We start from the raw sequence: 112,115 nt of genomic DNA, 5'->3' as shown, positions 1-112,115 counted from the left end.
GACGTATAGGGGAAGGCCGGATAGAGCGGCTCGCCGTTCGGCCCGACGCCGCGCTGCATGGCATTGGCGAAGTCGGCCAGCGACCAGGCACCGATGCCAGCCTGCGGATCGGACGAGATGTTGGGCGCGTGGAACGTTCCGAACTTCGTGACGAGCGGCGGGCCACCGGCGAGCACTACCGGTCCCTCACCGCCTCCCTCCGAAGGCGCATGGCAGGAAGCGCAACCGCCCGCATGGAACAGGCGCTCGCCGCGCGCCGCATCGCCGCTGCCGTCTGCCGCGACCGCCTCTGCCGGCAGACGAGACGGCGTCGTCAAGGCGTAGGCCCCGCCGGCGGCGAGGACGATCGCACCAAGGGCGACGACGATCCCGCGCGCGGCCATGCGCCGCTCCCTACCTCTGGCGGAACTGCTGGTGGCAGCTCTGGCAGTTCGCGGCAACGCCTGCGAAGGCCGTCTTGAAGGCCTCGACATCGGCCGGCTTCGCGTCGAGCGCCGCCTGCGTATCGGCGACGAACTTGGCGTTGGCGGCTTCGAACTCGGCCGGCTTCTCCCAGATCGCCGCAGCGGCTTCGGTCTTGCCGCCGGTCTTGGAATCTTCGGGGAACAGGGTACCGAACTTTTGGGCGTCCGTGTTCAGCGTGGTGAGGATTTCCGTCGCCTTGGCCGCATCGTAGGGCTGCTCGCCCTTGATCAGGGCGTTGGCGGCGCGAGCGGCCGCGGCGTTGTTCTTCATGAGCTGCTGGCGCTCGGCGATCACATCGGTGTTCTGCGCCGTCGCGGGCAGGAGCGGCGCCAGCAGCGCCGCAGAAACGATGAGACCCGCAAAACCCGTCTTCCACGTCGACATGATCGATTTCTCCCGAGCGAATCTGGAACGCTTCCAGGGAGGAAATAGTGGAATTCGTCGGCTGTCCATCCGTACGATGGTCGCGGACGAGCTTGGAACGAGAAAGGCCCCGCCGCGCGGCGGGGCCTTCGGGATCTTCGGGCGGTGTCGTGCCGATCAGGCGCCGGCGGCCTCGTAGCGCTCCAGGACGTAGTCCCAGTTGATCAGGTTGTCGACGAAGGCCTCGAGGTACTTCGGGCGCGCGTTGCGGTAGTCGATGTAGTAGGAGTGCTCCCACACGTCGACGCCGAGGATCGGGGTCGCGCCGTGCACCAGCGGGTTCTCGCCGTTGGGCGTCTTGGCGATCTGAAGCTTGCCGTCCTTGACCGCGAGCCAGGCCCAGCCGGAGCCGAACTGCGTCTTGCCGGCCTCGATGAAGTCGTTGCGGAACTTGTCGTAGCCGCCGAGATCGGAGTCGATCGCCGTCTGCAGCTTGCCCGGCAGGCTCTTGCCCCCGCCGTTCGGCTTCATCCACTTCCAGAAGTGGATGTGGTTGTAGTGCTGGCCGGCATTGTTGAAGAGCGGCTGGTTCTTGCCGAAGGACTGCTTCACCACCTCTTCCAGCGAGGCGTCGGCGAGACCGGCTTCCGCGGCGAGCTTGTTGCCCATGTCGACATAGGCCTGATGGTGCTTGTCGTGGTGGTACTCCAGCGTCTCCTTGGACATATAGGGCTGGAGTGCATCATAGGCGTAGGGCAGTTCGGGCAGGGTGAAGGCCATCGGTCGTCTCCTTCTTCTCTCGAACCCGCACCGTGTGATTCGATCCCGGCACGGGCGCTGAAACCGGGCCTTTAGCTAGAGCCTCGAGCCCGCTTTGTCAGCCTCGGGGGCTGCGAAACCACGCCGCCGTGAGGAATATCTCTCCGCGGCTCGCGCGGCGGTGAGGAGACCTTAAGGCTTGGGAACGAACATCCGGCCGGCGCGTTGCTGGCGCATATGTTGACGCGACCCGAACCCAAGCCCTCGGAACAGAAGGCAGAACGGGCCGCCAGTTCTGGCTGGATCATGACCGACGAACGATTTTCCCGCGCCCTGTCGCGCCGCTCCCTTCTGCAGGGGCTCGGCCTCGGGGCCGCAGCCCTCGCCTTGTCAGGCTGCACCACCGACAGCCGCGCGCGCGTCTCCAATCTCACGCCGTTCAACGGCGGCACCGGCCCCGGTGGCGTGAATCCCGAATATCTGACGGCCTACGGCCCGATCCAGGATGGCGGCTACACGATCCCGGCCATCGACCTGCGCCGCATGGACGTGCGCTATCTGCGCCGCCAAGTGGCCTATGCCGGCTCCGAGGAGCCCGGCACGATCATCATCGACACGCCGACGCGCTACGCCTACCTCATCCAGCCGGGCGGCACGGCGATGCGCTACGGCGTCGGCATCGGCCGCGACGGCTTTGCCTGGGAGGGCCGCGCCCGCGTTCAGTTCAAGCGCGAATGGCCGCGCTGGACCCCGCCGGCCGAGATGATCGCCCGCCAGCCGGAACTCGAGATCTACCGCGAGGGCATGGAACCGGGCCTGAAGAACCCGCTCGGCGCCCGGGCGCTCTATCTCTTCCAGAACGGCAAGGACACGCTCTATCGCCTCCATGGCACGCCGGAATGGTGGACCATCGGAAAGGCGGTCTCGTCGGGCTGCGTGCGCTTCATGAACCACGACATCATCGACCTCTACGACCGCGCCAGCGCTGGCGCGACCGTGATCGTGAACCAGGAAGGCGGCGCCTCGGTCTGACCCGCCCGCCCCGAGCTTCGCCGCCGGTCAGGTCACCTTGTTCCGGCGGCGGAACTCCGGCGTATCCCAGCGACCGGTCGTCAGGATGTCCGCGAGGATCGCCGCGCCCCGGCGCACCTCGTCCTCGCCGAGATAGAGCGGCGTGAAGCCGAAGCGCATGATGTCCGGCGCGCGATAGTCGCCGATGACCCCTTCCGCGATCAGCGCCTGCATGACGGCATAGCCGTCGGCGTGCCGGAACGAGACCTGCGAGCCCCGCGCGGCCGGCCCCTTCGGCGAGGCGAGTTCCAGACCCGGAACCGCGGCCTGCACCGCCCGGATGAACAGCTCGCCGAGCTGGATCGAGCGGGCGCGCACCGTCTCCATGTCGATCCCGTCCCAAACGTCCAGCGCCGCGTCGAGCGCGGCCAGAGCCAGGATCGGCGGCGTGCCGACGCGCATGCGCTCGACGCCCGCCGCCGGACGATAGGCGGGCTCGAAGGCGAAGGGCGCCTCGTGTCCGAACCAGCCGGACAAAGCCGGGCGCGCCGACTCCGCCAGATGCGGTGCCACGTAGATGAAGGCCGGCGCCCCCGGCCCGCCGTTGAGGTATTTGTAGGTGCAGCCGACGGCGAAGTCCGCCTTCGCGCCCGCAACGTCCACCGGCAGCGCGCCGGCGGAATGGGCGAGGTCCCAGATCGCCAGCGCCCCGGCCGCATGGGCCTTGGCGGTCAGCGCGGCCATGTCGTGGAGCCGGCCGGTGCGGTAGTCCACCTGCGTCAGCATCACGGCCGCGACGTTTTCCTCGATGGCGGCCTCCACCGCCTCCGGCTCCACCACGCGCAACTCGTGGCCTCGCCCGAGCGAAGCGATCAGCCCCTCTGCCATATAGAGGTCGGTCGGGAAGTTGCCGGTGTCCGACAGGATCACCCGGCGCTGGGGCACGAGGTCCAGTGCGGCGGCGAGCGCTTGGTAGACCTTAATCGACAGGGTATCGCCCATCACGACCGTGCCCTCCGGCGCACCGATCAGGCGGCCGACGCGGTCGCCGACGCGGCGCGGCAGGTCGACCCAGCCGGCGCTGTTCCATGCGCCGATCAACTCGCGCCCCCATTCGTTCGCGATGACCTCCGAGACGCGTGCCGAGACGCCCTTGGGCAAGGCGCCCAGCGAGTTTCCGTCGAGATAGATCACGCCCTCGGGCAGGTCGAAGAGCGCGCGGGTGGCGCGGAAGGGATCGTTGGCGGACATGGGCTCCGGGGACCAGGCTTGATGGCGGGAACGCGGCGCGTTCCGGCAGGTGGCCCCTTCTTGCGACGGATCGCGCCGGGCGTTCAAGCGCCCTCGTCGCCGACGGCCATCTCCGGGCCGAAGCCGAGGCCCGCGGCGAACGCGTTCCAGTCGCGCACGCGCAGGGCTCCCCCGGACGCCGCGCGATGGCCGTTGCCGTACTGCTCGTCGGCCCCTGCGGGGCGATGCTCGGCCAGAAAGGCAAGAATGTCGCGGTCCGTGGCCGTGCGAGCCGCGAAATGCACCCAGCCCGGCCGATAGCCCGTATTGGCGGCGATGACGATCCTGTCCTTCAGCCGCCCGCGCCAGGCCTGCGCGACCAGCGGATGGATCTGGCACGGCGAGGAGAAGCGGATCACCGCGACGTCGCCGACGACCTTGGGCGGCAGCTTGCGCGCAGCCTCGAGCGCAGCCGCAACCTCGGCCTTGGCTTCCAGGAGGCCAGCCGTCTCGGCATGCTCGCCGGACAGGACAGCCTTCGGCCCGTCCGCCTTCTCCAGGAGCGCGAAGGCGGCAGAGGCGTCGCCGCTGGACGTGCGGCGCGGCGCGTTGACGAGCGAGGCCGCCTTGCGCAGCGCGGTGATGCCGTAGCGCGCCCGCGCCTCGGCCATCTCGGGAAAGCCGGCCTCGTCGGCGAGATCGCCGATCAGGCCGATCGCGGCAAGCCAGAGAAGATCGTCCGCCGGCCCCAGCGCCTTTGCGCAGCGGTAGGCGAGAAGGCTGGAGGTCGGGATCGGGTCGTCCGTGACGCCGCTGATCACCGTGGCGTCGGAGGGATGGCCGGTCGGGACGTGGTGATCCACGAGGATCGTCGGCACGTCCTCGCGCGGCAGTCGCGGGGCGACGCCGAGGTCGGCGATCACCAGCCCGCCCAGAGGCCGCCCCGCAAATTCGTCGCGGAAGGCATCGGAATAGGCGTTCTCGCCCTTGCCGACGATGCGGACGGCCGACGGGTGGCCGGCGCGCGCCATGGCCTTGCGAAGGGTCACGCCGGCCGAAAGGCCGTCCGCATCGTTGTGACAGACGACAAGCGGATCGGGGTCGAAGCGGGCGAGCGCGGCGGCGAATGCCTCCGGGCGATCGAAGCCTCTCTCGTTCTTTGCCATACATCCTCCGCTGCCCGTGCGCTCGTCAACGCGGGAGGCCGGCTCCGGCTCCCGCCGTTCGGCTTCCTTGCCAGCCATGCAACTGCCCCTCCGGTCTCCGGAACCGGCCGGCGCGCGCTTCCATTGCGACCGCAGGCATGGAGGGCGCCGAGCCCTCGCCCACACAGGAAGGGACCGATCATGGTCGAACGCGAAAGCATCCGCGAGCATCAGGAGGTGAAAGGGTCGGACGGAGGCCATGTCGGCACCGTCGATCATCTCGACGGCGACCGGATCAAGCTGACCCGAACCGATCCGGCGGCGGGCGGGGAGCACCACTTCCTCCATCTCGACAGCGTCGGCCGCGTCCAGAACGGCGTGGTGATCCTCAACCGCACGACCGTGCAGGCGCGCGACGAATGGGGCGTGGAAGCGGTCGGCGCCGCGCCGGGGGAGGACAGCGAACACGGCGCCGAGCCCGGTTCGCCGGCTGTCGGTCCGTAACTCACCGAAAAGGCCGGCGCCGCTTCCGGTGCCGGCCTCTCAAGGAGATGGAGGTCCAAATGGACACGATGCCCAAGGAAACGAGCTTCCTCCTCAGGTTCTGGCGCGTCCTCTTCGGCGGCAGCGAGGGGACGGGAATGACCAAGCTGATGGTCTTCCTGGCCGTCTACGTCCTGATCGGCGGCCTCGTCTTCGCCTTCCTGACTCGCTGAACGCGCTGGATCAGACGGCGCGCAGGCGGAGTTCGCGGTTCACCCGGAGCGCGATCAGCGTGCACACCGCGCCGGACAGGAGATAGATGCCCACCGCGACCAGCCCGAAGCGGCTCGTCGCGCCAAGCGCCACCAGCGGCGCGAAGCCGGCGCCGATCAGCCAGGCGAGATCGGTGGTCAGGGCCGAGCCGGTATAGCGGTCGCGGCTGGCGAAGTTCGATGCCACCGCGCCCGCCGACTGGCCGTGGCTCAGGCCCAGCAGCGCGAAGCCGATCAGGATGAAGGCCGTCTGGCCGTTCGTGCCGCCGCCGAGAAGAAACGGCGCCGCGACGCTGAACACGGCGATCGCCCCGGCGCAGATGCCCAGATGTGTGCGCCGCCCGATCCGGTCGGCGATCGATCCCGACAGAAGGATGCACACGAGGCAGATGGCCGCGCCGCCGAGCTGCGTGAGAAGGAACTCGCCGGGCGACCGGTCCGAGAAGAGGTCGATATAGGAGATCGGGAAGATGGTCACGAGGTGGAAGAGCGCGAAGCTCGCGAGCGGTACGAAGGCGCCGACGAGCACCGCGTTGCCCTGCTTGGACACGATCTCCTTGACGCTGACCGGGGTCAGGTCGCGCGTCTGGTAGAGTTCGGCATATTCCTCGGTGGCGATCAGGCGCAGGCGCGCGAACAGCGCCACGACGTTGATCGTGAAGGCGACGAAGAACGGATAGCGCCAGCCCCAGCTGAGGAAGTCCTCCGACGAGAGGTTGAGGTAGAAGAAGGCGAAGAGCGAGCTCGCGATGATGAAGCCGATGGGCGTGCCGAGCTGCGGCAGCATCGCATACCAGGCGCGATGCTTCTCCGGCGCGTGGAGCGCCAGGAGCGAGGCCAGGCCGTCCCATGCGCCGCCGAGCGCGAAGCCCTGACCCAGCCGGAACAGGATCAGCGAGAAGACCGCCCACATCCCGATCGACTCGTATGAGGGAATGAAGGCGATGGCCGCCGTCGATCCGCCGAGGAGGAACAGCGCGATCGTCAGCTTGACGCCGCGCCCGTGCCGGCGGTCCACTTCCATGAAAAGAATCGAGCCGAAGGGCCGAGCAACGAAGGCGAGACCGAAGACGGCGAAGGCGTAGAGCGTTCCGGTCAGCGTATCGGTGAAGGGGAAGATCAGCGCGGGAAACACGATCACCGACGCGATGCCGTAGACGAAGAAGTCGAAGGCCTCCGACGCGCGTCCGATCACGACGCCGATCGCCAGCTCGCCGGGCGATACGTGACCGTCGGTCGAGACGAGACGAGCGTCGCGCTCCATTTCCGTGGACGAAGCCACTGACTGGTTCGGCGTCGACATGCCGCAGCTCCTGCTGTTTAAGGGCGCGAGGGGGCCCGCCCGCGAAAAATATGGCGTGCTACGATGTCGAATAGGTCGGCCGCCGCATATTCGTCAAACGGAGCGCGGTTGGACAAAACGTCCAATCCCCATTCCGCATTGCAAAACATACATCGCGCAACAAGACATCGGGACTGAGATGGTCGTTTTGCTCCAGAGATCCGTGCGCGCGCTTGTTCTGCTTCCGCTCCTGCTGCTGCTGGGCGGCTGCAACCTCGTGGTGATGAACCCGTCGGGCTATATCGCCAACCAGCAGGCCAACCTGATCCTCATCTCCACCGGCCTGATGCTTCTGATCATCGTGCCGGTGATCGCGGCGACCTTCTGGTTCGCCTGGCGCTACCGCGCCGGCAACCCGGACGCGAAGTACGACGGGGACTGGCATCATTCGACGCGCCTCGAGGTGCTGATCTGGACCGCGCCGCTGATGATCATCATCGCGCTCGGCGCCATCACCTGGATTTCGACCCACCTCCTCGACCCCTATCGGCCGCTGGACCGCATCGACGCCGCCCGCCCCGTGACGGCCGAGACGCCCCCGATCACCGTCGAGGTCGTCGCGCTCGACTGGAAGTGGATGTTCCTTTATCCCGAATACGGCATCGCGACGATCAACGAGCTCGCCGCGCCCGTGGACCGGCCGATCAACTTCAAGCTGACGTCCAGCGCGATCATGAACACGTTCTACGTGCCCGCGCTGGCCGGCATGATCTACACGATGCCCGGCATGGAGACGAAGCTGCACGCCGTGATCAACGAGCCCGGCGTCTACGGCGGCATTTCCGGCAACTATTCCGGCGCCGGCTTCTCCAACATGCACTTCAAGTTCCACGGCCTCGAGCAGGGCGAGTTCGACGCCTGGGTCGAGAAGGTGCGGGCCGAAGGCCGTCCGCTCGATCGTGCGCTCTACATGGAGCTGGAGAAGCCGAGCGAAGCGGAGCCGGTCCACTACTACTCGTCCGTGGAGGACGGCCTCTACCAGGCGATCCTCAACATGTGCGTGGCCCCGGGCAAGATGTGCATGAACGAGATGATGCATATCGACATGCAGGGCGGCGGCGGCCGCGACAGCGCCGACATCCGCGATCGGCTGGTCTACGACGGCCACCGCAGCCACGACGGGGCGGGCCACGGTCCTTCGGGCTATGCCGGCGCGGCCGGCGGCACCGAGGAGCCGGGCGCGACCTTCCCCGCCTCGGGCCGGGGTGCCCGTTCGCAGGAAACTCCGGACGGTGTCGCGCCGCAGGGCGCGCCGGCCGGCCAGACCGGCAGTTCGGAGCATGAGGGCCACGACGGCCATGAGGGCCACGGTGGCCAATCCGGCGGCGACATCGCCCCGAACCAATTGAACCAGACGAACTGATCGAGACGCCGGGGCGGACGACCGCTCCGGACCGGCCCAGCGCGAGTCAGCGGATCCGACCGATGTTTTCCAATATGGATCTCCAGCAACTGGTCTTCGGGCGCCTGTCGCTCGATGCCATCCCCTACTACGATCCCATCCTGGTCGTGACCTTCGCGGTGGTGGCGATCGGCGGCATCGCGCTGGTCAGCGCGATCACCTACTACCGCCTGTGGGGCTATCTCTGGACGGAGTGGTTCACGACCGTCGACCACAAGAAGATCGGCATCATGTACTGCATCCTGGCGATCGTGATGCTGCTGCGCGGCTTCTCCGACGCCATCCTCATGCGCATCCAGCAGGCCATCGCCTTCGGCGCCAACGAGGGCTATCTGCCGCCGCACCACTACGACCAGATCTTCACCGCCCACGGCGTGATCATGATTTTCTTCGTGGCGATGCCGTTCATCACCGGCCTGATGAACTACGTCGTTCCGCTGCAGATCGGCACGCGGGACGTGGCCTTCCCCTTCCTGAACAACTTCTCGTTCTGGATGACGGTCGGCGGCGCGGTGATGGTGATGTTCTCGCTCTTCATCGGCGAGTTCGCGCGCACCGGCTGGCTGGCGATGCCGCCCCTGTCGGGACCGGCCTATTCGCCGGGCGTCGGCGTCGACTACTACATCTGGGCGCTGCAGATCGCGGGCGTCGGGACGCTTCTGTCGGGCATCAACCTGATCGTGACGATCGTGAAGATGCGCGCCCCCGGCATGACCATGATGAAGATGCCCGTCTTCACCTGGACCTCGCTCTGCACCAACGTGCTCATCGTCGCCGCCTTCCCGGTGCTGACGGCGGTGCTCACCCTTCTTTCGCTGGATCGCTACGTCGGGACGAACTTCTTCTCGAACGATCTCGGCGGCAATCCGATGATGTACGTCAACCTCATCTGGATCTGGGGCCACCCGGAGGTCTACATCCTGATCCTGCCGGCCTTCGGCATCTTCTCCGAGGTCGTCTCGACCTATTCCTCCAAGCGCCTCTTCGGCTACGCCTCGATGGTCTACGCGACCGTCGTCATCACGATCCTGTCCTACCTCGTGTGGCTGCACCACTTCTTCACGATGGGTTCGGGCGCCAGCGTGAACTCCTTCTTCGGCATCACGACGATGATCATCTCGATCCCGACGGGCGCCAAGATCTTCAACTGGCTGTTCACGATGTATCGCGGGCGCATCCGCTTCGAGGTGCCGATGCTCTGGACCATGGGCTTCATGGTCACCTTCGTGATCGGCGGCATGACGGGCGTCCTCCTCGCGGTGCCCCCGGCCGACTTCGTTCTGCACAACTCGCTGTTCCTGGTGGCGCACTTCCACAACGTCATCATCGGCGGCGTCCTGTTCGGCCTCTTCGCCGGCGTGAACTACTGGTGGCCCAAGGCTTTCGGCTTCAAGCTCGACGAGTTCTGGGGCAAGATGAGCTTCTGGTTCTGGCTGACCGGCTTCTGGTTCGCCTTCGCCCCGCTCTACGTGCTCGGCCTCATGGGCGTGACGCGCCGCGTCAACCACTTCGAGGACCCCTCGCTGCAGATCTGGTTCGTGATCGCCGCCTTCGGCGCCTTCCTGGTGGCGCTCGGCATCGCCTCGTTCCTCATCCAGATCTACGTGAGCATCAAGAACCGGCACGAGCTGCGCGACCTGACGGGCGATCCGTGGGGCGGCCGCACGCTGGAATGGGCGACCTCCTCGCCCCCGCCGGTCTACAACTTCGCCTTCACGCCGATGATCCACGACGGCGACGCCTGGTGGGACATGAAGCGTCGCGGCTATGCCCGTCCGCTGGAAGGCTTCCGCCCGATCCACATGCCCAAGAACACGGGCGCCGGCGTGATCCTCTCGGCGTTGGCCGTGGCCTGCGGCTTCGGGCTGGTCTGGTACATGTGGTGGCTCGCCGCCCTGTCCTTCGTCGGCATCGTCGTCTTCTCGATCGCGCACAGCTTCAACTACAAGCGCGACTACTACATCCCGGCCGATGACGTGGCGCGGGCAGAACAGGAGCGTACCCAGCTCCTGACGACGGCGGGGGTCTGAAGCATGGCCACGGCACACGCGATCTCCGCCTCCGGCAAGGACGAGAACGAGCTGAAGTTCTACGTCGCGGAAGAGGACGGCCACGCCGAGGGCGGCACGCTGCTCGGCTTCTGGCTCTACCTCATGAGCGACTGCCTGATCTTCGCGGTCCTCTTCGCCTGCTACGGCGTCTACGGACGCTCCTTCGCGGCCGGTCCCTCCGGGGCCGACCTCTTCGAACTGGAACTCGTGGCGCTCGCCACCGGCCTCCTCCTCGTGTCGTCGATCACCTACGGCATGGCGATGCTGGCCATGGAGAAGGGCACCAAGGGGCTGACGCTGGCCTGGCTCGGCGTGACCGGTGTCTTCGGCCTCGGCTTCCTCGGCATCACCACCTACGAGTTCCACCACCTGATCGAGATCGGCGCGGGGCCGCAGCGCTCGGCCTTCCTGTCCTCATTCTTCGCGCTGGTGGGCACCCACGCCCTGCACGTGGCCTTCGGCGCCCTGTGGCTGGTGGTGCTGATGATCCAGGTGGCCTGGAAGGGCCTGATCCCGGAAAACCGCCGCCGCCTCATGTGCCTGTCCATGTTCTGGCACTTCCTCGACGTCGTCTGGATCGGCGTCTTCTCCTTCGTCTATCTGATGGGGTCGATGGTATGACCGAGCATCATCACGGCGCGCAGGTCGAGGTTCTCCACGACGACCACGCGGCCGGCCACGGCACGTTCAAGGGATATCTGACGGGCTTCGTCCTCTCCGTCATCCTGACCGCCATCCCCTTCTGGCTGGTGATGGGAGACGTGCTCGACAGCCGCAACCTCACGGTCTTTCTGATCATGGGCCTCGGCGCGGTGCAGATCGTCGTCCACATGGTCTACTTCCTGCACATGAACACGAAATCCGAGGGCGGCTGGAACATGCTCGCGCTCATCTTCACCGTGGTGATCCTCGCCATCACCATCGCGGGTTCGCTCTGGGTCATGTACCACCTGAACACCAACATGATGCCGGCGATGCAGCACGACATGAGCCAGATGCCGTGACGGCTCCCCGGCGCCCGGCGCCGGGGCCGGACCGCATGGAACGGGCGGTGCGGCCTCGCGGTCGCCTCTCCCTCTTGATTCTCGGTGCGGCGGGGCTCGTGGTCTTCGCCGTGCTGATGGCCCTGGGTGTCTGGCAGGTGCAGCGCCTCCACTGGAAGCTCGACCTGATCGAGCGGGTGGAGGCCCGCATCCATGCGCCGCCCGCGCCCCCTCCCTCCCCGGCACAATGGGCCGCCTTCGACGGCGAGGCGGAAGAATATCGCCGCGTCCGTGTGGAAGGCACGTTCAGGCACGACCACGAGACGCTGGTTCAAGCCCTGACCGAACGCGGCGCAGGTTTCTGGGTCCTCACGCCCCTCGTTTCGCCGGACGGCACGACGGTTCTCGTCAATCGCGGCTTCGTCCCGCCCGAGCGCCGCGATCCCGCGACGCGGGCCGAAGGTCAGGTGCCGGGTCCCGTTTCCGTCACCGGCCTCCTGCGCCTGACCGAGCCCGGCGGCGCGTTCCTGCGCTCCAACGATCCTGAGGGCGACCGCTGGTTCTCGCGCGACGTCGCCGCCATCGCCGCCGCTCGCGACCTCGGCCCGGTCGCCCCGTTCTTCGTCGACCAGGCAGCCGGCGAGACGCCCGGCGGAATGCCTGTCGGCGGTCTGACGGTCGTCGCCTTCCGCAACCATCACCTGGTCTACGCGCTGACCTGGTTCACGTTGGCCGCCATGCTGGCGGGCGCCGGCGCCTGGGTCGCCCGCGACGAAATCCGCCGCCGCCGGGCGCCTCCGCGGGACGGAGCGCCGGCATGAGCACCGCGCCGGCCACCGTCTCGCCGCCGCCGACACGCTTGGCGCGCATGCGCGCGCGACTTGGGGGCGGCATGCCGCTGGAGGACGCGGCGGGGCGCAAGAACCTCCTCCTGCTGATCCAGCTCCGCTGGCTGGCCGCCGCCGGGCAAGTCGCCAGCATCCTCGTCGTCACGCAGTTCCTCGGCGTCGACCTGCCGGTCCTGCCCATGATGGCGGTGATTCTCGGCCTCGTGCTTCTGAACCTGGCGAGCCTCCTCCGGCTGCGCCTGCGGCTCGGGGTGAGCAATCTCGAGCTCTTCGCCGCGCTGCTCTTCGATGTCGCGGGTCTGACGGCGCAGCTCTACCTCAGCGGCGGCGCCACCAATCCGTTCACCTCGCTCTATCTCCTTCAGGTGACGCTGGGCGCGGTGCTGCTCACCCCCTGGTTCTCCATCGCGCTCGTCCTGATCACGGTGCTCTGCTTCGCCGGGCTGACGGTGGGCTACCGGCCGCTCGTCTTCGCCAGCCAGAACGGCGTCGGGCTGATGGATCTCCACATCATCGGCATGCTGATCTGCTTCGCCCTGAACGCGGCGCTCCTCGTGGTGTTCGTCACCCGGATCGGGCGGAACCTGCGCGAGCGCGACACGCGGCTCGCGAACCTGCGCCAGCAGGCGGCGGAGGAGGACCATATCGTGCGCATGGGCCTTCTCGCCTCGGGCGCCGCGCACGAGCTCGGAACGCCGCTTTCCACGCTCTCGATCATCCTCGGCGACTGGCGCCGGATGCCCGCATTGACCGCCAATCCCGAACTGACGGACGAGATCGAGGCGATGCAGGCCGAGGTGCGGCGCTGCAAGTCGATCGTCACCAACATCCTGATGTCGGCCGGCGAAGCACGGGGCCTGGAGGCGGGCCTGACGACCATGCACCAGTTCCTCGATGGGCTCGCGGCCGACTGGTCGGCGACGCGCCCGAGCGCCAGGCTCCACTACGAGAACGGCTTCGACCGGGATCTGCCGATCGTCTCGGAATCGACGCTGCGCCAGGTCATCTTCAACGTCCTCGACAATGCCTACGAGGTCTCGCCGACCTTCATCCGGTTTCACGCGGCGCGCATCGGCGACAAGCTGCGCCTGCGCATCGAGGACCGCGGCCCGGGTTTCGATCCGGCGATCCTCGCGGCGCTCGGGCGGCCGTACCAGTCGACCAAGGGCCGTCTCGGCGGTGGCCTGGGTCTCTTCCTCGTGTTCAACGTAGTGCGCAAGCTCGGCGGCAACGTGCGCGCCGACAATCTCGCTGCCGGCGGCGCGATGGTGGAACTGACGCTTCCGCTGGACGCTCTCTCGATCGAGGAGGAAGGGCGATGAGCGAGCGCCTGCTGGTGGTCGTGGACGACGACGAAGCCTTCGCCAAGACGCTGAAGCGTTCGTTCGAGCGGCGCGAGTACGAGGTGGTGGTGGCGCCCGACGCCGAGCGCCTGCGTGCGCTTCTCGACGAGCGCACGCCGGGCTTCGCGGTGGTGGACCTGAAGCTTGCCGGCGCCTCGGGCCTTGCCTGCGTCGAGATGCTGCACGAGCACGACCCGGACACGCTGATCGTCGTCCTCACCGGCTTCGCCAGCATCGCGACGGCGGTGGAGGCTATCAAGCTCGGCGCCTGCCACTATCTGGCCAAGCCCGCCAACACCGACGACATCGAAGCCGCTTTCGGTCGGGTAGCGGGCGACGCCAACGTGCCGCTCACCAACCGCCCGACCTCCATCAAGACGCTGGAATGGGAACGGATCCACGAGGTGCTGGTCGAGACAGACTTCAACATTTCCGAAGCCGCCCGGCGGCTCGGCATGCATCGGCGCACCTTGGCCCGCAAATTGGAGAAGCGACCCATCAAGTGAGGGCTGGGCGATCACGATCGCGTCGTTGCGCGCTGGCGCGACGGCGCCCCTCCCTAGATAGGGCATACCCCATGCGCGTGGCAGCTACCGGCCCTCACGCCGAGCGGTGTCCATGAATGCCTCCAGCGGGTGATGCCTTGTGACCTTCGAGTTCCCGCAGCCCTCCGAAACCGCGCCGAGCGGCGCCTTCGAGATCGTCTTCGACCACTACGACCCGGAGGACGAGCGGCGACGGGAGTCGCTTCTCTCGCTCGGCAACGGCGTCCTCCACTGCCGATCGAGTGCGCCCGAATGCCCGCGGGGCGAACGCCACTATCCCGGCTCCTACCGAGCCGGGATCTACGCGCGGCTGACGGGCCGGGTCGAAGGCGAGGATGTGGCGGTGGACAGCCTCGCCAATCTCCCGGACTGGCTGCCGCTCGCCTTCTCGATCGAAGGGAGCGAGACGGTTCTGTCGCCCGATACGGCGGAGATCCTGTCCTATCGCCAGAGCCTCGACATGCGCTCGGGCCTCCTGACCCGCACCCTTTCGCTGCGCGACGAGGCGGGGCGCGAGACGCTGATCGAGGAACAGCGCTTCGTCTCCATGGCCGCGCCCCATCTCGCCGCCCTGCGCACGCGCGCCACCCCGCTCAACTGGTCCGGTACACTGGAGATCCGGTCCGGCATCGGGACCGATCCGGTGAACGAGCTCGCCGTGACCGAAGGCGGTTACGATCCCGAGGCCGTCCGCATTCTTCGGGCCTCGTGGCCCACGGAGGAATGCCTCCTCGTCGAGGCGGAAACGCTGGGCACCGGTGTGCGGGTCGCCGTGGCCGCGCGCACCTGGATCGCGCCTGGCACGCGGCTCGTCCCGATCGAACGGCAGGCGGGTTTCGGCCACCGGGCGACGGTCGCCGTCAGCGTCGGCTTGGCGGTGACGGTGGAGAAGATCGGCGCCGTCTACACCGGCCGGGACGACGCGATCGGATCGCCCGCCGACGCCGCGCGGGAATCCGCCTGCCGTGCCCCGGACTTCGACCGGCTGCGCGACGACCACGAGCGCGCCTGGGCGCAGCTTTGGCACCGCTCCGACCTCCGGATCGACAACGACAACCTCGCGCGCGCCGCGGCACTCCACGCCTTCCACCTGCTGCAGACCGCCTCGCCGCACGGCACCGCCTATGACGCCGGCATCCCGTCGCGGGGCTGGCAGGAGGCCTATCACGGCCAGATCTTCTGGGACGAGACGCTGTCCTTTCCGTTCCTCAGCCTGCGCTTTCCCGAGGTCGCGCGCTCGGCGCTGATCCACCGGGCGCGGCGTCTCGGCGCGGCGCGGATGCGCGCGGCCGAACGGGGGGCGACCGGCGCGCTTTATCCCTGGCGCAGCGGAGCCGCCGGCTTCGAGGAAACACCGGCCTTTCAGGAAAACCCGATGTCGGGACGCTGGCACCGCGACGACACGCGGCTGCAGTTCCATGTCGGCTCGGCCGTCGCCTACAATGTCTGGCAATATTACATCGCGACCCGCGACCTCGACTTCATGGCCGGCTACGGCGCGGAGATGCTGATCGAGGTGGCGCGCGCCTGGGCCGCGCTGGCCGAGCCCCATCCCGAGCATGCGGGACGCCTCACCCTTCGCGGCATCGTCGGACCCGACGAATTCCACACGCGCTATCCCGACGCGGACGAGCCGGGCCTAGCCGACAACGTCTACACCAACGTCATGGCCGCCTGGACGCTGCGTCGCGCCGCGGAGGTGCTGGATCACCTGCCGGCCTGCGACCGCGACGCCATCCGCTCCAAGCTGCGCCTGGCCGACGAGGAATTCGACCGCTGGCGCGACACGGCCTCGCGGCTTCACCTCCCGCGCGATGCCGACGGACTGTTCCTGCCCTTCGAGGGATTCGACCGCCTCGAACCCTTCGACCTCGAAGCCTACGAGGCCGGGCATCCGGGCGAGCGCATCGATTGGTCGCTGGAGGCCCAGGGGCTCGACGTCAACGCCTTCCAGGTTTTGAAGCAGGCGCAGTTCGCCATGCTGCCCTACCTGTTCGAGACCGCCGAACTCGTCGAACTCCTCGCCGGCCTGGGCTGTTCCGTCTCGGCGGAGACGATCGCGCGCACGGTCGAGGGCGACTTCGAACGCACGTCGCACGATTCCAGCCTGTCCGATCTCGTCTATGCCGGGGCGCTTCTGGACACGCGCCCGGAGCGGGCATGGGAGATGTTCCGCGACGCCCTGCATCCGGACGAGAAGTCGGGCCACTCGGGCACGGAAAAAGGGGTCCATCTCGGCGCGATGGCCGCGACGCTCGACATCCTCCAACGCATGTTCCTTGGCCTGCGCCCATCCGAGGCAGGGCTTCGGATCGACCCCGCCCCGCCGCCGAGCCTCGGGCGCATCCGCGCCCATGTCCTGTTCCGGTTCAGCTCGCTCAGGATCGAGCTCGACGGCACGCGACTTGCGGTCTCGGCGGACCCGGCCAACCGGAAAGCGGTCCCCCTGATCGTGGAGGGCAGCGCGCAAGACTTGGAGCCCGGCGCCTCCTTGGCTATGACCTTGCGCGGAGTGCAGCACACCTGAACGGGACGCAAGACGCATGACAGAGACTCCGAGCGCCATCGAAGCGCTCCTGTTCGACCTCGACGGCACGCTCGTCCACACCGATCCTCTGCACCTCGTCGCCATGCGCGCGGTTCTGGAAATGGAGGGTCTCGCGATCGACGAGGAGACCTTCGCAAAGCGCGTGTCCGGCCAGCCGAACGACGAGATCGGGCGGCACTTCTTTCCCGACCGGACACCGGCGGAGCACCGCGCCTTCGTGGAGCGCAAGGAGGCGCGGTTTCGGGAACTGGCCGGCGAACTGACCCCGCTTGCCGGCGTCGTCGCCTTCATCGACCGGGCACGGGCCGACGGCCTGCGCATCGCCCTCGTCACCAATGCGCCGCGCGCCAACGTGAAGCATATGCTGGGCGCGCTCGGCATCGCGAACCGGTTCGAGACGGTGATCTACGGCGACGAACTGGAGCGCGGAAAGCCCGATCCCCTGCCCTATTGCATGGCGCTCGACGCTTTCGGCCTTCGCGCCGATCAGGCCCTCGCTTTCGAGGACTCCCTCCCCGGCCTGACGGCCGCCAAGCGTGCGGGCCTCTTTTGCGTCGGCGTCGCCACCAGCCGTTCGCCGGACGATTTGAGAGCCGCCGGCGCCGATCTGGTGGTGGCCGATTTCGAGGACGCGGAGATCGTCGCGCTGCACGACACGAGCAACTGGCGCCGCGCCGCCTCCTGACGACCGCAGCCATCGTCGCGGTGGCCTGCGGCGACGCCTTTTGATACCACGGGAGACCGCCCGCGCGAACGAACGGCCGAGGCGGACAGCGGCGACAGGATCTTCCATGGATGCCCCCACCAAGCGCGTCGAGATCATTCCGGCCAAGCGTCGCGCGATGATCCTCGACTATCTCAAGCTCAACGGGACGGCCTCCATCGGCGAGCTGACGGAGGCGATCGGCGGGTCGCAGTCCACCATCCGGCGCGACCTCGAACAGCTCACCGAGGGCGGCTATCTCGAGCGCACGCACGGCGGGGCGCTCCTGGTTCCACCGCTGAGGGCGACCTTCGAGCGCGAGCCCGCGCTCAACGCCCACTATCAGCACCGGCAGAAAGCGGCGATCGGGCAGGAGGCGACCTCCCGGCTCAAGGGCGGCGAGAGCGTCATCTTCGATTCCAGCTCGACCGTGATCGAAGTGGTGCGCGCCACCGCGCTCCGGCGTATCCCGCTCACCGTCGTCACCAACAATATCGAGATCGCGCGCATCGGCTCCAGCGTGCCGGAATGGCGAGTCATCGTGACCGGCGGCACGCTGCGGCCGGGGGACGACATCCTGACCGGGCAGCCGGGGGAGTCCTTCTTCGAGACCATCCACGCCGATATCTGCTTCACCGGCGCCTATGCCGTCACGGGGCAGCTCCTGACCGACGCCTCCATGGAGGTCGCGTCGATCAAGCGCGCCATGATCCAGTCCGCCCGGCGGACCATCCTTCTGGTCGACAGCACCAAGTTCCAGGCGCCGGCCTTCTGCACCTTCGCGCAGCTCTCGCAGTTCTCCGAGGTCATCACCGACCAGGGCATCGATGCCGAGACCGCGGCGGCCTTGCGCGCGGGCGGCACCGCCCTGACCGTGGTGCCGCTGCCGAGCGCCTGATTCGCACGCCACGCGTTAAGGGGGAACGACGGAATGGCCCGCATGGGGATCGGCATCATCGGCTGCGGCAACATCGCTGCCACCTACCTGCGCAACGCCGCGCTGTTCGGCGACGTGGACCTTATCGCCTGCGCCGACCGCGTGCCGGAGATGGCGGAGCGCCGCGCGGGCGAGTTCGGGCTCCGGGCCATGGGCGTCGACGCCCTCCTGGCCGAGCCGGCGATCGATCTCGTGCTCAACCTCACCATCCCCGCCGCCCACCGCGAGGTGACGCAAGCCGCGCTCGCCGCCGGCAAGCACGTCTTCACCGAGAAGCCGCTCGGCGTGACGCTCCGGGAGGGACGGGAGCTGGTGGCGGAGGCCGAACGGCGCGGCCTCCGGCTCGGCTCCGCGCCCGACACGTTTCTCGGCGCCGCCGGGCGCCGCGCCCGAGCGCTGATCGACAAGGGCGCGATCGGCAGGCCTGTGCTCGGCACCGCCTTCATGATGGGTCGCGGCATGGAGCACTGGCATCCCAACCCGCAATTCTACTACCAGCCGGGCGGCGGGCCGGTGCTCGACATGGGCCCCTACTATCTGACCACGCTGGTCAACCTCCTCGGCCCCGTCGTCCGCGTCTCCGCCGTCGCCCGGACGGGCGAGGCCGAGCGTCTGATCACCGCCGAGGGACCGTTCCGGAACACCCGCTTTCCCGTCGGAACGCCGACGAGTCTTCTGTCACTTCTGGAGTTCGCGGGCGGCGCCGTCGTCACCTTCGGCGCCTCCTGGGACGTGTTCCGCCACTCCAACCATCCGATCGAACTGCACGGCACGGAAGGCTCGCTGCGCCTGCCCGACCCCGATACGTTCGGCGGCGACGTCGCCCTGTCGCCACGGGGCGAGCCCTGGGCCGAGCATCCGAGCGAACCCGAGCCGTTCGGCGCAATCAACTGGCCCTTCGACGCGCCGCGCCTCGCCAACTACCGCATGCTCGGCGTCGCCGACCTCGTGCGCTCGATCCGGGAGGACCGTGAGGCGCGCGCCTCCGGGCGTCTGGCGCTGCACGTCTTGGAGGTGATGGAGGCGATCCTCACGGCCGGCGAGACCGGGTCGGCCGTTTCGATCGAAGGTGCGGTGGAGCGCCCCGCCGCGCTCGGCGAGGACGAGGCGACGGCCCTCCTGTCGAGCGACGCGGCATGACGCTCCACCCGCAGGCCGCCGAGGTGCTGGCGCTCGGGGCGCGAGCGAAAACGCCGCCCTTCGAGGACGGGACGGCGGAAGAGGCGCGTCAGGCCTATCGCGCCTCCTATCGCGCCCTGCGCGGCGAGTTGGAGCCGGTCGCGGAAACCCGTGAGGAGGCGGTGGAGGGATCTGACGGCTCGTTCGCGATGCGCATCCATCGCGGTCTCGGCACCCCGGAGACGGAAGCGCCGGCCCTCCTCTACCTCCACGGCGGTGGCTGGGTGATCGGCGACCTCGACTCCCACGACGACATCTGCCGATGGTTCGCCAATGCCGCGCGTTGCGCCGTCGCCTGTCCGGACTATCGGCTCGCGCCCGAACATCGCTTCCCCGCCGCGGTGGAGGATGCCGCTGCGGCGCTCGACCATCTCGTCGCCCATGCCGCGGACCTGCGTATCGATCCGGCCCGCATCGCGGTCGCGGGCGACAGCGCCGGTGGCAACCTCGCGGCCGTGCTGGCCCTGATGTCGCGCGACGGCGCCGTGCCGCCGTTGGAGGCGCAACTTCTCCTCTACCCCAACACGGACGCCCGGCAGACCGCCGACAGCTACCGCCGCTTTGCGCAAGGGTTCGGGCTCACCAGCCGCACCATGCGCTGGTTCCGCGATCAGTATGTCCGCGGCGAGACCGACATCGGCGACTGGCGCGTCTCGCCGCTCCTGGCGGAAAGCCTTGCCGGCGCGCCGCCGGCTTTCGTGGTGTTGGCGGGGCAGGACATCCTTGCCGACGAGGGCGAAGCCTATGCCGAGCGGCTGCGGGCGGCAGGCGTGCCGCTGGTGCTGCGCCGCCGGGACGAGCAGATCCACGGTTTCGCGTCGGCCGGGCGCTTCATCGACGCCGCACGGGAAACGATCACCGAAGCCGCCGAGGCCTGGGCTCTGTTGCGCGAGCGCCCGAACGGCTGAGCGATCGGCGCGCGGATTGCCGCAAAGCCCTTTCCGAAATGGCCTTCCTTCCGTATTTCCGCATGGAGAAACGGCATCGGGCGCGTTGTCGGAGAGTGTCTAGAAGCGGCAGCGATGGAAGAGGTCGACCCCATCATCACGATCCTGCGCCTCGTCGAGGAAGAAGACGACGGCAGCGCGATCGCGCGCCGCTTCTTCGAGCACCACCCCGATCTCGACCGGGCCGCCTTTCTGGAAGCGTGCTCGGTGGCGCTCGACATCATCGGCCTGAAGCCGCACCAGCTCCATTGAACGGGCGGGCGGACTTTCGAAACCTGGGCGGCGGGCGCGAAGCTGGGCGGATGGGACGCCGGGTCTCGCCCCGCCTGGTATTGCAAACGAGCCAATAGCGGCATCACGTTACGGAAGCATGACATTGGCCGATGAAATTCATCGGGCGTCGATATGGTCCCGGATCGCCGCCAGCCAGACCACCACCGCCTCCGCGCCGGGATCGGGAACGCCGACCGCGCGCTCCCCGAGATAGCTCGACCGCCCGCGCCGGGGCGCCATGGCCGCCGTCGCCTCGGCCCCGGCCCGCGCCGCCTCCACGGCCTCGCCAAGGCCGGCACCGCCTTCGAGAGCCTCTGCCGCAGGCCATAGCGCGTCCAGCATGGTGCGGTCGCCGGGCCTCGTGTCGCCGAGGGTCGCGATCGCCTCCGCCCCGCGTGCGAGTGCCGACGCCCATTCGCGCCCGCCGGGCTCGGCCACGCCGTCCAGGTCGCGGGCGGCCCGCAGGAGACCCGCCGCGTAGAGGGCACCCGAGGTTCCGCCGACGGACCGGCGCAGCGAGGCCGAAAGAGCCCGCAGGATCGAGGCGGCTTCGGCGCCGGTTTAGCCGTCCATTTCGGCCAGGGCGACCGTCGCGCCCCGTGCGAGGTTGAGTCCGAGATCGCCGTCGCCGACCTTCTGGTCGAGCGCCGTCAGCCGCCCCTCCTCCGCCACCAGCCGCCGGGCGGCCTCGCGGAGCGCATCGACGATCGGCGCGCCATGGCCAGGCTGCATGGCCTGCGCTTCGCGGGACGCCATGGGAACGACGGCAGGACCATCCCGCAGCGGTCCCGCGCCGCGGCCCGGCCAGGCGGGCGCAAAGGCCGGCGCGTCGAGGAGGCGAAGCGTCTCGGCGTCGGCGCGAAGCAGCGAGAGCGAACATCCCGCCATCTCCAGCGCGGTCAGGAAGGTTCCGGTCCAGAGCCGCTCGATCCGCAGGCCGTGCGAACTAGCTGCCGCGACGGCGCCGTGCGCGACGATCTGCATTTCCATCGTCGGCGTCGCACCGAGATTGTTGACGAGGAGCGCCACCGGCTCGTCCCGACGCAGGGCGAGTTCCGCGACGATGCGCTCGATCAGGGTCGCGGCGAGGTCGCGGGCGGGGCGCAGGGGCTCGCGCCGCACGCCCGCCTCGCCGTGGATGCCGAGCCCGAGTTCCACCTCGGCCTCGCCCAGTTCGAAGCCTGGCTTGCCCGCGGCCGGCACGGTGCAGGCCGACAAGGCGACGCCCATCGAGCCGAGCGCCGCGATCGCCCGCTCCGCTGCGGCCTTGACCTCGGTGAGCGAGCCGCCCTCGGCCGCTCGCGCGCCGGCCACCTTGTGGACGAGGACGGTGCCGGCGATGCCGCGCCGCCCGGCATTGTCGGTCGTGGCGGCCAGAGCGACGTCGTCGGCGACCACCACCATCTCGACGGGGATCCCCTCGCCGCGCGCGATCTCGGCGGCGAGGCCGAAGTTCAGGCGGTCGCCCGTGTAGTTCTTGACGATCAGGAGCACGCCGGCCGGATCGCCCACCGCGCGGATGGCGGCCAGCACCGCGTCGGTGGACGGCGAGGTGAAGACGTCGCCACAGACGGCGGCCGTGAGCAGCCCCTCGCCGACATAGCCGGCATGGGCCGGCTCATGTCCGGACCCGCCGCCCGAGATCAGGGCGACGTGCTCGCGCTCGCGAAAGGCCGGGAGATCGGCGCGCACCAGCACCCGTTCGCCCTCAAGGATCGCGAGGCCGGGATGGGCAAGGCAGAGACCCGCCAGCATCTCGTCCACGACAGTGCCGGGGTCGTTGATGAGCTTCTTCATGGGGCAGCGTCCCTCCCGCGGCGCGGGGCGCGCCGATCCGTCAGGGTCAGCCTACAAACACGTGCCGCCGCCTTGAAGGTCCGTTGGCGGATTTATCGCCGTCCCGACGAAGGTTGCCGTCAGCGCGGGTGATCCTCGACGGCCGGCGGCGTCCGCGCGACGAGGCGCCCTTCCTCGGCCTTGTGGTAGTACTGGCTGGCGACCAGCCAGCCCTTGAGCGGGCGCAGCGGCAGGATGCATGTGAGGAGAAGGAACGGCAGGGACACGAAGACGTGGACCCAGAAGGACGGCTCGAAGGACACTTCCAGCCAGACCGCGAAGAGCACCGCCGGAATGCAACCGAAGCAGACCACGAAGAAGGCGGGGCCGTCGGCCGGGTCGGCGAAGGAATAGTCGAGGCCGCAGCGGTCGCAACTCTTGGCCAGCGGCAGGAAACCGTCGAACAGCTTGCCCTCGCCGCAGCGGGGGCAGCGGCCGCGCATCCCGACCTTCCAGGGCTCCAGCCTGGGGGCACCGGCGTGATCGGTCATCGCGTTCGTTCCTCGTCTCGGATCACCCTTCCATATAACCCGGCGCGTCTGGGATACAGCGCCGGGAGGTGGCCGAATTGTCCTAGGCCCGGAACGCAGGCGCCCAGGATATTATTAGGTGGAACCATTCCAGATGGAGAGCCGCCCGATGCGCCACGACGTCCTCGCCCTCGCCGATCTCCCTCCCGAGGGCCTGACCGAAGTCGCGGTGGGCGACCTCAAGATTCTCCTCGCACGGGACGGCGACCGGGTCCTGGCGACGGGTGCCACGTGCACCCACAAGGGCGCACCGCTGAAGAACGGCAAGCGCGTCGGCAACCGCGTCATCTGCCCCTGGCACCATGCGATCTTCGACCTCGATACGGGCGACCATATCGAGCCGCCGGGCAAAGGCTGCCTCGCGCGCTTCCGAGCCAGCGTCGAGGATGGTCGCGTGGTCGTCGAGGTGCCGGACGGCGCCGGCGCGCACCGGCCGGAGGTCGAACCGGCTGATCGCAAGACGGGCGGCGACCGCGTGTTCGCCATCGTGGGCGGGGGCGCGGCGGGGCTCGCCTGCGCCGAAGAGCTGGTGAAGCGCGGCTTCGACGGCCGGATCGTCATGTTCGTGCCCGAGCGCGAACCGCCCTACGACCGCACGGACCTGTCCAAGATGTATCTGCAGGGCAAGAAGAGCGACGAGGCGCTGGCGCTCTACCCGCGCGAACGGCTCCAAGCGCTCGGGATCGAGCTCATTGAGACGGCGGTCGAGCGGATCGATGCGGGCAGCAGGCGCCTGCACCTGAAGGGCGGAGAGACACTCCGCTTCGACGAATGCTTCGCCGCGCCCGGCAGCGACGCCGCACCCTTCGACCTCCCCGGAGCCGAGGCCGAGAACGTCGTGTCCCTGCGCAGCCACGACGACGCGCGCGATCTCAAGGCCCGCCTCGGGGCTGCGCGCCGGATCGTCATCGTCGGTTCCGGCTTCATCGGCATGGAGGCGGCGGCAAGCCTTCTTGCTCCCGACCGGTCGGTCACGGTGATCTCGCGCTCGGCGCTTCCCTTCGCCAAGCAGTTCGGCGAGGCAGTCGCCAGGCAGCTGCTCGCCACCCATCGGGCCAAGGGCGTGGACGTGCGCACGGGCGCGGACGTCGGCGGGCTGACGGTCGAGGGTAACCGCGTCACCGCCGTTCGGCTCAAGGATGGAAGCTCGATCGAGGCGGACCTCGTGATCGCGGCTCTCGGCGCGGCGCCGCGCACGGACCTCGTCTCGGGCGCGGACCGAGCCGGCAAGGGCATCAAGGTCGACGCGACGCTCCGGGCTGCCGAAGGCCTGCACGCCGGCGGCGACATCGCCTCGTTCCCGCTGGCGGCGATAGGCGAGCACGCCCGCATCGAGCACTGGCGGGTGGCCGAACAGCACGGGCGCCACGCGGCGGGTGCGATGCTCGGCGACGCGACGCCGTTTTCCGGTATTCCCTACTTCTGGTCGGCCCAGCACGGGCGCCTCAGCTACCTCGGCCATGCCGAAAGCTTCGACGAGGTGCATATCGAGGGATCGTTGGAGGAAAACTCCTACACGGCCTTCTACGTGAAAGACGGCCGGGTGCTGGCAGCCCTCGGCCTCGGCAAGGCCGACCGCACGCCCGCGCTCCACGCCCTGATGCTGCACGAGCCGGCGCCGGAGCGCGCCGCCTTGGAAGCCGCCGGGTGGGATCCGGCGGCCCTCCTGCCCAAGAGGTGAAGCGTGGTCAGCGCAGGACGGTCCGGGTCTCCATCCGGTCGAGCCTGCGCTCCAGGTTCTCCTGCCGGATCATCGACGGCAGGAGGAACAGATCGATGATCTGCCCGATGCCGAAGACGCCGAGGGTGACCAGCCAGAGGAGTCCCGTCCAGGGCCGGCCGAGATAGAAGCGGTGCAGGCCGCAGATCCCGAGCAGGCAGCAGAGCCAGAGGACGAAGGCGGCCGGGCCGAATTTCATGGGGGGTCTCCTGTTCGGGTGTTCCCCGAAAGATGGAGATCCGCCGCCCGGATTTCGACCCCCGCTCACCGCCCGCGCTTGAAGGACCCCAGGATGCCGCGCACGATCGCCGTGGTGACGGTGGAGGCGACCGTGCGGCCGACCTGCTTCATCACGGTTTCGGCGACCGTCTGGCGCTGGTAGCCGGCCCGCGGCGCGGCGCGGGGAGCCGAGCGTCGAACCGGGCGCTCCTCGGCTGCGTCCTCGTAGGGAACGTCCTCCGCCTGCCCCCAGGGCGCGCGCGGCTCGGCCGAACGGCGCGCGGCCGCCTCCGCACGGCTGACGCCCGTGTCGCGTCGCCGCTGCACCGCCGCTTGCGCCTCCGCGCGCACCGCTTCCTGGCGGTTGAGCTCGGCCTCGGCGCGACCGTTCAGGAGTTCGTAGGCGGACTCGCGGTCCACCGCGGTGTCGTAACGGCCGGCAACGGGGCTCATGCGCATCAGCTCGGTGCGCTCGGCTTCCGTGATCGGCCCGACGCGGCCCGCCGGCGGGCGGATCTTCACGCGCTCGACCATGGAGGGCGCCCCGCCCTGGCCGAGGACGGAGACCAGCGCCTCGCCGGTGCCGAGTTCGGTGATGGCCGTGGCGCTGTCGAAGGCGGGATTGGCGCGGAAGGTCTCGGCCGCCGTGCGCACCGCCTTCTGCTCGCGCGGGCTATAGGCCCGCAGCGCGTGCTGGACGCGGTTGCCGAGCTGCGCCAGCACCTTTTCCGGCAGGTCCAGCGGGTTCTGCGTGACGAAGAACACCCCGACGCCCTTGGAGCGGATCAGGCGCACCACTTGCTCAACCCGGTCCACCAGCGCCTTCGGCGCGTCGTCGAACAGGAGATGCGCCTCGTCGAAGAAGAAGACGAGCTTGGGCTTGTCGAGATCGCCGACCTCGGGAAGCTCCTCGAACAGTTCCGACAGGAGCCAGAGCAGGAAAGTCGCGTAAAGCCGCGGGCTGCGCATCAGCTCGTCCGCCGCCAGGACGCTGACGACACCCCGCCCTTCGCGGTCGCAGCGCATGATATCGGCTATGCTGAGCGCCGGCTCGCCGAAGAAGCGGTCGCCGCCTTGGGTTTCGAGGACGAGGAGCTGGCGCTGGATGGCGCCTACCGTCGCCTTGGCCACGTTGCCGTAGAGCCGCGAGATCTCGTCCGCCCGGTCGAGGATATGGGCGAGCATCGCCTGCAGGTCCTTGAGGTCGAGAAGGAGAAGCCCCTCCTCGTCGGCGATGCGGAAGGCGATGTTGAGGACGCCCTCCTGCGCTTCCGTGAGATCCATCAGGCGCGACAGGAGAAGCGGCCCCATCTCCGACACCGTGGTGCGCACGGGATGGCCCTTGCGCCCGAAAAGGTCCCAGAAGATCGTCGGGAAGAAATCGTTGTACCAGGGATCGAGGCCGATCTCGGCCGCGCGCCTGGCGAACACATCCTTCGGCTCGCCGCGCACCGACAGGCCGGAGAGGTCGCCCTTGATGTCGGCGCAGAAGACCGGCACCCCGGCGTCGGAAAAGCCTTCGGCCAGCACCTGGAGCGTTACCGTCTTGCCGGTGCCGGTCGCGCCCGTCACCAGCCCGTGGCGGTTGGCGAAGGCCAGGTCGAGATATTCCGGCCCCGCCTCGGCGCCCGTGCTGATCCCCCCAAGGAGAATGCGCCCGTCTTCGAGCATGATTCGGCTCCCAACCCGTTCGGCTGGCGGAATGATACCGCCTGACGACGGGAGGCGTCGATTCCGTCTTCTCGCCCCCGGCGCCGATTGCGCCCGCCGGGCAGACTTGCCATCTTGCGCCCATTGCCGGCCGCACGGCCGCCGCCGCTTGGGGAATCACGCCGTTCATGAACGAACTCTGGAACCGCATCGCCACGTCGGCCGAGACCGATGCCGAGACCGCCAAGGTCGCGGTGGGCCACATCCTCTCCTACATGCGCTCGGAAAGCTCCGATCCGGCGGTGGGCCGCATGATCGAGGAAACGCCGGGCGCGACGGACGCTCTGGCCGCGGCCGGCGAGGAGGATTATTCCGGTGGCATCATGGCGCTCGGCGCCAAGCTGATGGGTCTCGGGCTCGACATGGGTCAGATCCGCTCGGCGGCCGAGGAACTCGTGGCCTATTCCAAGTCGACGGCCGGCGAGGACACCGTGAACCAAGCCATCAACTCCGTCCCGGCTCTCGCTCCGTTCGTCTGAACGCGTGACCGGCCGGCCATAGGCGCCGGCCCGTCGACGAAGTTTCCCGAGCCCGGTCTTGCGTTTCGTCGCGGACCGGGCTTTGGCTCGCGCGCGAGCGAAGCGTCGCGGCCTCGATGCCGCGTTTGCGTGAAAGCGAGGACGACGGCCCATGATCGACGCCTACACGGTCTTTGGTTCGCATGTTCGGCGCCATGCCCGAATCACGCCCGACGAGCTTCCGCCGGAGGCGGTGTGGATCGACCTGCGCAACCCGACGCGCGAGGAAGAGCACGCGATCGAGAGCCTGTGCGGCATCGAAGTGCCGACGCGCGAGGAAATGCGCGAGATCGAGGTGTCGAGCCGTCTGTACTCGGAGGACGGCGGCGACTTCATGACCGCGTCGCTGGTCTACGGCCTGGACGAGGGACGGCCGGACTTCGGACCCGTCACCTTCATCCTGGTCGGGCAGCGCCTGATTACCTTGCGCTACACCGAGCCGCGCTCGTTCCAGATCTTCTCCAACAAGCTCTGCCGGGGCGAAGGGGGCGACGCGGCGGCTGCCCAGACCCTTGCGTCGCTCGAACTCTACGGCCCGCCGCCGGCGCCGCCCAAGCCCTCGCGCACGCGCGGCGCCACGGCCGATTCCATCGCGATCGGCCTTCTCGAAACCGTCGTCGACCGCGTGGCCGACCTTCTGGAATCCATCGCCGCCGACCTCGATCGGATTGGCGCCGACATCTTCCGCTCGTCCGGCGACAACACGCCGACGGCGACCTCCGACTTCAAGGAACTGCTCCAGCGCCTCGGCGCCGCGGGCGATCTCTCCTCGCGAACCCGCGAAAGCCTCGCCACGCTCGACCGCCTCCTGCCCTTCCTCCAGTTCGTTCTGGACCGTCGCAAGCCGCAGAAGGAGCTCAAGATGCGCGTCAAGGCGATGGCCCGCGACGTCGCTTCACTGAACGACTTCGTGTCCTTCCTGTCCAACAAGACGACCTTCCTGCTCGATACGACCGTCGGCATGATCTCGATCGAGCAGAACGCCATCATCAAGATCTTCTCGGTCGCCGCCGTCGGCTTCATGCCGCCGACCCTCGTCGCCTCGATCTACGGCATGAACTTCGTCCACATGCCCGAACTGAACTGGGACTTCGGCTATCCGCTGGCAATACTCCTCATGGTGCTGACCGCCGTCTTCCCGCTCCTGTACTTCCGCTACAAGAAGTGGCTGTGAGAGGAGAAGCGACATGCGCGACGACCGCCCGGCCCGTCTCGCCGTCCTGATCGACGCCGACAACGCCTCGGCGCAGATCGCCGACGGACTCTTCGAGGAGATCGCCACGATCGGCGAGGCGAGCGTGCGCCGCATCTACGGCGACTTCTCTTCCACCCGATCCAAGGGCTGGACGGAGGTCCTGTCCAAGCACGCGATCATCCCGCACCAGCAGTTCGCCTACGTCACGGGCAAGAACGCCTCCGACATCGCGCTGGTGATCGACGCGATGGACCTTCTTCATTCCGGCCGCTTCGATGGCTTCTGTCTCGTCTCTTCCGACAGTGACTTCACGCGCCTCGCCGCACGCATCCGCGAGCAGGGGATCGACGTCTACGGGTTCGGGGAACAGAAGACACCGGAAAGCTTCCGGCAGGCCTGCCGCCGCTTCGTCTACACCGAGAACCTGCGCCCCGAAGCCGCCGCGGCCGTGCCGGCGGTCGAGCGCGCCGTCAGCGCCAAGCCGCTGCTTCGGCAGGTGATGGACCAGATCGAGACGGACGACGGCTGGGTGCCGCTCGGCCTGTTCGGTCAGCGGCTTCTCAACCGTCAGTCCGATTTCGACCCCCGCACCTACGGGCACAAGAAGCTGAGCGACCTCGTCCGGGCGTCCGGCCTGTTCGATCTCGAGAAGAGCAACAGCGGCACGCTGCGCCTGCGCACTCGCACGGCCGCCACCAAACCTCCTGCCGCAGCCAAGCCGGCATCGGCATCGAAACCGGCCGCGGGAGCCAAGCCGGCGCCGGCTGCCAAGGGGTCGGCCGCCCCTGCCCGCGGTCCGGCGCGAAAGCCTGCGACACCCGGCTGAGCCTCCGACGAGCGGATCTCGACCAGTTCAGCCCGTCAGAGCCCGGCCGCCCTCACCTCGCCGACCGCCGTGCCCTTCCAGTTGCGAAGGGTCGTGCGCGAGAGGGCGTCGTAACGTTCGGCCAGCGGGCCGTCGTGCGGGCGCAGGATATGGGCGAGCGTGGCGGCGACCGCCGCCTCGGCGGCGCGCGTCGCCCCGTCCGAGGCTTTAAGGGCGAAGCCGAGACCGAGTTCGGGAACCGCGCCGCAGAAGACGCCCTCGGCGCCCGTCTTGGCGAAGACGCGGCCGGGCGCCGCCTCCATCAGGGCGACGCAGGCGCGACGCGTGCCGGCCATCAGCCACGGCTCGGCCATGCAGGCCGCCATCAGCCGCCGGCCGGCGGCCGCCCGACCTGCATCGACGTTCTGCCCTGCCGCCAGCCGGGCGAAGCCCTCGGCGAAGCTGCGCAGCGGCGCGGCATAGGTCGGGATGGAGCAGCCGTCGATGCCGGCGGGCTGGTCCTCGCCCGGCCGCGTCCGCGTCAGGTCCGCCAGGGCGTCCCGCACGCGGCGCTGCACGGGATGGTCGGGCATGACATAGGCGCGCGGATCCTCGCCCTCGTGGATCGCGGTGCAGAGGAAGCCCGCATGCTTGCCCGAACAATTGTTGTGTAGCTGGTTGGGGGCGCCGCCGGCCTGCGCCAGCGCGAGCGCCACGCGCTGGTCGAAGGGCCAATGGCAACCGCATTCGAGATCGGCCTCGCCGAGACCCGCCTTGCCGAGAATGGAGGCGGCGCGCGCCACATGCCCCTCCTCGCCCGAATGGGAAGCGCAGGCGAGCGACAGGTCGCCGGCATCGAGCCCGAGGGCGTCGGCCGCACCGGTCTCGATCAGGGGAATGGCCTGGAAGACCTTGATCGCCGAACGCGGAAACACCGCATGGTCGGTGTCGCCGCAGGCCAGCACCGACCGCCCCGATGCGTCGCACACCGCGACATCGACGAGATGACGGCTCTCGACGGCCTTGCCGCGTGTCGTTTCGATGACAAGATGTGTGGTCATGGCTGGTGTCTCCCGGCTGCCGCAGTCCCGGCGGCCCCGCCCCTAGCATGCCCCGATTCCGTCCGTCATCGGAACCCAGATGATCCTGCTGCGCGCCGCCGTCCTCGGCATCGCCCTCCTGTTCCTCCTGCCCGCCGCGCTGTCGGTCCTGTCCTGGAAGCTCGGCGAGCATCCCGCTTCCTGGCGCGAGGCGGACTGGAGTTCGGCCGCAATCCTTCCCGCCGCGCGCGATGACGAGGCGGCGGTGTATGTGCTTGCCGCGCGCACGGGCGGGCTGAAGGGCGCGCTGTCCGAGCATTCATGGATCGTCGTCAAGCCTGCGGGTGCGACAGCCTACGAGCGCTTCGACAAGGTCGGCTGGGGCTCGCCGATCCGGCGCAACGGCTATGCGGCGGACGGTCGGTGGTATTCCAACGAGCCCCGCATCGTCGCGCGGTTGGAGGGCGCGGCGGCCGAGCGGGCCATCCCCAAGGTACGGGCGGCCATCGAAAGCTATCCGTTCGCGGCACGCGGCGGCTACCGCATCTTCCCAGGTCCCAACTCCAACAGCTTCGTGGCGCACGTGCTTCGCAACGTGCCCGAACTCGGCGCCGTTCTGCCGCCGGCCGCCGTCGGGCGCGACTTTCCGGTCGACGGACGCCTCGTGTCGCTGGACCTCGCGGCGTGGGAGCTGCGTGCCTCCCTGTTCGGCTATGCGGGCTTTGCGATCGGCGCGCGCAGCGGGCTGGAACTCCAGTTCCTGGGCCTCGTCGCAGGCATCGATCCTCTGCGCGGCCTCCTCAAGGTTCCCGGTTTCGGCAGCCTCTCTCTCATCGGTTGACCCCGCGTCGCCGCGCATTCCCTGCGGCTTGGGAATTTGCTAGCCGGGAGGCGGGGCGCGAAATGCCCGAGGGAGAGACGACCATGTTCCTAAGCTGCGGCGACAACCTCTTCGACCTGTTCGCGGACAGCGAGGCGGCCGACGTCTCTCATATCGCGCTCAACGGCCGGATCGGCGGGTCGGCGCTCAACGTCGCACTCGGCCTCGCCCGGCTCGGTCATCGCTCCGCCTTCTTCTCGAAAGTGTCGAGCGACCTGTTCGGCCAGCGGATCAAGGCGTTCATGGATCGCGAGGGTATCGACCGCCGCTTCGTGATCGACACCGATCGCAACACGACGCTCGCCATGGTGTCGCTGTCGGGTGGCGGCACGCCGCGCTACGATTTCTATATCGAAGGGACTGCCGACCGTTCGATTGACTCGTCCGAGATCCCGGCGGCGCTGCCGGACGAGCTGGCGGCGATCCACCTCGCGGGCTCCTATTCGACCGTGGCCGAGCCCACCGCGAGCGCCCTCGCCAGGCTGGCGGCGCAGGAGCACGGGCGCCGCTTCATCTCCTATGATCCGAACATCCGCGCTTCGGTCGTGCCCGATCTCGACGTCTGGCGCTCGCGCATTGGCGCCACCGTGCCCTTCGCCACCATGGTCAAGGCAAGCGAGGAAGATCTGGAGCAGGTCTATCCCGGTCGGAGCACGGAGAGCGCGCTGGCCGGATGGCTCGACGCGGGCGCGTCCCTTGCCGTGGTCACGCTCGGCGACAAGGGCGCGGTGGCCATGGCGAAAGGCGGGGCGCGGGCCGAGGCGCCGGGCCTATCGATCACGGTGGCCGATACGGTCGGCGCCGGCGACACGTTCCAGGCGACTCTCCTGGCGCGCCTCTTCGAGGCCGGGCGCCTTTCCGCCGAAGGCGTCGCGGGCCTCGAGGGCGACGAGCTTTCGGAACTCCTGACCTTCGCGGTTCGGGCCGCAGCCCTTACCTGTTCGCGCCGCGGGGCCGACCTGCCCCGGCGCGCCGATCTCGGCCTGCCGCCCCTCGCCTGAGCCGGCAACGAGGCAAGGAGAAAGCGGCGCGCCGGCCGTCGCTTCTCGCATTCGGCGCGCGTCGGCCATCCCATACGGCCGGACAACAAAAAACCCGCCGCTCGATCGAGCGGCGGGTTTTTCTGTCAGACCATCGGAGGACCGCTGCCGGCCCTCCGATGTCCGCTTCTTAGTTGAAGCGGAACGAAGCCTTGGCCCACACGGTGTGGAAGTCGAGGTCGTCGTTCGAGGTCGCCGTGAACGGCAGGGTCGCGCCGGCCGCGTTGCGGTAGGTGACCGTCGTGTCGGTCGAGCCGAGGTCGGTGTAGAGGTACTCGAGGCCGAGCGAGAGGTTCGGCGTGACGAGGTAGTCGACACCGGCGCCGACGGCGTAGCCGACGTCGTCCGAGTTGGAGTCGACCGTCGGCGTGAAGCCGGCGAGGTTGCCCGTGAGCGTGCCCGGAGCGAAGAACTTCACTTCGGTGTCGGCGTAGGCGAGACCACCCGTGGCGTAGACGGCGAAGCGGTCAGCCGCGACACCGACCTTCGCGCGGACGGTGCCCACGAAGTTGATGTCCGACGACAGGCCGAACACGTCCGTGCCGAGCTGGTAGGTCGAGGTCGACGACGCGTCGATGTAGTTGATGTCGGCGACCGCACCAACGATGAAGTTGTTGATCTGGTAGTCGTAGCCGACGTGCACGCCGCCGATGAAGGCCGCGCTGTCGCTGTCGGACGAGCCGCCCGTGAAGGCCGTCGTCTGGACGACGCCGGTCTGCGGGTTGTAGCGGACGTCGCCGGCATCGCGGTTGAACGCCACGCCAGCCTGGCCACCGACGTAGAAGCCGGTCCAGGAGTAGGCCGGAGCCACTTCGACGACGGCCGGAGCAGCGGGCTCCTCATAGATGACGTCGGCAGCGAGAGCCGGGGTGACGAAGGCCGTGGAGGCCAGGAGAAGGGCGAAACGCTTCATATCGATACTCCAGTGTCGCCTTGGCGACGTTTCTTCCGACGGACTGTTCGTCCGAAAGATGGGACCCGGTTTTTTCCGGGCTTGAGGCGATTTAGGGTCCGCACCCCTGTTGAGGCAATGGCACCGGAGGCGATCCCGACCGTCATGTGGCAGGCTAGCAACAGGGGCCGTTCTGCCAGGATGACGTTCGGGCCGATGAATAGGTCCGCAACCTTAAGGCAAGTTTAACCGCCTACATGGGCGGTTTTCCCGTTTCTGATTTATTATCAGTAGCTTATGTGAGCCGCGGGTCCCGATTTCACGAGAGTTTTCCGGCACTCGATACATGTGATGCGAAATCGCCGGCCGCCCCTTGAACCTTTCGTGTGCGTCGCACAGAGCCTTCCGTCGGCAACTCCGGAACACGCCTTGTTTTCGCCGCCAAATCGCCGCAACTCCTGAAATTCGTTAAGATTTCGGGTTGAGTCGCGGTCTCGTCCGCCAGACGACCAGGGCACACGCGTCGGCTGCAAATCGATGACGGGACTCTTGCGCCTCCTTGACGTAAGCGGCAATCTCCCCCGCCCCTGTGGGCAAGCCGCCGCGGGCGGCGGCCTGCAGGACTTCCTCAGGCGTAGATGTCCATGACTTCCGCCAGGAGCTTCAGCGCATCGTCCTTGCTGCGTTGGAAGGAATTGCGGCCGATGATCGAGCCGTTGCCGCCGCCTTCGCGGATGGCGCGGACCTCGTCCAGAAGCTCGGCCGTGTTTTTGGCGGCGCCGCCCGAGAACACCACGATTCGCTTGCCGGCGAAGGACGCCTGCATGATGTGGCGGACGCGGTCGGCCGCATTCGCGCGCGGGATCTCGTTCTTCTCGTAGCTCGACTTGGCGTCGCCGAGATCGATGTGGTCGGTCGGCAGCTTGACCTTGATGATGGTCGCGCCGAGCAGCGCCGCCATGTGCGCGGCATAGGCGATGATGTCGAGGCCGGTCTCGCCTTCCTTGGTGACCTTGCCGCCGCGCGGATAGGACCAGACGACGGTCATCAGGCCGCGCGACTTCGCCTGAAGGGTGATCTCGCGCAGTTCCTCCATCATGTCGTAGGAGTCGTCCGCACCGGGGTAGATCGTAAAGCCGACGCCCACGCAGCCGAGCCGCAAGGCGTCCTCGACCGTGCCGGTCAGCGCCTGGTCCTGCTTGTTGACCAGGGAGTTGCCGCTGTTGAGCTTGAGGATGAGGGGCACCTCGCCGGCGAACGTGTCGGCGCCCTGCTCCAAGAGGCCGAGCGGTGCGGCGTAGCCCGACACGCCGGATTCGATGGCGAGATTGTAGAGGTAGTGCGGATCGTAGGCGACGGGATTGGGCGCGAAGCTGCGCGCCGGACCGTGCTCGAAGCCCTGATCGACCGGAAGGATCACCAGACGGCCGGTGCCGGCCAGCCGACCGTGCATCAGCAGGCGAGAGAGATTGGACTTCAGACCGGGCGTCTCGCCCTCGTACCAGGAGAGGATCTTCCGGACGGTTTCGGTTCTCAACATCGGCTCTTCTGCCCTTCCCTGATGTGCAACGTCCGGCCGCGCCGGAACTGCCGCTGTCATGCGGAGGAGCCGAGCTCCCGTAAAGCGGGGAACAAGCAGATGCCCATATTAAAATCGGTTCAAACAGGTTCGGCCGCTTTCCGACCTTCATCGTTGCTTCGCCCCGCCCCCCGACGCGCATCCCGAAAACTTGAACGAACGCCGGTCCGAGGCGCAGACATCATGGATCGATGACATGAAAAAGGGAGGGGCGTGCCCCTCCCTTCCCCCGAACTCGCCGGTGAGACGAGGATCAATCGCGATAGTAGCCGACCGCGCGCTTGGTCCGGCCGACGATGCCACCGACGGCGCCCGCGATGAGGCCGAGGAGCAGGCCGACGAACGCCCCGAAGGCCGCGCCGGACGCCGCATCGGCGGCCTGGCCCGCCGCCTGGCGCGCCTGCTCGACCGCCTGGTCGTACTGCTGCTGGAACTGGTTCAGGCGCTGCTCCGCCTCGGCCTGGCTGATATTGGCCTGCGAGGCGATCAGCTGCACGGCGGCGCTGCGCTGCTGCGGCGTGGCATCCTGGCCGAGACCCTGGAAGATCTGCGACACGGCGGAACCGAGATCCTGCTGGCCGGTCGCCTGACGCGCCTCGTTGGCGGCCTGCTGGGCCTGATCCTGCACCTCGCCCGCCGCCTGCTGGGCCTGATCCTCGCCGCGGGCAAGAAGCTGGCGTGCCTGGTTCTGCAGCTCGGGCGGCAGCGCGTCGAGCGAGTTCGGCACGACGGCCTGCACAGCGGAGCCGAGCGACGACACGGTCGAGCCCAGCGCGCCGAACGTGCTCGTCACCAGCGCCGAAGCACCGCTGGTCAGGAGATACACGGCAACGAGCGTCGCGGTTGCCCAGGTGGTGATGCCGTGCAGGGCGGCATCGCGCTTGTTGACGCTGCCGGCGAAGCGAGCGGCTGCGAACGCGCCGAGGAAGGTCGCGATCAGGACGGTCAAGACCGCCCAAATCCCACCGACCGAGGTGAAGGTCGACAGGGCCGGATTATCGCCGCTGTTCTGCGGGTCCAGGGTTGCGAGGCCGATGCCGAGCCCAAGAAGCGCGAGCATCACCTGGAAGACCAGCGCAAGGATCGTCCCTGCGACGATGGCACCCCAGGAAATGCGCTTGAGCGGCGCAGCCGCGTATGCACTGCGATCGACGACATCGACCATCTTGATTTACTCCACCTATGACTCGACCGCTTGCCCAGCGGCGGTGTGATGTCCCTTCCGGCACGAAGCCGGTGGTTGGGACGTAAAATGGAGCGACCGGCTGGTTTTCCAGGGCGGGGACGACATGATTCCTGTCTTGCACGATCGATTTTCGCAAGATGCCGGAGGCAAGGTGACGTTGGGTGAACTGAGCGCGCGTTTGATGGCTGCCGATCCCGGACTCGTTCGGGTCCGGATGGCCTCGCGCGTCACGCTTACCGCCGCCCTGGTTCTGACTTGCCTGACCCTGATCTCCACCACCCTCGTGACGCTGACGCCGCCCGCCTTTTCCGCCGGCTTGCTCTTCGCCATTCAGGGGGTCGTCGCGATCCGGGACCCGTCGCCGGCCGGCCGCCTTCGCACGCGAGTCATCTCGGGTGCGGCAGGGTTCGCGATGCTGTCCCTCTGTGCCGTGCTGGTGTCGCAGCCGCGCCTCGTCGACGGCTTCTTCCTGGTCGTCGCGTTCGCGGCCGTGTACGCGCGCCGCTGGGGTCCGCGCTGGACCGCGGTCGGCATGTTCTCCTTCATGGCGAGCTTCGCCGGCGCCTACTTCCGACCCTCCCTCCCCGATATACCCGGCATCGCGCTGGCGATCGTCGTGACGGGAGCTGCCGCGTATCTGGTGCGCGAAGTGATCTTTCCCGATCGGCCGCTGGCGGACCTCCGCCGAGCCCTGACCAGCGTCGACCACCGCATCGGCCATGTCGGGACGCTGATCCGGGAGGGCGGGCGCAAGGGCTGGACGGAGCGAAGGCGGCGGAGCGTCCGCTCCGCGCATGACGGCGTGCGCGATGCGCTGGGCATGGTCGAGGCCATGCTGCCGGACGAGCCGCAACGCGGCGAGGCGTCGCCCTCGGCCGCTCCCTTGGCGATCGAACTGTTCGACCTCAATCTCGCACTGGAATCGGTGATCGACGAGGCGCTGTCGCAGGGCATCGGCGACGCGACGACGCGCCGTCACCTCGCCGAGAGCCTTCGACGTCTGGCGCGGCTGCGGCGGCGCCTTCGCCGGGCGGCCGCCGAACTCTCCGATGCGGATCTGGCAGACGGCGCCGCATCCATGCGCCCGCCTGCGGCCTCCGGAGGCAGGGCGCCCTTCTGGAAGGACGACGCGACGCGCCTGGCGCTCCAGGTGATGCTGGCCTGCGCCCTCGCCATGGCGGGCGGCATGTGGCTGTCCGCCGACCGCTGGTTCTGGGCGGTGCTGACGGCCTTTCTCGTCTTCACCAACGTCCAGTCGCGCGGCGATACGGCCGTTCGCGGTCTGGCGAGGGCCGGCGGCACGGCGGCCGGGATCGGAGTCGGCATGGTCGTGGCGACGCTCCTGCACGGCGCGGTCGCCGCGAGCCTCATCCTGTCGGCGGTGTGCGTTTTCCTGGCCTTCTTCTTCCTACAGGCGTCCTACGGAACGATGACCTTCTTCATGACGGTCACCCTGTCGCTGGTCTACGGCCTGCTCGGAAACTTCACCCCGGACCTCCTCGTCCTCCGCCTCGAGGAAACGGTGATCGGAACGGCCTCCGGCATCCTGGTCTCGTTTCTCGTCTTCCCCCAGCGGACGAGCGCCGCCACCGGCCGGGCCGCCGCGGCCTTCCTGAAGGATCTCGACCGGCTCATGGAGGTCGTGCGGGAGAGGCTCGACGGCAACGCCTCGGAATGGCGCATCTACGCCATTTCCCGCGCGCTCGACCGGCACCATGCCGCGATCCTGGCCGCCAGCCGTCCCCTCGGGCGGACCTGGGCATCGGGCCAGCGGCGCCGCTCGGCGCGCATCGGACGGCTGCGCTTCGCCGTGATCGGCCACTGGGCGCATCGGCTCGCGGCCGCCGCCATCGGACCGGTCGCGGACCAGGCCGCGCTGGAGCGCGAGCTCGGCCGTTGCCGCGAGGCGATCGCCGCGGTGTCGGCGGCCGACTTCTTCCAGCGTATGGCAACGCTGCCGCGCCGAGCTCCGGATCGGACGTCGGAGGACGTTGCGACCGCCGATGAACTCGACCCGGTTCTCGCGGTGCGGGCCATCACCCATACCCTGTCGCAGCTTCGGCCGGAGGCCGGTCCCGACGCTGGCGCCAGGCTGGGGCCGAAGGCGGGAAACACCTGAAACCGCTTCACAAACCGGCCGGGAACGTGGCATGGACGCATCACGGCCCGACTTTCCCTGCCACGCGCCGCGAATTCCCTGGCAACGTCGTCGTTCCGCCCTCTTTCTGACGGCTCCGTCCTGCGCATGCGCCTTGCCGAACCGACACTTCTGAAGGACCTTCGCCGCGTGACCTCGCTCCTCCTCGACCAGCGCCGCAGCCGTCTCCTCCCGATCCTCGGCGGGGCCGTTCTGCTTTCGCTCGCCGGCTGCCAGAGCGGCCCGACCCTCCAGGCCATCAGCATCGACCAGGCGCAGGGCTCGGCGGAGAACATCTCCTCGCTGACCGCCGCGGTGAACGCCGATCCGCGCAACCCGGAAGCCTACAACGTGCGCGGCATCGCCTACGGCCGCTCGGGCGACAACAAGCGGGCGATCGAGGATTTCACGACCGCGATCCAGCTTGATCCGAACTTCTACCAGGCCTACGCCAACCGGGCGCTGGTTCTGCGCCAGACCAACCAGAACGCCGAGGCCGTCGCCGACTACAACCAGGCGCTCAGGATCAACCCGAACTACGATTCCGCCTATATCGGCCGCGGCAACATCTACCGGGTCGCCGGCCGCAACCGCGAGGCGCTGGGCGACTTCCAGCGGGCCATCGACCTCAATACGACCGACCCGCGCGCCTATCACAACCGCGGCCTCCTGTATCAGCTCGACGGTCAGCACCGGCAGGCGATCGAGGACTTCGCGACCGCGATCTCCATGGACGCCAACGCGCCGGAGCCCTATTCCGGCCGCGCGGTCTCCTATCTCGCGCTCAACAACGTCGAGGACGCGGCGGACGACATCAACCGCGCCATCCAGCTCGACGGCAAGCGTGCCGAGTTCTGGGCGACGCAGGGGCTCGTCCTGGAAGCGCGCGGCGACCGGGCGAAGGCCTACCGCTCCTTCGCGCACGCCGCCTCGCTCGACCCGAACTACCAGCCGGCCAAGGACGGCGTGGCGCGCACGCGCGGCTCGGCCGGCGGCACCGGGGCCTGACGTTTCAGCCCGTCACCTTTCGTGACGGGCGCGGCAGGGCGCGGGCGGAAACCAATCGACATGGCATAGGGTTAACGCGGCATCCCAGCGTTAGCAGTCGAGTGACATGCCATGAAGAAGATCCTCCTCTCCGCCCTCGCGCTTGCCTCCGCCGCCGCCCTTCCCTCCGCCGCAGAAGCCGGGGTGAAGGTCGGAACGCTCGTCTGCAGGAGCCAGGGCACGATCAACCAGGTCGTGTCGTCCAGCGAGACGGTGCTCTGCAACTACATCCCGTTCGGCCGGACGCGCGCCAGCGAAACCTATGTGGGCACGCTCGACACCTATGGCGTCGATCTCGGCATCACCGGCCGCACGCTGATGACCTGGTCGGTGCTGGCGGCAAGCTTCGAGCCCGGTCAGCCGCGGTCGCTCGCGGGCCGCTATTTCGGCACGAGCGTCGATGCGTCCTTCGCGGTGGGCGTCGGGGCCAAGTCGCTGATCGGCGGCCCGGATCGCGGCTTCACCCTGCAGCCGACCAGCCTTCAGGTCCAGGAGGGCGTCAACGCGACGGTCGGCGTCGCGCGGCTGACGCTGGAGGAAGCCGAACCCGTGGCGGTGATCTACAAGCCGTAAGGGCGGATACGAAAAAGGCCCGCATGGATGTGCGGGCCTCTTTTTCGCGTTCGAGCGGTCGGACGTCAGTGATGCGTCTTCAGGTCCGGGCGATCGTGCTTCGCTTCGGTGGAACCGCCGAGAAGGTAGCTGGCGACGGCGAAGAAGATCACGGCGGCGAGCACGCTCATGATGATGCCCGCGCCCGCGATCAGGCCGGCCAGCATGCCGATCAGGATGGCGATCACCGCGATCGTCCCGTACTTCACCAGAGCCAGGAACCCCATATAGGTCCTGTCATGCTCGGCGTAGTCCATCGTGGTGCCCTTCCACTCGTAGCCCTGATCCTCGGCCATACGCTCTCATCCTCTCCGCCACGGCGTGTTTCGCTGCTGTTATACGGGAAGCCGGGCGGGTGACAATCGCCCGAACGCAACGCCCGTCATGAAAACGGGGCGCCGAAGCGCCCCGTTCCCCAGTGCTCTGAAGCCCCGCCGTCAGGCGGCCTGACGCTTCTCGTGGCGGCCTTCCTCGACCTCCTCGATGATCTTGGCGATGAAGGCCGGCAGATCGTTCGGGTTGCGCGAGGTGATTAGCGCCTGGTCCGTCACGACCTCCTCGTCGTGCCAGCGCCCGCCTGCGTTGACGACGTCCGTCTTGATCGACTTGAACGAGGTCACGTCGCGGCCCTTGATCACGTCGGCCTCGACCAGCAGCCAGGGCGCGTGGCAGATCGCCGCCAGCGTCTTCTTGGAATTGTAGAAGTCGCGCACGAAGGACACGACGCTCTCCTCGGCGCGCAGCTTGTCCGGATTGATCTGGCCGCCCGGCAGGACCAGCGCGTCGTAGTCGGACACGGAGACCTGCGACAGAACCTTGTCCACCGGCACGCTCTGGCCCCAGTCGGTCTCATCCCAGCCCTTGATCGAGCCTTCCTTCAGGGACACGACATGGACGGTGGCGCCGGCCGCGCGGAGCTTCTCCAGCGGCTGCATCAGTTCCGACTGTTCGAAGCCGTCGGTGGCGAGAATGGCGATCTTGGCGTCGCGGATGCTGGGCATCGGATGGTTTCCCTTCGGGTCACGGACATGCCGGATCCGAGACCGAAGCCTCGACGACCTGTCCGCCATTGATGATGTTCGGGTCACCAACGGAGGCCATGGGGAAGGGTTCCTGGTTCAGTCCTGGCTATCGGCTTCTCCGTCGATCGCATCGGACGCGTGCTTATAGGAAAATCCGGCGCGCATGAGCGCGGCGATGTCGCGGTCCCGACGCTCGGCACGGTCCCGCAGCCGGTGCGGTCCGAGGCGCCGGCGCTTGGCGAGCCGCCGGGCGGCCTCCGCCTCGTCCGTCTCGTCGCCGGCCAGGACGGTGGCCACCGTCTCGCGATCGACGCCCTTTTCCGCGAGCTTGGCGGCCGTCTGACGAAGGGAGGTGCCTCGGCGCCGCAGAGAGGCGAGACGCGCTTCGGCGAAGCTGCGGTCGTCAATCAGCTTGAGATCCACGAAGCGCGCCACAGTCTCCCCGATCAACGGCTCGAACTCGCCCGGCTCCTCCCCGCGCAGATGGGCACGCCGCATCACCTTTCGCTCCAGCACGCGGCGCAGGTTCGCTTCCGTCGAGGCGTAGCGTTCGAGGTAATGGCTCGCCGCCCGGAACAGCCATTCGCGGGTGATCGGGCGGGCGGTGCGGGCGTTGGAACTGTCGGTGTCTCGCATGGCGGGAACTTAAGTCGCCGGCCGCCCGAGGTCACCGCCCGCGAACAGCAAAACGGCCCCGTAAGAGGCCGCCGAGCTTTTCCGAAAAGAGAAGGGGGTTCAGGCCGCGGCGGCGGCCGCCTCGAAGGAGCCGCTCTCGCGGATCACCGTGGCCGCGTCCACGTCGTGGCCGAGGATGCCGATCTCGTAGGCGATGGTCGCCGCTTCGGTGCGGGCGCGCTCGATGCCCGGCACGAGGTCCTCGCCGAGGTTGAACAGCGTGCCGCCGTGCAGGAAGGGCGCCTCGTAGGCCGCGCGCAGCACGAGGCCGACCTCGAGCCGCGCGGTGTCGGAGCGCGCGATCATGCCCTCGATGCTGCGTGCGACGCGGCTCGGGATGGTGGTGACGGCGCTGGCGACGAACGCCCAGTCGCGGCCGCGACGGCCCTTGTCGGCCTCCGTGGCGAGCAGGCGGTCGGTGGCCAGCGCGGCATAGGCCGAAAGCGGCGAGAAGCGGACGGGGATCAGCGCGCGGTCGGACAGGCGGGCGCCGGCGCGGATCATCTCGGCATTGTCGCCGGCATCGATGATGGCGAGGTCGCCGCGGCGGCGGGCGGCGCGCACAACGCGCTCCAGCGTGATCTCGTCGTCGGCCACCTCGACCGTGCAGAGGGACGGGCAGCCCGGCTTGGCCGCCCAGTCCACGAGGTCCTTGTCGCGCCCGGCATCGACCAGCACGACGGGAATGTCGGCCGCGGCGGCGACGCCGGCGAGCGTCAGGGCGAGCGTGGTGGAACCGGAAGTCTTGAGCGAGCCGATCGAGAGGACGGGCGTCATGGCATTTCCTTCTGGAAGCATCGGGCCGCCCCTTTCGGAAACGCCCCACGCACCCGATCTGGTGGGCGGTGTTCGATGCCGACAGTAAATCGCGTGCTGCTTGACCGGGCCTTGCGGTGCGGCAAACGCAGGTTTAGCGGAAGGCGAACCATCCCTGCCCCGACGAGGACTGTTCCCGTGCCCGACGCGCCCACCCTGATCGCGGTCCCCGCCGATACCCGTCGGTTCGAGAACTACGAATGGCATGCCGCCCCGTCCACCTATCTCGCGGCCATTTCGAGCGCCGCCGGCGGTGTGCCGATCATCGTACCCGCGCTTCTGGACGAGGCCGCGATCGGAACCGTGCTCGACCGGGTGGACGGGGTCCTGATCACGGGATCGGCCTCCAACGTCCATCCCGGTCGCTACGGCGTCGAGCCGACCGCCGCGCACGAGCCCTTCGATCCGGCACGTGACCGGCTGACCGAGGCGCTGATCCGGTTGGCGCTCCAGCGCGACATCCCGCTTCTTGCGATCTGCCGGGGCCACCAGGAGCTTAACGTGGCGCTGGGCGGATCGCTGGCCACCGAGATCCAGGAATTCGACGGACGCATGGACCACCGCGCTCCGACGCATCCCGAACAGGACGCGCGCTTCGCGCTGCGCCACCCCGTGTCCGTCGAGCCCGGCGGGCGGCTGGCGGCGATCGTCGGCGACGGCGCGGTGGAGGTGAACTCCCTGCACCGGCAGGCGATCGACCGCCTGGCCAACGGCCTCAGCGTCGAGGCGCGCGCGCCCGACGGGACGGTCGAAGCGGTGTCGGTTTCGGGCGCGAAGGGCTTTGCCCTTGGGCTCCAGTGGCATCCGGAATACTGGGCGAGTTCGGACCCCGCCTCGCGCGCGATCTTCGAGGCCTTCGGCGACGCCTGCCGGCAGTATCGCGACGCGCGCTAGCGCGGCAGCGAAGCCAGGAAAAGGCCGAGCCCGACCGCCATCAGAAGCATCGCGCCGGCCACTTCCAGGCCGGCGCGCAGCCCCCGCCCCCAGCCTCCGATCCGCCCCGCCAGAAGCGCCAGCCCCTTGCCGGAGACGGCCAGCGCCGCAATGGCCGAGACCGTGATGGCGGTGCCGAGCGCCATGGCCAGAACCGAAAGGCCGCCCGCGCCGTAGAGCCCGTTCATCAGGGCGAAGGTCAGAACCACGATGGCGCCCGAGCAGGGCCGGAGGCCGATCGCGACGACGGTCGCGAGCGCCGTGCGCCAGGAGAAGGACGGCCCCTGAAGGTCACGCGCCGCCAGGATATGCGGCCGGCCGCAGTCGCAGGCGTCGCCTGCCGGATCGTCGCAGATCTCGGCGCCATAGCCGCCCGACGCACGTAACGTGGTGGGCTGCGTTGGAACTTGCGTGAACGTGCCCCGTCCGGCGAAGGCGAGGCCGTTGCGCGGCGCGGGGGCCAGGGCGCGGGCGCGCGAAACGGTCCAGCGCAGGAGCGGCCACCCCTTGCGCAGGAGAAGCCATGCGCCGACCAGCGCGATCATGGCATAGGAACCAAGCTCCAGCCCGAAGGCGAGGTCGGTCATCGACAGGCTCGCCCCGCGCAGCACGAACCAGCCCAGCGCGACGACCACCAAAGCCGACAGCGCCTGGACCAGCGCCGCGGCGAAGGACAGGACGACGCCTCGCCTGAGCGCCACCTCGTTGGCCAGCATGTAGGACGAGAGCACGGCCTTGCCGTGTCCCGGCCCCGCCGCGTGGAACACGCCGTAGACGAAGGAGAGGCCCGCGAGCCAAAGGAACCCGCCCTGCCCGTCGCGCAACGCCACGAGGGCCTGGCGCAGTTCCACGAAGAACTGGCGCTGGACGGCGAGGATCTCCGCGAACAACCCGGCGAACGGGCCGGACGGCGCGCTCGTCACCTCGGCATTTCCGATGCCGAGCGAGGACTGGGCATGCGCCGCGGCGGCCGTGACGAGAAGCAGCGCGGCGGCCGCGCCGAGGCGCGTCAGCCGGCCTTGCACGAGACGTCCACCCGTGTGGCCAGAAGCTGCGAGAAGTTCACGCCGTCCTCGGGAATGGACTGGCCGGGCTTGAGCATCGACACCGAATTCATCCACTCGCTGGCGTCCTCGTCCGGATCGGGCCGCGTATAGGCCTTGGTGCAGGTCTTGGGCAGGTCGAGGAGCTGGAAGGCGTTTTCGTCGGCGAAGTCGAAGGCGACGAAATAGGACTCGTCATAGACGGAGAAGGTGACGGGCGCGGCCTTCAGGTCCACGGGCTCGGTGGGCTTCATCTCGAAGAACAGGAGGAGCTGCCCGTGGTCGAACAGACCACGGATGTCGGCGGGAGGCGTCAGCTTGAGGTCGCGATTGCCGATGCTGACGAACGTGTAGAAGTCCCATTCGGCGATCGACTGGCGCACCGTCTCGGCCACGGCCTGGACCTCGTCGTCGTCCAAGGTGCCGTTGCCGTTCTTGTCGAAGTCCACGACGACGCTGGATGAGAACAGCTCGTCGAAGCGCCAGATGTTGCGGACCGAGGAGAGCATGCCGTCGGCGGTGCCGACGATCTCCATGCGCGAATCGGCGAAGACGTGGGGGTGGGCGGACGCCGGCAGGCACGCCGCCAGAAGCGCGGCGGCGCAGGTTCCGGTCAGGATGGAAGGTCGCCGCATGCTCGTCCCCGGTTCGCTCTCGACCGGGAACGACGCTTAAACCAAGGCGAAAGTGCGGAGAAGGGCTCCGAGCCTCACTGGAGGACGACGACCCGCGCGCCGACATGGACGCGCTCGAAGAGGTCCATCACGTCGTCGTTGCGCATGCGGAAACAGCCGGCGGAGGCCGCGGAGCCGATGGAGTTCGGCGAATTGGTGCCGTGGATGCGATAGGTGCCCCAGCCTAGATTCATGGCACGCTTGCCGAGCGGGTTGTTCGGCCCCGGCCCCATGGAGGCGGGCAGGCTCGGCTTCTTCTCGCGCATGGAGGGCGTCGGCACCCAGGTCGGGTTGAGACGCTTCTTGGACACCCAGCTCGTGCCGAACCACTGCTCGCTCGGCTTGCCGACGGCGATGTCGTACTGAAGGGCCGTGTCTTCGCCCGTGACGAGGAAGAGCTGGCGCGCGCCTGTCATCACCACGATCGTGCCGGGTTCGTAGTCGCCGATGAACACCGTTTCGCGCGCCTGAACGCCGGCATGGGCCATCGATCCGGCCCCGAGGAACAGGGCGGCGGCGAGAAGCTTGGTGATCGGACGCATGCGGACCCTCGGCATTCTGGATGATGCCGGGATCCCTTGCGTCAGGCGGCGGCGCTGATGTCCCGGCCCGGGTTATTCTTACGGAACCAGGTTGCCAAGAAGTCAACGAAGACGCGCGTTCTCGCGGGAAGATGGCGACGGTGCGGAAACACCGCATAGATCCCGGCGTCCTTCGGGACGAAGTCGTCGAGCACCGAAACAAGCCGCCCCGCGGTGATCTCCGGCCGCGCGACGAACTCGGGCAGCATGGCGATGCCGAGCCCTGCGAGCGTCGCCGCCCGGACCGTGTAGGGCGAGTTCGCGGAGAACCGTCCCGAAACGCTGATCGGGATGGGGTCGCCCGTCTTCGGATCCTTGAAGGTCCAGTTGTAGAGGACCTTGGCGTTGGAATCGATCACGGCCGGCATGCGCGAGATCTGGCTCGGATGGGTCGGCGTGCCGTGGGCGGCCAGGAATTCCGGCGTCGCGCAGATGGTGAAGTCGAGCGAGCCGAGGCGCCGGGCGATCATCGCGGAATCGGTCAGCCGCGTCATGCGGATAGCGACGTCGAAATTCTCCTCCAGGAGATTGACGAAGCTGTCGTTGAGATGGAGATCGAGCGAGATGTCCGGGTGCGCGGCCGAGAACTCCACGAGGCTGAGGCCGAGTTCGGCGTCACCGAACGTCCGCGCGGCCGTCACGCGCAGGGTGCCCTTGGCCTCGCCCGTCGCCTCCCGCGCTTCCTCGTTGAGGGTCTCGAGGTCGGCCAGGATCGCCGAGGCGCGCGAGACGTAGACCTCGCCCGCCGCCGTCAGCGCGACCTGCCGCGTCGTCCGATTGACGAGAAGGACGCCGAGTTCGTCCTCCAGCTCGCGCACGTACTTCGATAGAAGCGCCTTGGATCGGCCGGTCTTGCGCGCGGCCGCCGAGAAGCCCTCGTTCTCCACCACGGCAAGAAAGGCGCGCATGCGGGTCAGGGTGTCCATCGGCATATCTTTCGTGTGCGAAGCTGACCGGTGTTGCCGTCTGACGACATGATGGACCGAAGTCCAGCGCAATTTCAAAAACCGCCGCGAGGGGCATTTTTTCTGTTGTGTATGACAGACGCCCTGCCTATATCCCGCCTTGCCCAATGTCGCACGTGCCTGTGGGCGTCCCCCGGACCTTCGAATGCGGAGATCACCGGGTCGGTCACTGGAGTTCGTCTCCAGGTCGGTTTCGCTGCTGGCGAAATCGTGGACGCCTTGAAGCAACGACGGTGAGGGCCTTTCTGGTCTCTCCTGGTCTCCATAGCCGGGAATACTGCAGAGGCACACCTTCCTTGCCCGAAGTGCGGCGAGCGTAGCTCTCCAATCCACGGCAGACTCTTCGGATCTTATGTCGGCTTCTCGCCGTCGTCGGGTCCGCATATGTCGCGTTTCGCGTTCGCTTCATGGGCGGGGTCTCCATCGGCCGCTCGTGGGAACGAATGCGTGCGCTCCTCGTCAACCTCATGGTTAACCGGAGCTTCCGATGGCTACGCAGCGCATTCTCGACTTCATCGCCACCCGCCGTCCCGCCGGCCCCTGCCTCGTGGTCGATCTCGACATCGTCGAGGACAATTTCCGCGCGTTCCGCAAGGCGCTGCCGGACAGCTCCATCTTCTATGCCGTGAAGGCCAATCCCGCGCCGGAGATCCTGCGTCTCCTGGCCTCGCTGGGCTCGTCCTTCGACTGCGCCTCCGTCGCCGAGATCGAGATGGCGCTGGACGCCGGCGCGACGCCGAACCGCATCTCCTTCGGCAACACGATCAAGAAGGAGCGCGACGTGGCGGCCGCCCACGCGCTCGGCGTGTCGCTCTTCGCCGTCGACTGCGTCGAGGAGGTCGAGAAGGTGGCCCGCGCCGCGCCCGGCGCACGCGTCTTCTGCCGCGTCCTGACGGACGGCGAGGGTGCCGAGTGGCCGCTGTCGCGCAAGTTCGGCTGCGTGCCGGCGATGGCGATCGACGTCCTGACCCACGCCCGCGACCTCGGCCTCGTCGCCACCGGCGTCTCGTTCCATGTCGGTTCGCAGCAGTGCGACACCGAGGCCTGGGACAAGGCGCTGGCGGACGCCGCCATGGTCTTCGGCCAGCTTGCCGAGCGCGGCATCGTGCTGACGCTCGTCAACATGGGCGGCGGCTTCCCGACGCGCTACCTGAAGGACGTGCCGTCGGCCCAGGCCTATGGCCGCTCGATCTTCGCGGCGCTGCGACGCCACTTCGGAAACAAGATCCCGGAGACGATCATCGAGCCGGGCCGCGGCATGGTCGGCGACGCGGGCGTCATCAAAGCCGAGGTCGTTCTGGTCTCGAAGAAGTCGGTCGAGGACAAGAACCGCTGGGTCTATCTCGACATCGGCAAGTTCGGCGGTCTCGCCGAGACGATGGACGAGGCGATCCGCTATCCGATCGTGACGGCGCGCGACCACGACCGCATGGAGCCCTGCGTCATCGCCGGGCCGACCTGCGACTCGGCCGACGTGCTCTACGAGAAGACCCCCTACCCGCTGCCGATCTCGCTGACGGTGGGCGACGAGGTTCTGATCGAGGGCACCGGTGCCTACACGACGACCTATTCGGCCGTCGCCTTCAACGGGTTCGAGCCGCTCCGCTCCTACGTCATCTGACGGCGGGCCGCCCGTCCCATCCTGAACATCCGTCCCGGCGCGCCCGCGTGCCGGGAGGCCCGTCGCCGGCGCTCCTCCATCGGAGCGCCGCGCTCTCGCTCGTCCCCATGCCCGGAGGATGAACGCCGATGTTCGCGCGCTCGCAACTCTTTGCCGACCTCCCCTTTCTGCCGCCCGCCTTCGCGCTGCGTGCCGAGACCGCCTCGGACGAGGCCGCGCGCGAGGCGCTGCTCGACGCCGCCATGGGTCCCAACCGGCGCCGCAAGTCGTCGGAGGCGATCCGCCGCGACCGCCTTCCCGCCGAAGGCCTGTCGCTGGTGGTCGAATCGGATCAGGGCGAGCTCCTGGGCACCGTGCGCCTCTGGAACGTCTCGGCCGGCACGCGCGCGGGCGAGGATGTGCCGGCGCTGCTGCTCGGGCCGCTCGCCGTCTCCGCGCGCTGCGAGGGGCTCGGCATCGGATCGGCATTGATGCGCCGGGCGATCGCCGAAAGCCGCTGGCGCGGGCACGGCGCCATCGTGCTGGTGGGCGACGCCCCGTATTACGAGCGCTTCGGCTTCTCGGCCGAGGCGGCCGCTCGCCTGTCGATGCCCGGCCCGTTCGAACGCCACCGCCTTCTGGGGCTCACGCTCCGCGACGACGTCCTGGCCGGCGCGTCGGGACTGATCGTGCCGACGGGGCGGCCGGCGGAAATCCCGTCCGCTGGCTGACGCCGGGACCGTAAGGCAGGCGTTTATTGTTCCCTGACCGACCTTTGCCTTTGCCCCCGGCACGCGAACGTGCTTCACGTGATCCGGGGGCTCAGACATGGCCGTCGGCGCTTCGGTCCGGCGGTCTTCAAGATGGCATGGCGTGGAACTGGAAATGACGGGGGACGCGGCGGCCCGACTGGCTGCAGCCGAAAGCAGAATCGCTGAATTGACGCTCGAGAACGAGCGTCTCCGGTCCCCGGACACACCGGCACCCGAGGAGGGTTCGACAGCGGCACTTCCGTTAGCCGTCTACGAAACACTGACCGCCAACGTCGCAGACTATGCCCTGGTCGCAACCGACCTCCTCGGGCGGATCACCCTCTGGAACAAGGCGGCCGCCGACGTCTTCGGCTGGCCGCAGGACCGTATGATCGGGCGACCGATCGCCGACCTCTTCACCCCCGAGGATCGCGCCGCCGGGCTCGCGGAAGAGGAGATGGCGACGGCGACGCGCGAAGGGCGCGCCACCGACAACCGCTGGCTCCTGCGCAGGGACGGCGAAACCTTCTTCGCCCGGGGCGAACTCGTGCCGCTGCGCGACGCGGGCGGTCGGCAGATCGGCTTCCTGAAGATCCTGCGCGACAGGACGGACGAGGAGGTTTCCCGGCTGGAACTGGCCGCGAGCCGGGAGCGGCTTCAGTTCGCCCTCGACGCCTCGGCACTGGTCGGGACTTGGGACTGGATCCTGCCGGATGACATCATCTATGCCGACGCGCGCTTTGCGGCGCTCTACGGCGTGGACGAGGCCCTCGCTGCGTCGGGGCTTCCGATCGAGACCTATCTCCACGGCATCCACCCCGAGGATCGAGCCCATGCCGGCGCGGCCATCCAGGAAGCGCTGGCGACGGGCGGCGATTTCTCCGCCGACTACCGCACGATCGGCAGCGACGGCACGGTGCGCTGGCTCCACGCGCGCGGCCGCTGCTTCCTCAACGATGCCGGACGACCCGTGCGCTTTCCCGGCGCGGTGGTGGACGTCACGCGCGACAAGCTGCGCGAGCGCCGCCAGGACGCGCTCCTGCGCCTCGGTGACGAAGGCGGTTTCGGCGAGGCGATCGACTATACGCTGAAGGCCCTGAACCTCCTCGGAGAGACGCTGGAGATCGGACGCGTCGGCTATGCCACGGTCGATCCGACGGAAACCTATGCGACGATCCTCGGCGAGTGGACGGCGCCGGGGCTCACCCCCCTCACCGGCCGCAAGCGGATCGGCGATTTCGGCAGCTCCCTCGTCAAGGCGCTGCAGGCCGGCATGACCGTGGTCGAGGACGTGCGGACCGATCCGATCACCCGGGACGGCGCGGCGGCGTGGGAGGCGATCGGCTCATTGTCGATGATCAACCTCGTCGTGCGTGAAGGAAGCCGGCTCCAGGTCATCCTCTACCTCCACCACACTGCGCCGCGCGTCTGGACCGAGGACGAGATCGGCTTCATTCGGGAAGTGCTGAACCGTGCCTGGACCTATTCCCGACGTCGTCTGGCCGAGCGCTCGCTGATCGAGGCGGAGACCCGCCTGCGCCTCGCCCACGAGGCGGCGGAGATGGGCAGTTTCGACTACGATCTCCAGACCGGCGAGATGGTATGCGACGCCCGTTGCCGCGCGATCTTCGGCATCGGCGACGAGGCGACCGTCACCTATTCGGGGACGCTTCGCCCGCAGATCCATCCGGAGGACCGGGAGCGTGTCGAGGCGGCCGCGCGCAAGGCGATGGAGCCGGACAGCGACGGCAGCTTCGACCTCGTGTTCCGCACGGTCGGGGGCGACGACGGGGGATCGCGCGTCGTCCATGCCAACGGGCGCTGCGTGAGCAGCGACGGCGTGCCGGTTCGGATCGTCTGCGCCGTGCGCGACGTGACGGATGCCAAGGAAGCCGAGGAGCGGCAGACCCTGCTGACGCGCGAGCTTCAGCACCGGGTCAAGAACACGCTCGCCATGGTCAACGCGCTGGCGAACCAGACGCTTCGGCGGGCCGCGACCGCGCAGGAAGGCCTCGCGGCCTTTTCCGCCCGGCTGATGGCCCTCAGCCATGCCCACGACATCCTGACACAGACGAGCTGGACCAGCGCGCCCATCGAGGCCATCGTCTCGCAGGCGCTCGCCACGCATGGCGGCGAGGACGAGCGCATCGCCTGGTCCGGCCCCGACCTGCGCCTGACGGCCCGTCAGAGTCTGGCCCTCGCGCTCGCCCTGCACGAGCTGGCGACCAACGCCGCGAAGTACGGCGCCCTGTCCAACGAGACCGGGCAGGTGCGGATCGGCTGGCAGGTGGCGCGCGGCGAGGGCTGCGAGACGATACGGTTCGAATGGCGCGAAAGCGGCGGCCCGCCGGTGGTCGCGCCCGAGCGCAAGGGGTTCGGATCGCGTCTGATCGAGCAGTCGCTCGCCGCCGAGTTCGGCGGCGAGGTGGTCGTCACCTACGACCCAGCCGGCCTCGTCTGCACCATCGAGGCCGATCTCCAGCTCGATCCGGAGGACAGCGTCCTCCCCTCCGGTCTCGGCGACGCCTGACCCGTCAGCCGGCGATGTCGATCACGCCGGCCTCGCCGCTTTCCGATCCGAAGGCCAGGAACCGGCCCTTGGAATCCCAGCCGAGCGTGCGCACCGGGCCGCTGCCGCCGCGGCGGAGCAGAGCCTCCTTGGCGTCGGAGAAGCGAACGGCCAGGATCATGCCGTCGGCATAGCCGATCGCCACCACGTCGTCCGCCGGGTGGCAGGCGACGGAGACGACGCTGGTATCGCCGCGAGTGCCGAGTTCCAGCGGGGCCTTGCCCATCGGGCCGTCCTTGCCCGTGAAGGGCCAGAGGATGGCGGCGGGCGCGCCGGAGGTCGCGAGGAACTTGCCCTTGGCCGACCAAGACAGGCTCTTCACCTTGGCCGGATAGCCCGTCATGCGCATATGCTTGCCATCGTCGAGGCGCCAGCCGTGCAGCGCGTTCTCCTGCATCACGGAGACCAGGAAGCGCCCATCGGGCGAGAAGGTGACGCCGGTATGGGCGCCCTTCCATTCCAGTTCCTGCGCCTTGGCGTCGGTGCCGGCGAAGAAGAGCGAGGCGCCGTCGTAGCGCGCGGTTGCGATCCGCAGCCCCTTCGGCGCGAAGGCGATGTCCTCCACCGTGCGCCCGTGAGCGAACTCGCGGACCTCGCCCTTCGCATCGCGCACGAAGGCCGCCCGCCCCACGGCATAACCGACCGCGCCGCCGGGGCCGCCCGCGACGGCCGAGATCCACTTGCGCCCCGCCGAGGCGAGTTCGGCGGACTGCCGGTCCGGCGTCGTGGCGACGACCCGGCCGTCCTCGCCGCCGGACAGGAGCCGGGCCGAGAACGGGTCGAGCCGGGCGGACAGGAGCCCGCCCTTGTGCGCCTCGATCGCGGTTTCGCCCCCTGCGGGGAAGCGGATCGTGCCGTCCGACAGGGCGAAGACCGGTTCGTCCTTCAGGAAGGCGGCCGTCTCGACGTAGCCGTCGAACGAGTATGGGGCGATCTGCGGCATCAGGCGGGCGCGGCCTCGCGGGTCTTGGCCGCACAGGACCGGAACTCAGCCTCCAGACGCTCGGCGTCGAGCTCGCGCCCGATGAAGACGAGCCGGCTCTCGCGCGCCTCGTCCTCGCGCCAGGGTCGCTGATGGTCGCCCTCGATGATCATGTGGACGCCCTGGACGACGTAGCGGTCGGGATCGCCCTTGAAGGCGAGGATACCCTTGAGGCGCAGGATGTTCGGCCCTTCGGTCTGGGTCAGGTTCTGGATCCAGGGGAAGAAGCGGTTCTGGTCCAGCTCGCCGCCGCGCAGCGAGACCGAGGTCACGGTCACGTCGTGGATCGGGGCGACCGCGCCGTGGGCGTGGTGGTGGTGGTCGTGGTCGTGGTCGTGATGATGGTGGTCGTGTCCATGATCGTGATGGTGGTGATCATGGCCGTGATGGTGGGGATGGTCGTGGTCGCAGTCCGGCCCGCAGACATGGTCGTCGTGCGCGTGGGCCGCCTCTTCGAGGAAGTGCGGCTCCTGGTCGAGCACGCGCTTCAGGTCGAAGGCGCCCTGCCCGAGCACCCGGTCGAGACGGATGGCCGAGCGCTCGGTGCGGTGGATCACGGCAGACGGGTTGATGGCCCGCACGGTCGCCTCGACGCGCGCGAGTTCCTCGGCGCTGACGAGGTCGGTCTTGTTGAGAAGCACGACGTCGGCAAAGGCGATCTGGTCCTCGGCCTCGCGCGAATCCTTCAGCCGCAGGCCGATGTGCTTGGCGTCCACCAGCGCGACCACGGCGTCGAGGCGCGTCTTGGAGCGCACGTCGTCGTCCATGAAGAAGGTCTGCGCCACCGGCACCGGGTCGGCGAGGCCCGTGGTCTCGACGATGATCGCGTCGAAGCGGCCGGTGCGCTTGGTCAGGTTCTCCACGACACGCACGAGGTCGCCGCGCACGGTGCAGCAGATGCAGCCGTTGTTCATCTCGTAGATCTCTTCGTCGGTCTCGACGATGAGGTCGTTGTCGATGCCGATCTCGCCGAACTCGTTGACGATCACGGCGTAGCGCTTGCCGTGGTCCTCGGTGAGGATGCGGTTGAGCAGCGTCGTCTTGCCGGAGCCGAGATAGCCGGTGAGAACGGTGACGGGAATCTGGCCCTCGGTCGGGCGGGACGTGTCGGACATCGGGATGCCTCCTTGCCTGGAGCGCCCGATATAGGCCCGTCCTATCCGTTTTGCACGGGTGAAGGCGGCCAATCCACCGCCGCCACGTCCTCCAGGAACTCGACGAAGCGCCCCGCCTGATGCTGCAGGATCGCCCGGCCCATGTCCGCCGTTCCGAGGCGCGCGTCACCCACGGTTCCGACCGGGTTGAGGTCCTCGGCGGCCCAGGCGAATCCGAGCCGACCGTGCGCGCGCAGGTGGTGCCGCTCGGCGACGAGGCGGGACTGGAGCGAGGGCTGATCGAGGACATGCTCCCGTCGCACGAGGTCCGGGCGGATGTGCAGCATCAGCGCCGTCTCCACCGCGCCGCCGTGAATACCGACGGCCACCTCGTCCTCCGGCAGGAGACCGGGCGGCAAGCCGAAGCGGTTCCAGGCGGCGCTGGCGCACAGGAGGCCGCGCCGGCGGCGAAGGTCGAGCGCGGCGGCCTCCACCGCCTGCGTGTTGCCACCGTGCGAGGACACGATCGCCAAGCGGGCGAAGCCCGCGCCGGCGACGCCCTCGCCCAGCCGGACGATCGTCTCCGTCGCCACGCGCCAGCCGAGCGACAGCGTGCCGGGAAAGGCGAGGTGTTCGTCCGATGCGCCGATCCGCAGAACCGGGAGGAACACGGCCTCGAAGGCCGCCGGCAGCCGGGCGATCGCCTCGGCCACCATCGCGTCGGCGATCATGGCGTCCGTGCCGAGCGGAAGGTGCGCGCCATGCTGCTCCACGGCGGCGACCGGCAGGACGGCGACGGCCCGGCCAAGATCGCCCCGGCGCGCACGCAGCTCGGCACTGGTCACGTCCTCGAATCGGCGCGCGAGTGGCATCGGCCCTGTCTCCTCAAGCTGCGAGGCTTGTAGATGCCCCAGGGGAATGGTGAAAGGGATGCGGCGTGGACATGACCGGGCGGCCCGGTCATCCTCGCGTTTCCGTTCGGGTGGTCGGTCATGGGCGAGCGCAAGAAGATCAAGGGATCGGCGGTGAGCGTGCAGCTTACCCTGACGGCGCGCGCCCTGCGCAACGCCTTGTCGCACGAGTTGGCGGCGCGCGGCCTCTATCCCGGGCAGGACGCGGTGCTCCTCGCCATTGCCACCGAGGCGGACGGCATCTCGCTGCGCGACCTCGCGGAGCGGCTGAGCGTGCGGCCGCCCACCGTCACCAAGACCATGGCGCGCCTCTCCGCCCAGGGGATCGTCGAGCGCCGCCCTTCGCGCGCCGACGCGCGTCAGAACTTCGTCCATCTCACCGAAAAGGGCGAGGGCCTCGTGGACGAGGTGCGCGCCGCCCGCGCGGGCCTGGAAAAACGGGCGCTGAAGGGCGTGAAGGCCAAGGACGCCCGCAGGCTGCGAAAGCTCCTGCGCCGCATCGAGCGCAACGTCGCCGCCGAGGGCGCGGACGGCGCCACCGGCGAGATCGACGATTGACCGCCTCCGGTTGCGTCGGGCAGGGCCAGTCCTTACACCCGGAGGATCGAACGTCTCGGATGGACATGGAACGGCACTAGGTGGCGCAGAAGGTCAAATTGTCGACGATCGCCGAGCGGCTCGGCCTGTCCACGGCCACCGTCTCGCTGGCGCTGCGCGACAGTCCGCTCGTCGCCGAGGTGACGCGCGAGCGCATCAAGGAAGAGGCCCGCACCTCCGGCTATATTTACAACCGCCGGGCGGCGAGCCTTCGGACCTCCAAGTCCGGCATCGTCGGCGTCTGCGTCCACGACATCATGAACCCGTTCTATGGCGAGATCCTGAAGGCGATCGAGGACGAACTCGACCGCCACCGCCAGACCTTCGTTCTCTGCAACCACTACGACGACCTGTCGAAGCAGCGCTCGTTCCTGGACACGATGCTCCAGCTCGGCGCGGACGGGCTGATCATGTCGCCCGCCATCGGCACGCCTGCCTCCGACATCCGCCTCGCCGAGGACAACGACCTTCCCGTCGCGCTGATCGCGCGCACGGTGGAGGGCTCGGGCGTCGCCTCGTTTCGCGGCGACGACGCCTACGGCATGTCGCTCGTGGTGCGCCACCTGATCGACGAAGGTCATCAGAGGATCGCGCTCGTCGGCGGCACGGACCAGACCTCCACCGGACGCGACCGCGCGCAAGGCTATCGCGACGCGCTGGAGGCGGCCGGCATTCCCTTCCGGCCGGACTGGTGGATCAAGGGGGCGCGCTCGCGCCACCAGGGCTTCGATGCCGCAGCCGACTTCCTATCGCTACCGGACCGGCCAAGCGCCGTCGTGTGCTTTTCCGATCTCGTCGCGCTCGGCCTGATGTACGGCCTGTCGCGCGCGGGCGTCCGGCCGGGCGTCGATATCGCCGTCTGCGGCTACGACGACATCGACGAGGCGGCGATCGCCATGCCCCCGCTCACCACCGTCGCCAACGGCCAAGCCGAGGTCGGCCACCGTGCGGCCGGTGCCCTGCTGGCGCGGCTGGGCGGCGAACCCGCCGAGGAGCGGCTGGAGCTGATCCGTCCCGAACTTCGCGTGCGCCAGTCCAGCCTTCTGAGGCCGGCCACATCTCCATCCCAATAAAGCGAGCGTTCCCTTGTCCTCATCCAGCGACGTCACCGTTCTTGTCTTCGGCCCCTACAACGGCGACGGCATCGCCGAACTGGAACGGCGCTTCACGGTGCGCCACCTGAAGACGCGCGATATCGCGGAACTGCCCGAGGCCGAGCGCGGCGGCATCCGGGCCGTGGCCGTCGCCGGTCGCATTCCCAACGCCGCGATCGACGCACTGCCGAACCTCGAGATCATCGGCCATTTCGGGGTCGGCTACGACGGCGTCGACGCCGGCCATGCCGCTTCGCGGGGGGTCGCCGTCACCAATACGCCCGACGTCCTCACGGAAGAAGTCGCCGACACGACGCTCGGCCTGCTGCTGATGACGGTTCGCGAACTCGGTCTTGCCGAAGCCTATGCGCGCGCCGGCCGCTGGGAAGCGGAAGGCCCCTACCCGCTCACGCGCTTCAGCCTGCGCGGCAAGACCGCCGGCATCATGGGTCTCGGGCGCATCGGCCTTGCCATCGCCGAGAGGCTGGAAGCCTTCGGGCTCGAGGTCGCCTATCACAACCGCTCGCGGCGCAGCGACGTGGCCTATGCCTATCACGACACGCTGGAAGGCCTTGCGAAGGCGGTGGACATCCTGATCGTCGCCGCGCCCGGCGGGCCGTCCACGGACAAGGCGGTGAACGAAGGTGTGCTGACGGCGCTCGGCGCCGAGGGAATCTTCATCAACATCGGGCGCGGCTCCACCGTGGACGAGCCGGCGCTGATCGACGCCTTGAAGAACGGCACGATCGCGCGCGCGGGCCTCGACGTCTTCGCCGACGAGCCGCGCATTCCGGCAGACCTCATGGCCCTGCCGAACGCCACGCTGCTGCCGCACGTCGCCTCGGCTTCGCGCGATACACGCCGCGCCATGGGCGATCTCGTCGCCGACAACCTGTCGGCGTGGTTCGCGGGCGAACCGCTGCCGACGCCCGTGCCGGAAAGCGAAGCGGCGGGCCTGTCCCGCGCCAAGGCTTCGTGATCGGCGGGCGCCGCCTCCGCCCTTTTCCGTGATCCAGCCACGGGTTATGCTGCGCTGCGATAATCCGTGACAGAACCCATATCCTGGGGGACGGTCCATGTCCGCTCTCCGGCTCGATACGCGTCGCGACCTCCGGCTCGCGGCGTTGGCAGCCTTGTTCATTCTTGGCCCGGCATTCCTGTCCGGGCCCCCAGCCTCCGCCGCGCCGCTGGACGCTGCGCTGCGCACGGCGAGCGACCTCGCCCTTGCCGCCGGTGCCCGGCTCAACGCACGGATCGAGGACGTGCGCGATCCCGGCATCACCGCGATGTCCGGCGTCGATCTCGCTCTGCGCATCGAACGAGCCGAGGCGGACCGTACGCTGGACCCGTTTCTCCTCGGACCCGAACCGGATCTGCCCACCCTCTTCTGGGACAACGACTTCGACTGGCGCCCGGTCCCTGCCGCCGAGCTGGAGGTCAAGCGCAAGACTGCGAGCGACGGGACTGGCGACCTGTGGGGCTCGGGAACCGTTGAGTTCGGGCGGGATCCGGACGGGATGATCGCCTCGCGCCAGTCGCGCGCCGACATCGCCACGGGGCTCGACCTGTCGCTTTCCGCCCGCGCGACGATGGGCGCGGCTCTCGGTTTCAACCGCGTCCACATGGACGGGGCCGGATCGCTGGACCTGCCGACCTTATCGACCTACGGCACCTTCGCGCCGACAACGAGCAGCTTCGTGGATCTCGCGGCCGGCCTCGGCCCGCTCCATGCTTCGGCCCCCTCGGCAGGGGGCGTGATCGACGCCGGCGAGGCGGCCTTCGCGACCGCGACGTTCGGAGCGCGCACCCGTACCGGCGCCGTCGTTCTCTCGCCCTTTGGACGCGTCGAGACCGCATGGGTGCGTGCCGACCCCCGCGGCCTCGCGAACAGCGCCGCGCTCCATGCCAGCCGAACCTCGGCCGTGGCAGGGCTCAAGACCGCGCGGCCGATCCGCCGGGCCGACCATGCGCTCGCCCCGGCCCTTCGGCTGGAGGTTCGACAGGACCTTTCGCGCAGCCCGTCGCTCGGGCGGCGCATGGCCCAGGAATTCACCCTGGCACCGGAGATCGAAGCCGAGCTCGCACCCCATTGGACCGCGCGGGTCGAGCATCGCTCCCGCTTCGGCGGGGATGGCGATACGCGCTCGCTCCAGTTCCGGCTGGAAGCGAAGTTCTGACCCGATGCCGCCTCGTTAACCTTCAGGTAAGGCTAACGATGCGATACTCCCCCTCTGTTCGCCTGCCCCTCCGCCCATTCGGGAGCCTTCGTTTCCCGGGAGCCGCAGGCCGTTCAAGGGTTTGGTGCCGCTCGGCAACGCGGCGCATTCGGAGATTGGTCATGAGATTTGCAGCCGTGGCGCTTGGCGTCGGCTTCGTCGGAACGCTTCTCGCCAACCTTCCCGCCCATTCGGACGAGAACGCCGGGAGCCTGGTCTCCCTGATGCGTCCGTCCTCCGAGATCACCGGCTCGGTGTCCCCGAACGGGCCGCAGCCGGCGGCCGCGATCCGTCTCATCGACCTGCGCAACGGCGCCACCTGCAAGATCGCCGGCCCTGCCGGAGCCGATGCCGGGTTCCGCCGCGCGCCGCTCGGCCCCGACTGCGCCGCCTCGCCGGACCTCGCCCGCGTCGCCTACTGGAAGACCACCGACGACGGCGCGCTGATCATGGCCGACGGCGGCGGCGAGACGGTGCTGGAGTTCATTCCGGGCGACGGCGTCCTTTTCGAGAGCGTCTACCCCGCCAACGCCCTCATCACGATCGTCCCCGCACGAGGCTGAAGGTCCTCAGGGGCGGCACTGCGCGAGAGAGCGGCGCTGCCGGCCGTTCCGGTCGAAGTTGTCCGGGTCGAGCCAGGCTTCGAAACCGGCCCTCACCTTCGGCCAGTCCCCGTCGATGATCGAGAACCACGCCGTGTCGCGGTTGCGGCCCTTGCTCACCATGTGCTGCCGGAAAAGGCCCTCGTGGTGGAAGCCGAGCCTCTCGGCCGCCCGCTTGGAGGGCGCGTTGCGGTCGTTGCACTTCCATTCCAGCCGTCGGTAGCCGAGTTCGTCGAAAACCCGCTCGAAGAGGAGGAAGAAGGCCTCCGTCGCCGCCCGCGTCTGCTGGAGGCCGGGAGACAGACAGATATGGCCGATCTCCACCACGCCGTTGGCCGGATCGAGCCGCATCAGCGCCGCGACGCCCTCCGCCCGGTTCGACAGGGTCGGCACGATCGCGTGGAACATCGGATCGGCACCGACATAGGTCGTGTTGGCGAAGCGACCGAAATCCTCCGCCGTCTCGAACGGTCCGTAGGCGAGATAGTCCCAGAGCCTGTCGTGCCCTTCGAAGGCGGCATGGAGCTCGGCGAAGCGCCTTGCGTCTCGGATCGGCTCCACCCGGACATGATTGCCGATCATGGTCCTGTGACCCGGCAGCTCGCGCGGCTCCCAATGCGACAGGTCGTGGCTCGTCATCTCGATCGGTCCCTCAGAAACGCCAGAACATCCGCGCGCAATTGCCTATTGCCGAGCGGCAGGGCCGTCGCGAAGGAGCTGACGGTACCGATATGGTCGAGGTCGGGATAGAGATTCTCCGAGACCGGAACGTCCGCCGCCCGCAGCCGGCCCGCCAGCGAGCGCATGTTCTCCGGATCCACGGTCGTGTCGCGTCCACCATGGGCAAGGAAGGTCGGCGGGTCGCCGGCGCCGACGAAGCGGACCGGTTGGCTGTCCTCGCGCAGGGCAGGCGGAAAGATGCGCTTGTAGCGCTCCTCCTTCAGCGGCAGGAAGTCGTAGGGGCCGGACAGGCCGATGAAGCCGGCGACCGTGCGCTCGGGTGCTCCGGCGGCGCGCAGATAGCGTTCGTCATAGGCGAGGAGCGCCGCGATCTGCGCGCCGGCCGAATGGCCCATCAGGAAGACCGGATGCCGGCCTGCGGCGATGCCCGCCCCGCCCTGGCGCGCCAGCCGCTCCACGGCGGCGACGGCCTCGGCGCCGTCCTCCACGAAGCCGGGAAATCGGACCGCGGGATAAACGCGATAGTCGGGGATCGCGACGATGTATCCGGCGGACGCAAGCGACTGTCCGACGAAAGGATAGAGCGATTTCGAGCCGGAATCCCAGCTCCCGCCGTAGATGAAGACGACGATCGGCGTGGAAGGTCCCGCCCCGGCCGGCACGTAGAGATCGAACGTTCCGCGCTCGCCCGGCCCGTAGCGGAGATCGCGCATGGTCTCGAAGCCGGACCGGCTGGTGACAGCGTTGAGGAGCGCGGCGCCCGAACAGGCCGTCAGAAGGCCGGCAAGCGACACGAGGAGAAGCAGACGGGACAGGGAGCGCAAGGCGGGGATCGCAGGACCGGAGGAGAGGGGCAGTCCCGCATCAGATGGAACAGGCGGAAGCGGAGGCCAGCCGCCGCTTCCGCCCGATGATCAGCGGCGGCTAAGCGCCGCGGCTTCGCGCGCCAGCGCGGTGACCTCGTCGAAGCGCCCGGCCGAGACGAGATCCTTCGGCGCAACCCAGGAGCCGCCGACACAGACAACGTTGGGCAGCGCGAGGTAGTCGCCGACGTTCTTGGTGCTGACGCCGCCCGTCGGGCAGAAGCGGATGCCCTGGAACACCGGCGCCAGCGCCTTGAGATAGGGAATGCCGCCGAGCTGTTCGGCGGGGAAGAACTTCAGGATCTCGTAGCCTTCCTCGATCATGGCCATCAGCTCGCTCGGCGTCGCCGCGCCCGGCAGGAGCGGCACGTCGGAGGTCTTGGCCGCGTCCAGAACCTCGTGCGTCGTGCCGGGCGAGACGATGAAGCGGGCGCCCGCCTCGACCGCCTGATCGAACTGGCGCGGCGTAAGGATCGTGCCCGCGCCGCACAGGGCCTCGGGCACCTCGGCGGAAATGGCCTTGATCGCGTCGAGGGCGGCCGGCGTGCGCAGCGTGACCTCGATACCCGGCAGACCACCGGCCGTCAGGGCTCGGGCGAGCTGGACACCCTCGGCGGCGCTCTCCACCGCCACGACCGGCATGACGGGCTGGCCCGTCAGGATCTCCATCAGGGCATGGGTCTTCTGGGTCATGGCGTCCGGTCCTTCAACGCTGGCGTTTGGCTCCACACGAGCTTTAGCTGAAGCGCAAGCCCGCCGGAACCCGCCATTTCAATCGATTTGCTACCAGCTCATCGCCATGCCGGCGCGGAAGCGGTCCCACCAGGATCGCGGCTGGAGATCACGCTCGGCCGGTGCGTCGAGGACGGCCAGGAACGTCTCGCACCAGTTGTGCGCCGTGTTGGAGAAGACGCGCGCGCGCATCGCCTCGTGCCGGCGCTGCCGCTCCTCCAGGGGCATTTCGAGCGCCTGCTTCAGGGCGCGCGCCAGGTCGTCGGGCGAATAGGGATTGACGATCAGCGCCTCGGGAAGCTCGGCGCGCGCGCCGGCAAAGCGCGACAGGATCAGGACGCCGGGATCGGCCCGGTCCTGCGCGGCGACGAACTCCTTGGCGACGAGGTTCATGCCGTCGCGCAGCGGCGTCACCATGCAGATCTGCGCGGCGCGGTAGATGCCGGCGAGCGCACGGCGCGTGAAGCCGTTGACCATGATCTGGATCGGGTTCCAGTCGAGGGTGGCGAAGCGACCGTTGATGTTGCCCGCGAGCCCCTCCAGTTCGACGCGCAGGTCGGCATAGGCCTCCACCTCGCCGCGCGAGACGGGCGCGACCTGGAGGAACTGCGTCTGGCCGCGTAAGGTCGGATTGTCCTCCAGAAGGAGTTCGTAGCCGCGGAAGCGCTCCACGATGCCCTTGGAATAGTCCATCCGGTCGACGCCGACGATCTGGTGGCGCCCGTGCGAGATGCTCTCGACCATCCTCTCGTGCTCGCGCGCCTCCTCCGAGACCGCGAACTCGGCAAAGCCCTCCGCGTCGATGCCGATCGGGAAGGCGGAGGCGCGCACGATGCGCCCGTCGGCGGTGCGGAGCCGGTCGCCATCGATGTCTTCCGCGCCGAACTCCTGGGTGCAGAAGGCGACGAAGTTGCGCCGGTCGTTGTCGGTCTGGAAGCCGATCACGTCGTAGGCGAGCATGGCGCGCACCAGATCCTGGCTCGCGGGCAGCGCCGTCAGCATGTCGGGCGGGCAGAATGGAATATGCAGGAAGAAGCCGAGGCGGCCGTCATAGCCGGCCTGCCGCAGGTCCTGGCCGAGGAAGAAGAAGTGGTAGTCGTGGACCCAGACGAGGTCGTCGGCTTCCAACAGCGGCATCAGGCGTTCCGCGAAGCGCTTGTTGACCGCGCGATAGACCCGCTCGGACTGCCTGTCGAAGGCGGCGATGTCGAGCCGGTAGTGCAGGAGCGGCCAGAGCGAGCGGTTGGCGTAGCCGAGATAGAAGCCTTCGATCTCCTCCTCCGACAGGTCGATCGTCTTGAGGGCGGTGTGCCCGTGTTCCTCGACGCGGATCTCGCTGCTGGTTCCCTCGGGCGAGATCTGCCCGCTCCATCCGAACCAGAGGCCGCCCCGGCGCCGCAGCGCATCCGCCAGTCCCACCGCGAGCCCACCCGCCTTGCCCTCGTCGCTCAAGGGGCCGACCCGGTTGGAGACGACCACAAGCCGATGATTGCCTGCCCCCATGCTCAAGACGCCTCCCTGATGCCGTCGTCTTGCGAAACCGGCTCCACCCCGAGCCAGCGGTGGACGGAATCGACGCCGGCGAGCCGGTAGTCCGCTTCGCTCGGCCCGTTGCCGACCTTGACCGAGACGCCGTTCAGCGCCTTGACGGCGGCGAAGCCGAACTCGTCGGTCGTGTCGTCGCCGAGATAGACCGGCACGCGGCCGACGAAGGGCTCGCGCGTCATGAAGGCGGCCAGTGCCTTGCCCTTGTCCATGCCGCCCAGATGCACCTCGACGATGTTGTCGCCCTTCATCACGGCAAAGCCCGGCTCGTCCCGGACGGAGCGGTTGACCAGTTCCATCGCCGCATCCTCGAGTTCGGGATAGCCGCGATAGTGGATCACAAGCGCGGTGCCCTTGTCCTCCAGCCTGAGGCGCGGCTCCTCCGTCACGCCAACCGAAAGGATCAGTCGGACGGGATCGAGGCCGGCCGGACCGGCCAGCGGCACGACGGCGCCGCCCGGCTCCTCGCGCCGCTCCAGCCCGTGCACGCCGCCGGCGGCAAAGGCGAGCGGCGACAGGAAATGGTCGAGATCGGCGATGCGGCGCCCGCTGAGCAGCGCGAAGGCGCCCGAACAGGCGCGCTGCAACTCGGCGAGGCGCTCCACAGCCTGCCGGGAGATGCGGACATCCTCCGGCCGATCGACGAGTTCGACGAGCGTCCCGTCGAAATCGATGAACAGCGCGTGGCGATCGGGGTCGAGCGTCGGGGGGAGGTTCATGGCGCCCAAGATAGGGGAAACGAGGGGGATGCCTACCCACAAAATGCGCTTGAAAATGCCTTTAGCCGGACACAATCTCCGCAATCCGTCCCCGCCCGCGCCCCGCACCGGATGATGCGCCTCCGCAGCAAGGCGCCCTCGAAGGCGCCCTCGCCCCGCCAGAAGGAGGCAGGACATGGCGCATCCCACATCCCTCATTCAGACACGGCTCGCGTCGCTCGGCTTCGATCCCGGCCCGGTCGACGGCATCCGAGGCCGGCGGACCGCGGCCGCGATCCGAGCCTTCCAGCGCGACCGGGGGCTCCTTCCCGACGGGGTGATCGGCCCCCGGACGCGCGCGCTCCTGTTCCCGGAGGCCGCGGCGGAGGCAGGCGCACCGGACCGGCCGTGGTACGAGGAGGCGCGCCGCCTGATCGGCACGCGGGAGGTGCCGGGTCCCGGCAGCAATCCCGTGATCGAGGACTGGGCGAAGGGCCTCGGCATCCCCTATCCCGGCGACGACATCCCCTGGTGCGGGCTCTTCGTCGCCCATTGCATCGGGGCGACCCTGGCGGACGAGCCCCTGCCCGCCTATCCGCTCGGCGCGCGCAACTGGATGCGCTTCGGGCGGGCGTGCGAGCCGGGCCTCGGCAGCGTGCTCGTGTTCTGGCGGGAAAGCCGCGCGAGCGGCAAGGGCCATGTCGGCTTCTATGCGGGCGAGGACGCGCGAGGCTTCTACGTGCTCGGCGGCAACCAGAGCGACGCCGTCAACGTCAGGCGCCTGGCCAAGGCGCAGTTCCTCGGCGCGCGGTGGCCGGCGAGCGCCGCGGGGGACACGCCGGAAACGGTCGAGCTGACGCTGGCGACCAGCGCCTTCGAGACGGCGCTGAGCTGACGCGAAAAGCCCGGCCCGACGGATGGGTCGGGCCGGGCTTTCATTCGATCGGGCGGTCAGGCCGCTTCGGTGAGGCGCTCGGCTTCGGCGCGCACCGCCGGCACGGGCTTCAGCTCCGGGCGCACGAACACGCCCGGCGCGGCATAGTCGCCCGCGACTTCCGCCGCGATCGTGTCGGCGGTGATGGCAGACAGCGTCCAGCCGAGATGGCCGTGGCCGGTGTTGTAGTAGACGCCCTTGGCCTTGCCGCGGCCGACGCGGGGCATCATGTCGGGCATCATCGGGCGAAGGCCCGCCCAGGGCACGACCGAGGCGGTCGAGACACCGGGGAAGCGATGGCGGCACCAGTCCACCAGCGGCTTGATGCGGTCCATGCGGATGTCGCGGTTCTCGCCCGCGAACTCGGCGGTGCCGGCGATGCGCAGGCGGTCCTCGCCCAGACGGCTGGTGACGATCTTGGCCTTGTCGTCGAGAAGCGAGACGTAAGGGGCGCCCGCGCGGCTGGCCTCGTCGGTCAGGTTCACGGTGATCGAGTAGCCCTTCACGGGATAGACGTTGACGCGATCGCCGAGCTGGCTCGCGAAACGCCGGCTGGCCACGCCGGCGCAGACCACCACGGCATCGAAGTCCTCGCGCGCGGGCTCCGCCTCGCTGCCCACGGTCCGGGAGAAGACGGCCGCGCCGCCCTCGGTGCGGGTCGAGAGCTGCGTGACGTCGGCCTCGTAGCGGATCTTACCGCCGCGGCGGACGACGGCGTCGGCAAGGCCGCGCGTGTACTTGTGGATGTCGCCGGTGAAGTCGGACTCGGTGAAGAAGCCGCCGTGGAACGTGCCGGCAAGCGTCGGCTCGATGGCATGGATCTCGGCGTCGGTCAGGCTTCGGCGCTCCAGCCCGCCCTTGGCGTAGAGGGCGCTGACGCGGGTCGCATGCTCGAACTCGGACTTCGATTCGTAGACATGCAGGATGCCGCGCTTGACGAGATCGAACTCGAAGCCCTCGCGTTCGGCCATCTCGATGAGGTGACGGCGCGCGGCGATGGCGAGCTTGACGGTCGCCACCGTGTTCTCCTCGTAGGAGCGCGCGGCGAGCACGAACTCGGCCATCCAGGACAGCTTGTGCCAGGTCGGCGCGGGATGGACGAGAAGCGGCGCGTCCTTCTTGAGCATCCACTTGATGCCCTTGATGAAGGTGGACGGCGAGTTCCATACCTCGGCGTTGGAGGCCGAGAGCTGGCCGCCGTTGGCGAACGAGGTTTCCATGGCCGAATAGGCGTTGCGGTCGAAGACCGTCACGTCCAGGCCCTGGGACAGGAGCTTGTAGGCGGTGGTGATGCCGGTAATGCCGGCGCCGATGACGGCAACAGAGGTCACGACGGATCCTTTCCCCGCATCCTGCGGGTCTGGTTCACGCCCCTCCGTCAATAGCCTGAAAGTTTCACGGAAAGGGAATCGTTCCCCCACCGCTTTCTTCGTCGGCGGACGACCCGAAAGGATCGCCACTCTCCGGATATGGTTTGCGCCGCGCGGTCCTTTTGCCTGAGAGTTTCCGGGGCGGTTGCTCCTTCGGCGCCGGCCTTTCGGCCGGTCTCTCCCGCAAGCGGCGATAGGCGGTACATAGCGGGATAGGACGAATGCGGCAAGATCAAAGAATCCGCAGACCGGCCTAAAGTCTAGGCAACCCTGCGTCCCGTATCGGCGGAGAAGAGATGCAGCGCGGCCGGCTCGAAGCCGACGCGCACCCGCTCCCCGAGGTCCTTGCGGACGTGGCCGGGCGTGCGAAGGGCGATGTCGGCGCCGCCCGAGGGCAGTGAGCCGTAGAGATAGGTCTCGGCGCCGACGCGCTCGATGGCGTTCAGCGTGACCTCGACGGCCGGACGTCCGTCCCCTGCCCCGTCGAGGATGGCGACGTGCTCGGGCCGGATACCCAGCACCTGCGTGCCCCCCGGGGCGGTACCGAGCGCACGGTCCATGCCCTCGATGGTCAGCGCGTCGGCCAGAGGCACGAGGTTCATGGCGGGCGAGCCGATGAAGCTCGCGACGAAGAGCGAGGCCGGGCGCTCGTAGACCTCGATCGGCGTGCCGACCTGCTCGACCTGTCCGGCGTTGAGCACCACCAGCCGGTCGGCCAGCGTCATGGCTTCGAGCTGGTCGTGAGTGACGTAGAGGCTCGTCGTCTTCAGCCGCTTCTGCAGGCGGCGGATCTCGGCGCGCATGGAGACGCGCAGCTTGGCGTCGAGGTTGGACAGCGGCTCGTCGAACAGGAAGGCCGCCGGCTCGCGCACGATGGCCCGGCCCATGGCGACACGCTGGCGCTGGCCGCCCGAGAGCTGCCCCGGCTTGCGGTCAAGATAGGTCTCGATTTCGAGCGCCCGTGCCGCCTCGCCGATGCGCCGCTCGATCTCTTGGGCCGGCATCTTCCGGTTCTTGAGGCCATAGGCGAGGTTCTGGCGCACGCTCATATGGGGGTAGAGCGCGTAGTTCTGGAACACCATGGCGATGTCGCGGTCGGCCGGCTCGAGGTCGTTGACCCGCCGCTCGCCGATCCGGACCTCGCCGCCGGTGATCGTCTCCAGCCCCGCCACCATGCGCAGCAGCGTGGACTTGCCGCAGCCCGAGGGGCCGACGAGGACGACGAACTCGCCGTCCGCGATGTCGAGCGAGATGCCCTTCACCGCCTCCTGCCCGTTGGGATAGGTCTTGCGGACGTCGTGAAGCGTGATCGAGGCCATTACTTTTCCGATTCCACAAGGCCTTTGACGAACCAGCGCTGCATCAGCACCACCACGAGGACGGGGGGCAGGATCGCGAGGATCGCCGTCACCATGACGAGGTTCCACGGCGTGTCGGCGTCGGCGAAGGAGATCATCTTCCTCAGGCCGATGACGATCGTGTTCATGGAGTTGTCGTTGGTGACGAGGAGCGGCCAGAGATACTGGGTCCAGCCGTAGATGAAGAGGATGACGAAGAGTGCAGCGATGTTGGTCTTCGACAGGGGCAGGAGGATGTCCTTGAAGAAGCGCATCGGCCCCGCCGCATCGACGCGCGCGGCCTCCACCAGTTCGCCGGGGATGGTCAGGAAGAACTGGCGGAACAGGAGCGTCGCCGTGGCGGACGCCACCAGAGGCAGGATCAGTCCGGCATAGGTGTCGATCAGGCCGAGATCGACCATCACCTTGTAGGTCGGCAGGATGCGCACCTCGACGGGCAGCATCAGCGTCATGAAGATCAGCCAGAAGAACGCCATCCGGAAGGGAAAGCGGAAGAAGACGATGGCGAAGGCCGAAAGGAGCGAGATCACGATCTTACCGATCGCGATGCCGAAGGCCATGACCGAGGTGTTGAACAGGAGCGTCCAGACGTCGACGCCGCCGATCCGCCCCACGCCGCCGAACAGCGCCTGGCCATAATTCTCGGCGAAGTGTTCGCCGGGCAGGAGCGGCAGCGGCGGGCGCAGGATTTCGGGCACCGAGAGGGTTGAGGCGACGAACGTGTAGTAGATCGGGAAGGCGACAATCAGGACGCCGAGGATCAGGACGCAATGGGCGAGCGCGGTGGCGAAGGGGCGGTTCTCGATCATCGCCTCACCCGTAGTGCACGCGCCGCTCGACGAAGCGGAACTGGAAGGCGGTAAGCGCCACGACGATCGCCATCAGGATCACCGACTGGGCAGCCGAGGCGCCGAGATTGAGGTTCACGAAGCCGTCCGTGTAGACCTTGTAGACCAGCGTTTCCGTCGCCTTGGCCGGGCCGCCGCCGGTCACCGAATCGATGATGCCGAACGTGTCGAAGAAGGCGTAGACGGTATTGACGACCAGAAGGAAGAAGGTCGTCGGCGCGATCAGCGGAAAGACGATCGTCCAGAAGCGCTTCGGCCCCCGCGCGCCGTCGATCGCCGCGGCCTCGATCAGCGAGCGCGGGATGGACTGGAGCGCGGCCACGAAGAACAGGAAGTTGTAGGAAATCTGCTTCCAGGCGGCGGCCACGATCACCAGGAGCATGGCCTGGTCGCCCTGCAACAGTGGGTCCCAGTTGTAGCCAGCCGCACGCAGCATGTAGGCGAAGGTGCCCATGGTCGGGTTGAACATGAAGAGCCAGAGCATGCCGGCGATCGCGGGTGCCACGGCATAGGGCCAGATCAGGAGCGTCCGGTAGAAGGCCTTGCCGCGCAGCACCTTCTCGGCCGAGGTCGCGAGCAGCAGCGCGAGGCCCATGGCGAGCACGGCGGTCGACAGGCTGAAGACGATCGTCGTCTGCAGGGCGTGGAGGTAGCCCGGATCGGTGAGAACCTGCCGGAAGTTGGCGAGGCCGACGAACTCGGTCTTCAGTCCGAACGCGTCCTCGCGCAGGACCGACTGGTAGAGCGCCTGCGCGCCCGGCCAGTAGAAGAACACGAGCGTGACGAGAACCTGCGGCGCGAGCAGCAGGTAGGGCAGGAACTTGTTGGGAAAGATGACGCGGGTCTGCAAGCGGACGCCCTGACACGAGTGGGAGCGCCCCGCCGGGAAACGGCGAGGCGCTGGAACGGGCGAAAGCTTACTGGCCGGCGGCCTGGGCGATGGCCGCGTTGCCGCGCTCCACGGCCTTGGTCAGCGCGGTCTTGGCGTCCTGGCTGCCGTTGAGCATGGCCTCGAACTCCTCGTTCATGATGTCGCGCACCTGCGGCAGGTTGGGCAGGCGCACGCCCTTGGAGTTCTCGGTCGGGGCCTTGCCCATCATCTGCTGGATCGGGATCTCGCGGGCCGGATTCTTCTCGTAGAAGCCGCTGGCCTTGGTCGCCTCGTAGGCGGCGAGCGTCACCGGGAGGTAGCCCGAGACCTGATGCAGGCGCGACTGGATATCGGTCTGCGAGAGGAAGTCGAAGAAGGCAGCGACGGCCTTGTACTCCTCGTCCGACTTGCCGCCGAAGACCCAGAGGCTGGCGCCGCCGGGGATGGTGTTCTGCGGCGCGCCGTTGCCGTTCGGGTCGTAGGGAAGCTGGCCCGTGCCGTAGTTCATGCCGGACTTCACGACGTCGCCGAGGCCGCCCGACGATTCGGTCATCATGGCGCATTCGCCCGACAGGAAGAGCTGCTTGGCCTCGGAGGTGCGGCCGCCGTAGCGGAAGGTACCGTCCTTGGCGAGGTCGGCGATCGCCTGGAAGTGCTCGACGAAGATCGGCGCGTCGATCTGGAGCTTGACGTCCAGGCTGGCGAGCCCGTTCTCGTTGGTGCCGTAGGGCACGTTGTTCCAGGCGGCGAAGTTCTCGGTCTGGATCCAGGTCAGCCAGGTCGAGGTGAAGCCGCAGGGCGCGGCGCCCGACGCCTTGATCTTCTTGGCGGCCTCGAAGACCTCGGGCCAGGTCTTGGGCGGGTTGTCGACGTCCAGGCCCGCCTTCTGGAAGGCGTCCTTGTTGTAGTACATGATCGGCGAGGACGAATTGTACGGGAAGCTGAGCATCGTCCCGTCGGGCTTCGAATAATAGGACACGATGCCCGGCAGGTACTTCGACTTGTCGAAGCTCTGGCCGCCCATCTCGATCACCTCGGCGACCGGCTTGATGGCGCCCTCGGCGCCCATCATCACGCCCGTGCCGGCATCGAAGATCTGGATGATGGCGGGCGCCTGCTTGGCCCGGAAGGCGGCGATGCCGGCGTTCAGCGTCTCGGGGTACGTGCCCTTGAAGACCGGGGTGATCTTGTAGTCGGACTGCTTCTCGTTGAATTCCTTGGCGAGCTGCTCGACGACATCGTTGTTGGCGCCGCTCATGGCGTGCCACCACTGGATCTCGGTCTGCGCCATGGCGGCGGTCGAAGCGAAAAGGGCGGCCACGAGGGTCGCAGCGGCGGTCGTCGTCTTGGTCATCGCAAAGGCTCCCAGCGCCGGGCCTTGATGGCCACGGTCCGTCGCCGCCCTCCTAGCGGCGCGAACCAACAGTCGCATGTCGAACTTACGTTGCTTTCATGACAGCGCAAAGCCATGAGAAGGCTTCACTTTTCGCTTTCCACATGCACGAGGTGCGCTTATTCGCCCCGCGGGAAGCGCTGAGAATCCTCCAGGACGTTGAGATCCATGTGGTTGCGCATGTAGCGCTCGGAGGCTTTCTGCAGCGGCTGGAAATCCCACGGGTAGTAGGCGCCGTTGCGCAGCGCCTCGTAGGTGACGTGCCGCCGCGCCTGGCTCTGGCGCACGTCCGCGTCGAAGGAACGCAGGTTCCAGAGCGCCTTCGCCTCCCTGTCGAAGCCGGCCAGCACCTCGGCATGGGCAGGATCGCCCGCGAGATCGCGAAGCTCCGAAGGATCCGCTTCGAGGTCGAAGAGCTGATCGGGATCGGCGGCGCAGCGAGTGAACTTCCAGCGTCCGCGCCGGATGGCGACCATCGGCGCGACCGACGCCTCGGCGGCGTATTCCATGGGGACGGAGCGCGCACGTTCGCCCCGCCGCGCGGTATCGAGGAGCGAGATGCCGTCGAGCCACTGCGCTCCGTCGGACAGGTCGATGCCGGCAAGCTCCGCCAGCGTCGGCAGGACGTCCAGGGTCGAGACGGGCTGCGTGTAGGGGCCGGGCGGCAGGGCGGGGGCCGAGACCATCAGCGGCACGCGGGCCGAGCCCTCGAAGAAGTTCATCTTGAACCAGAGGCCGCGCTCGCCCAGCATGTCGCCGTGGTCGGACACGAAGAGGATCACCGTGTCGTCCAGCATCCGCGTGCGCTCGAGGATGCCGAGCAGCTCGCCGACCTTCTCGTCGATATAGCTGATATTGGCGAAGTAGGCCTGGCGCGAGCGGGCGATCATGTCGTCCGTGATGCGGTAGGTGCCGTCCTCGCAGGCGATCATCAGGCGCTGGGAATGCGGGTCCTGGTCGGCGAACTCGATCCGCTCCACCGCCGGCAGCAAGGCGGGCGCGTCATTGTAGAGGTCGAAGAAGCGCCGCCGCGCGACATAGGGGTCGTGCGGATGGGTGAAGGACACGGTCAGGCAGAAGGACCGGTCGTCGTGGCCGCGCGACAGATCGTAGAGCTTGGCGCCGGCGTGATGGGCGACCTCGTCGTCGTATTCGAGCTGGTTGGTGATCTCGGCGACGCCCGCGCCCGTCACCGAGCCGAGATTGTGGTACCACCAGTCGATCCGCTCGCCGGGCTTGGTGTAGTCGGGCGTCCAGCCGAAGTCGGCGGGATAGACGTCCGTCGTCAGCCGCTCCTCGAAGCCGTGGAGCTGATCGGGACCGACGAAGTGCATCTTGCCCGAGAGGCAGGTGCGATAGCCTGCCCGGCGCAGGTAGTGGGCGAAGGTCGGGATGTCCGACGCGAACTCGGCGGCGTTGTCGTAGACGCGCGTCTTGGACGGCAACTGCCCGCTCATGAAGGAGGCGCGCGCCGGCGCGCAGAGCGGGCTCGCGGTATAGGAATTGACGAAGCGGGCCGAGCGCGCGGCCAGCGCCTTGAGATTGGGCGCATGGAGGAAACGGGCCGGCCCGTCGGGAAACAGCGTCCCGTTCAGCTGGTCCACCATGATGATCAGGAAGTTGGGCCGGCTCTGGTTCATGACGGGCTCGGGGTCTGTGAGATCGGATCCGTCGCGGCAATGACCGCGACGCCCCGCGCCCGTCAAGCATTATGCGCGATCAGCCCTCGACCGCGGCCTTGACGGCCGGCAATCCGGGCTGGCCGTCAAGCGTCGTCACGCCGGCGAGCCAAGCGTCGAGCACGCCGGGATTGGCCTTCAGCCAGTCCCGGGCCGCCTTGTCCGCCTCCGTTCCATCGGCAAGCGCCGCCATGATCTCGTTTTCCTGATCCACGGTGAAGCGAAGCTGCGTGAAGAACTTGGCAGCGTTCGGGCAATCGGTGGCGTAGCCTGTACGGGCGAGGGTGAAGACCTCGGCCGCGCCATAGTTCTTGCCGAAGAACTCGTCGGCGCCCGACAGGTAGGTCAGGCCCATATTGTTCATCGGATGGGGCTCCCAACCCAGAAATACGATCCAGTCCTTCGAGCGCGAAGCGCGCTGGACCTGGGAGAGCATGCCCTGCTCGCTCGAATCGACGAGCTTCCAGCCGCTCAGGTTGTAGGCCGGCGCGTCGATCATGGACTGGATGTTCTGGTTGGCCGGCGCGCCGGGCTCGATCCCGTAGATTTCCTTCTTGAACTTGTCGGCGTTGGCGGCGAGGTCCTTCACGTCCTTCACCCCGCCTTCGGCGACGTAGTTCGGCACCGCCAGCGTGAAGCGAATCCCTTCGAGATTCCGCGTCAGCACCTCGGCTGTCTTGTTGGCCTCGAGCTCGTCGCGGAACTTCTGCTGTGCCGGCATCCAGTTGCCGAGGAAGACGTCGATCTGCTTGTTGGCCAGCGCCTGGTAGCCGACGGGAACGCCGAGCGTCTCCACCGTCTGCTCGTAGCCGAGCCCATCGAGCACCACGCCGGCGAGGGCGTTGGTGGAAGTGATGTCGCTCCAGCCGGGATCGGACATGCGCACGGTCTTGCAGGCGGCGGGGTCGGCCGCCAGGGCCGAGCCGGCGAGGCCGAGACCGACCGAAAGGGTGGCGAGCGCGAGGGATGCGTTTCGGATCATGCGGGTCTCCTGCCTGTCCGCGCGCGGACATGGATGGGAGCATCGCTCCCGAGACGCTCATCTCACCGCCTGCGCGGCGCAAACACAAGACGCGTCCGTTGCGTCCACAGGCCTTTGCGCGGAACGTTTGCGCTCGCCGCGCCCTACTCGGCGGGCTGTGCGGCCTTTTCGGGATGGGCGGCGTCGGCCGAGCGCGGCAGCCATGGGCGCACGCGCCTGGCGAGCCCGTCGAGATAGGTCAGCGCCACGGGCACGAAGATCAGGGTCAGAACGGTGGAGGACAGGAGCCCGCCGATGACGGCATGGGCCATGGGCGCGCGCTGTTCGCCGCCTTCGCCGAGGCCCAGGGCCAGCGGCAGCATGCCGAAGATCATCGCGAGCGTCGTCATCACGATCGGACGCAGGCGCACCTGCCCGGCCTCGACCAGACTCTCCCGAAGCGAAAGCCCGCGTAGCCGCGCCTGGTTGGAATAGTCGACGAGGAGGATCGCGTTCTTCGTTACGAGGCCCATCAGCATGATGAAGCCGATGATGGAGAAGATGTTGAGCGTCGAGCCCGTCGCCAGGAGCCCGAGCAGCACGCCGATCAGCGAAAGCGGCAGCGAGGTCATGATCGCCAGCGGCTGGAGGAACGAGCCGAACTGCGAGGCGAGGATCAGGTATATGAAAATGACGGCGAGGCCCAGCGCCTGAACGGCGTAACCGAAGCTCTCGGCCATGTCCTCCGCCTCGCCGCCGAAGATCACCCGGTAGCCCGGCGGCAGGTCGAGCGTCGCGATCTCGCGCTGCAAGTCGGAAACGACCTCGCCGAGTGCCCGCCCCTCGACATTGGCCGAGATGCGCACTTCGCGCTGAAGGTCGCGCCGGTTGATCGAGGACGGCGCGACGCTGTCCACGACATCGGCCACCTGGTCGAGTGAAACGAGGACCGGTCGCCCGCTCGCATCCTGCCGGCTGGAGGCGACGCGCAGTTCGCGTAACTGCGCCGCCCGCTCGCGCCCGGTCTCGGGAAGTCGCACGAGGACGTCGTAGGTCTCGCCGTCCGGCGCGTTCCAGACCGAGATCGCGTCACCGGCGACGAGAGGGCGAAGCGTGTCGCCGATCGCCTGGAGGGACACGCCGAGGTCGCTCGCGGCCTCCTGCCGGATCCGCACGGCCAGGGTCGGCTGCTCGTCGTCCAGCGTCGATTCCACTTCGACCGCACCGGGAATGGCGCGCAGCCGCGTCATGATCTCGTCGGACAGGCGGTCGAGTTCCGCCTCGCCCTCGCCCAGCACCGACACCTGCAGGGGCTTGGCATCCGCTCCCCCGCCCCCGCCGCCCATCGAGGGCTGATTGACGGAGACCGTCAGTCCGGCGATGCGCGACAGGCGCTCGCGAAGAGGCTCGGCCAGATCCATCGTGGCGCGGCTGCGCTCGGTAATGGGGACGAGCGTCACCGCGATGCTGGCCGAGTTGAAGCCGCGCGCGGCCGCGGCGTTGACCGTCGAGTAGTAGGACGCGACCTCGGGCACCTCGGCGATCACGCGCTCGACCTGAGCCACCTTCATGGCGGTGTAGTCGAGCGAGGAGCCTTCGGGCGTCTCGATCGACACGGTGAACTCGCCGAGGTCGCCGGCCGGCACGAACTCCGCGCCGATCCGCGGCACGAGAGCCAGACTGGCGCCGAAGGTGAGAAGGATCACGCCCAGCGTGATCACACGATGGCGGAACGTCCAGCGGATCACCGACGCATAGCGCGCGGCGGTGCGCTCGAAGGCGCGATCGAAGCGCGCGACGAGGCGGCCGATCGGGCCGCGCCTGGCGTCCCTTTCCGCGGCCGGATCGTACCAGACGCTGGAGAGCATAGGGTCGAAGGTGAAGGAAACGAAGAGCGAGATCACGACGGCCACCGCCACCGTCACGCCGAACTCCAGGAAGAAGCGGCCGATGATGCCGCCCATGAAGGCCACCGGCAGGAAGACCGCGACGATCGAGAGCGTCGTCGCCAGGACCGCGAGGCCGATCTCGTTCGTGCCGTCGATCGCGGCCTGCCGGTGCGACTTGCCCATATGGAGGTGCCGCGTGATGTTCTCGCGAACCACGATCGCGTCGTCGATCAGGATGCCGATCGACAGCGAGAGCGCTAGGAGCGTCATCGTGTTGAGCGTGAAGCCGAGGAAATGGATCGCGGCGAAGGTGCCGATCACCGAGATCGGCAGCGTCGTGCCCACGATCACCGTGGACCGCCACGAGTTCAGGAACAGGAAGACGATCACAACGGTCAGGATCGCGCCTTCGATCAGCGTGCGCTGGACGTCCCGGACCTGCGCGGCGATGGAGCGCGAGTTGTCGCGTGAGACGGCGAGATCGATGCCCTGCGCGCCCAGCTCGCTCCGCAGCTGCTCGATTTCGCCCTGGAGCGCGCGAGCGACCGCGACCGTGTTGGCACCCTGGACCTTCACCACGTCGACGCCGAGCGCCGGCACGCCGCCGTAGCTCGCGCGGCTCGTCAGCTCGGCGCCGCCCTCGCGAACCGTGGCGACGTCCGCAAGCCGGATGGGCGCCCCCGCATCGGACGTGACGATGATGCGCTCGAAGCCGGCGACATCCGCGATGCGCCCTTCCACCGTCACGTTGCGTCCGGTGATGCCGGCGGTCAGCGTGCCGGCGGCGATGTCCTGGTTCTCGCGGCGGATCGCCTCCATCACGCCGGACGGCGCGACGCCGAAGGCCGCCATGCGATCGGGATCGAGCAGCACCTGAATCTGCCGCTCGGCGCCGCCGACGATCGTGGTCTGGCCGACCCCCGGCACGACGTTCAGCCGCCGCGTGATGACCTGATCGGCAATCGTCGTGAGCTCGGGCAGCGTCTTCGTGGCCGAGGACACCGCAAGGGAAAGGATCGGCTGGTCGTCGGGATTGAAGCGCGTGATCTGCGGCGTGTCGATGCCGTCGGCAAAGCCGGCCTCCAGGCGCGAGACCCGGTCGCGGACCTCCTGCGCGGCGGTGCGCGAATCCGTGTCGAGCGTGAACTCGACGATGACGAGCGAGCGCCCCTCGAAGCTCTGCGACGTCACGCGATCGACGCCGCCGATCGTGTTGACGGCCTGCTCCACCGGGCGAGTGATCTCCGACTCCACCGTTTCGGGCGATGCGCCGGAATAGGTCGTCGCCACCACCACCACGGGCAGGTCGACATCCGGAAACTGGTCGAGGCCGAGCCGGCTGTAGGAGAACAGGCCGATCACCAGGATCGCCACCATCATCATGGTGGCGAAGACCGGATGGGCGACGCTGATACGGGTGAGGATCATGCCGGGCCGGCGCCCTCGATCGTCACCGCCGTCTCGGCCTGGAGATCGGGCAAGGGCGCGACGACCACCGTCTCGCCCGGCGCAAGGCCGGCGCTGACGACGACCAGCCCCTCGCGCGGCAGGCTGGCGCCCGTCTCGACGGCCCGCCGCTCCAGCCTGCCGTCCTTCGCGGCCAGCACGAAGCTGCCCGCATTGTCGCGACGAATGGCGGCGACGGGAAGCGCGACGACCTGTTCCATCGATTCCACGGCGATCTCGCCGACGGCGAACATGCCGCCCCGGATCGCGCCGTCGGGATTGGGAAGGGTCACGAAGACGCTGATGGCACGCGACCCCGCCCCGGCCTCGGGCGCGATCCGCGACACCCGCCCCTCGAAGAGGCGGTCGCCGGCCCCCTCGAACCTGAGGCGAGCGACCTGTCCGGCGGCGATTTCGCCGATGCGGCTCGTCGGCACGCTGGCCTCCACCTCGACCGACGAGAGGTCGACGAGCTGCAGAAGCTCGGCGTTCATCGCGACGGTCTGGCCGGGCTCCACCGCGCGGGTCGCGACGATGCCGTCGAAGGGCGCGGTCACCACCGCGTCCTCGAGGGCCTTGCGGGCGTCGCCGACCTCGGCCTCCAGCGCGCGGGCCTGGGCCTGGAGATTGAGAAGCTGCGACTGAGCGGCGAGAAGATCGGCCTCGGACGCGATGCCGCGATTGCCGAGCTGCTCGCGCCGCTCCAAGGTCCATTCCGCCAGCCGGATCTCGGAGCGCCGCGCCTCCAGCGTCGCCTCGCGCGCCGACAGGGCGGAGCGCAGGAGGGTCTCGTCGAAACGCGCGAGCACGTCGCCGGCCGTCACCTTCTGGCCCACCTCGACGCCGACCTCGGACAGGCGGCCCGACACCTCGGCCGTCACCACGGCGCGCCTGATCGGGCGCGCCGGCCCGGACACGGCGACGGTACGCGCGAAATCGCGCGCCGTCAGCGTCTCGACCTCGAAGGCGGCGAGTTCCACCGGGCCGGGCTCGCGGGCGGCCGGGGTCATCACGGCCGCGTCCGATCGCTCGGCAACCCGGTCGAACGCGAGATAGGCGCCTGCCCCGAGGCCGAGCACGAGTAGGCCCGTCAGTATCCTGCGAAGCCTCGCGGCCATGTGTCCAGATCCAGATGCGATTCGAGCGTTTGCCCACCCAAAGCGCGAAAGGGTGGCTTCAGCGTGACATTGGGATGCCGCAGGGCCTCGTCAACCGCGGCGTGTCAAGCGGCCGCGAAGATGGCGGCGAGATCGGCTTCGCCGAGGCGGCGAATCTGGCCGGGCGCGAGGTCCGCCGGCATCGCGAGGCACCCGATCGCCTCGCGATGCAGCGCCTCGACATGGTTGCCCGCCGCCGCGAACATACGGCGTACCTGATGGTAGCGCCCCTCGTGCACCTCGAGCAGGGCCTCCTGCGGGCCGACCACGGTGAGTTCGGCGGGCTTCAGCGGCTTGTCCTCGCCGTCCAGCATCAGCGTGCCCGAGGCGAACAGCTCGCCTTCGGTGCCCGTCATCGGTCGGGCGAGACGGGCTCGATAGATCTTCGGCACATGCCGGTTCGGCGAGATGATGCGGTGGAGCAGCGCCCCGTCGTCCGTCATCAGGAGGAGTCCGGACGTTTCCTTGTCGAGCCGCCCGACCGTCGAGATCGCCGGATCGCGCCGACGCCAGCGCGCGGGCAGGAGCTCGTAGACGAGCGGCCCCGCCTCCTTGTGCGAACAGGTGACCCCGAGCGGCTTGTGGACCATGAGGGCGAAGCCCGGCAGCGGATCGAGCGGCTCCCCGTCCACCACAAGGCGCGTTTCGAGGTCGGCGGTCAGGGCGATGCGCTCGTCGGCACGCGCGACGGGCGCCCCGTCCAGCCGGATGCGCCCGTTCTTCGCCAACAGCTGGATCTCGCGGCGCGAGGCGTAGCCCATATTGGCGAGGAGCTTGTCGAGGCGGGAGGTCGGCACCTTGGTCATTTGCGCGCTTCGATGATCTTGTAACCGGCCTCGTCGGCCAGAACGGTCATGCTGCGGAAGGCGGCGCGCAGGGTCTCCTCATAGGGCATGTGGCGGTTGGCCACCAGAACCAGCGTTCCCGAGCGGCGCAGCATGCGCGAGGCGGCCGCGATAAAGGACTGGCCGAGCGCGCGGTCCTCGATGCCTTCGGCGTGGAAGGGCGGGTTGGATACGACGAAGTCGAGGTCGGCGAGTGCGACCGAACGCGCGTCCGCCCAGAGGAAGCGGGCGCGCGGATCGGCGAGGTTGGCCTTCGACGCGTTCACCGCGCGCCGGTCGAGCTCCACCAGCGTCAGCTCGGACACGGCGGCGGATGCCAGAACGGCTCTCGCCAGAATGCCGAGCCCGGCGCCCAGGTCGGCGCCCCGGCCGCTGAAGGACGGCAGATGGCGCAGGAGAAGCGCCGTGCCGGGATCGACCCGGTTCCAGGAGAAGACGCCGGGCTGCGAATGGAGGCCCATGTCGTCCACGACGACGGGAGCCCCTTCCGCGATGGCCTTGGCCACTCCCGACACGGTTTCGGGCCGCGTCGCGGTGCAGATCCGCTGGCGGGCTTTCGAGCGCTCGGCCACCGTGCAACCGAAGGCTTCGAGTTCCCCACGCAGGCGCTGCCCCCCCTTGTCCTTGGGCGCGAGCGCTGCAAGCGTGCCGCCGGGGGCGAGCGCGCGCAAGGCATGCGCCAGCACGAAGCGGCGCTCGACCGAGCCGGGCGGTGCTGCGACGACGATCGCCTCAAGGGACTTCCCGGGCAGGTCCTCCAGCGCCGCCGCGCCGGGGCGAAGCGGCGACACCTGGACGGCATCGTCCGGCACGTCGACGAGATCGGAGGGCGGCGCACCGTAGATGGCGGTTCTGGGAGAAGGGATGTCGCTCACGCGGCTCCCTTAGCAGCTTTGGGCTTACCGCCGAAAGCGGGAACGGCACTTGCATGACACGGCCCCAGACGGGCACTCGCCTCATCCTCAGCCACGCCGACAGTTCGCCGTCGCCATTACTTGACTATCGTAGTCAGCTTTGAAAGGACGTGCCTCGAAATCGCCACAGATCGAAAGCGGCCCACATGCGAACCCCATCCCGAACCCTTCGCGCCGTTCGATGCGCCGCCCTTCTCGGCTGCAGTCTGCCGGCGCTAGCATTTCCTGCGGCGGCGCAGGACGTGGTTCTCGATACGGTCGTGGTGGACGGCGCGGGCTCGGGCTCCGGAGGCGCGGCGACAGGTGTCGGGATCGGCGGCGGGTTGAAGACGGACGGCTATGTCAGACGCGAGGCTCGCGTCGGCACCAAGACCGATACCGACCTGCGCAAGGTGCCTCAGGCCGTCTCCGTCGTCTCGCGGCAGGAACTCGACGACCGCAACGTCCAGACGCTGGTCGAAGCGGCGCGCTACTCGGCTGGCGTGCGGGCCGGCACGTTCGGCTTCGATCCGGCCTTCGACACGTTGTATGTGCGCGGCTTCAACGTCGCCAATACGGGCTACTACCGCGATGGCCTGCGCTCGCTCGGCGGCTCCTTCGCCTTCTTCCGCAACGAGCCCTACGGGCTGGAGGGCGTTTCGATCCTGAAAGGGCCGAGCTCGGTCCTCTACGGCGCGTCCGCGCCCGGCGGCATCGTCAACCTCGTCACCAAGCGCCCGACCGACGCGCCCTTCCGCGAGGTCGTCGGCCAGATCGGCACCGACAACCACTATCAGGCGAATTTCGACGCCTCCGGCCCGCTCGGCGGCAACGGGAACGTCCTCTACCGCCTCACCGGCATCAAGCGCTCGGCCGACACCGAGTTCGTCGCCGCGCGCGACGACCGCACCTATATCGCCCCCGCCTTCACCCTGCGCTCGGACGACCGCGACACCCAGTTCACGTTCCTGAGCGAATACACCGACACCAAGTCCGGCGGCGGGCGCGGCTTCTACACGACGCCGGACGCCCGCATTACCGGCATCGAGCAGGGGGACCCCGCCTTCCGCGACCTCGACCAGACGCAGGGACGCGTCGGCTACGAGTTCGAGCACCGCTTCAACGAAAATCTCGCGGTGCGCCAGAACCTGCGCTACCAGTCGATCCGTACGGACATGCGCTTCACCTCGGTGCTCGGGATCAACCCCGGCGGGCTCTCGGCCTTCCGCAGCGCGGGCGAGATCCTGGACGATGCCGACGGTCTAGCGGTGGACAACCAGATCCAGGGCAACTTTCAGACCGGAGCCGTCGCCCACACGCTGCTCGGCGGCCTCGACTACACCTATTTCGACGGCCAATACCGCTACGGCGGCGCTTCGGCGCCCGACCTAAACCTCGTCACGCGCAATTACGGCGCGCAGCCGATCGCCGGCCCGACGTCCCACAACCTCGTCAACACGACGACCCATCAGAGCCAGATCGGACTCTACCTTCAGGACCAGGCCGAATACGAACGCCTCGTCCTGACCATCGGCGGCCGGTACGACTGGCTGGACACCGACACGTTCAACAACAACGACCCGTCCGCCACGGTGCGCGCCGAAGACCGCAACTTTTCCGGCCGCGTCGGGCTGTCCTATCTCTTCGACAACGGCGTCACCCCTTACGCCAACGTCTCGACCTCCTTCGCGCCGACCGTCGGCACCGCCTTCGACGGGTCGCCCTTCGATCCGACGCGGGGCGAGCAGGTCGAGGTCGGCGTCAAATACGCGCCGGACTGGATCGGCCTGACGGTGGACGCAGCGCTCTTCCGCATCGAGCAGGACAACCTCCTCGTCACCGACCCGGTCAACACCGCCGGCTTCTTCCAGATCCAGACCGGCGCGGTCCGCTCGCAGGGCTTCGAGTTGCAGGCCAATGCCGCCCTTGCCGAAGGCCTGAGCCTTGTCGCCGCCTATTCCTACACCGACATTTCCTTCACCGAGGGCGACAATGTCGGAAACCAGGTGGCGGGCATTCCCGAGCACCAGTTCTCGCTCTGGGGCAACTACGAGGTGCAGTCCGGCGCGGCCGAGGGTTTGGGGCTCGGGATCGGAAGCCGCTTTCTCGGCGCCAACCCAGCCAACGACGCCAACACGCGGGAGAACGATTCGCGCATCCTGGTCGACGCGGCCGTCAGCTACGACTTCGGCGCGGCGAACCCCAGGCTCGAAGGCATCCGCGCGCAGGTCAACGCGAACAACCTCTTCGACAACCGCGCCTCGCTCTGCAACAACGGCTACTGCTATCGCGAGCAGGGCCGCGACGTGATCGGCTCGCTGCGCTTCCGCTTCTGATCGATCGGTCGGACACCGAGCGTCTTGGTGACCGGCGGCATTTCCATTAGCCTGGATGCGCCGCGGGCCGCCCCGCCGCCGAGCAAAGGCTGCCCTCATGGTCCTCCCCTCCAACGCATCCTCGCCCACGGGTGGACCCATCATTCTCTTCGATGCGGAATGCGTCCTCTGCTCGGCCAATGCCCGCTTCGTGCTCGATCACGACAGGACCGGACATTTCCGCCTGGCGTCCATGCAGGGCGAGGTCGGGCAGGCTCTCTATCGGCAGCATGGCATGGATCCCAACGATCCTTCGACCATGATCATCGTCGAGGGGGAGCGCCTGCGTCGGGACAGCGATGCCGTGCTGAGCATCTACGAAGCCATCGGCTTTCCCTGGCGGCTGATGACGCTGTTTCGTCTGGTGCCGAGACCCTTGCGGGACACAGTGTACCGATGGGTCGCCCGCAATCGGTACCGCCTGTTCGGAAAGCGGGACACGTGCTGGATCCCGGCGCCGGAGCATAGAAGCCGCGTTCTTTGAGCACGACCGGGACCTCCCCCTACCGACAGGTCATGGGATCTGCCTTGGGTTCCTTGCCGCCGCAGGTTCAGGCCTTTCATGAGGGTGTCGGCGTTCGCCGTTGGGCGGGCGTCTGCGATGTCCGGCGCGGTGGAGGAGCGCCGGCACGCATGCTTGCGACCCTCTTCGGCTTCCCGCGTGCCGGCCTTCGGGTGCCGATATGCGTCACCGTCACTCCCCATCGTCACGGGGAGATGTGGACACGAAACTTCGGCGGTCAGGTTCTCCGCTCCTTTCAGTGGGCGGGCGATCGGGGATCGAGTCCTCTGCTCTTCGAACGGTTCGGGCCGGTTCGGGTCGGTTCACGGTTGATACCGGACGGCGAGCGACTGAGGATCCTGCCCCAAAAGGGGAGCATCTTCGGCTTACCCATTCCAAGAGCGCTCCTGCCATCGGGCGAAGCTTTCGAGGCCGAACGCGAAGGATGCTTTTCTTTCGACGTGTCGATCAACCTTCCCCTGATCGGCTTGCTCGTCGCATACACAGGCGCGCTCACGCCCTGGGACGACGGTCACGAAAGCGGTCGAGAAGCAGTCGATTTCCCTTCGGAGGCCCGCGCCATGCGGTCGCAAGACGCGGGCAGGGTCCTGACGAATCGTCTGCCTGCCCCATAATCTCCGAGTGACGCGGCGGATCGCGTGACGAACATGGCGTGTCCGCATGTCGGACGGTGCGACGCGTATCGGAGAGTTGAGCCATGGCCGTCCTTTTTCTCCGAGCGCCGGTCGGCGGGACCGGAGAGCCGGACGCCCCGGCGGAGCCGGACGTGGGCGACAGACGCTTCGCCTGGGCGTCGGTGGACAAGGTCGGCGTTCCCGCCGCGCTCCTCCTCCTCTTCGCGCTCCTGGCCCTGCCTTTTGCCACGGCCAAGGCCAATCGCATCGTTCCCGGCGAGGCGCACGGGTTGCTGGCCGCCCTGCCCTCCACGGCGGGGCCGGCGCTTCTCTTCCTGCTCCTCGCATTGGCCGTCGCCGGCGCCCTGCGCCTTCCCGCGGTGCTTCGGCTCGGCGGGGCGCTGGTTGGGCTGGCGGGGCTGCTTGTGGCGATCGGCTTCGCCTCCGCGTTCCTGGCCGCTCCCGGCAATCCCTATGCCCGGGTCTCCCCGGCCTCCGGCTTCTGGACGGCGCTCGCCGCCTTCGCGCTTCTGGCGACGGACGCGCTGACGCGCCTGCGCCCGAGCCCGGCCCTGCGACTCGTTCTCCTCGGTTTCGTTCTGGCCGGGGTGCTCGCACTTCTCGGGTCAGGCTTCTTCGAAGGACTGTCGGTGATGCGCGAATATGCCGTCCGGCGGGAGAGCTTCGCGCAAGAGGCCTTGCGTCATCTCGCGCTCGCCTTCGGATCCATGGCGATCGCGGTTGGGCTCGGAATTCCCTTCGCGCTCGTCGCCTGGCGGGTGAAGCCTCTCCGCGCTCCGGCCCTTGCCGTCCTCAACGTCGTGCAGACCGTGCCGTCGATTGCGCTGTTCGGCCTCCTGATCGCGCCGCTCGGCTGGATCGCGCTCCATGTTCCCGGCGCTTCCGCGCTCGGCGTGCGCGGCATCGGGGCGGCGCCGGCCCTCGTCGCGCTGGTGCTCTATTCGCTGCTGCCGGTGGTCGCCAACACCCTGGCGGGCCTCGCCGCCGTGCCGGAGGCCGCACGCGACGCGGCGACCGGCATCGGCATGACGCGGCGCCAGCGCCTGGTCGGCGTCGAACTGCCGCTGGCGCTGCCGGTGATCCTCGCCGGCATCCGCATCGTGCTCGTGCAGAATATCGGCCTCGCGACGGTGGCCGCGCTGATCGGCGGCGGGGGGTTCGGGGTGTTCGTGTTCCAGGGGCTCGGGCAGAACGCCACCGACCTCGTGCTTCTCGGCGCGCTGCCGACCGTCGCCCTCGCCTTCGCCTCGGCCACCGTCCTCGACGCCGCCATCGACTTCGCCACCATCACCCGAAAGGGAGACGCCCCGTGATCGAGATCCGCAACGTCACCAAGCGCTACGACGAGACGGCCGTGGTGGACGACGTCTCGCTTACCGTCGAGCCGCGCACGGTGATGGCGATCGTCGGGACCAGCGGTTCGGGCAAGACCACCCTGATGCGGATGATCAACCGGATGATCGAGCCGACGTCCGGCACGATCCGCATCGACGGGACCGACATCCGCTCCGTACCCGGCCCCCTCCTGCGACGGCGCATCGGCTACGTCATCCAGAACCACGGCCTGTTTCCGCACCGGACGGTCGCGCAGAACATCGCCACCGTGCCGCGCCTCCTCGGCTGGAGCGAGAACGACGTCGCGGCTCGGGTCGACGAACTCCTCGATCTCTTCCAGATGCCCGCCGCCGACTTCGCGGACCGCTTGCCGCATGAATTGTCGGGCGGCCAGCAGCAGCGCGTCGGCGTCGCCCGCGCACTGGCCGCCCGGCCCAACATCCTCCTGATGGACGAGCCCTTCGGCGCGCTCGACCCGATCATCCGCGCCAAGGCGCAGAGTGATTTGGAAGCGCTCCAGAAGGCGACGGAGACGACGATCGTCCTCGTCACCCACGACATGGAGGAGGCGATCCGCCTCGGCCATCGCATCGCCGTGATGCGCAACGGGCGCGTCGTGCAATGCGCGACGCCGTCCGAGATCCTGGCGCGGCCCGCCGACGGGTTCGTGGAGGAGATGGTCGGCAGCGGCGACCGGGCCTTGCGGCTCCTGGCGGTGGAGGCGATAGACGCGCTCCTCGAGCCTGGCGAGGCAGGCGGGGCACCGCTGGCTCGCGGCCTCAACCGCCGCGATGCGCTGGCCGAGCTCCTCTGGTCGGGCCGCGAGGCGGCGCCCGTCCTCGACGAACTCGGGCTGCCCGCCGGCATCATCCGGCGCGATGCGCTGATCCAGAGCGCGGCCCGCCCCGCGTGAAGCTCGCCGCCCCCCTCGCCCGCGTCCTGGCCCTGGCGCTGCTGGCGGCAGCTCTCCTCGCGCCGGACGCCTTCGCGCCGCTCCTTCGGCCGCTGACGAGCAACGGCGCGGCACCGATCTACACTCAGACCAGCCTTCTCTCGCTCACCTTGAGCCATCTCGAACTCGTCGCCGCGGCCATTTCGGCCGCCTTCGTGGTCGCGACGAGCCTTGCCGTCCTCGTCACCCGGCGGTTCGGGGCCGACTTCCTTCCCCTGTCGCGCAGCATCGTCAATGTCGGGCAGACCTTCCCGCCCGTCGCCGTGCTGGCGCTCGCCGTGCCCGCCGTCGGCTTCGGCCTCGCCCCGACGCTGATCGCCCTCTTCCTCTACGGCCTCCTGCCGATCTTCGAGAACGCCGTCGCGGGCCTGAGAGCGGCGGGGCCGCCGGTGATCGAGGCGGCGCGCGGCGTCGGACTGACACCCCGGCAGCGGCTCTTGCGGGTGGAATTGCCGCTCGCCCTGCCGCTGATCGTTTCCGGCCTGCGCCTGTCCGTCGTGGTCGGCCTCGGAACGGCGACCATCGGCTCGACGGTCGGCGCGCCGACGCTCGGCGAGGTGATCATCGCGGGGCTTCTGTCGGGCAATCTCGCTTTCGTGGTGCAGGGCGCGGTGATCGTCGGGCTTCTCGCCGTCCTCTCGTTCGACGCCCTCACCCTCCTCGAACGCCGCCTCGCCGTGCCGCGTCGCGGCTGAGCCCCTCCCCCGTCGAAGGACCCGTGGCATGACGATCCAGCCGCAACGCATCCGCATGCTGAAGGACGGCGAGCCGAGGGAGGGCAGCGCCTATGTCCTCTACTGGATGCAGGCGGCCAAGCGCGTTCACGGCAACCATGCGTTGGAATACGCGATCGACCGGGCCAACGAGCTCGACCTGCCGCTCGCCTGCGTCTTCGGCATGACCGACGCCTTTCCCGACGGCAATGCGCGGCATTACCACTTCATGGTCGAGGGTCTGGCGGAGGTCGAGCGGGACCTCGCCCGGCGCCATGTAACGTTCCATGGGGCGCTCGGAAGCCCGGACGAGGTGGCGCTCGGCCTGTCGAAGAAGGCGGCATTGGTCGTCACCGACCGCGGGTATCTGCGCATCGAGAAGGAATGGCGCCAAAAGCTCGCGAAGGCCATCGATTGCCCGCTGCACCAGATCGAGACGGAGGTCGTGGTTCCCGTCGAGACCGCCTCTCCCAAGCACGAGTACGCCGCGCGCACGCTCCGCCCGAAGATCCACAAGCTCTGGGACGAGTTCCTCGTGCCGCTGTCGGAGCGCCGGGTGAAGCGCAAGGAGCCGGCGGACGTTCCGAAGTCCAAGCTCGACCTGTCCGATCCCGCCAAGCTCGTCGCGTCCATGAAGCTCGATCACGGGATCGGCGCGGTGAAGCGCTTTCGCGGCGGACAGGGCGAGGCGCGCAAGCGGCTGAAGGCCTTTCTCGGCAAATCCTTCGCGACCTACGGCACCGACCGAAACCGGCCGGAGGCGTCGGCCGCCTCACACATGAGCCCCTATCTCCATTTCGGGCAGATCGGCCCGCTGGAGATCGCGCTGGCCGTGCGCGAGGCGACGACGGGCGGCGACGAGGACAAGGCCTCCTATCTCGAAGAGCTGATCGTGCGCCGGGAGCTTGCGACCAACCACGTCTTCTACGAGGAACGCTACGACGACTACGCCTGCCTGCCCGACTGGTGCCGCAAGACGCTCGGCGAGCACGCGAAGGACAAGCGCGAGCACGTCTACACGGAGCGGCAGCTCGCCGCCGGGGAGACGCACGACGAGTACTGGAACGCGTCGATGCGCGAGATGCGCGAGACCGGCTTCATGCACAACCAGCTCCGCATGTACTGGGGCAAGAAGATCGTGGAATGGTCGCCCTCTCCCGAGGAGGCCTTCCGCACGGCTCTGCGGCTCAACAACCGCTATTTCCTCGACGGGCGCGACGCCAATTCCTTCACCAACGTCGCCTGGCTCTTCGGCCTGCACGACCGGCCCTGGGGCTCGCGTCCGATCTTCGGCAGCATCCGCTATCTCGGCCCCGCGACGCTGAAGAAGTTCGATGCCGACGCCTATGTCGCGACGGTCGACAAGCTCGCCAAGGCCGAGGCGGGCAAGTGAGGCCTTACCACTCGATCGGCTTTCCGTCATAGGCAACGAAACAGCCGCTGCGCTCCGCCGGCAGGCCGTCGAGAACCGACAGGAGCCCTGCGGCGGAGGCCTGCGGCGTCAGCCGCTCGCGGCTGCCGGCGAAAGGGTCGGACAGGCGGGTCTCGACCGTGCCGGGATGAAGCGCGGCGAGCACCGCCTCCGGTCTCGTGCGCGCGACCTCGACGGCGGCCGTGCGCACGATCTGATTGAGCGCCGCTTTGGCCGCGCGGTAGGAGATCCATCCCCCTAAGCGGTTGTCGCCGATCGAGCCGACGCGGGCGCCGAGCGTGCCGAAGAGGGAGCGACGGTCGCGCGGCAGGAGCCCCGCGAAATGCTTGAGGATCAGCGCCGGGCCGATGGCGTTGACCGCGAACTGGCGTGCCATGGCAGCGGGATCGATCGCCCGCAGGGACTTTTCCGGACCCGTTCCGTCGATCGTGAGAGCACCCGTCGCATCGAACAGGAGATCGAAGGTCTGGCCGCCGAGCCGCTCCGCGGCGGCGGCGATCGAGGCCTCGTCCTCGAGGTCGAACCCGTCCCGCCGCGACAGGCCGGTGAGGCTCCCGCAGCGCGGATCGCTCTGCAGCGCCTCCACGATCGCCCGGCCGATGCCGCCGGTCGCCCCGAAGACCAGGGCGCGGTAGCCTTCGCTGAGCGATGGAAGCATGGGGATTCTCCGCCTCGTGCCGATGCGGTCGCCGGAACCGATCGCCCGACGCTTCGGTTCCGTTGGCCCGATCGGCGCAAGGACGAGACATGCCCAAGATGCGGCGCAAGGCCGACCTGCCGCAGAAAGCCTGCCTCCAGTGCGGCCGGCCCATGGTCTGGCGCAAGGCCTGGGCGAAGACGTGGGACGACGTTCTCTACTGCTCCGACCGCTGCCGCGCCGAGGCCAAGCGCCTGCGCGCCGAAGCCATCAGAGAAACGACGCCGAATCCTTGAACAGCACGGCCGCGCAGAAGGCGGTGTTGGCCACCAGCAGACAGAAGACGGCGAAGGAGCCGAGGTCCTTCGCATGCTTGGCGAAGGACGAGAACTCCGGCGACACGCGATCGACGATCAGCTCGATCGCGGTGTTGACGGCTTCGATGGCGCCGAGGATCGCCAGCAGCACGAGCTGCACCAGGAAGGCCGCGGCCGAAGCGCCGTGCAACGCGAGAACGACGAGGAGCACGATGCCGAACAGGATCTCGTGCCGGAAGGCGGGCTCCCGCAGGAGCCGCTTTCCGCCGTTGATCGAGTAGCCGGCGGCCGCCACCAGATGCCCGAACCCGCGCAGCTTGGGCGGAGGCAGGCCGGTGGACGGGACTTGCTCGGTCATCGGCGGGCCTTCCGGAGCGGCGGATCAATCGGCGTCTAGCGCCGCTCGATAGGCGAAGCCGGTGACCGCAGCAAGGCGGCGAAGCGCCGCCCGTTGTGCTCCACGCGACAAAGTGATAGGCGACACGCAGCATCAAGAGTTGGACCGATGTCCAACGCCAACCTGCCGTCCGGGCAAGGTGGCGCTCCGCAAGGGGGATGTGGCCGCACCGGCAACCAAACGGAGCCCCGCCACATCCTGCGCATCGGCCCCGAGACCATCGGCGGAGACGCGCATGCCTTGTCCGGAATCTTCCCCTCACCCGCTCGCCGCCGCCGGCATCGAGCGCCGCTTCCTCGGCCTCTCGCGCCATGCCGGCACGGGCTACGCCAAGCGGCCGGGCGAGGTCTGGCTCGTGTTCCACGGCGACTGGACGGGCATCCATCGGCTCGATCCGCGCGACCGGCGCACCGTGCATCTGGAACGCGCCCTCGACGGTGACCGGCGCGACGAAGCGCTGCGCTGGGCGATGGAAACCTATGCGATCGAGCCGACGCGCAGCCCCTCGCGGGTGCTCGCGGCCGCCAACCGCGACGAACGGTTGAGAACCGCGGCTCAGGCGTAGCGCCGCGCGCCGGCAACGCAGGCGACGACGCCGAGGGTGACGACGATCATTGCCGGCGCGACGGGCTCGCCGAGCAGGAGGCCGGCGAGACCGAGACCGAGGAACGGCTGGAGAAGCTGGAGCTGGCCGACGCCGGCGATGCCGCCGAGCGCGAGACCCCGGTACCAGAACACGAAGCCGACCAGCATCGAGAAGACCGAGACATAGGCGAGGCCCATCCAGGCCGGCGCACCGACGGCGCTCCAGTCCGAAGGGAGCGTCAGGACGGCGACGAGAGCCATGGCCGGCAGGGCGAGCACCAGTGCGTGGGAGATGACCTGCCAGCCGCCGAGGCGGCGCGACAGGCGCGCGCCTTCGGCATAGCCGAGCCCGCAGACGAGGACCGCCGCCACCATCAGGAGATCGCCCTCGAGCGAAGCCGCTCCGCCTTGCGCCAAGGCGAAGCCGGACACCAGGAGGGCTCCGAGGCCCGAGAAGAGCCAGAACGCCGGCTTCGGCCGCTCTCCCGCTCGCAAAACGCCGAACAGGGCCGTCGCGAGCGGAAGGAGCCCGATGAACACGATGGAATGGGCGGCCGTCACATGCCGCAACGCCAGCGCCGTCAGGAGGGGAAAGCCGACCACCACGCCAAGTGCCACGACGCCGAGGGCCGGGACGTCCTCCCGCCGGAGCCGCCCCTCCCCTGCAAGGCGCAGAAGGATAAGGGCAAGGCCGGCCGCGATCACCGCGCGTGCGGAGGTGAGAAAGACGGGCGGGAAGCCTTCCACCGCCACGCGCGTCGCCGGCAGCGACCCGCTGAAGATCGCCACTCCGGCAAGCCCGCTGCCCCACCCCCGCATCGATCCGCTCACGGTCCGCCTCCCTGGTTTCGGGGAAAGGGATATCCCGGCATGCCTGGTCCGGCCAGAAACGGTGCGATACAGTTTGGGCAAACCGTATGGGCTCAGCAAACCATACGATCGGAGGCGGAGCGCATGGCGGAGACGCGCACGAATGCGGTGATGGCGGCGATCCGGGAGCGGGTCGCAGCGCGCGCGCTCGTCGCCGGCGACAAGCTGCCCTCGATCCGGGGCTTGGCACGGACGCTCGGCGTCTCCCCCTCTACCGTGGTCGAAGCCTACGAGCGGCTCGGCGCGGAAGGGCTGGTCCGGGCGCGGCCGGGCTCGGGCGTCTATGTCGCACGCTCGGCCGCGCCCCTTTCGGTGGCACCATTGAAGAGCCGTTCGGAGCGCGCGATCGATCCGTTCTGGGTGTCGCGCCAGTCGCTCGACGCCGATGCGGCCGTCCCTTCGCCCGGTTGCGGATGGCTGCCGGCGGACTGGCTGCCGACCGAGACGATCCGCCGCGCGATGCGCAAGGCCTCACGCGGGGCCGACGCGCTCCTGACGGACTACGGACCCGCACGCGGCTCGCCGGCCTTACGCGAACTCATCGCGCGAAGGGCTCAAGCGGACGGCCTCGACATCGGGCCGGAGGCCGTTCTCCTCACAGGCTCGGGCACCCAGGGGCTCGACCTCGTCTGCCGCCTTCTGCTGCGGCCGGGCGACACCGTGCTTGTTGACGACCCTTGCTACTTCAATTTCCGGGCGCTTCTGGCCGCGCACCGTGTCAGCGTCGTCGGCGTTCCCATGACGCCGGCCGGACCGGACCCGCAGCGCTTCGCATCCATCGCCGCCGACCATCGGCCGCGCCTCTACGTGACCAACGCTGCGATCCACAATCCGACGGGCGCCCGCCTTTCCCCTGCCGTGGCGCACCGGATCCTGGCATCGGCAGCAGAGCACGACATGACGATCGTCGAGGACGAGATCTTCGCCGACTTCGAGCCGGAACCCTCCGCACGCCTGGCCGCGCTCGACGGTCTCGCGCGCGTCCTGCGCATCGGTTCGTTTTCCAAGACCCTGTCCGCCTCGGTGCGCTGCGGCTACATCGCCGCCCGGCCGGACTGGATCGAGGGCCTGATCGACCTCCAGATCGCCACGAGCTTTTCGGCCGTCAGCCCTCTGGCGGCCGAGATCGTGCTCGGCGTCTTGGCGGACGGCGGCTATCGCCGGCACATGGACACGCTGCGTCGGCGCCTGGCGCGCAGCCGCCGCGACGTGGGTGCGCGGCTGGAAGGGCTCGGCTTCCGCCCGTGGACGGCGCCGCGCGGCGGCTTCAACCTCTGGTGCGAACTGCCCGAAGGGCTCGAAGCGGCCGCCCTTGCGCGGGCGGCACATGCGCAGGGCTTGGTCCTCGCGCCCGGCGACGTGTTCAGCCCGTCGGGCAGCGCAAGTCGCTTCATGCGCTTCAATGCGGCGCAGATGGAGAGCGGGCACGTCTGGGACGCGATGTCTCGCCTGATTCAGCCCGCGACCCGCCAGCCCGACATCGCCTCGAGCGGCAGCGCCTGGAACATCGCGGCCGGCACCGGCCGGCTGTAGAGATAGCCCTGGCCGACATGGCAGCCCTGGTCACGCATCAAGGCATGCTGCGCGGGCGTCTCGATGCCTTCGGCAGTCACCGTGATGCCGAGCCCTTCCGCCATCTGGACCAGCGCCCGGGTGATCGCCTGGTCCTTGTCGCTGACGTCGCGCCCGCTGACGAAGGACCGGTCGATCTTGATCTTGGTCACGGGGTAATGGCGCAGCATGCTCAGGGAGGCGTAGCCGGTGCCGAAATCGTCGAAGGCGAGACCGACACCGAGGTCGCGCAGGCGCTTCAACTGCCGGAGGATGCGCTCGTCCGTCTGGAGAATCGTGTTCTCGGTGATCTCGATCTCCAGCCCGTCGGGCGACAGGCCGTTGCGCTCCAAGGCGCGCGCCACTTCGCCCACGATGTCACCCGACTTGAACTGGAGGGCGAAGAGGTTCACGGCGACGCGAATGTCGGGAAAGGCGGTGCGGCGCCATTCGGCCGCCTGCCGGCAGGCCTCGCCGATGATCCAGTCGCCGACCGACACGGCCAGCGTGTCGGTTTCGAGGAGCGGCAGGAAGGCGGCCGGCGAGATGACGCCGCGGCTGGGATGGTTCCAGCGCAGGAGCGCCTCCGCTCCGCAGACACGGGCGTCCTCCAGAAAAAGCTGCGGCTGGTAGTAGAGCTCGAACTGATCCTGCGCCCAGGCCGTGGTGAGTTCGGTCCGCGCCAGCCCCTTCTCCACGAGGCGATGGCGCAGGTCCGGCGTAAAGAGCTGGGTGCGTCCCCGCCCGTCGCGTTTGGCCTTGTAGAGCGCCAGATCCGCGTCGCCGAGCAGCGTCTCGGCGGTGCAGCCGTCGTAGGAACAGGCGATGCCGACGCTCGCGCTGATGCTCACGAGATTGCCGTCGGCGGGGATCGTCTCCTCGATCGCGTTGATCAGCGTCTCGCCCAGCCAGTCGCCTTCCAGCGGGTTCGCCGTATCCTCGAGCAGCACGACGAACTCGTCGCCGCCCAGGCGCGCGATGAAATGGGCGGCATGGACGTTCGAGCGGAGCCGACGGGCGACTTCGGCCAGGACGAGATCGCCCGCCTGATGGCCGAGCGTGTCGTTGACGTCCTTGAAGCCGTCGAGATCCACAAGCAGCGCCGTGGCACGCCGGCCGGACCGAAGGACCTGCTCGAGGCGGTGGTCGAGGCAGGCGCGGTTGGACAGGCCGGTGAGGTGGTCCAACATGGCCGCGACGCGCAGGTTCTCTTCGAGCCGTTGCCGCTCGCTGATGTCGCGCATGATCGCGCCGAAGCGACGCTGGCTGCCCTCCATCCACTGCGACAGGGACAGCTCCACCGGCACGCTGCTTCCGTCCTTGCGCAGCGCCTGGAGGTCGATCGCCCGGCCGATGAGCCTGGTCGGGCCATCGTCCGCCACGCGCTTCATGCCGGCGCGGTGCCCCTGCCGCATCGCGGGCGGGATGATGAGGTCGAGCGACCGCCCGACCGCCTCCTCGGCCGTGTAGCCGAACAGGCGCTCGGCGCCGACGTTCCATGCCAGGATGATGTTGTGGGCATCGGCCGCCACGATCGCATCGGGCGACGACTGGGCGATGCCCTCGAAGCTGACGTCCGCCCGGGCCGTCGAGCGCTGGACGAGTTCGATGCGCCGGACGGCTTCGATCTGCTGGGCAAGGAAAGCGACGATCTCGCGCATCGTCCGCCGCTCGACCGCGCCGAGCCGGCCGCGCCGGGCGGAATAGAAGACGCTGTAGCAACCGGCCAGGGAGCCGTCGAAAAGCCGGATCGGCACATGCGCGCCGAGAAGCGGCCGGGCGCGTTCGCCGGCATCGGCGGGTCGGAAGAGGACGCCCCGTTCCCCTCGAAGCTCGGGCAGAAGCTCTGTGGCGGAGCCGCCTTTCAGCCTTGCCCGACCGGCGGACTCGATCAGCTGGAGCTGTTCGCCTTCGAGGACGTAAACCTCGACCCGGGACGCCTGGAAGACGCGCCGTCCGAACGTCGTGCTGCGGGACAAAAGACCACGGCTCGAAGCGGCAAGCCGCTCGAAGAGCCCGGGGATCGTAGCGAGTTTGTCTTCCATGGTCTCCGACACGCGCTGATCGACGCGAACGCCAGAGACCCTAGCCGAGGACATCTAAAAATTGATTTTATGAAACCAGAGGTTCTGTCGAACGTCGGAGAGTCGCACGCGCGGCTCTCCGGCCTTTTGCAGGGACGGCGTCAGCCGATCTGCTTGAGCAGGTCGTCGAGCGACTTCTTGGCGTCGCCGTAGAACATGCGCGTGTTCTCCTTGTAGAAGAGCGGGTTCTCGATGCCGGAATAGCCGGTGCCCTGCCCGCGCTTCGACACGATGACGCGCCGCGCCTTCCAGACCTCGATCACCGGCATGCCGGCGATGGGCGAGTTCGGGTCCTCCTCGGCCGCCGGATTGACGATGTCGTTGGCGCCGATGACGATCGCCACATCCGTCGAGGGGAAATCCTCGTTGATCTCGTCCATTTCGAGAACGATGTCGTAAGGCACCTTGGCTTCGGCAAGGAGCACGTTCATGTGGCCCGGCAGACGGCCGGCGACCGGGTGGATCGCGAAGCGCACGGTCTTGCCTTTGGCGCGAAGGCGGCGCGTCAGCTCCGAGATCGAGCCTTGCGCCTGAGCCACCGCGAGGCCGTAGCCCGGAACGATCACGACCGAATCCGCCTCGTCCAGCGCCTGCGCGACGCCGTCGGTGTCGATCGCGACCTGCTCGCCCGTGATCTCCTGCGCCGGCCCGCTCGTGCCGCCCCAGCCGCCGAGGATGACGGAGACGAAGTTCCGGTTCATCGCGCGGCACATGATGTAGGAGAGGATCGCGCCCGACGAGCCGACGAGCGCGCCCGTGACGATCAGGAGATCGTTGCCGAGCGTGAAGCCGATGGCGGCGGCCGCCCAGCCCGAATACGAGTTCAGCATCGAGACGACGACGGGCATGTCCGCCCCGCCGATCGCCATGATCAGGTGCCAGCCGAGCGCGCCGGCGAGGATCGCGACGAGGATCAGCGTCCAGAGACCGGCCCCGTTGAAGTACAGAAGACCGAGCAGAAGCGCGACCACGACGCCCGCGAGGTTGATCGCGTGGCGATTGGGAAGGACCAGCGCCTTGGAGTCGAGGCGGCCGGACAGCTTGCCATAGGCGACGACGGAACCGGTGAAGGTGACTGCGCCGATGAAGACGCCGAGGAACACCTCGACGCGCATGATGGCAAGTTCCACCGGGGTCTTGGTGGCGAGCGTCGCGGCAAAGCCGGTTAGGAGATCGCCCCGGCCCTCGGCCAGCGCATGGGCGACATGGGCCGCTTCCAAATCGGCGTTGAAACCGATGAATACGGCGGCCAGACCCACGAAGGAGTGCAGTGCCGCGACGAGCTCGGGCATCTGCGTCATCTGCACCCGGCCGGCGAGCCAGCCGCCGATCAGACCGCCGATGACGATCAGGGGCACGATCAGCCAGAGCGCACCGACGGCGGGGCCGGTGATCGTGGCGAAGACGGCCAGCGCCATGCCGACGATGCCGTACCAGACGGCGCGCTTGGCGCTTTCCTGGTTGGACAGACCGCCGAGCGAGAGGATGAAGAGGATGGAGGCGACGATATAGGACGCGCCGACGAGACCTTGGCTCATGGAATCGCCTTCCTCAGCTCTTCTGGAACATCTTGAGCATCCGGCGCGTCACCATGAACCCGCCGAAGATGTTGACCGACGCCATCAGGATGGCGAGGCCGGCGAGGAACGAGACCAGCCAGCCGGATGTGCCGACCTGAAGCAGCGCGCCGAGGATGATGATCGAGGACACCGCGTTGGTCACGGCCATCAGGGGCGTATGGAGCGCGTGGCTGACGTTCCAGATGACGTGGTATCCGACGAAGCAGGACAGCGCGAAGACCACGAAGTGCTGAAGGAAGCTCGGCGGCGCCGTCAGGCCGATCAGCATGAGGAGGATCGCGCCGCCCGCCAAGAGCATGACCTGACGCTGGCCGCTCTTCTTGGTGTCGAGCGCCTCGCGCGCCGCCTTCTCGGCCCCCGTCTCCTCGACGGCCTTCTTCGGTGCCTGCTTGGCGATGGCCTGGATCTTAGGTGGCGGGGGCGGCCAGGTGATCGCGCCCTCATGCGTGACGGTCGCGCCGCGGATGACGTCATCCTCCATGTTGACCACCGGCACGCCGTCCTTCTTCGGCGTCAGGTCGTCCATCATGTGTCTGACGTTGGTGGCGTAGAGCGTCGAGGCCTGCGTCGCCATACGGCTGGGATAGTCGGTGTAGCCGACGATCCGCACGCCGTTCGCGGTCTCCACGATGTCGTCGGGCACGGTGAGATCGCAGTTGCCGCCGCGCTCGGCGGCAAGGTCCACAACGACCGAGCCCGGCTTCATCAGGGCGACCATGTCTTCCAGCCAGAGCTTGGGCGCGTCGCGGCCGGGGATCAGCGCCGTCGTGATGACGATGTCGACCTCGGGCGCTTGGGCCCGGAAGAGCTCGAGCTGCTTGGCGCGGAACTCCGGCGAGGACGGAGCGGCGTAGCCGCCCGTCGCCGCACCGTCGGCGGCCTCGTTGAAGTCGAGGAACAGGAACTCGGCGCCCATCGACTGGATCTGCTCGGCGACCTCGGGGCGCACGTCGAAGGCGCGCACCTGGGCGCCCAGCGACTGTGCCGTGCCGATGGCGGCGAGACCCGCGACGCCCGCGCCGATGACGAGGACGCGCGCCGGCGGCACCTTGCCGGCGGCCGTGATCTGGCCGGTGAAGAAGCGGCCGAACTGGTTGCCCGCCTCGATCACCGCGCGGTAGCCCGCGATGTTGGCCATGGAGGACAGCGCATCCATCTTCTGGGCGCGGCTGATGCGCGGCACCATGTCCATCGCAAGAACCGTCGCACCCTTGGCACGCAGTTCTTCCAGGAGATCGGCGTTCTGTGCGGGATAGAGAAACGAGATCAGGATCTGGCCGGCGCGGACCAGCGCCACCTCGTCGGCCTCCGGCGGGCGGACCTTGGCGACGATGTCGGCTTCCCCCCAAAGCGCGGCGGCGTCGGGCACGACGCGCGCGCCGACCGCTTCAAAGGCCGCGTCGGAGAAGCGTGCGGCGTCGCCCGCCCCGGCTTCCACCAGGCACTCGTAGCCGAGCTTCTGCAGACGGCCCACGCTTTCCGGCGTCAGCGCCACGCGCCGCTCGCCCGCAAAGCGTTCCTTGGGAACTCCGAACTTCATGTGTCTCCTCCCAGTGCTGGCGGGACTATTGCCGCTTCTTACCGCGATGCACCAGCGATTCCTCGCCGCAGGCCGGCATGGACCGACCGTTTTCGCCTCCGCACCATTTGGCGGAGGCGCGAAGGGCCGCGGCGGGGACGCGATCCGTCGCCCCCTGCGAGGATCGACGGGCCTTGCCGCACGGGGCGTCAAAGGCTGAGGGCGCCACGGATTGCGCTTCGCTACCCACGTGCCGGTGGGGCTGGCTCTCACCTGCGCCTCCCACGAAGCTACCCCGCACCCGAGACCAGAGGATTTACTGATTAACCATTCAACGATGTCAGTTGAGCTTATAAAAACGATCGTGCAGCTTCTTGATGCCGGTTCCAGCCTCCGGCCGGTTCTTCACACCGGCCGGCTCCCCCGGATATCCGGTCAACCACCTGATCCCGTAAGACTATTCTGCCCAGGCGTACGCTCTTCCTTCGCCGCCGCACCTCCATAGACAGGCGGGATGAAACGGTTAGCGCTTCGTTAAATGCCGATTGTACGACTTCAACATTTGTTCTATGACAGTCGAAGGATGGGGTGCTCGCAGTTGAGATCACACATTCTCCGCCTTGTCGCTCTGAAAGGTGGATCGATGCGTCGTGTCGCAAGCATCGTCCTCGCGGTCCATGATCGAGCATCCGTCGAATGTGGGCAGCGACATCTATACCCATCACGATGCGGAGCGCTTCGCCGATCGGCGATCGCCCACCGTGAGAACGAGCAGGTCCAACGATAGACATTCGGATCGCGACGGTTCGGCGGCGCATTCCCTTCAACGCGCGGAGAGATCTGGTGAGCGTGGTGAGCGACGAGTTCGTGCTGGCCGGCGAAGCGACGCAATGCCCTCAGCCCGGCACGGCACCGGTCACGCAACGGCCGCCCGCCGCCCTCCTTTCGTGCAGCTATGACGGCGCCGCCGACGGCTCGGCTCGGTGGAACCTGTCGTTCAAGCGGATCTTCGATGTCGTCCTGTCCCTCGCGCTGATCCTCTTTCTCCTGCCGGTCTTCCTTCTTCTGGCCGCCGCGATCCTGATCGAGGACGGGCGGCCCTTTCTCTACCGACACAGGCGGGTCGGCCGGAACGGTCGGGAATTCGACTGCCTGAAGATCCGAAGCATGGTGAAGGATGCCGACGCCCGGCTACAGGCGCTGATCCGGCAGTCCGGCGAGCATCGGCGCGAGTGGGAGGAGACGCAGAAGCTGCGCGAGGATCCTCGGATCCTCGCCGTCGGCCACGTCATCCGCAAGCTGAGCCTGGACGAGCTTCCGCAGCTCTTCAACGTGCTGCGCGGAGACATGAGCCTCGTCGGGCCGCGCCCCATCGTCCGGCAGGAGGTCGCTCGCTACGGCGAGGCGATCGAGCATTACCTCGCCGTGCGTCCCGGCATCACTGGCCTCTGGCAGGTCAGCGGTCGCAGCGGCACGAGCTATGCCGAGCGCGTCGCCATGGACGTCGCCTATGTCCGCACCCGCAGACCCTCCACCGACCTGCGCATCCTCCTGCGCACCGTCGTGGTGGTCGCGAGCGCGCGGGACAGCTACTGAGAACCGCCGGCCCGGTCGGCGCGCGGCCCCTCCCTCGGCATCCGGGCATCCGGCGAAGGAGGCCGGGCCTCAGGTCCTGAACGAGACGTCGTCGACGAAGGCAGTGCTTCCGCGGCCCGGATTTCCGGTCGTCAGGAGAACGGCCAGCGCATAGCAGTCCTCCGGCACGGTGAAGCGCGTTTCCGGGTAGTCGTCCTCGTAGGCCACGTTCGGCGGCGCGAGATACTCGCGCGTCCCCAGCGACTGCGACACGCCGACATGCATGGAGGTCGTGTCCAGCGGCCGGTTCAGGTTCAGCCGGAGGACCAGTCCGGGCTCGGCCTCCACGACCTGCACCAGCCGGGCGGCGCCACCGGTCGACGTGCCCCTCGCCTTGCCCGCGACCCATTGGAAGTCCGGATCCTCGATGCCGAAGCCGCTGAGGTTGCTGCTGAACGTCCCGTTGTCGATGCGCTCGCGGTCGGGATCGAGCGAAAAGTCGGTCGCGGCCTTCCGCCCCTCGAAGGCTCCGCGATCGCCGCCACCACCTGGGGCTTGGGCTGGAAGTCGGCGTCGAAGGCGCACGGCCTTTCGCCGCTGTCCTGCGTGTCCGCCAGGTTTCGCTTCCAGGAATTGTCGGCGTCCGAAAGCGTCCACAGCGTCACGCCGTCGGTGACATAGGGCAAGGCCGCCTGGAGCAACGCCGAGTGGTGCCATGCGACTAGTCTCGTATAGCGCTCGTCGTCGTAGTCGCCGATGAACTGGCCAGGGTCCTCGGAGGACCGTGCGTCGAGTTCGCCCAGGCGCAGCCGGAGGCCGAGCCCGCGGATCGCCTTCAGATAGTCCACGAACCGCCCGTCGACCGTTCCGCGCCGGAAGATGCAGTGGCACTGGAGGGTCACCCCGTCCATGTCCACCCCCTCCCCGACCGCCCGTTTGAGATGCCCCAGGAACTGGTACCGGGCCATCTGGTGATACCCGCTGTTCCCGACCTCCTCCGTGTTGTTCATGCAGACGAAGAGACCGGCCTTCGGCCAGCGGTGCCTGGCTTCGCGGAAGCAGAACCGCCAGAACTCCAGGAGGGAACCGAAGGGCCAGCTGATGGCATGGGCGATCCAGCCGCGATTCTCGAACTCCCCGGCCACATCCTCGTTCACGACGTCGATTGAACCTGCGAAATCCGCAGGCAGGGCAGCCGCCGCCGTGTCGAGAAGCTTGCGGATGAACGTCTTGGCCGTGTCGAGGTCGCCGGCCTCCAGCGCCTCCCTGGCACCGGACACCTTGGTCTCGATATGCAGGGCGTAGACGGGACAATGGACGTGGACAGCCTTGCCGTCCTCCTTGGCGCGGTCGAGGAAATGGACGGCTTATTACAGCATTATTCTAGCCAGTCGACCCTATAGCATCTACTTGTTTCCCATTATCGAAAAAAAACACATCGAAATACCATTCCCGATGCAATGATATTGCCTGCACCCTATGATTTTTTAAAACAATCTGACGGAACATTTGAGTTCGAACGGCATTTCGATCGCCGCAGTTGAGTTGACAGCCAGCCATCCAATCTTCAAGATGCTGCAGTGCACAGTTGTTTCCGGACAAACGTGCAAGGCTCGCTCGGCTTGCGGAAAGTATCCGAGCGAGCCACCTCGTCATTCGCAATTTTAGATGCCAGTCAGAAGACCAATTGCCAAGAGAAGCCAGATTATCCATGAGACCAAAAGTCCGTTTGCTAGACCTTCGCTGGCCGCGTTAGGCGTTCCGCACTCGTCAGAAATTTGCAGATTATCTCTGAGCACCGTCCATAACCTCAATCGTGCAGATCCGCATCAAATCCGGCTTAAAAGATGATCGACGCGCTATTTCGCATAACATACTTCCTCGGATATAGATGCGCAAGAGTGGTCTGGCGGTTTACCTCCCCTCGGATCAATGGCGCACTAGTAGCAGTTTGGCATGATGGCCGGGTTCTTCTTGTACGAAATTCCTATCGTACAGAATGGACGCTCCCAGGGGGAGGCGTCGACGCGAACGAAGATGCACTTCAGGCAGCAGCCAGAGAAGCAAAAGAAGAGCTAAGCTTAGAGATTTCCGAGGATGCACTCATCCCCGGGGGGGCGATGGAGATGATATACCACCACCGCCGCGATCATGTAACATTTTTCCATACTATTTTTGAGAAACTCCCAATAATCTCGATTGACAACCGAGAAATAACAGCAACTCGCATGGAGAGCCCCTGCGATGCTCTCAAACTAAACCTAACCCCCCACGTCCGTCGATTTCTAGAAAACCATTCATTAAATTCCCAGTAATTCAATTCCCCTTGTTTTAAATCTTCCGTACGACATTTTTATTTGTCATAATAGTGTAAATTTTTCCAATTAGCCTTGCCTGATGTGTCAGCACTAATGTTGACGCCTATGATTGAGGCGGTCCATGAAGATTTCTGTTGCTGGGCTGGGGTATGTCGGAGTCTCGAACGCTGTCCTGCTTGCCCGGAATCACCTCGTCTATGCTTACGATCCTGATTGCAGCCGTATTGAAGCGATCAGACGAGGCATCTCACCCATCATCGACAACGAAGTAGGAGCGTATCTGCAGTCAGATAAACTCCAATTGCATGTTACTTCGAATCCTCATGAGGCCTACCGGGATTCGGATTACGTCATTATCGCGACACCGACTAACTACGATCCAAAAACGAACAGCTTCGACACGAGTCTCGTTGAAGCCGCTATTACAGATGTCCTAGCTGCGTCCCCATCCGCGTGTATCGTCATCAGATCGACGGTTCCAGTTGGGTACACCCTCAAGGTTCGCGAGCAGTTTGGTGTCGATAGCATCATATTCTCTCCTGAATTCCTCCGAGAGGGGCACGCTCTTTATGACTGTCTCTATCCGTCTCGTATCGTAATCGGGGATCGATCAGCCAGAGCACGGCGATTTTCCGATATACTTAGATCGGCAGCCCTGCGCAACGACATAGAAGCCATCCATACGGGATCATCTGAAGCAGAAGCCATTAAACTATTTTCAAATACTTATTTAGCAATGAGAATAGCGTATTTCAACGAGTTAGACTCTTATGCATCAATGCACGAATTAAATCCCTTAGAAGTAATAAGCGGCGTGTGCCTCGACCCTAGAATTGGCTCATTCTACAATAATCCTTCTTTTGGATACGGTGGCTATTGTCTCCCAAAAGACACGCAACAACTTCTAGCGAACTATCGCGACGTCCCGCAAAATATCATCAAGGCGGTCGTCGAATCCAACAGGACACGAAAGGAGTTTATCGCCGAATGCATTCTGCGCAAAAAACCCAAAACTGTCGGCATTTACCGCTTATCTATGAAATTGGGCTCGGATAATTTCAGAGAATCCTCTGTAATTGATGTTATGGAATACATAAAAAAAAGGGGTGTGGAAGTTATATTATATGAACCAAATTTAGTATCTGAAGAATTTTTAGGGTCTTTAGTCATTTCAGATATTGAATATTTCAAGAATAGATCATGCTTGATCGTTGCAAACAGAATATCTGATGATATTTCGGACAAAAAAGAAAAGATATATTCTAGAGATATATTTGGCATAGATTAAATACCAGTTTCTTGACGAGAGCATGTCGCCGCCTGATTGCTGCTCTGGGTTAATCTATGTGGCCGCATGAGTTTTCCTCGTTTGTGAAAGTTGGCCTCCATCACAGATGGCCATCTAGGATCCGATTCTTGTTGCGATCGCAGTGCGCTTTCTCTGGAGAGGCGATGACATGGAGGCGAAGCTCAATGGAGCCGGTGTGGGAGAATCGGCAGCGAATCCGTTCGGGTGTAGCCGCGCAGCAGCAAGTTTGCTCGCGTTTGTGGGGGTCGCGAAATCCTTCTCGCCATTAACCAGCTTTCAACATCGCCTGCCTCGGGGTAGCCCTCCGGTTCGCATCATGCATTTCGAGCTCTTTCGCGCCCTGCTGCCAAACGCTCCCGTCGCAATCTCTCCCCGAGTGCCGAGTCTCCTTGCATCCCCGGCGTAGCTTCCCCTCGTCTCGAAAATCCTGCGACGGCAGCGCACTTATTCTGGACAGCGAGTGCCATGAGGGCGAAGCTCGAAGGCGCCTATCTGGGAGGATCGGCGATCAATCGGGCCGAGTGCATTCCGCTCGGCGGGCGAATCCAGGGAGGAAGTCTCGATGAGCAGCAACCGCGGAGTGGTCTACCTCGAACCCGGCAAGGTCGAGGTCCGAAACATCGACGACGCCAAACTCGCCGCACCCGACGGCCGGCGCATCGAGCACGGTGTCATCCTTAAGGTCATTTCCACCAATATCTGCGGATCGGACCAGCATATGGTGCGCGGCCGCACGACCGCCGAGCCGGGCCTCGTCCTCGGGCACGAGATCACCGGCGAGGTGATCGAAAAGGGCATCGACGTCGAGATGCTGGAGATCGGCGATATCGTCTCCGTGCCCTTCAACGTGGCCTGCGGACGCTGTCGCTGCTGTAAGGCGCAGGACACCGGCGTCTGCCTCACCGTCAACCCGGCGCGTGCCGGCGGGGCCTACGGCTATGTCGATATGGGCGGCTGGATCGGCGGGCAGGCGCGCTATGTCACCGTGCCCTATGCGGACTTCAACCTACTGAAGTTCCCCGATCGCGATCGCGCCATGAGCAAGATCCGCGACCTCACCATGCTGTCCGACATCCTGCCGACCGGCTTCCACGGAGCCGTCAAGGCGGGGGTCGGCGTCGGCTCCGTGGCCTATGTGGCCGGCGCAGGGCCGGTGGGTCTCGCGGCTGCGGCGTCGGCGCGCATCCTCGGCGCGGCGGTGGTCATGATCGGCGACTTCAACAAGGACCGTCTGGCCCACGCGGCCAAGATGGGCTTCGAACCGATCGACCTGTCCCGCCACGATAATCTCGGCGAGATGATCGCGCAGGTGACCGGCTCCAACGAGGTCGATGCCGCGATCGACGCCGTGGGCTTCGAGGCACGCGGCCATTCCGGCGGCGAGCAGCCGGCGATCGTCCTCAACCAGATGATGGAGATCACCCGCGCGGCCGGCTCCATCGGCATTCCCGGCCTCTACGTGACCGAGGATCCCGGTGCTGTCGACAGCGCGGCCAAGCAGGGCAGCCTGTCGCTCCGGTTCGGCCTCGGCTGGGCTAAGGCGCAATCCTTCCATACCGGCCAGACCCCGGTTCTGAAGTACAACCGCCAGCTCATGCAGGCTATCCTGCACGACCGCCTGCCGATCGCCGACATCGTCAACGCCAAGATCATCCCGCTCGACGATGCGGCCGAGGGCTACGAGACCTTCGACCAGGGCGCCGCCGTCAAGTTCGTGCTCGACCCGCACGGCGCGCTGGCCGCCTGATCGAAATGATGCGACCTCGGGCGGCCGCCGCCCGAGGTCGAGGCCCGGCATCGTCCACGCCGGCGGTTCGTCTCGTTCTCACCGCCGCTGGCGCTCGGCTTGCGCCATGAGACGCGCTAGGCGCCGCTTCTCGCTTTCATCGAAGGCCAGTTGCGCCCTTTCGTGCGCCGGCATCGCTCTGCGGATCAATGCGATCCCGACTGCCTCCAGGCGCGCGCAGGACGGTTGCGGCGGAATCGCGAGAAAGGCTTGTTCGAGGGCTTTGGCAAAAGCCTCCGCGATCTTCACATGCGCTTCCTCATGCGCGCGCGCATAGGCCGCGAACCCCTTCCAGTTTCGCTGGAGGGCCGCATCCCGGCTGCGCGCCGCCTCCCGCCAACGCGGCAGCGTCAAGTCTGCATTGACGCGGAACCGAGCCCGGCGGAAGCGGCATCCACCGTCGCCGACCGCGGTTTCCAATGTCACAGGCCGGAAGCTGATCCCCGCCATCGCGACGGCCTTCCCGTTTTGCGGGCCCTTCCGACGGATGCCGCGTTCAAGATCGCGGGCGGTTGCGCCGGTCACATCGTAGTAGCGCGTCGAGACCTGGGACGTCGTCGTGCAGGCTCCAGCGAGCAGACCGACGACGATGAGGATAGCAAGGGTCGTCGTTCGCCGAAGCCGGCCGTCCCGCTTCGCTCGGATTTCGCAACGCGGTCCTTGCCCTGTCCCGATCTCGATCATGCTCAAGGGGAGCGCCTCAGCTCAAGGAGGGATGAGATCCAGATTGCCGACGACGATCGACCGTCAAGCGCCCGTTTCCCGTTGCGTCACGATGCCGAAGCGCCGGACGCACGACTAAACTGCAGGAAAAGGATGCCAGACCCCTTTTCCGATGGATCAGCGTTTTGCGCGGAACGCCCACGAAGCCGAGTGCGGCTCCGTGAGGTCTTACTCGTGTTGGGCGACCTGGATCACCGCGCGACGATGCGGTCGGGCTTCCGCTCGGCGTGATGCTCGCCCTCGATTTCCGTCGACGCCTTGGCCCAGAACTCGTGCTCGCGGCCCCAGGGGCGCCCGGCGCCTTCCCAGAGAAAGAAGGCGCGATCGCGAACGCGCTTCGTCATGTCTTCGAGGCATCCGGTGGAAATGGAGCAGGCTGCTCCGGCAAGGGACGTTTCGCTCATCGCGGTCTCGGTTTCGATTGCGTCTCGAAAACTTGGCATCAGCTCCATGACCTGAGCGATCGAAGTCCTCGAATATTCAGGGCGATAGATTGCCCTGAATGCGCGCGTGTCGAGAGTCGCCTTGGGGGATGACTGCGAATTTGTGATGGTCATCCTGTCGGCCAACGCATGAAAGTTCGTTGCCGCCTAGAGAGCATTCACATGCGGGCATCCGTCAGGGGTTGGCAGCGAAAATGCGGAGCGGCGCCCTCGGTCCAACGATGAGGCGGCAAGAAGCGCCGTCAGATCGCCGGCGCAGAGCGCGACCGGTAGCGTCCGTCTCCCTTGGCGCCCACCAGCGCCCCGTCCCGGACCATGACTTTGCCGCCGAGGACCACCGTGGTCGGCCAGCCCTGGACCTCGAGCCCCTCGTAAGGGCTGTAGTCGGCGCCGTCGTGAAGGTCGGCATGGCGAATGGTGCGGCGCTCGGTCGGGTCCCAGATCGCGATGTCGGCGTCCATGCCGACGGCGATCCGACCCTTGCGCTCCAGGCCATAGACCTTGGCGTGGTTCGTGGCCGTCAGCGCCACGAAGCGCGAAAGGTCGATCCGCCTCTTCATCACCCCTTCCGAGAAGAGGATCGGCAGCCGCGTCTCGACGCCGGGAATGCCGTTCGGGATGTGACGGAAGCTCGTCTTGCCTTTCGGGTTCAGCTTGCCGGCGGGATCGTCGTAGCGGAACGGGCAATGGTCGGACGAGAAGAGATCGAAGACGCCGGTCTCCAGCCCGTTCCAGCACGCGTCCTGGCTCGCCGTGTCGCGCGGCGGCGGCGAGCAGACGAACTTCGCCCCCTCCCAGTCCATGCCGTCGAGATCGTCGGCTGTGAGCATCAGGTATTGCGGGCAGGTCTCGCCGATGACCTTGCGGCCCCGCGCGCGCGCCGCGCGGATCTCGTCGATCGCCGGCCCGTTCGAGACATGGACGATGACCACCGGTACGTCCACCACCTCGGCGAGCGACAAGGCACGGTGCGTCGCCTCGCGTTCCACCACGATCGGCCGCGTCGTCGCGTGCGCGCTCGGGGCGACGTCGCCCTCGGCCTCGTGCCGGCCAATGAGGTAGCGGATCGCGTCCTCGTTCTCGCAGTGGACCATGACTAGGGCCCCGGTTCGCCGGGCGACGTCCATGGTCTCCAGGATCTGCGCATCGTTCAACCGCAGGCCCTCGTAGGTCATGAAGACCTTGAACGAAGTGTAGCCGTCGACCACCAGCGCCGGCAGTTCCTGACCGAGGACCGACGCGGTCGGGTCCGAGACGATCATATGGAAGGAATGGTCGGTGTAGCAGTTGCCTTGCGCCAGCGCGTGGTAGGCCGTCAGCGCCTCGCGCAGCGACTGGCCCTTCTCCTGCAGGCAGAAGGGCAGGACGCACGTGTTGCCGCCGAACAGCGCCGAGCGCGTGCCGCTCTCGAAGTCGTCGGCCATGACGATCCCCTCGCCCGACGGCTGCGAGAGGTGGACATGGCTGTCGATGCCGCCGGGCAGCACGAAGCGCCCCGTGGCGTCGATCTCCTCGCGTCCTTCCGTCAGCCTCTCCCCGATCTGGACGATCCGCCCGTCGCGGATGCCGACATCGGCGAGGAAGGTGTCGGATGCGGTGGCCACCGTCCCGCCGCGGATCACGAGGTCGAAGCCTCCGCTCACAGCGCGGGCTCCAGCGCGGCTACGAGGCGATCGACTTCTTCAATCGTGTTGTAGTGGACCATGGAAACGCGCACGGCACCGTCGGTTTTCGTCAGCCCGTGCTCTTCAACGATGCGCTTGGCGTAGAAGTCGCCGTAGCGGATACCGATCTTCGCCTGATCTACCGCTTCCACCACCTCCCTCGAGCTTTTCTCGCCCACGGTGAAGGAGACCGTGGAGACGCGGTCCGCGATAGCTGTTGAGGACCGGCCGATGACGCGTACGGAATTGCGGCTTCGAAGGAAATCCATCAAGCGCTCGGTCACCGCCCGCTCCTGCTCAGCGATGGCGGCAAAGCCGGCCTCGATCGCGGGACGGCCATCGCCGACCCCGGCGCGAGATCCCAGCTCCTCGACATAGTCCACCGCGCCGATCGAGCCCCAGGCGCATTCGTAGTTGATGTTGCCGGGCTCCAGCTTGTGGGGCACGCGGGCCTTGTCGAAGAAGTAGTGGTAGATGTTGTCGAGGGCGAGGAGCTTGTCACGCTTGCCGAACATCACCGCATGATGCGGCCCGAACACCTTGTAGACGCTGAAGATGTAGTAATCGACACCGAGCGCCTTCACGTCGATCGCGCGGTGCGGGGCATAGGCGACGGCGTCGACACAGAGCTCGGCCCCGCCGGAATGCGCGATATCGGCGATCTCAGGGATCGGGTTGATCGTGCCGAGGATGTTGGATGCATGGGTCACGCAGACGAGCTTGGTGCGCTCGTTCATCAGGCCCTTCAGGTCCTCGAGGTCGAGCTCGAAGGTTTCGGGGTCGCAGCGCCACCAGCGAATCTGCACGCCCCGCGCCTGGTGTTTGAGCCAGGGGCCGATATTGGCCTCGTGATCCGTGTTGGTGAGGATGATCTCGTCGCCGGGCTGGAGGCGACCGGTCATGGCCTCCGAGAGGAAGCGGATCAGGATCGTGGTGGACGGCCCCTCGACGATCTCGCCGGGTTCGCAGTTCATGAAGCGGGCGAAGGCCTCGCGCGACTGCGACACCCGCGCGGTCGAGATGCGGCTCGGCTCGTAGCTCGCGCCGGTCTGGACGTTGGTGGTGAGGAGATAGTCGGATACCCGCTCGGCCACACGGCGCAGAACCTGGCTGCCGCCGGCATTGTCCATGAAGGTCCACTCGCCCTGAAGCGCGGGAAACTGGGCGCGGACGTAATCGAGATCGAGGGTCATGCCTAAGCCTTGCCGGCGCGTCTCTCCCCGCGCCTGTCTGGAGATCAATGGTTGAGGACCGCGTCGAGAAAGGCGCGGGCGCGCTCGTTGCGTGTCGAGGTGAAGAAAACGTCCGGCGTCGAGACCTCCCGGATCTCCCCGTCCTCCATGAAGACGATCCGATCGGCGACCTGGCGCGCGAAGCCCATCTCGTGGGTGACGAGGACGAGCGTGACGCCCGAATGGGCAAGGCCCTTAATGACGTCGAGCACCTCTCCGACCATCTCGGGATCGAGTGCCGAGGTCGGCTCGTCGAAGAGAAGAATGCGAGGCTCCATGGCGAGCGCGCGTGCAATGCCTACGCGCTGCTGCTGGCCACCCGAGAGCTGGCCGGGAAACTTGCCGGCCTGTGCCCCGATGCCGACGCGGTCGAGGAGCCCCTGCGCCTTGGCGCGGCTTGCATCCCAGGACCGCTTCTTCACCCGCACCGGGCCGAGCGCCACGTTGTCGAGCACCGAAAGGTTTGGGAACAGGTTGAAGGCCTGGAATACCATGCCGGTCTGCTGGCGGACCTTCAGGAGGTTGCGCCCCCGCTCGACCCGTACGCCGCCGACGAAGACATCGCCCGCGTCGTATTCCTCCAGATGGTTGATGCAGCGGATCAGCGTCGACTTGCCCGAGCCGGACGGTCCGAGCAGCACCACGACCTCGCCCGCCGCGACATCCAGATCGACGCCCTTCAAAGCCGTAAACTGGCCGTAACGCTTCTGGACGCCACGCATGCGGATGATGGGTTCGGATATGGGGGACGGCGCCATGTCAGCGGGCCTCCCGCGCCGAATAGCGCGTCTCGAAGCGGGCCACGAGGCGCACGAGCGGCAGGAGAAGGACGAGATAGAGGAGCGCGGCACCGATCAGCGGCGTAGGGTTCGCTGCGAGCGCCTGTGCTTGGGTCGCTTGCTTCAGGAGGTCGGGCAGCGCCACGACGGAGGCGAGCGCCGTGTCCTTCATCACGTTGATCGAATTGTTGGTGAGCGGCGGTATGACGATCCGCACCGCTTGCGGGAGAACCACATCGCGCATCACGTCGAAGGCCGTGAGGCCGATCGACTGCGCCGCCTCGAACTGGCCCCGGGGGATAGCCTCGATGCCGGCCCGGTAGATCTCCGCCGTATAGGCTGCCGAGACGGTGGTGAGGGCGAGGCAAGCGGAAGCGAAGGGCGAAAGGCGGATGCCGATGAAGGGAAAGGCGTAGTAAACGATGACGAGCCAGACGAGCACAGGCAGCGCCCGAAAGACGTCGATGTAAGCGATGGCGATCCAGCGCACGGGACGGGGCCCATACAGGCGAACCAGCGCCAGGGCCAGTCCGGCGACAAGGCCGAGCAAGATCGACAGGCCTCCGAGCAGGATAGTACGCCACAGTCCTTGAAGGAGCTGCGGCATCGAGCGCCAAAGAACGTCAACGTTGAAGAAGGTTGTGACGATGTCCATGCCGAGCCCTGCGATTGGGAGATTCCGGGCGCGGCGCTGGTGGCGCCGCACCCGTCCCTCGTCTGCTTCCGGCCGTCAGAGCTTCGGCGCGTCGAGCACCTTGACCGTCGAGGTCGAGGCATCAGGCTTGGAGCCGAACCATTTCTCGTGAAGTTGGGCGAGGAACCCATCGTTCTTCATGTCGGTGATCGCCTTGGTGGCTTCGGCGGCAAGTGGCGAGTCCTTGGCAAACATGATCGAATACTGTTCGCCCGTCGGAATGCGCTCGACCACGGCGTAATCCGGCTTGTCCTTGATGTAGTAGGCCACCGCCGGAATGTCGGAAATGTAACCGTCGATGCGTCCGGCAGCCATGTCGAGCATGGCCGGCGACAGGCCTTCGAAGCGGCGGATTTCGGAAAGGCCAAGATCCTTCTCGTGCTGGGTCGCGTAGATATCGCCGGTCGAACCGGTGTCGACACCCACGACCTTCCCGCTCAGGCCCGCCAGCCCGGTGATGCCGGAGCTCTTCAGCACCGAAAGCGACTGGTCGCTGTCGTAGTATGGTTGAGCGAAGGAGACCGATTCCAGTCGCTTCTTGGTGATGGTGATGGAGGAAACCGCCGCGTCGATGCGGCCGGACTGGACCGCGGAAAACAGGCCGTTGAACGGAATGTTCTCGAACTGCACGTCGTCGTAGCCCATGCGCTTGGCGGCTTCGCGCACCAGTTCGACTTCGAAGCCGACGATCTCGCCCTTCTCGTCCTGGAACTCCCAAGGGACATTGCCGACATTGGCGCCGACGGTCAGCGACTTGGCGCTGGCGGGCGCGGCGAAGGCCAGAAGGGCTGCGGCCACGGCGGCCAGTTTGAAGCGTGTCATGTCGGCTCCTAGGGGATCGGTTCAGGACGAATTCGCTGACGCACGGAGGGCGCGAGAGCATCTGCACAAAAAACGTTCACAGACTCCCATTGCATCCCACCGGTCAATGGTATGGATTGCATGAAGTTTTGAAAAGGGGGAAAAGCGATTTGACCGACGAATTGCATACAGGATTATCCGACGTCGCCCGGCAGGGTGTGGAAACGGTCCGCGATTATCTCGAAGCCTCGATGGTGCCCGACCCGGACCGCGCTGCGAGCTACATGGCGCCCGGCTGCACGATCACCTTCACCGGCGGACGGGTCTTCGGCCATCCGCGTGGCCCCACCTCCGTGAATGCCGACCGATACAAGTGGGTCAAGAAGCGCATGCTGCGGTTCGATGTAGCCATGGCACCGGACGTGACGGTCGTCTATTCGATCGGCCATCTCTACGGCGAATGGCCGGATGGCACACCGTTCGATGGCAACCGCTACGTCGATCGCTTCGAAGTGGTGGACGGACGCCTTACCCGCATGGATGTCTGGAACGACAGCGCGGAATGGATTCTCGACCCTTCGCTGCGTCGCTGATCTGCGTCAGTTGCCGGCGCGCTGCTTTCGCCGCCGCCGCGGGGCCGTTGGCTCGAACTCGGCATAGGGAGCCAGAATGTCCATGAGATCGCCCCGCGCTTCCGGCGCCTTGAGGAGGGCACGTTGGGCGACCTGATCGAGATGATGAGCCATCAGTTCCCCTGCCCGCTCCACGTCGCCAGTCTCCAGTGCCTTGAGCACCTCGCGGTGCTCGGAGACGGCACATTCCGACGAGTGCGGACGGCCGAACGCGGCAAGGGAGAGACAGGAGCGATAAGCGGTTTCGCGCACGTAGCGCGACAGTGTGGGACGCCCCGTCATCTCGGCGAGGCGAACGTGGAATTCGGTCGCCAGCCGCAGCGACGCTGCCTCGGACCCGCCCCTGGCATCTTCCTCGGCATCGACATGCGCGCTCAGTTCCGCAAGCTGGCGTGAAGACAAGCGCCCGGCCAGCCTTCGGACGACAAGGCGCTCGAGTTCGATACGAATGTCGAACTCGTCACGCGCATCTTCGAACGACGGCGTCGCCACCACGGCGATGCGGTTGCGGCGCAGTTCCACGAGACCTTCGGATGCCAGCTGCCCAAGGGCATGCCGCGCCAAAGTGCGACTGACGCCGAACCGCTCGCCCAACTGATCTTCCGGCAGCTTGTCGCCCGGCGCCAATGCGCGCTCGAGGATCGCCCGCCGGATGGCGCGGCAGATCGCCGAGGCGCGATCCGTCACAACCGCCCTGTCGTCTTCGATCGCATCGCCCGTCACGCCCGACTCCCTTCTCGGTTCGCCTCGCGAGTAACACCCTCTTTGGTGCAGAGAAAGCGTCATAAGGTCAGAGACAACCTCGCACACACGCCTCAATGCATACAGAAATCATCATTTTCTGCATGCGATACAGGAAAAAGGGATGCCCGTTCATACGAATGAGATTTGTGCCTTTTTGGCTGAAGCGCGATCTGCCGAAAGATCGATGGCTCGCACGGCCTCGTCTAGGGCCTGTTGGCGCTTGATCCCATCGAGCGCGGCTGCGAGGCAGAGGACGCCGAGGAAACTAACGGCGGTCTTCTCGTGGCGTGTGGCGATGGCGCACCACTCCTTCAGCCGAGCCCACAGGCGCTCGACCTTGTTGCAATTGTTGTAGATTCACTCCGGGCAGGCGACAGGCGCTTCGTGGTGAAGCGGCGGAGGCAGACCGGGCACCCATGTCCCGGATGTGCTGGCGGAAGGCATGGCTGGTGTAGACGCGGTCGGTCACGCCCCACTTCGGGATGCCCGGCAGATGGGCCAGAAGCGAAACGGCGTGCGGCAGTTCGTGGGGCCGTGCTTCTGAAAGAACCGACCCGCGAGCGTTGCGACCGACATCGACAAGGCTTGGGCAAGTCGGCAGCGGCTGGCCTCGCGACACCGAACCCTCGTCACCAGATCGCAGTTTCTATGAGTGATGCGGTCAGACGCCTGGGCGACGGCTGCGTCGAAGAGGTCATGTCTGCCGTGGAAGTTGCTACGGACGCCCAGAACGACAAGACTCGCCGAACGAGCGCGCTGGTCGACTTCGAGGCGCGGGCGTCCAGAAGATATTTCGATGTTTCTCTCCCATAGGTGCACAGTTGGCGGCAGTTCCCTTCATGCATC

The 112,115-nt window shown here is 67.7% G+C and carries 105 protein-coding genes, 4 pseudogenes and 2 riboswitches (1 of these 111 running past the window's edge); of the genes and pseudogenes, 50 read left to right on the top strand and 59 right to left on the bottom strand.

The features are described 5' to 3' along the window. From O5O54_RS14985 to O5O54_RS14975, 3 genes are all read right to left on the bottom strand, one after another. Nucleotides 1-383, bottom strand: partial view of a cytochrome c gene (locus tag O5O54_RS14985; RefSeq protein ID WP_279482625.1) — the beginning only. The gene continues 550 nt to the left of window position 1, outside the view; only the first 383 of its 933 coding nucleotides appear in the window; the start codon lies at nt 381-383; the stop codon falls past the left edge of the window. 10 nt (nt 384-393) lie between these two features. Continuing rightward, the gene (locus O5O54_RS14980; protein WP_279482624.1) at nt 394-849 is read right to left on the bottom strand and encodes a cytochrome c; all 456 of its coding nucleotides are present in this window, start codon (nt 847-849) and stop codon (nt 394-396) included. 156 nt (nt 850-1,005) lie between these two features. After that, nucleotides 1,006-1,608 carry a superoxide dismutase gene (locus O5O54_RS14975; protein WP_279482623.1) on the bottom strand — a complete coding sequence of 201 codons (603 nt, stop codon included), beginning with the start codon at nt 1,606-1,608 and terminating at the stop codon, nt 1,006-1,008. Between the two features lie 285 nt (nt 1,609-1,893). Between O5O54_RS14975 and O5O54_RS14970 the strand changes: the two genes are divergently transcribed. Next, on the top strand, nt 1,894-2,619 hold the full coding sequence (locus O5O54_RS14970) for a L,D-transpeptidase (protein WP_279482622.1): 726 nt from the start codon (nt 1,894-1,896) through the stop codon (nt 2,617-2,619). A 27-nt stretch (nt 2,620-2,646) separates the two neighbouring features. Here O5O54_RS14970 and kynU read toward each other — a convergent pair whose 3' ends face one another. Then, nucleotides 2,647-3,849 carry a kynureninase gene (kynU, locus tag O5O54_RS14965; RefSeq protein ID WP_279482621.1) on the bottom strand — a complete coding sequence of 401 codons (1,203 nt, stop codon included), beginning with the start codon at nt 3,847-3,849 and terminating at the stop codon, nt 2,647-2,649. An 83-nt stretch (nt 3,850-3,932) separates the two neighbouring features. Then, the gene (locus O5O54_RS14960) at nt 3,933-4,994 is read right to left on the bottom strand and encodes a phosphoesterase (protein ID WP_279482620.1); all 1,062 of its coding nucleotides are present in this window, start codon (nt 4,992-4,994) and stop codon (nt 3,933-3,935) included. Nucleotides 4,995-5,174: 180 nt separating this feature from the next. Here O5O54_RS14960 and O5O54_RS14955 point away from each other — a divergent pair. After that, a pseudogene (locus tag O5O54_RS14955) lies at nt 5,175-5,396 on the top strand (DUF2171 domain-containing protein); the annotation flags it as partial. 140 nt (nt 5,397-5,536) lie between these two features. Continuing rightward, nucleotides 5,537-5,689, top strand: a complete 153-nt coding sequence (locus O5O54_RS14950) for a hypothetical protein (RefSeq protein ID WP_279482619.1) — start codon at nt 5,537-5,539, stop codon at nt 5,687-5,689. A 10-nt stretch (nt 5,690-5,699) separates the two neighbouring features. Here O5O54_RS14950 and O5O54_RS14945 read toward each other — a convergent pair whose 3' ends face one another. Beyond that, nucleotides 5,700-7,031, bottom strand: coding sequence for an MFS transporter (locus O5O54_RS14945; RefSeq protein ID WP_279482618.1), 1,332 nt, complete (start codon nt 7,029-7,031; stop codon nt 5,700-5,702). A 178-nt stretch (nt 7,032-7,209) separates the two neighbouring features. On the opposite strand from O5O54_RS14945, the gene cyoA reads away from it, so the two are divergent. From cyoA to O5O54_RS14880, 13 genes are all read left to right on the top strand, one after another. Continuing rightward, the gene (gene cyoA, locus O5O54_RS14940; RefSeq protein WP_279482617.1) at nt 7,210-8,433 is read left to right on the top strand and encodes a ubiquinol oxidase subunit II; all 1,224 of its coding nucleotides are present in this window, start codon (nt 7,210-7,212) and stop codon (nt 8,431-8,433) included. 62 nt (nt 8,434-8,495) lie between these two features. After that, nucleotides 8,496-10,502, top strand: a complete 2,007-nt coding sequence (cyoB, locus tag O5O54_RS14935; protein ID WP_279482616.1) for a cytochrome o ubiquinol oxidase subunit I — start codon at nt 8,496-8,498, stop codon at nt 10,500-10,502. Nucleotides 10,503-10,505: 3 nt separating this feature from the next. Beyond that, complete coding sequence (gene cyoC, locus O5O54_RS14930) at nt 10,506-11,144, top strand: cytochrome o ubiquinol oxidase subunit III (RefSeq protein ID WP_407061714.1); 639 nt, start codon at nt 10,506-10,508, stop codon at nt 11,142-11,144. Beyond that, a complete protein-coding gene (gene cyoD, locus O5O54_RS14925) occupies nt 11,141-11,527 on the top strand; it encodes a cytochrome o ubiquinol oxidase subunit IV (RefSeq protein ID WP_279482615.1) in 387 nt (128 codons plus the stop codon). Before cyoC ends, cyoD begins: the two co-directional genes overlap by 4 nt. A 35-nt stretch (nt 11,528-11,562) precedes the next feature. Then, on the top strand, nt 11,563-12,327 hold the full coding sequence (locus O5O54_RS14920; RefSeq protein WP_407061715.1) for an SURF1 family protein: 765 nt from the start codon (nt 11,563-11,565) through the stop codon (nt 12,325-12,327). Beyond that, complete coding sequence (locus O5O54_RS14915; protein ID WP_279482613.1) at nt 12,324-13,676, top strand: ATP-binding protein; 1,353 nt, start codon at nt 12,324-12,326, stop codon at nt 13,674-13,676. Before O5O54_RS14920 ends, O5O54_RS14915 begins: the two co-directional genes overlap by 4 nt. Then, on the top strand, nt 13,673-14,203 hold the full coding sequence (locus O5O54_RS14910; protein WP_279482612.1) for a response regulator transcription factor: 531 nt from the start codon (nt 13,673-13,675) through the stop codon (nt 14,201-14,203). Before O5O54_RS14915 ends, O5O54_RS14910 begins: the two co-directional genes overlap by 4 nt. Nucleotides 14,204-14,342: 139 nt before the next feature. Next, nucleotides 14,343-16,769, top strand: coding sequence for a hypothetical protein (locus tag O5O54_RS14905; protein ID WP_279482610.1), 2,427 nt, complete (start codon nt 14,343-14,345; stop codon nt 16,767-16,769). A gap of 16 nt (nt 16,770-16,785) precedes the next feature. Continuing rightward, complete coding sequence (locus O5O54_RS14900; protein ID WP_279482609.1) at nt 16,786-17,475, top strand: HAD-IA family hydrolase; 690 nt, start codon at nt 16,786-16,788, stop codon at nt 17,473-17,475. Between the two features lie 106 nt (nt 17,476-17,581). Further along, entirely contained in the window at nt 17,582-18,391 is an 810-nt protein-coding gene (locus O5O54_RS14895) for a DeoR/GlpR family DNA-binding transcription regulator (RefSeq protein WP_279482608.1), read from the top strand. A 33-nt stretch (nt 18,392-18,424) separates the two neighbouring features. Further along, nucleotides 18,425-19,570, top strand: coding sequence for a Gfo/Idh/MocA family oxidoreductase (locus O5O54_RS14890; protein ID WP_279482607.1), 1,146 nt, complete (start codon nt 18,425-18,427; stop codon nt 19,568-19,570). Beyond that, entirely contained in the window at nt 19,567-20,517 is a 951-nt protein-coding gene (locus O5O54_RS14885) for an alpha/beta hydrolase (protein WP_279482606.1), read from the top strand. The genes O5O54_RS14890 and O5O54_RS14885 overlap by 4 nt, the downstream gene beginning before the upstream one ends. Nucleotides 20,518-20,631: 114 nt before the next feature. Then, entirely contained in the window at nt 20,632-20,808 is a 177-nt protein-coding gene (locus O5O54_RS14880) for a hypothetical protein (RefSeq protein ID WP_279482605.1), read from the top strand. 138 nt (nt 20,809-20,946) lie between these two features. Here O5O54_RS14880 and O5O54_RS22375 read toward each other — a convergent pair. The 3 genes and pseudogenes from O5O54_RS22375 to O5O54_RS14870 all read right to left on the bottom strand — a co-directional run. Further along, a pseudogene (locus O5O54_RS22375) lies at nt 20,947-21,372 on the bottom strand (DAK2 domain-containing protein); the annotation flags it as partial. Between the two features lie 18 nt (nt 21,373-21,390). Continuing rightward, on the bottom strand, nt 21,391-22,626 hold the full coding sequence (gene dhaK / locus O5O54_RS14875; protein WP_347814888.1) for a dihydroxyacetone kinase subunit DhaK: 1,236 nt from the start codon (nt 22,624-22,626) through the stop codon (nt 21,391-21,393). 119 nt (nt 22,627-22,745) lie between these two features. After that, nucleotides 22,746-23,156 carry a DUF983 domain-containing protein gene (locus O5O54_RS14870; protein ID WP_279482603.1) on the bottom strand — a complete coding sequence of 137 codons (411 nt, stop codon included), beginning with the start codon at nt 23,154-23,156 and terminating at the stop codon, nt 22,746-22,748. 118 nt (nt 23,157-23,274) lie between these two features. Here O5O54_RS14870 and O5O54_RS14865 point away from each other — a divergent pair, with 118 nt between their 5' ends. Further along, a complete protein-coding gene (locus tag O5O54_RS14865) occupies nt 23,275-24,876 on the top strand; it encodes an FAD-dependent oxidoreductase (protein WP_279482601.1) in 1,602 nt (533 codons plus the stop codon). A gap of 7 nt (nt 24,877-24,883) precedes the next feature. Here the strand turns inward: O5O54_RS14865 and O5O54_RS14860 are convergent, their stop codons facing one another. Together O5O54_RS14860 and O5O54_RS14855 are read right to left on the bottom strand one after the other, a co-directional pair. Further along, nucleotides 24,884-25,114, bottom strand: a complete 231-nt coding sequence (locus O5O54_RS14860) for a TM2 domain-containing protein (RefSeq protein WP_279482599.1) — start codon at nt 25,112-25,114, stop codon at nt 24,884-24,886. Nucleotides 25,115-25,179: 65 nt separating this feature from the next. Continuing rightward, complete coding sequence (locus tag O5O54_RS14855; protein ID WP_279482598.1) at nt 25,180-26,805, bottom strand: helicase HerA-like domain-containing protein; 1,626 nt, start codon at nt 26,803-26,805, stop codon at nt 25,180-25,182. Nucleotides 26,806-26,972: 167 nt separating this feature from the next. On the opposite strand from O5O54_RS14855, the gene O5O54_RS14850 reads away from it, so the two are divergent. The 3 genes from O5O54_RS14850 to O5O54_RS14840 all read left to right on the top strand — a co-directional run bounded on the left by O5O54_RS14850 (nt 26,973) and on the right by O5O54_RS14840 (nt 29,383). Beyond that, on the top strand, nt 26,973-27,323 hold the full coding sequence (locus tag O5O54_RS14850) for a DUF2267 domain-containing protein (RefSeq protein WP_279482597.1): 351 nt from the start codon (nt 26,973-26,975) through the stop codon (nt 27,321-27,323). A gap of 151 nt (nt 27,324-27,474) precedes the next feature. After that, nucleotides 27,475-28,536, top strand: coding sequence for a magnesium transporter CorA family protein (locus O5O54_RS14845; RefSeq protein ID WP_279482596.1), 1,062 nt, complete (start codon nt 27,475-27,477; stop codon nt 28,534-28,536). Nucleotides 28,537-28,549: 13 nt separating this feature from the next. Then, entirely contained in the window at nt 28,550-29,383 is an 834-nt protein-coding gene (locus O5O54_RS14840; RefSeq protein ID WP_279482595.1) for an NYN domain-containing protein, read from the top strand. A gap of 35 nt (nt 29,384-29,418) precedes the next feature. On the opposite strand, the gene O5O54_RS14835 is transcribed toward O5O54_RS14840, so the two are convergent. Beyond that, a complete protein-coding gene (locus O5O54_RS14835; RefSeq protein WP_279482594.1) occupies nt 29,419-30,423 on the bottom strand; it encodes an asparaginase in 1,005 nt (334 codons plus the stop codon). Between the two features lie 79 nt (nt 30,424-30,502). Between O5O54_RS14835 and O5O54_RS14830 the strand changes: the two genes are divergently transcribed. Next, nucleotides 30,503-31,243: a DUF3750 domain-containing protein gene (locus tag O5O54_RS14830; protein ID WP_279482593.1), complete on the top strand. Its 741-nt coding sequence runs from the start codon at nt 30,503-30,505 to the stop codon at nt 31,241-31,243. Between the two features lie 83 nt (nt 31,244-31,326). Continuing rightward, nucleotides 31,327-32,283 carry a carbohydrate kinase gene (locus tag O5O54_RS14825; protein ID WP_279482592.1) on the top strand — a complete coding sequence of 319 codons (957 nt, stop codon included), beginning with the start codon at nt 31,327-31,329 and terminating at the stop codon, nt 32,281-32,283. Nucleotides 32,284-32,452: 169 nt separating this feature from the next. Here O5O54_RS14825 and O5O54_RS14820 read toward each other — a convergent pair whose 3' ends face one another. The 3 genes from O5O54_RS14820 to O5O54_RS14810 form a co-directional block, all read right to left on the bottom strand. Beyond that, entirely contained in the window at nt 32,453-33,235 is a 783-nt protein-coding gene (locus O5O54_RS14820; protein ID WP_279482590.1) for an outer membrane protein, read from the bottom strand. A 607-nt stretch (nt 33,236-33,842) separates the two neighbouring features. Further along, nucleotides 33,843-34,754 carry a class I fructose-bisphosphate aldolase gene (locus O5O54_RS14815; protein WP_279482589.1) on the bottom strand — a complete coding sequence of 304 codons (912 nt, stop codon included), beginning with the start codon at nt 34,752-34,754 and terminating at the stop codon, nt 33,843-33,845. 292 nt (nt 34,755-35,046) lie between these two features. Then, on the bottom strand, nt 35,047-35,958 hold the full coding sequence (locus tag O5O54_RS14810; RefSeq protein ID WP_279482588.1) for a PhnA-like protein: 912 nt from the start codon (nt 35,956-35,958) through the stop codon (nt 35,047-35,049). Between the two features lie 202 nt (nt 35,959-36,160). On the opposite strand from O5O54_RS14810, the gene O5O54_RS14805 reads away from it, so the two are divergent. The 3 genes from O5O54_RS14805 to O5O54_RS14795 all read left to right on the top strand — a co-directional run bounded on the left by O5O54_RS14805 (nt 36,161) and on the right by O5O54_RS14795 (nt 39,736). Further along, nucleotides 36,161-38,098, top strand: coding sequence for an FUSC family protein (locus tag O5O54_RS14805; protein WP_279482587.1), 1,938 nt, complete (start codon nt 36,161-36,163; stop codon nt 38,096-38,098). A gap of 126 nt (nt 38,099-38,224) precedes the next feature. Then, nucleotides 38,225-39,124, top strand: a complete 900-nt coding sequence (locus tag O5O54_RS14800) for a tetratricopeptide repeat protein (RefSeq protein ID WP_279482586.1) — start codon at nt 38,225-38,227, stop codon at nt 39,122-39,124. Between the two features lie 111 nt (nt 39,125-39,235). Continuing rightward, nucleotides 39,236-39,736, top strand: coding sequence for a DUF992 domain-containing protein (locus O5O54_RS14795; protein WP_279482585.1), 501 nt, complete (start codon nt 39,236-39,238; stop codon nt 39,734-39,736). A gap of 65 nt (nt 39,737-39,801) precedes the next feature. Here the strand turns inward: O5O54_RS14795 and O5O54_RS14790 are convergent, their stop codons facing one another. From O5O54_RS14790 to O5O54_RS14775, 4 genes are all read right to left on the bottom strand, one after another. After that, nucleotides 39,802-40,071, bottom strand: a complete 270-nt coding sequence (locus tag O5O54_RS14790) for an aa3-type cytochrome c oxidase subunit IV (protein ID WP_279482584.1) — start codon at nt 40,069-40,071, stop codon at nt 39,802-39,804. A 141-nt stretch (nt 40,072-40,212) separates the two neighbouring features. Continuing rightward, complete coding sequence (locus O5O54_RS14785; protein WP_279482583.1) at nt 40,213-40,776, bottom strand: type 1 glutamine amidotransferase; 564 nt, start codon at nt 40,774-40,776, stop codon at nt 40,213-40,215. Nucleotides 40,777-40,893: 117 nt separating this feature from the next. Next, nucleotides 40,894-41,433: a regulatory protein RecX gene (locus O5O54_RS14780; protein ID WP_279482582.1), complete on the bottom strand. Its 540-nt coding sequence runs from the start codon at nt 41,431-41,433 to the stop codon at nt 40,894-40,896. 99 nt (nt 41,434-41,532) lie between these two features. Continuing rightward, a complete protein-coding gene (locus O5O54_RS14775; protein ID WP_279482581.1) occupies nt 41,533-42,249 on the bottom strand; it encodes a chromosome partitioning protein ParA in 717 nt (238 codons plus the stop codon). A gap of 177 nt (nt 42,250-42,426) precedes the next feature. Between O5O54_RS14775 and O5O54_RS14770 the strand changes: the two genes are divergently transcribed. Next, nucleotides 42,427-43,182: a gamma-glutamyl-gamma-aminobutyrate hydrolase family protein gene (locus O5O54_RS14770; RefSeq protein ID WP_279482580.1), complete on the top strand. Its 756-nt coding sequence runs from the start codon at nt 42,427-42,429 to the stop codon at nt 43,180-43,182. Here the strand turns inward: O5O54_RS14770 and O5O54_RS14765 are convergent. From O5O54_RS14765 to O5O54_RS14750, 4 genes are all read right to left on the bottom strand, one after another. Next, the gene (locus O5O54_RS14765) at nt 43,179-44,246 is read right to left on the bottom strand and encodes a nickel/cobalt transporter (RefSeq protein WP_279482579.1); all 1,068 of its coding nucleotides are present in this window, start codon (nt 44,244-44,246) and stop codon (nt 43,179-43,181) included. The genes O5O54_RS14770 and O5O54_RS14765 overlap by 4 nt on opposite strands. Further along, on the bottom strand, nt 44,231-44,899 hold the full coding sequence (locus tag O5O54_RS14760; RefSeq protein ID WP_279482578.1) for a DUF1007 family protein: 669 nt from the start codon (nt 44,897-44,899) through the stop codon (nt 44,231-44,233). Before O5O54_RS14760 ends, O5O54_RS14765 begins: the two co-directional genes overlap by 16 nt. A gap of 74 nt (nt 44,900-44,973) precedes the next feature. Beyond that, nucleotides 44,974-45,480 carry a L,D-transpeptidase gene (locus O5O54_RS14755; protein WP_279482577.1) on the bottom strand — a complete coding sequence of 169 codons (507 nt, stop codon included), beginning with the start codon at nt 45,478-45,480 and terminating at the stop codon, nt 44,974-44,976. Nucleotides 45,481-45,521: 41 nt separating this feature from the next. Beyond that, on the bottom strand, nt 45,522-46,445 hold the full coding sequence (locus tag O5O54_RS14750) for a LysR family transcriptional regulator (RefSeq protein ID WP_279482576.1): 924 nt from the start codon (nt 46,443-46,445) through the stop codon (nt 45,522-45,524). A 526-nt stretch (nt 46,446-46,971) separates the two neighbouring features. On the opposite strand from O5O54_RS14750, the gene odc2 reads away from it, so the two are divergent. The 3 genes from odc2 to O5O54_RS14735 all read left to right on the top strand — a co-directional run bounded on the left by odc2 (nt 46,972) and on the right by O5O54_RS14735 (nt 51,366). Further along, entirely contained in the window at nt 46,972-48,105 is a 1,134-nt protein-coding gene (gene odc2 / locus O5O54_RS14745) for an ornithine/lysine decarboxylase (RefSeq protein ID WP_279482574.1), read from the top strand. A 128-nt stretch (nt 48,106-48,233) separates the two neighbouring features. Further along, complete coding sequence (locus O5O54_RS14740) at nt 48,234-48,815, top strand: N-acetyltransferase (RefSeq protein ID WP_279482573.1); 582 nt, start codon at nt 48,234-48,236, stop codon at nt 48,813-48,815. A gap of 208 nt (nt 48,816-49,023) precedes the next feature. Continuing rightward, nucleotides 49,024-51,366, top strand: a complete 2,343-nt coding sequence (locus tag O5O54_RS14735; protein ID WP_279482572.1) for a PAS domain-containing protein — start codon at nt 49,024-49,026, stop codon at nt 51,364-51,366. A gap of 4 nt (nt 51,367-51,370) precedes the next feature. Here the strand turns inward: O5O54_RS14735 and O5O54_RS14730 are convergent, their stop codons facing one another. From O5O54_RS14730 to O5O54_RS14720, 3 genes are read right to left on the bottom strand one after another with little or no spacing between them, the layout of a single operon-like run. Further along, nucleotides 51,371-52,348: a WD40 repeat domain-containing protein gene (locus tag O5O54_RS14730; protein WP_279482571.1), complete on the bottom strand. Its 978-nt coding sequence runs from the start codon at nt 52,346-52,348 to the stop codon at nt 51,371-51,373. Next, nucleotides 52,348-53,502, bottom strand: a complete 1,155-nt coding sequence (locus O5O54_RS14725; protein WP_279482570.1) for a GTP-binding protein — start codon at nt 53,500-53,502, stop codon at nt 52,348-52,350. The genes O5O54_RS14730 and O5O54_RS14725 overlap by 1 nt, the downstream gene beginning before the upstream one ends. A 41-nt stretch (nt 53,503-53,543) precedes the next feature. Beyond that, nucleotides 53,544-54,353, bottom strand: coding sequence for a creatininase family protein (locus tag O5O54_RS14720; protein WP_279482569.1), 810 nt, complete (start codon nt 54,351-54,353; stop codon nt 53,544-53,546). A 120-nt stretch (nt 54,354-54,473) separates the two neighbouring features. On the opposite strand from O5O54_RS14720, the gene O5O54_RS14715 reads away from it, so the two are divergent. From O5O54_RS14715 to O5O54_RS14695, 5 genes are all read left to right on the top strand, one after another. Then, nucleotides 54,474-54,950 (top strand): MarR family transcriptional regulator, encoded by a 477-nt coding sequence (locus O5O54_RS14715; protein ID WP_279482568.1) that lies wholly within the window; start codon nt 54,474-54,476, stop codon nt 54,948-54,950. 80 nt (nt 54,951-55,030) lie between these two features. Further along, nucleotides 55,031-56,062, top strand: coding sequence for a LacI family DNA-binding transcriptional regulator (locus O5O54_RS14710; RefSeq protein ID WP_279482567.1), 1,032 nt, complete (start codon nt 55,031-55,033; stop codon nt 56,060-56,062). Between the two features lie 13 nt (nt 56,063-56,075). Further along, a complete protein-coding gene (locus O5O54_RS14705) occupies nt 56,076-57,062 on the top strand; it encodes a 2-hydroxyacid dehydrogenase (protein ID WP_279482566.1) in 987 nt (328 codons plus the stop codon). A gap of 97 nt (nt 57,063-57,159) precedes the next feature. Continuing rightward, the gene (locus O5O54_RS14700; RefSeq protein WP_279482564.1) at nt 57,160-58,260 is read left to right on the top strand and encodes an autotransporter domain-containing protein; all 1,101 of its coding nucleotides are present in this window, start codon (nt 57,160-57,162) and stop codon (nt 58,258-58,260) included. 161 nt (nt 58,261-58,421) lie between these two features. After that, nucleotides 58,422-58,862, top strand: coding sequence for a hypothetical protein (locus tag O5O54_RS14695; protein ID WP_279482563.1), 441 nt, complete (start codon nt 58,422-58,424; stop codon nt 58,860-58,862). A gap of 6 nt (nt 58,863-58,868) precedes the next feature. Here the strand turns inward: O5O54_RS14695 and O5O54_RS14690 are convergent, their stop codons facing one another. The 5 genes from O5O54_RS14690 to otsB form a co-directional block, all read right to left on the bottom strand. Continuing rightward, nucleotides 58,869-59,540: a GNAT family protein gene (locus O5O54_RS14690; protein WP_279482561.1), complete on the bottom strand. Its 672-nt coding sequence runs from the start codon at nt 59,538-59,540 to the stop codon at nt 58,869-58,871. Beyond that, nucleotides 59,537-60,406 (bottom strand): alpha/beta hydrolase, encoded by an 870-nt coding sequence (locus O5O54_RS14685; protein WP_279482560.1) that lies wholly within the window; start codon nt 60,404-60,406, stop codon nt 59,537-59,539. Before O5O54_RS14685 ends, O5O54_RS14690 begins: the two co-directional genes overlap by 4 nt. 90 nt (nt 60,407-60,496) lie before the next feature. Then, entirely contained in the window at nt 60,497-61,138 is a 642-nt protein-coding gene (locus O5O54_RS14680) for a 2-dehydro-3-deoxy-phosphogluconate aldolase (protein ID WP_279482559.1), read from the bottom strand. A 90-nt stretch (nt 61,139-61,228) separates the two neighbouring features. Further along, on the bottom strand, nt 61,229-62,680 hold the full coding sequence (locus tag O5O54_RS14675) for a trehalose-6-phosphate synthase (protein ID WP_279482558.1): 1,452 nt from the start codon (nt 62,678-62,680) through the stop codon (nt 61,229-61,231). Between the two features lie 2 nt (nt 62,681-62,682). Next, a complete protein-coding gene (gene otsB, locus O5O54_RS14670) occupies nt 62,683-63,441 on the bottom strand; it encodes a trehalose-phosphatase (RefSeq protein WP_279482557.1) in 759 nt (252 codons plus the stop codon). A gap of 175 nt (nt 63,442-63,616) precedes the next feature. Between otsB and O5O54_RS14665 the strand changes: the two genes are divergently transcribed. Next, nucleotides 63,617-64,315, top strand: coding sequence for a TIGR02594 family protein (locus tag O5O54_RS14665; RefSeq protein ID WP_279482554.1), 699 nt, complete (start codon nt 63,617-63,619; stop codon nt 64,313-64,315). A 56-nt stretch (nt 64,316-64,371) separates the two neighbouring features. On the opposite strand, the gene O5O54_RS14660 is transcribed toward O5O54_RS14665, so the two are convergent. From O5O54_RS14660 to O5O54_RS14610, 11 genes are all read right to left on the bottom strand, one after another. Continuing rightward, nucleotides 64,372-65,685, bottom strand: coding sequence for a D-amino acid dehydrogenase (locus O5O54_RS14660; protein ID WP_279482553.1), 1,314 nt, complete (start codon nt 65,683-65,685; stop codon nt 64,372-64,374). 143 nt (nt 65,686-65,828) lie between these two features. After that, a riboswitch (glycine riboswitch) is annotated at nt 65,829-65,918 on the bottom strand. 66 nt (nt 65,919-65,984) lie between these two features. After that, a complete protein-coding gene (locus O5O54_RS14655) occupies nt 65,985-67,043 on the bottom strand; it encodes a sn-glycerol-3-phosphate import ATP-binding protein UgpC (RefSeq protein WP_279482551.1) in 1,059 nt (352 codons plus the stop codon). Then, nucleotides 67,043-67,891 (bottom strand): sn-glycerol-3-phosphate ABC transporter permease UgpE, encoded by an 849-nt coding sequence (gene ugpE / locus O5O54_RS14650; RefSeq protein WP_279482550.1) that lies wholly within the window; start codon nt 67,889-67,891, stop codon nt 67,043-67,045. The genes O5O54_RS14655 and ugpE overlap by 1 nt, the downstream gene beginning before the upstream one ends. A 4-nt stretch (nt 67,892-67,895) precedes the next feature. Continuing rightward, nucleotides 67,896-68,780: a sn-glycerol-3-phosphate ABC transporter permease UgpA gene (gene ugpA, locus O5O54_RS14645; RefSeq protein WP_279482549.1), complete on the bottom strand. Its 885-nt coding sequence runs from the start codon at nt 68,778-68,780 to the stop codon at nt 67,896-67,898. Nucleotides 68,781-68,847: 67 nt separating this feature from the next. Beyond that, a complete protein-coding gene (gene ugpB, locus O5O54_RS14640) occupies nt 68,848-70,155 on the bottom strand; it encodes a sn-glycerol-3-phosphate ABC transporter substrate-binding protein UgpB (protein ID WP_279482548.1) in 1,308 nt (435 codons plus the stop codon). Nucleotides 70,156-70,313: 158 nt separating this feature from the next. Further along, nucleotides 70,314-71,834 carry a choline-sulfatase gene (betC, locus tag O5O54_RS14635; RefSeq protein ID WP_279482547.1) on the bottom strand — a complete coding sequence of 507 codons (1,521 nt, stop codon included), beginning with the start codon at nt 71,832-71,834 and terminating at the stop codon, nt 70,314-70,316. Between the two features lie 79 nt (nt 71,835-71,913). After that, nucleotides 71,914-72,855: a choline ABC transporter substrate-binding protein gene (gene choX, locus O5O54_RS14630; RefSeq protein ID WP_279482546.1), complete on the bottom strand. Its 942-nt coding sequence runs from the start codon at nt 72,853-72,855 to the stop codon at nt 71,914-71,916. Between the two features lie 143 nt (nt 72,856-72,998). Beyond that, nucleotides 72,999-76,151, bottom strand: coding sequence for an efflux RND transporter permease subunit (locus O5O54_RS14625; RefSeq protein WP_279482545.1), 3,153 nt, complete (start codon nt 76,149-76,151; stop codon nt 72,999-73,001). Next, nucleotides 76,148-77,287, bottom strand: coding sequence for an efflux RND transporter periplasmic adaptor subunit (locus tag O5O54_RS14620; protein WP_279482544.1), 1,140 nt, complete (start codon nt 77,285-77,287; stop codon nt 76,148-76,150). Before O5O54_RS14620 ends, O5O54_RS14625 begins: the two co-directional genes overlap by 4 nt. A gap of 104 nt (nt 77,288-77,391) precedes the next feature. Then, nucleotides 77,392-78,132, bottom strand: a complete 741-nt coding sequence (locus O5O54_RS14615; protein WP_279482543.1) for a pseudouridine synthase — start codon at nt 78,130-78,132, stop codon at nt 77,392-77,394. Next, nucleotides 78,129-79,046 (bottom strand): class I SAM-dependent methyltransferase, encoded by a 918-nt coding sequence (locus O5O54_RS14610; protein WP_279482542.1) that lies wholly within the window; start codon nt 79,044-79,046, stop codon nt 78,129-78,131. The genes O5O54_RS14615 and O5O54_RS14610 overlap by 4 nt, the downstream gene beginning before the upstream one ends. A 281-nt stretch (nt 79,047-79,327) precedes the next feature. On the opposite strand from O5O54_RS14610, the gene O5O54_RS14605 reads away from it, so the two are divergent. The 7 genes from O5O54_RS14605 (at nt 79,328) to O5O54_RS14575 (ending at nt 86,990) form a co-directional block, all read left to right on the top strand. Beyond that, nucleotides 79,328-81,400 carry a TonB-dependent siderophore receptor gene (locus O5O54_RS14605; protein WP_279482541.1) on the top strand — a complete coding sequence of 691 codons (2,073 nt, stop codon included), beginning with the start codon at nt 79,328-79,330 and terminating at the stop codon, nt 81,398-81,400. A 97-nt stretch (nt 81,401-81,497) separates the two neighbouring features. Further along, nucleotides 81,498-81,923, top strand: coding sequence for a thiol-disulfide oxidoreductase DCC family protein (locus O5O54_RS14600; RefSeq protein WP_279482540.1), 426 nt, complete (start codon nt 81,498-81,500; stop codon nt 81,921-81,923). Between the two features lie 32 nt (nt 81,924-81,955). Beyond that, nucleotides 81,956-82,576, top strand: a complete 621-nt coding sequence (locus O5O54_RS14595; RefSeq protein ID WP_279482539.1) for a DUF4166 domain-containing protein — start codon at nt 81,956-81,958, stop codon at nt 82,574-82,576. Between the two features lie 152 nt (nt 82,577-82,728). Beyond that, entirely contained in the window at nt 82,729-83,910 is a 1,182-nt protein-coding gene (locus O5O54_RS14590; protein WP_279482538.1) for an ABC transporter permease, read from the top strand. Further along, nucleotides 83,907-84,845, top strand: a complete 939-nt coding sequence (locus O5O54_RS14585) for an ABC transporter ATP-binding protein (protein WP_279482537.1) — start codon at nt 83,907-83,909, stop codon at nt 84,843-84,845. Before O5O54_RS14590 ends, O5O54_RS14585 begins: the two co-directional genes overlap by 4 nt. Beyond that, nucleotides 84,842-85,579: an ABC transporter permease gene (locus O5O54_RS14580; protein WP_279482536.1), complete on the top strand. Its 738-nt coding sequence runs from the start codon at nt 84,842-84,844 to the stop codon at nt 85,577-85,579. Before O5O54_RS14585 ends, O5O54_RS14580 begins: the two co-directional genes overlap by 4 nt. A gap of 28 nt (nt 85,580-85,607) precedes the next feature. Next, nucleotides 85,608-86,990: a deoxyribodipyrimidine photo-lyase gene (locus O5O54_RS14575; RefSeq protein WP_279482535.1), complete on the top strand. Its 1,383-nt coding sequence runs from the start codon at nt 85,608-85,610 to the stop codon at nt 86,988-86,990. Between the two features lie 4 nt (nt 86,991-86,994). Here O5O54_RS14575 and O5O54_RS14570 read toward each other — a convergent pair whose 3' ends face one another. Next, on the bottom strand, nt 86,995-87,687 hold the full coding sequence (locus O5O54_RS14570; RefSeq protein WP_279482534.1) for an SDR family NAD(P)-dependent oxidoreductase: 693 nt from the start codon (nt 87,685-87,687) through the stop codon (nt 86,995-86,997). 89 nt (nt 87,688-87,776) lie between these two features. Between O5O54_RS14570 and O5O54_RS14565 the strand changes: the two genes are divergently transcribed. Continuing rightward, nucleotides 87,777-87,962 (top strand): DUF2256 domain-containing protein, encoded by a 186-nt coding sequence (locus O5O54_RS14565; RefSeq protein ID WP_279482533.1) that lies wholly within the window; start codon nt 87,777-87,779, stop codon nt 87,960-87,962. Here the strand turns inward: O5O54_RS14565 and O5O54_RS14560 are convergent. After that, nucleotides 87,937-88,341, bottom strand: coding sequence for a diacylglycerol kinase (locus O5O54_RS14560; protein ID WP_279482532.1), 405 nt, complete (start codon nt 88,339-88,341; stop codon nt 87,937-87,939). The two genes, O5O54_RS14565 and O5O54_RS14560, sit on opposite strands and share 26 nt — an antisense overlap. 124 nt (nt 88,342-88,465) lie before the next feature. Continuing rightward, nucleotides 88,466-88,570, top strand: a riboswitch (SAM-I-IV-variant riboswitch). 45 nt (nt 88,571-88,615) lie between these two features. Here O5O54_RS14560 and O5O54_RS14555 point away from each other — a divergent pair. Then, nucleotides 88,616-88,945 (top strand): hypothetical protein, encoded by a 330-nt coding sequence (locus tag O5O54_RS14555; protein WP_279482531.1) that lies wholly within the window; start codon nt 88,616-88,618, stop codon nt 88,943-88,945. Here O5O54_RS14555 and O5O54_RS14550 read toward each other — a convergent pair. Continuing rightward, nucleotides 88,936-89,784, bottom strand: coding sequence for a DMT family transporter (locus O5O54_RS14550; protein WP_279482666.1), 849 nt, complete (start codon nt 89,782-89,784; stop codon nt 88,936-88,938). The two genes, O5O54_RS14555 and O5O54_RS14550, sit on opposite strands and share 10 nt — an antisense overlap. Nucleotides 89,785-89,919: 135 nt before the next feature. Between O5O54_RS14550 and O5O54_RS14545 the strand changes: the two genes are divergently transcribed. Beyond that, nucleotides 89,920-91,368, top strand: a complete 1,449-nt coding sequence (locus O5O54_RS14545; RefSeq protein WP_279482530.1) for a PLP-dependent aminotransferase family protein — start codon at nt 89,920-89,922, stop codon at nt 91,366-91,368. On the opposite strand, the gene O5O54_RS14540 is transcribed toward O5O54_RS14545, so the two are convergent. The 3 genes from O5O54_RS14540 to O5O54_RS14530 form a co-directional block, all read right to left on the bottom strand. After that, nucleotides 91,290-93,431: a bifunctional diguanylate cyclase/phosphodiesterase gene (locus tag O5O54_RS14540; RefSeq protein WP_279482529.1), complete on the bottom strand. Its 2,142-nt coding sequence runs from the start codon at nt 93,429-93,431 to the stop codon at nt 91,290-91,292. The genes O5O54_RS14545 and O5O54_RS14540 overlap by 79 nt on opposite strands. A 140-nt stretch (nt 93,432-93,571) precedes the next feature. Continuing rightward, nucleotides 93,572-95,008 (bottom strand): NAD(P)(+) transhydrogenase (Re/Si-specific) subunit beta, encoded by a 1,437-nt coding sequence (locus O5O54_RS14535; protein WP_279482528.1) that lies wholly within the window; start codon nt 95,006-95,008, stop codon nt 93,572-93,574. Between the two features lie 13 nt (nt 95,009-95,021). After that, nucleotides 95,022-96,590: a Re/Si-specific NAD(P)(+) transhydrogenase subunit alpha gene (locus O5O54_RS14530; protein WP_279482527.1), complete on the bottom strand. Its 1,569-nt coding sequence runs from the start codon at nt 96,588-96,590 to the stop codon at nt 95,022-95,024. Nucleotides 96,591-97,412: 822 nt separating this feature from the next. Between O5O54_RS14530 and O5O54_RS14525 the strand changes: the two genes are divergently transcribed. Next, nucleotides 97,413-98,165, top strand: coding sequence for a sugar transferase (locus tag O5O54_RS14525; RefSeq protein ID WP_279482526.1), 753 nt, complete (start codon nt 97,413-97,415; stop codon nt 98,163-98,165). 69 nt (nt 98,166-98,234) lie between these two features. Here O5O54_RS14525 and O5O54_RS14520 read toward each other — a convergent pair whose 3' ends face one another. Together O5O54_RS14520 and O5O54_RS14515 are read right to left on the bottom strand one after the other, a co-directional pair. Beyond that, nucleotides 98,235-98,492, bottom strand: a complete 258-nt coding sequence (locus tag O5O54_RS14520) for a hypothetical protein (protein ID WP_279482524.1) — start codon at nt 98,490-98,492, stop codon at nt 98,235-98,237. Continuing rightward, nucleotides 98,459-99,493, bottom strand: a pseudogene (locus O5O54_RS14515) (endo-1,4-beta-xylanase); the annotation flags it as partial. The pseudogene O5O54_RS14515 and the gene O5O54_RS14520, both read right to left, overlap by 34 nt. A 498-nt stretch (nt 99,494-99,991) precedes the next feature. Between O5O54_RS14515 and O5O54_RS22465 the strand changes: the two are divergent. From O5O54_RS22465 to fdhA, 3 genes are all read left to right on the top strand, one after another. Then, on the top strand, nt 99,992-100,459 hold the full coding sequence (locus O5O54_RS22465; RefSeq protein ID WP_407061713.1) for an NUDIX domain-containing protein: 468 nt from the start codon (nt 99,992-99,994) through the stop codon (nt 100,457-100,459). Nucleotides 100,460-100,583: 124 nt separating this feature from the next. Next, nucleotides 100,584-101,750, top strand: coding sequence for a nucleotide sugar dehydrogenase (locus O5O54_RS14510; protein WP_279482523.1), 1,167 nt, complete (start codon nt 100,584-100,586; stop codon nt 101,748-101,750). A 583-nt stretch (nt 101,751-102,333) separates the two neighbouring features. After that, a complete protein-coding gene (fdhA, locus tag O5O54_RS14505) occupies nt 102,334-103,518 on the top strand; it encodes a formaldehyde dehydrogenase, glutathione-independent (protein WP_279482522.1) in 1,185 nt (394 codons plus the stop codon). 78 nt (nt 103,519-103,596) lie between these two features. On the opposite strand, the gene O5O54_RS14500 is transcribed toward fdhA, so the two are convergent. The 7 genes from O5O54_RS14500 to O5O54_RS14470 all read right to left on the bottom strand — a co-directional run bounded on the left by O5O54_RS14500 (nt 103,597) and on the right by O5O54_RS14470 (nt 109,914). Continuing rightward, nucleotides 103,597-104,241 carry a DUF922 domain-containing protein gene (locus O5O54_RS14500; protein WP_279482665.1) on the bottom strand — a complete coding sequence of 215 codons (645 nt, stop codon included), beginning with the start codon at nt 104,239-104,241 and terminating at the stop codon, nt 103,597-103,599. Nucleotides 104,242-104,471: 230 nt separating this feature from the next. Continuing rightward, complete coding sequence (locus tag O5O54_RS14495) at nt 104,472-104,624, bottom strand: DUF2934 domain-containing protein (protein WP_279482521.1); 153 nt, start codon at nt 104,622-104,624, stop codon at nt 104,472-104,474. A gap of 341 nt (nt 104,625-104,965) precedes the next feature. Beyond that, on the bottom strand, nt 104,966-106,366 hold the full coding sequence (gene hydA, locus O5O54_RS14490) for a dihydropyrimidinase (protein ID WP_279482520.1): 1,401 nt from the start codon (nt 106,364-106,366) through the stop codon (nt 104,966-104,968). After that, nucleotides 106,363-107,580, bottom strand: a complete 1,218-nt coding sequence (locus O5O54_RS14485) for a cysteine desulfurase-like protein (protein ID WP_279482519.1) — start codon at nt 107,578-107,580, stop codon at nt 106,363-106,365. Before O5O54_RS14485 ends, hydA begins: the two co-directional genes overlap by 4 nt. Before the next feature lie 44 nt (nt 107,581-107,624). Continuing rightward, the gene (locus O5O54_RS14480; RefSeq protein ID WP_279482518.1) at nt 107,625-108,377 is read right to left on the bottom strand and encodes an amino acid ABC transporter ATP-binding protein; all 753 of its coding nucleotides are present in this window, start codon (nt 108,375-108,377) and stop codon (nt 107,625-107,627) included. 1 nt (nt 108,378) lies between these two features. Then, complete coding sequence (locus tag O5O54_RS14475; protein WP_279482517.1) at nt 108,379-109,053, bottom strand: amino acid ABC transporter permease; 675 nt, start codon at nt 109,051-109,053, stop codon at nt 108,379-108,381. A gap of 75 nt (nt 109,054-109,128) precedes the next feature. Beyond that, nucleotides 109,129-109,914, bottom strand: a complete 786-nt coding sequence (locus tag O5O54_RS14470; protein ID WP_279482516.1) for a transporter substrate-binding domain-containing protein — start codon at nt 109,912-109,914, stop codon at nt 109,129-109,131. A gap of 230 nt (nt 109,915-110,144) precedes the next feature. Between O5O54_RS14470 and O5O54_RS14465 the strand changes: the two genes are divergently transcribed. After that, complete coding sequence (locus tag O5O54_RS14465; RefSeq protein WP_279482664.1) at nt 110,145-110,486, top strand: nuclear transport factor 2 family protein; 342 nt, start codon at nt 110,145-110,147, stop codon at nt 110,484-110,486. Between the two features lie 6 nt (nt 110,487-110,492). Here the strand turns inward: O5O54_RS14465 and O5O54_RS14460 are convergent, their stop codons facing one another. Beyond that, on the bottom strand, nt 110,493-111,248 hold the full coding sequence (locus O5O54_RS14460; RefSeq protein ID WP_279482515.1) for a GntR family transcriptional regulator: 756 nt from the start codon (nt 111,246-111,248) through the stop codon (nt 110,493-110,495). A gap of 240 nt (nt 111,249-111,488) precedes the next feature. Next, nucleotides 111,489-111,801: pseudogene (locus O5O54_RS14455) on the bottom strand (transposase); the annotation flags it as partial. Between the last annotated feature and the right edge of the window lie 314 nt (nt 111,802-112,115).

The organism is Aureimonas sp. SK2, from assembly GCF_029813115.1.
Taxonomy (GTDB): domain Bacteria; phylum Pseudomonadota; class Alphaproteobacteria; order Rhizobiales; family Rhizobiaceae; genus Aureimonas.
This window is presented reverse-complemented; position numbering and strand designations above follow the sequence as displayed.

What these genes read in the sequence shown, in the direction of transcription:
- O5O54_RS14755 (WP_279482577.1), bottom strand. Translation starts at nt 45,480, where the DNA reads ATGCGTCCGATCACCAAGCTTCTCGCCGCCGCCCTGTTCCTCGGGGCC.
- O5O54_RS14565 (WP_279482533.1), top strand. Translation starts at nt 87,777, where the DNA reads ATGCCCAAGATGCGGCGCAAGGCCGACCTGCCGCAGAAAGCCTGCCTC.
- O5O54_RS14665 (WP_279482554.1), top strand. Translation starts at nt 63,617, where the DNA reads ATGGCGCATCCCACATCCCTCATTCAGACACGGCTCGCGTCGCTCGGC.
- O5O54_RS14840 (WP_279482595.1), top strand. Translation starts at nt 28,550, where the DNA reads ATGCGCGACGACCGCCCGGCCCGTCTCGCCGTCCTGATCGACGCCGAC.
- O5O54_RS14750 (WP_279482576.1), bottom strand. Translation starts at nt 46,445, where the DNA reads ATGGACACCCTGACCCGCATGCGCGCCTTTCTTGCCGTGGTGGAGAAC.
- O5O54_RS14485 (WP_279482519.1), bottom strand. Translation starts at nt 107,580, where the DNA reads ATGACCCTCGATCTCGATTACGTCCGCGCCCAGTTTCCCGCGCTTCAG.
- ugpB (WP_279482548.1), bottom strand. Translation starts at nt 70,155, where the DNA reads ATGACCAAGACGACGACCGCCGCTGCGACCCTCGTGGCCGCCCTTTTC.
- O5O54_RS14760 (WP_279482578.1), bottom strand. Translation starts at nt 44,899, where the DNA reads ATGCGGCGACCTTCCATCCTGACCGGAACCTGCGCCGCCGCGCTTCTG.
- O5O54_RS14820 (WP_279482590.1), bottom strand. Translation starts at nt 33,235, where the DNA reads ATGAAGCGTTTCGCCCTTCTCCTGGCCTCCACGGCCTTCGTCACCCCG.
- O5O54_RS14870 (WP_279482603.1), bottom strand. Translation starts at nt 23,156, where the DNA reads ATGACCGATCACGCCGGTGCCCCCAGGCTGGAGCCCTGGAAGGTCGGG.
- O5O54_RS14810 (WP_279482588.1), bottom strand. Translation starts at nt 35,958, where the DNA reads ATGGTCGATGTCGTCGATCGCAGTGCATACGCGGCTGCGCCGCTCAAG.
- O5O54_RS14805 (WP_279482587.1), top strand. Translation starts at nt 36,161, where the DNA reads ATGGCTGCCGATCCCGGACTCGTTCGGGTCCGGATGGCCTCGCGCGTC.
- otsB (WP_279482557.1), bottom strand. Translation starts at nt 63,441, where the DNA reads ATGAACCTCCCCCCGACGCTCGACCCCGATCGCCACGCGCTGTTCATC.
- O5O54_RS14595 (WP_279482539.1), top strand. Translation starts at nt 81,956, where the DNA reads ATGGGATCTGCCTTGGGTTCCTTGCCGCCGCAGGTTCAGGCCTTTCAT.
- O5O54_RS14740 (WP_279482573.1), top strand. Translation starts at nt 48,234, where the DNA reads ATGTTCGCGCGCTCGCAACTCTTTGCCGACCTCCCCTTTCTGCCGCCC.
- kynU (WP_279482621.1), bottom strand. Translation starts at nt 3,849, where the DNA reads ATGTCCGCCAACGATCCCTTCCGCGCCACCCGCGCGCTCTTCGACCTG.
- O5O54_RS14785 (WP_279482583.1), bottom strand. Translation starts at nt 40,776, where the DNA reads ATGCCCAGCATCCGCGACGCCAAGATCGCCATTCTCGCCACCGACGGC.
- O5O54_RS14960 (WP_279482620.1), bottom strand. Translation starts at nt 4,994, where the DNA reads ATGGCAAAGAACGAGAGAGGCTTCGATCGCCCGGAGGCATTCGCCGCC.
- O5O54_RS14720 (WP_279482569.1), bottom strand. Translation starts at nt 54,353, where the DNA reads ATGCCACTCGCGCGCCGATTCGAGGACGTGACCAGTGCCGAGCTGCGT.
- O5O54_RS14695 (WP_279482563.1), top strand. Translation starts at nt 58,422, where the DNA reads ATGAGATTTGCAGCCGTGGCGCTTGGCGTCGGCTTCGTCGGAACGCTT.
- fdhA (WP_279482522.1), top strand. Translation starts at nt 102,334, where the DNA reads ATGAGCAGCAACCGCGGAGTGGTCTACCTCGAACCCGGCAAGGTCGAG.
- O5O54_RS14655 (WP_279482551.1), bottom strand. Translation starts at nt 67,043, where the DNA reads ATGGCCTCGATCACGCTTCACGACGTCCGCAAGACCTATCCCAACGGG.
- O5O54_RS14570 (WP_279482534.1), bottom strand. Translation starts at nt 87,687, where the DNA reads ATGCTTCCATCGCTCAGCGAAGGCTACCGCGCCCTGGTCTTCGGGGCG.
- O5O54_RS14540 (WP_279482529.1), bottom strand. Translation starts at nt 93,431, where the DNA reads ATGGAAGACAAACTCGCTACGATCCCCGGGCTCTTCGAGCGGCTTGCC.
- dhaK (WP_347814888.1), bottom strand. Translation starts at nt 22,626, where the DNA reads ATGAAGAAGCTCATCAACGACCCCGGCACTGTCGTGGACGAGATGCTG.
- O5O54_RS14480 (WP_279482518.1), bottom strand. Translation starts at nt 108,377, where the DNA reads ATGGCGCCGTCCCCCATATCCGAACCCATCATCCGCATGCGTGGCGTC.
- O5O54_RS14600 (WP_279482540.1), top strand. Translation starts at nt 81,498, where the DNA reads ATGGTCCTCCCCTCCAACGCATCCTCGCCCACGGGTGGACCCATCATT.
- cyoC (WP_407061714.1), top strand. Translation starts at nt 10,506, where the DNA reads ATGGCCACGGCACACGCGATCTCCGCCTCCGGCAAGGACGAGAACGAG.
- O5O54_RS14495 (WP_279482521.1), bottom strand. Translation starts at nt 104,624, where the DNA reads ATGACGAAGCGCGTTCGCGATCGCGCCTTCTTTCTCTGGGAAGGCGCC.
- O5O54_RS14795 (WP_279482585.1), top strand. Translation starts at nt 39,236, where the DNA reads ATGAAGAAGATCCTCCTCTCCGCCCTCGCGCTTGCCTCCGCCGCCGCC.
- O5O54_RS14900 (WP_279482609.1), top strand. Translation starts at nt 16,786, where the DNA reads ATGACAGAGACTCCGAGCGCCATCGAAGCGCTCCTGTTCGACCTCGAC.
- O5O54_RS14890 (WP_279482607.1), top strand. Translation starts at nt 18,425, where the DNA reads ATGGCCCGCATGGGGATCGGCATCATCGGCTGCGGCAACATCGCTGCC.
- O5O54_RS14970 (WP_279482622.1), top strand. Translation starts at nt 1,894, where the DNA reads ATGACCGACGAACGATTTTCCCGCGCCCTGTCGCGCCGCTCCCTTCTG.
- O5O54_RS14885 (WP_279482606.1), top strand. Translation starts at nt 19,567, where the DNA reads ATGACGCTCCACCCGCAGGCCGCCGAGGTGCTGGCGCTCGGGGCGCGA.
- O5O54_RS14675 (WP_279482558.1), bottom strand. Translation starts at nt 62,680, where the DNA reads ATGGGGGCAGGCAATCATCGGCTTGTGGTCGTCTCCAACCGGGTCGGC.
- O5O54_RS14845 (WP_279482596.1), top strand. Translation starts at nt 27,475, where the DNA reads ATGATCGACGCCTACACGGTCTTTGGTTCGCATGTTCGGCGCCATGCC.
- ugpE (WP_279482550.1), bottom strand. Translation starts at nt 67,891, where the DNA reads ATGATCGAGAACCGCCCCTTCGCCACCGCGCTCGCCCATTGCGTCCTG.
- O5O54_RS14575 (WP_279482535.1), top strand. Translation starts at nt 85,608, where the DNA reads ATGACGATCCAGCCGCAACGCATCCGCATGCTGAAGGACGGCGAGCCG.
- O5O54_RS14475 (WP_279482517.1), bottom strand. Translation starts at nt 109,053, where the DNA reads ATGGACATCGTCACAACCTTCTTCAACGTTGACGTTCTTTGGCGCTCG.
- O5O54_RS14855 (WP_279482598.1), bottom strand. Translation starts at nt 26,805, where the DNA reads ATGCTCGAAGACGGGCGCATTCTCCTTGGGGGGATCAGCACGGGCGCC.
- O5O54_RS14510 (WP_279482523.1), top strand. Translation starts at nt 100,584, where the DNA reads ATGAAGATTTCTGTTGCTGGGCTGGGGTATGTCGGAGTCTCGAACGCT.
- O5O54_RS14690 (WP_279482561.1), bottom strand. Translation starts at nt 59,540, where the DNA reads ATGACGAGCCACGACCTGTCGCATTGGGAGCCGCGCGAGCTGCCGGGT.
- choX (WP_279482546.1), bottom strand. Translation starts at nt 72,855, where the DNA reads ATGATCCGAAACGCATCCCTCGCGCTCGCCACCCTTTCGGTCGGTCTC.
- O5O54_RS14700 (WP_279482564.1), top strand. Translation starts at nt 57,160, where the DNA reads ATGTCCGCTCTCCGGCTCGATACGCGTCGCGACCTCCGGCTCGCGGCG.
- O5O54_RS14850 (WP_279482597.1), top strand. Translation starts at nt 26,973, where the DNA reads ATGAACGAACTCTGGAACCGCATCGCCACGTCGGCCGAGACCGATGCC.
- O5O54_RS14730 (WP_279482571.1), bottom strand. Translation starts at nt 52,348, where the DNA reads ATGCCGCAGATCGCCCCATACTCGTTCGACGGCTACGTCGAGACGGCC.
- O5O54_RS14915 (WP_279482613.1), top strand. Translation starts at nt 12,324, where the DNA reads ATGAGCACCGCGCCGGCCACCGTCTCGCCGCCGCCGACACGCTTGGCG.
- O5O54_RS14860 (WP_279482599.1), bottom strand. Translation starts at nt 25,114, where the DNA reads ATGAAATTCGGCCCGGCCGCCTTCGTCCTCTGGCTCTGCTGCCTGCTC.
- cyoA (WP_279482617.1), top strand. Translation starts at nt 7,210, where the DNA reads ATGGTCGTTTTGCTCCAGAGATCCGTGCGCGCGCTTGTTCTGCTTCCG.
- O5O54_RS14625 (WP_279482545.1), bottom strand. Translation starts at nt 76,151, where the DNA reads ATGATCCTCACCCGTATCAGCGTCGCCCATCCGGTCTTCGCCACCATG.
- O5O54_RS14945 (WP_279482618.1), bottom strand. Translation starts at nt 7,031, where the DNA reads ATGTCGACGCCGAACCAGTCAGTGGCTTCGTCCACGGAAATGGAGCGC.
- O5O54_RS14530 (WP_279482527.1), bottom strand. Translation starts at nt 96,590, where the DNA reads ATGAAGTTCGGAGTTCCCAAGGAACGCTTTGCGGGCGAGCGGCGCGTG.
- O5O54_RS14555 (WP_279482531.1), top strand. Translation starts at nt 88,616, where the DNA reads ATGCCTTGTCCGGAATCTTCCCCTCACCCGCTCGCCGCCGCCGGCATC.
- O5O54_RS14950 (WP_279482619.1), top strand. Translation starts at nt 5,537, where the DNA reads ATGGACACGATGCCCAAGGAAACGAGCTTCCTCCTCAGGTTCTGGCGC.
- O5O54_RS14500 (WP_279482665.1), bottom strand. Translation starts at nt 104,241, where the DNA reads ATGATCGAGATCGGGACAGGGCAAGGACCGCGTTGCGAAATCCGAGCG.
- O5O54_RS14910 (WP_279482612.1), top strand. Translation starts at nt 13,673, where the DNA reads ATGAGCGAGCGCCTGCTGGTGGTCGTGGACGACGACGAAGCCTTCGCC.
- O5O54_RS14975 (WP_279482623.1), bottom strand. Translation starts at nt 1,608, where the DNA reads ATGGCCTTCACCCTGCCCGAACTGCCCTACGCCTATGATGCACTCCAG.
- O5O54_RS14815 (WP_279482589.1), bottom strand. Translation starts at nt 34,754, where the DNA reads ATGTTGAGAACCGAAACCGTCCGGAAGATCCTCTCCTGGTACGAGGGC.
- O5O54_RS14780 (WP_279482582.1), bottom strand. Translation starts at nt 41,433, where the DNA reads ATGCGAGACACCGACAGTTCCAACGCCCGCACCGCCCGCCCGATCACC.
- O5O54_RS22465 (WP_407061713.1), top strand. Translation starts at nt 99,992, where the DNA reads ATGATCGACGCGCTATTTCGCATAACATACTTCCTCGGATATAGATGC.
- O5O54_RS14545 (WP_279482530.1), top strand. Translation starts at nt 89,920, where the DNA reads ATGGCGGAGACGCGCACGAATGCGGTGATGGCGGCGATCCGGGAGCGG.
- O5O54_RS14620 (WP_279482544.1), bottom strand. Translation starts at nt 77,287, where the DNA reads ATGGCCGCGAGGCTTCGCAGGATACTGACGGGCCTACTCGTGCTCGGC.
- O5O54_RS14470 (WP_279482516.1), bottom strand. Translation starts at nt 109,914, where the DNA reads ATGACACGCTTCAAACTGGCCGCCGTGGCCGCAGCCCTTCTGGCCTTC.
- O5O54_RS14830 (WP_279482593.1), top strand. Translation starts at nt 30,503, where the DNA reads ATGATCCTGCTGCGCGCCGCCGTCCTCGGCATCGCCCTCCTGTTCCTC.
- O5O54_RS14825 (WP_279482592.1), top strand. Translation starts at nt 31,327, where the DNA reads ATGTTCCTAAGCTGCGGCGACAACCTCTTCGACCTGTTCGCGGACAGC.
- O5O54_RS14800 (WP_279482586.1), top strand. Translation starts at nt 38,225, where the DNA reads ATGCGCCTTGCCGAACCGACACTTCTGAAGGACCTTCGCCGCGTGACC.
- O5O54_RS14790 (WP_279482584.1), bottom strand. Translation starts at nt 40,071, where the DNA reads ATGGCCGAGGATCAGGGCTACGAGTGGAAGGGCACCACGATGGACTAC.
- O5O54_RS14920 (WP_407061715.1), top strand. Translation starts at nt 11,563, where the DNA reads ATGGAACGGGCGGTGCGGCCTCGCGGTCGCCTCTCCCTCTTGATTCTC.
- cyoD (WP_279482615.1), top strand. Translation starts at nt 11,141, where the DNA reads ATGACCGAGCATCATCACGGCGCGCAGGTCGAGGTTCTCCACGACGAC.
- cyoB (WP_279482616.1), top strand. Translation starts at nt 8,496, where the DNA reads ATGTTTTCCAATATGGATCTCCAGCAACTGGTCTTCGGGCGCCTGTCG.
- O5O54_RS14880 (WP_279482605.1), top strand. Translation starts at nt 20,632, where the DNA reads ATGGAAGAGGTCGACCCCATCATCACGATCCTGCGCCTCGTCGAGGAA.
- O5O54_RS14980 (WP_279482624.1), bottom strand. Translation starts at nt 849, where the DNA reads ATGTCGACGTGGAAGACGGGTTTTGCGGGTCTCATCGTTTCTGCGGCG.
- odc2 (WP_279482574.1), top strand. Translation starts at nt 46,972, where the DNA reads ATGGCTACGCAGCGCATTCTCGACTTCATCGCCACCCGCCGTCCCGCC.
- O5O54_RS14715 (WP_279482568.1), top strand. Translation starts at nt 54,474, where the DNA reads ATGGGCGAGCGCAAGAAGATCAAGGGATCGGCGGTGAGCGTGCAGCTT.
- O5O54_RS14835 (WP_279482594.1), bottom strand. Translation starts at nt 30,423, where the DNA reads ATGACCACACATCTTGTCATCGAAACGACACGCGGCAAGGCCGTCGAG.
- O5O54_RS14680 (WP_279482559.1), bottom strand. Translation starts at nt 61,138, where the DNA reads ATGACCCAGAAGACCCATGCCCTGATGGAGATCCTGACGGGCCAGCCC.
- O5O54_RS14615 (WP_279482543.1), bottom strand. Translation starts at nt 78,132, where the DNA reads ATGACCAAGGTGCCGACCTCCCGCCTCGACAAGCTCCTCGCCAATATG.
- betC (WP_279482547.1), bottom strand. Translation starts at nt 71,834, where the DNA reads ATGAACCAGAGCCGGCCCAACTTCCTGATCATCATGGTGGACCAGCTG.
- O5O54_RS14465 (WP_279482664.1), top strand. Translation starts at nt 110,145, where the DNA reads ATGGTGCCCGACCCGGACCGCGCTGCGAGCTACATGGCGCCCGGCTGC.
- O5O54_RS14535 (WP_279482528.1), bottom strand. Translation starts at nt 95,008, where the DNA reads ATGAGCCAAGGTCTCGTCGGCGCGTCCTATATCGTCGCCTCCATCCTC.
- O5O54_RS14550 (WP_279482666.1), bottom strand. Translation starts at nt 89,784, where the DNA reads ATGCGGGGGTGGGGCAGCGGGCTTGCCGGAGTGGCGATCTTCAGCGGG.
- O5O54_RS14560 (WP_279482532.1), bottom strand. Translation starts at nt 88,341, where the DNA reads ATGACCGAGCAAGTCCCGTCCACCGGCCTGCCTCCGCCCAAGCTGCGC.
- O5O54_RS14895 (WP_279482608.1), top strand. Translation starts at nt 17,582, where the DNA reads ATGGATGCCCCCACCAAGCGCGTCGAGATCATTCCGGCCAAGCGTCGC.
- O5O54_RS14775 (WP_279482581.1), bottom strand. Translation starts at nt 42,249, where the DNA reads ATGACGCCCGTCCTCTCGATCGGCTCGCTCAAGACTTCCGGTTCCACC.
- O5O54_RS14725 (WP_279482570.1), bottom strand. Translation starts at nt 53,502, where the DNA reads ATGTCCGACACGTCCCGCCCGACCGAGGGCCAGATTCCCGTCACCGTT.